The 115,343-nt window shown below is 41.3% G+C and carries 122 protein-coding genes and 2 pseudogenes (2 of these 124 only partly in view); 110 read left to right on the top strand and 14 right to left on the bottom strand.

What is annotated here, in order from left to right; all coding sequences use genetic code 11:
• The 7 genes and pseudogenes from DWY07_RS04300 to DWY07_RS04270 all read left to right on the top strand — a co-directional run.
• On the top strand, positions 1 to 335 hold the 3' portion of the coding sequence (locus tag DWY07_RS04300; RefSeq protein ID WP_015514508.1) for a winged helix-turn-helix domain-containing protein. The gene continues 64 nt to the left of window position 1, outside the view; 335 of the gene's 399 nt are visible here — the last part of the coding sequence; its start codon lies beyond the left edge, outside the window; the stop codon is at positions 333 to 335.
• Positions 336 to 776: 441 nt separating this feature from the next.
• Entirely contained in the window at positions 777 to 1,379 is a 603-nt protein-coding gene (locus DWY07_RS04295) for a hypothetical protein (protein ID WP_015514507.1), read from the top strand.
• Positions 1,380 to 1,421: 42 nt separating this feature from the next.
• Positions 1,422 to 2,006, top strand: a complete 585-nt coding sequence (locus DWY07_RS04290; protein ID WP_012744277.1) for an SOS response-associated peptidase family protein — start codon at positions 1,422 to 1,424, stop codon at positions 2,004 to 2,006.
• Positions 2,007 to 2,029: 23 nt separating this feature from the next.
• Positions 2,030 to 2,167: a hypothetical protein gene (locus tag DWY07_RS13180; RefSeq protein WP_181983881.1), complete on the top strand. Its 138-nt coding sequence runs from the start codon at positions 2,030 to 2,032 to the stop codon at positions 2,165 to 2,167.
• 395 nt (positions 2,168 to 2,562) lie between these two features.
• Positions 2,563 to 3,069, top strand: coding sequence for a hypothetical protein (locus tag DWY07_RS04280; RefSeq protein ID WP_242997301.1), 507 nt, complete (start codon positions 2,563 to 2,565; stop codon positions 3,067 to 3,069).
• Positions 3,042 to 3,875 (top strand): annotated as a pseudogene (locus DWY07_RS04275) (serine protease); the annotation flags it as partial. The gene DWY07_RS04280 and the pseudogene DWY07_RS04275, both read left to right, overlap by 28 nt.
• A 121-nt stretch (positions 3,876 to 3,996) precedes the next feature.
• Positions 3,997 to 4,866, top strand: coding sequence for a hypothetical protein (locus DWY07_RS04270; RefSeq protein ID WP_117822278.1), 870 nt, complete (start codon positions 3,997 to 3,999; stop codon positions 4,864 to 4,866).
• A 101-nt stretch (positions 4,867 to 4,967) separates the two neighbouring features.
• Here the strand turns inward: DWY07_RS04270 and DWY07_RS04265 are convergent, their stop codons facing one another.
• A complete protein-coding gene (locus DWY07_RS04265; RefSeq protein WP_117822338.1) occupies positions 4,968 to 5,207 on the bottom strand; it encodes a DUF6061 family protein in 240 nt (79 codons plus the stop codon).
• Positions 5,208 to 5,583: 376 nt separating this feature from the next.
• Between DWY07_RS04265 and DWY07_RS04260 the strand changes: the two genes are divergently transcribed.
• From DWY07_RS04260 to DWY07_RS04210, 11 genes are all read left to right on the top strand, one after another.
• A complete protein-coding gene (locus DWY07_RS04260; RefSeq protein WP_117822277.1) occupies positions 5,584 to 6,486 on the top strand; it encodes an NAD-dependent epimerase/dehydratase family protein in 903 nt (300 codons plus the stop codon).
• 48 nt (positions 6,487 to 6,534) lie between these two features.
• Complete coding sequence (locus DWY07_RS04255; protein ID WP_117822276.1) at positions 6,535 to 7,368, top strand: RNA methyltransferase; 834 nt, start codon at positions 6,535 to 6,537, stop codon at positions 7,366 to 7,368.
• A gap of 301 nt (positions 7,369 to 7,669) precedes the next feature.
• Complete coding sequence (locus DWY07_RS04250) at positions 7,670 to 8,041, top strand: CidA/LrgA family protein (protein ID WP_008402058.1); 372 nt, start codon at positions 7,670 to 7,672, stop codon at positions 8,039 to 8,041.
• The gene (locus tag DWY07_RS04245; RefSeq protein WP_021943648.1) at positions 8,034 to 8,726 is read left to right on the top strand and encodes an LrgB family protein; all 693 of its coding nucleotides are present in this window, start codon (positions 8,034 to 8,036) and stop codon (positions 8,724 to 8,726) included. Before DWY07_RS04250 ends, DWY07_RS04245 begins: the two co-directional genes overlap by 8 nt.
• A gap of 103 nt (positions 8,727 to 8,829) precedes the next feature.
• Entirely contained in the window at positions 8,830 to 9,513 is a 684-nt protein-coding gene (locus DWY07_RS04240; protein WP_117822275.1) for a GntR family transcriptional regulator, read from the top strand.
• Between the two features lie 38 nt (positions 9,514 to 9,551).
• Positions 9,552 to 10,124, top strand: a complete 573-nt coding sequence (locus tag DWY07_RS04235) for a cytidylate kinase-like family protein (RefSeq protein ID WP_117822274.1) — start codon at positions 9,552 to 9,554, stop codon at positions 10,122 to 10,124.
• Positions 10,125 to 10,769, top strand: coding sequence for a methylated-DNA--[protein]-cysteine S-methyltransferase (locus DWY07_RS04230; RefSeq protein WP_117822273.1), 645 nt, complete (start codon positions 10,125 to 10,127; stop codon positions 10,767 to 10,769). It abuts the gene before it with no gap.
• Between the two features lie 181 nt (positions 10,770 to 10,950).
• A complete protein-coding gene (locus tag DWY07_RS04225) occupies positions 10,951 to 11,451 on the top strand; it encodes a DNA-deoxyinosine glycosylase (RefSeq protein WP_117822272.1) in 501 nt (166 codons plus the stop codon).
• Positions 11,452 to 11,967: 516 nt separating this feature from the next.
• Positions 11,968 to 12,549 (top strand): TetR-like C-terminal domain-containing protein, encoded by a 582-nt coding sequence (locus DWY07_RS04220; RefSeq protein ID WP_165853015.1) that lies wholly within the window; start codon positions 11,968 to 11,970, stop codon positions 12,547 to 12,549.
• A 222-nt stretch (positions 12,550 to 12,771) separates the two neighbouring features.
• Positions 12,772 to 14,547 (top strand): oleate hydratase, encoded by a 1,776-nt coding sequence (locus DWY07_RS04215; RefSeq protein WP_117822271.1) that lies wholly within the window; start codon positions 12,772 to 12,774, stop codon positions 14,545 to 14,547.
• A 247-nt stretch (positions 14,548 to 14,794) separates the two neighbouring features.
• Positions 14,795 to 15,754, top strand: coding sequence for a hypothetical protein (locus DWY07_RS04210; RefSeq protein ID WP_117822270.1), 960 nt, complete (start codon positions 14,795 to 14,797; stop codon positions 15,752 to 15,754).
• A 158-nt stretch (positions 15,755 to 15,912) separates the two neighbouring features.
• Here the strand turns inward: DWY07_RS04210 and DWY07_RS04205 are convergent, their stop codons facing one another.
• Entirely contained in the window at positions 15,913 to 16,335 is a 423-nt protein-coding gene (locus tag DWY07_RS04205; RefSeq protein WP_021943657.1) for a flavodoxin, read from the bottom strand.
• A 138-nt stretch (positions 16,336 to 16,473) separates the two neighbouring features.
• Positions 16,474 to 17,025, bottom strand: coding sequence for a DUF3793 family protein (locus DWY07_RS04200; RefSeq protein ID WP_117822269.1), 552 nt, complete (start codon positions 17,023 to 17,025; stop codon positions 16,474 to 16,476).
• Between the two features lie 263 nt (positions 17,026 to 17,288).
• Between DWY07_RS04200 and eno the strand changes: the two genes are divergently transcribed.
• The 22 genes from eno to DWY07_RS04085 all read left to right on the top strand — a co-directional run bounded on the left by eno (position 17,289) and on the right by DWY07_RS04085 (position 38,696).
• Positions 17,289 to 18,584: a phosphopyruvate hydratase gene (gene eno / locus DWY07_RS04195; protein ID WP_117822337.1), complete on the top strand. Its 1,296-nt coding sequence runs from the start codon at positions 17,289 to 17,291 to the stop codon at positions 18,582 to 18,584.
• 204 nt (positions 18,585 to 18,788) lie between these two features.
• Positions 18,789 to 19,991 (top strand): PrsW family glutamic-type intramembrane protease, encoded by a 1,203-nt coding sequence (locus DWY07_RS04190; RefSeq protein ID WP_181983877.1) that lies wholly within the window; start codon positions 18,789 to 18,791, stop codon positions 19,989 to 19,991.
• A gap of 110 nt (positions 19,992 to 20,101) precedes the next feature.
• Entirely contained in the window at positions 20,102 to 20,410 is a 309-nt protein-coding gene (locus DWY07_RS04185) for a rhodanese-like domain-containing protein (RefSeq protein ID WP_021943660.1), read from the top strand.
• A 240-nt stretch (positions 20,411 to 20,650) separates the two neighbouring features.
• Positions 20,651 to 22,264, top strand: a complete 1,614-nt coding sequence (locus tag DWY07_RS04180) for a hypothetical protein (protein ID WP_117822267.1) — start codon at positions 20,651 to 20,653, stop codon at positions 22,262 to 22,264.
• Between the two features lie 86 nt (positions 22,265 to 22,350).
• Positions 22,351 to 23,496, top strand: coding sequence for a class I SAM-dependent RNA methyltransferase (locus tag DWY07_RS04175; RefSeq protein WP_117822266.1), 1,146 nt, complete (start codon positions 22,351 to 22,353; stop codon positions 23,494 to 23,496).
• Between the two features lie 7 nt (positions 23,497 to 23,503).
• Positions 23,504 to 25,204: a lectin like domain-containing protein gene (locus DWY07_RS04170; protein ID WP_181983876.1), complete on the top strand. Its 1,701-nt coding sequence runs from the start codon at positions 23,504 to 23,506 to the stop codon at positions 25,202 to 25,204.
• Between the two features lie 20 nt (positions 25,205 to 25,224).
• On the top strand, positions 25,225 to 25,824 hold the full coding sequence (locus DWY07_RS04165) for an XTP/dITP diphosphatase (protein ID WP_117822265.1): 600 nt from the start codon (positions 25,225 to 25,227) through the stop codon (positions 25,822 to 25,824).
• Positions 25,805 to 26,338, top strand: coding sequence for a metallophosphoesterase (locus tag DWY07_RS04160; RefSeq protein ID WP_117822264.1), 534 nt, complete (start codon positions 25,805 to 25,807; stop codon positions 26,336 to 26,338). Before DWY07_RS04165 ends, DWY07_RS04160 begins: the two co-directional genes overlap by 20 nt.
• 30 nt (positions 26,339 to 26,368) lie before the next feature.
• On the top strand, positions 26,369 to 27,760 hold the full coding sequence (gene rlmD, locus DWY07_RS04155; RefSeq protein ID WP_117822263.1) for a 23S rRNA (uracil(1939)-C(5))-methyltransferase RlmD: 1,392 nt from the start codon (positions 26,369 to 26,371) through the stop codon (positions 27,758 to 27,760).
• Between the two features lie 717 nt (positions 27,761 to 28,477).
• On the top strand, positions 28,478 to 29,044 hold the full coding sequence (locus DWY07_RS04150; protein WP_117822262.1) for a hypothetical protein: 567 nt from the start codon (positions 28,478 to 28,480) through the stop codon (positions 29,042 to 29,044).
• A 373-nt stretch (positions 29,045 to 29,417) separates the two neighbouring features.
• Entirely contained in the window at positions 29,418 to 29,609 is a 192-nt protein-coding gene (locus DWY07_RS04145) for a hypothetical protein (RefSeq protein WP_117822261.1), read from the top strand.
• A gap of 175 nt (positions 29,610 to 29,784) precedes the next feature.
• Positions 29,785 to 29,925 carry a hypothetical protein gene (locus DWY07_RS13175; protein ID WP_181983875.1) on the top strand — a complete coding sequence of 47 codons (141 nt, stop codon included), beginning with the start codon at positions 29,785 to 29,787 and terminating at the stop codon, positions 29,923 to 29,925.
• A 761-nt stretch (positions 29,926 to 30,686) separates the two neighbouring features.
• Positions 30,687 to 31,214 carry a hypothetical protein gene (locus tag DWY07_RS04130; protein WP_117822260.1) on the top strand — a complete coding sequence of 176 codons (528 nt, stop codon included), beginning with the start codon at positions 30,687 to 30,689 and terminating at the stop codon, positions 31,212 to 31,214.
• Position 31,215: 1 nt separating this feature from the next.
• A complete protein-coding gene (locus DWY07_RS04125) occupies positions 31,216 to 31,638 on the top strand; it encodes a hypothetical protein (protein ID WP_117822259.1) in 423 nt (140 codons plus the stop codon).
• Positions 31,639 to 31,706: 68 nt separating this feature from the next.
• On the top strand, positions 31,707 to 31,907 hold the full coding sequence (locus DWY07_RS04120) for a hypothetical protein (RefSeq protein ID WP_117822258.1): 201 nt from the start codon (positions 31,707 to 31,709) through the stop codon (positions 31,905 to 31,907).
• Positions 31,908 to 31,967: 60 nt separating this feature from the next.
• Entirely contained in the window at positions 31,968 to 32,594 is a 627-nt protein-coding gene (locus DWY07_RS04115) for a plasmid recombination protein (RefSeq protein WP_242997299.1), read from the top strand.
• Complete coding sequence (locus tag DWY07_RS04110) at positions 32,557 to 32,880, top strand: CBS domain-containing protein (protein ID WP_117822257.1); 324 nt, start codon at positions 32,557 to 32,559, stop codon at positions 32,878 to 32,880. The genes DWY07_RS04115 and DWY07_RS04110 overlap by 38 nt, the downstream gene beginning before the upstream one ends.
• A gap of 112 nt (positions 32,881 to 32,992) precedes the next feature.
• Positions 32,993 to 34,324, top strand: coding sequence for a potassium transporter TrkG (locus tag DWY07_RS04105; protein WP_117822256.1), 1,332 nt, complete (start codon positions 32,993 to 32,995; stop codon positions 34,322 to 34,324).
• 10 nt (positions 34,325 to 34,334) lie between these two features.
• Positions 34,335 to 34,982: a TrkA family potassium uptake protein gene (locus tag DWY07_RS04100; protein ID WP_117822255.1), complete on the top strand. Its 648-nt coding sequence runs from the start codon at positions 34,335 to 34,337 to the stop codon at positions 34,980 to 34,982.
• A gap of 35 nt (positions 34,983 to 35,017) precedes the next feature.
• The gene (locus DWY07_RS04095) at positions 35,018 to 35,236 is read left to right on the top strand and encodes a hypothetical protein (protein ID WP_117822254.1); all 219 of its coding nucleotides are present in this window, start codon (positions 35,018 to 35,020) and stop codon (positions 35,234 to 35,236) included.
• A gap of 72 nt (positions 35,237 to 35,308) precedes the next feature.
• The gene (locus DWY07_RS04090; protein WP_117822253.1) at positions 35,309 to 38,002 is read left to right on the top strand and encodes a sensor histidine kinase KdpD; all 2,694 of its coding nucleotides are present in this window, start codon (positions 35,309 to 35,311) and stop codon (positions 38,000 to 38,002) included.
• Positions 37,995 to 38,696 (top strand): response regulator transcription factor, encoded by a 702-nt coding sequence (locus DWY07_RS04085; protein ID WP_117822252.1) that lies wholly within the window; start codon positions 37,995 to 37,997, stop codon positions 38,694 to 38,696. The genes DWY07_RS04090 and DWY07_RS04085 overlap by 8 nt, the downstream gene beginning before the upstream one ends.
• Before the next feature lie 133 nt (positions 38,697 to 38,829).
• Here the strand turns inward: DWY07_RS04085 and DWY07_RS04080 are convergent, their stop codons facing one another.
• Positions 38,830 to 39,123 carry a hypothetical protein gene (locus tag DWY07_RS04080; RefSeq protein ID WP_117822251.1) on the bottom strand — a complete coding sequence of 98 codons (294 nt, stop codon included), beginning with the start codon at positions 39,121 to 39,123 and terminating at the stop codon, positions 38,830 to 38,832.
• 270 nt (positions 39,124 to 39,393) lie between these two features.
• Between DWY07_RS04080 and DWY07_RS04070 the strand changes: the two genes are divergently transcribed.
• The 17 genes and pseudogenes from DWY07_RS04070 (at position 39,394) to DWY07_RS03995 (ending at position 57,832) form a co-directional block, all read left to right on the top strand.
• Positions 39,394 to 40,827 carry a phospholipase D family protein gene (locus DWY07_RS04070; protein WP_117808205.1) on the top strand — a complete coding sequence of 478 codons (1,434 nt, stop codon included), beginning with the start codon at positions 39,394 to 39,396 and terminating at the stop codon, positions 40,825 to 40,827.
• On the top strand, positions 40,806 to 41,516 hold the full coding sequence (locus DWY07_RS04065; protein WP_005421560.1) for a response regulator transcription factor: 711 nt from the start codon (positions 40,806 to 40,808) through the stop codon (positions 41,514 to 41,516). Before DWY07_RS04070 ends, DWY07_RS04065 begins: the two co-directional genes overlap by 22 nt.
• Positions 41,516 to 42,559: a HAMP domain-containing sensor histidine kinase gene (locus tag DWY07_RS04060; RefSeq protein ID WP_005421561.1), complete on the top strand. Its 1,044-nt coding sequence runs from the start codon at positions 41,516 to 41,518 to the stop codon at positions 42,557 to 42,559. The genes DWY07_RS04065 and DWY07_RS04060 overlap by 1 nt, the downstream gene beginning before the upstream one ends.
• A gap of 33 nt (positions 42,560 to 42,592) precedes the next feature.
• Positions 42,593 to 43,657, top strand: a complete 1,065-nt coding sequence (locus DWY07_RS04055) for an FUSC family protein (protein WP_117808207.1) — start codon at positions 42,593 to 42,595, stop codon at positions 43,655 to 43,657.
• Positions 43,647 to 44,218, top strand: a pseudogene (locus tag DWY07_RS04050) (CDP-alcohol phosphatidyltransferase family protein). The gene DWY07_RS04055 and the pseudogene DWY07_RS04050 overlap by 11 nt, the downstream one beginning before the upstream one ends.
• A 170-nt stretch (positions 44,219 to 44,388) precedes the next feature.
• Positions 44,389 to 44,592, top strand: coding sequence for a hypothetical protein (locus tag DWY07_RS13170; RefSeq protein ID WP_008402119.1), 204 nt, complete (start codon positions 44,389 to 44,391; stop codon positions 44,590 to 44,592).
• Between the two features lie 53 nt (positions 44,593 to 44,645).
• Positions 44,646 to 45,659, top strand: coding sequence for a DUF4238 domain-containing protein (locus DWY07_RS04045; protein WP_117822250.1), 1,014 nt, complete (start codon positions 44,646 to 44,648; stop codon positions 45,657 to 45,659).
• A gap of 98 nt (positions 45,660 to 45,757) precedes the next feature.
• A complete protein-coding gene (locus DWY07_RS04040; protein ID WP_347465163.1) occupies positions 45,758 to 46,468 on the top strand; it encodes a phage tail tape measure protein in 711 nt (236 codons plus the stop codon).
• 225 nt (positions 46,469 to 46,693) lie between these two features.
• On the top strand, positions 46,694 to 46,981 hold the full coding sequence (locus DWY07_RS04035; protein ID WP_021943411.1) for a hypothetical protein: 288 nt from the start codon (positions 46,694 to 46,696) through the stop codon (positions 46,979 to 46,981).
• Positions 46,982 to 47,020: 39 nt separating this feature from the next.
• Positions 47,021 to 47,500: a GNAT family N-acetyltransferase gene (locus DWY07_RS04030; RefSeq protein ID WP_117808209.1), complete on the top strand. Its 480-nt coding sequence runs from the start codon at positions 47,021 to 47,023 to the stop codon at positions 47,498 to 47,500.
• A 95-nt stretch (positions 47,501 to 47,595) separates the two neighbouring features.
• Complete coding sequence (locus tag DWY07_RS04025; RefSeq protein WP_117808210.1) at positions 47,596 to 48,201, top strand: TetR/AcrR family transcriptional regulator; 606 nt, start codon at positions 47,596 to 47,598, stop codon at positions 48,199 to 48,201.
• Positions 48,202 to 48,295: 94 nt separating this feature from the next.
• Complete coding sequence (locus DWY07_RS04020) at positions 48,296 to 50,086, top strand: ABC transporter ATP-binding protein (RefSeq protein WP_117808211.1); 1,791 nt, start codon at positions 48,296 to 48,298, stop codon at positions 50,084 to 50,086.
• Complete coding sequence (locus DWY07_RS04015; RefSeq protein WP_117822249.1) at positions 50,083 to 51,816, top strand: ABC transporter ATP-binding protein; 1,734 nt, start codon at positions 50,083 to 50,085, stop codon at positions 51,814 to 51,816. The genes DWY07_RS04020 and DWY07_RS04015 overlap by 4 nt, the downstream gene beginning before the upstream one ends.
• Before the next feature lie 380 nt (positions 51,817 to 52,196).
• Positions 52,197 to 53,264, top strand: a complete 1,068-nt coding sequence (locus DWY07_RS04010) for an iron-containing alcohol dehydrogenase family protein (protein WP_192919814.1) — start codon at positions 52,197 to 52,199, stop codon at positions 53,262 to 53,264.
• 37 nt (positions 53,265 to 53,301) lie between these two features.
• Positions 53,302 to 54,645 carry an acetyl-CoA hydrolase/transferase C-terminal domain-containing protein gene (locus DWY07_RS04005; RefSeq protein WP_117822248.1) on the top strand — a complete coding sequence of 448 codons (1,344 nt, stop codon included), beginning with the start codon at positions 53,302 to 53,304 and terminating at the stop codon, positions 54,643 to 54,645.
• Between the two features lie 148 nt (positions 54,646 to 54,793).
• A complete protein-coding gene (locus DWY07_RS04000; RefSeq protein ID WP_117822247.1) occupies positions 54,794 to 56,908 on the top strand; it encodes a SulP family inorganic anion transporter in 2,115 nt (704 codons plus the stop codon).
• A 72-nt stretch (positions 56,909 to 56,980) separates the two neighbouring features.
• Positions 56,981 to 57,832: a DUF11 domain-containing protein gene (locus DWY07_RS03995; protein ID WP_117808249.1), complete on the top strand. Its 852-nt coding sequence runs from the start codon at positions 56,981 to 56,983 to the stop codon at positions 57,830 to 57,832.
• Positions 57,833 to 58,055: 223 nt separating this feature from the next.
• Here DWY07_RS03995 and DWY07_RS03990 read toward each other — a convergent pair whose 3' ends face one another.
• Complete coding sequence (locus DWY07_RS03990; protein WP_117822246.1) at positions 58,056 to 59,531, bottom strand: hypothetical protein; 1,476 nt, start codon at positions 59,529 to 59,531, stop codon at positions 58,056 to 58,058.
• Between the two features lie 667 nt (positions 59,532 to 60,198).
• On the opposite strand from DWY07_RS03990, the gene DWY07_RS03985 reads away from it, so the two are divergent.
• From DWY07_RS03985 to DWY07_RS03930, 12 genes are all read left to right on the top strand, one after another.
• The gene (locus tag DWY07_RS03985; protein WP_117822245.1) at positions 60,199 to 61,263 is read left to right on the top strand and encodes an ATP-binding cassette domain-containing protein; all 1,065 of its coding nucleotides are present in this window, start codon (positions 60,199 to 60,201) and stop codon (positions 61,261 to 61,263) included.
• On the top strand, positions 61,244 to 61,906 hold the full coding sequence (locus DWY07_RS03980) for a methionine ABC transporter permease (protein WP_008402135.1): 663 nt from the start codon (positions 61,244 to 61,246) through the stop codon (positions 61,904 to 61,906). The genes DWY07_RS03985 and DWY07_RS03980 overlap by 20 nt, the downstream gene beginning before the upstream one ends.
• 146 nt (positions 61,907 to 62,052) lie before the next feature.
• A complete protein-coding gene (locus DWY07_RS03975) occupies positions 62,053 to 62,895 on the top strand; it encodes a MetQ/NlpA family ABC transporter substrate-binding protein (RefSeq protein WP_117822244.1) in 843 nt (280 codons plus the stop codon).
• Between the two features lie 789 nt (positions 62,896 to 63,684).
• Complete coding sequence (locus DWY07_RS03970) at positions 63,685 to 64,347, top strand: response regulator transcription factor (RefSeq protein ID WP_117808253.1); 663 nt, start codon at positions 63,685 to 63,687, stop codon at positions 64,345 to 64,347.
• Positions 64,344 to 65,363, top strand: coding sequence for a sensor histidine kinase (locus tag DWY07_RS03965; protein ID WP_117808254.1), 1,020 nt, complete (start codon positions 64,344 to 64,346; stop codon positions 65,361 to 65,363). The genes DWY07_RS03970 and DWY07_RS03965 overlap by 4 nt, the downstream gene beginning before the upstream one ends.
• A 398-nt stretch (positions 65,364 to 65,761) precedes the next feature.
• On the top strand, positions 65,762 to 66,529 hold the full coding sequence (locus DWY07_RS03960; protein ID WP_117822243.1) for an ABC transporter ATP-binding protein: 768 nt from the start codon (positions 65,762 to 65,764) through the stop codon (positions 66,527 to 66,529).
• Positions 66,516 to 68,582, top strand: coding sequence for an ABC transporter permease (locus tag DWY07_RS03955; RefSeq protein WP_117808256.1), 2,067 nt, complete (start codon positions 66,516 to 66,518; stop codon positions 68,580 to 68,582). Before DWY07_RS03960 ends, DWY07_RS03955 begins: the two co-directional genes overlap by 14 nt.
• Before the next feature lie 81 nt (positions 68,583 to 68,663).
• On the top strand, positions 68,664 to 69,734 hold the full coding sequence (gene trpS / locus DWY07_RS03950; protein WP_021943426.1) for a tryptophan--tRNA ligase: 1,071 nt from the start codon (positions 68,664 to 68,666) through the stop codon (positions 69,732 to 69,734).
• 131 nt (positions 69,735 to 69,865) lie between these two features.
• The gene (locus tag DWY07_RS03945; protein ID WP_117808257.1) at positions 69,866 to 70,606 is read left to right on the top strand and encodes a hypothetical protein; all 741 of its coding nucleotides are present in this window, start codon (positions 69,866 to 69,868) and stop codon (positions 70,604 to 70,606) included.
• Positions 70,607 to 70,753: 147 nt separating this feature from the next.
• Complete coding sequence (locus DWY07_RS03940) at positions 70,754 to 71,077, top strand: cupin domain-containing protein (RefSeq protein WP_117808258.1); 324 nt, start codon at positions 70,754 to 70,756, stop codon at positions 71,075 to 71,077.
• Positions 71,078 to 71,106: 29 nt separating this feature from the next.
• Positions 71,107 to 71,256 (top strand): hypothetical protein, encoded by a 150-nt coding sequence (locus DWY07_RS03935; protein ID WP_347465161.1) that lies wholly within the window; start codon positions 71,107 to 71,109, stop codon positions 71,254 to 71,256.
• A gap of 39 nt (positions 71,257 to 71,295) precedes the next feature.
• Complete coding sequence (locus DWY07_RS03930) at positions 71,296 to 71,865, top strand: restriction endonuclease subunit S (RefSeq protein ID WP_117808260.1); 570 nt, start codon at positions 71,296 to 71,298, stop codon at positions 71,863 to 71,865.
• A gap of 106 nt (positions 71,866 to 71,971) precedes the next feature.
• Here the strand turns inward: DWY07_RS03930 and DWY07_RS03925 are convergent, their stop codons facing one another.
• Positions 71,972 to 72,316, bottom strand: coding sequence for a cupin domain-containing protein (locus tag DWY07_RS03925; protein WP_117822241.1), 345 nt, complete (start codon positions 72,314 to 72,316; stop codon positions 71,972 to 71,974).
• 386 nt (positions 72,317 to 72,702) lie between these two features.
• On the opposite strand from DWY07_RS03925, the gene DWY07_RS03920 reads away from it, so the two are divergent.
• Positions 72,703 to 73,293, top strand: coding sequence for a zinc dependent phospholipase C family protein (locus tag DWY07_RS03920; protein WP_117808262.1), 591 nt, complete (start codon positions 72,703 to 72,705; stop codon positions 73,291 to 73,293).
• A 90-nt stretch (positions 73,294 to 73,383) separates the two neighbouring features.
• Here the strand turns inward: DWY07_RS03920 and DWY07_RS03915 are convergent, their stop codons facing one another.
• Complete coding sequence (locus DWY07_RS03915; protein WP_021943179.1) at positions 73,384 to 73,965, bottom strand: chromate transporter; 582 nt, start codon at positions 73,963 to 73,965, stop codon at positions 73,384 to 73,386.
• Complete coding sequence (locus DWY07_RS03910; RefSeq protein WP_008402150.1) at positions 73,962 to 74,528, bottom strand: chromate transporter; 567 nt, start codon at positions 74,526 to 74,528, stop codon at positions 73,962 to 73,964. Before DWY07_RS03910 ends, DWY07_RS03915 begins: the two co-directional genes overlap by 4 nt.
• Before the next feature lie 179 nt (positions 74,529 to 74,707).
• Here DWY07_RS03910 and trkA point away from each other — a divergent pair, with 179 nt between their 5' ends.
• A complete protein-coding gene (gene trkA, locus DWY07_RS03905) occupies positions 74,708 to 76,117 on the top strand; it encodes a Trk system potassium transporter TrkA (protein ID WP_117808263.1) in 1,410 nt (469 codons plus the stop codon).
• Between the two features lie 37 nt (positions 76,118 to 76,154).
• Positions 76,155 to 77,615 (top strand): TrkH family potassium uptake protein, encoded by a 1,461-nt coding sequence (locus DWY07_RS03900; protein WP_117822240.1) that lies wholly within the window; start codon positions 76,155 to 76,157, stop codon positions 77,613 to 77,615.
• 59 nt (positions 77,616 to 77,674) lie between these two features.
• Here DWY07_RS03900 and DWY07_RS03895 read toward each other — a convergent pair whose 3' ends face one another.
• Positions 77,675 to 78,931: a PucR family transcriptional regulator gene (locus tag DWY07_RS03895; RefSeq protein ID WP_117822239.1), complete on the bottom strand. Its 1,257-nt coding sequence runs from the start codon at positions 78,929 to 78,931 to the stop codon at positions 77,675 to 77,677.
• A 419-nt stretch (positions 78,932 to 79,350) separates the two neighbouring features.
• Here DWY07_RS03895 and gabT point away from each other — a divergent pair, with 419 nt between their 5' ends.
• The 25 genes from gabT (at position 79,351) to DWY07_RS13165 (ending at position 99,255) form a co-directional block, all read left to right on the top strand.
• The gene (gene gabT / locus DWY07_RS03890) at positions 79,351 to 80,709 is read left to right on the top strand and encodes a 4-aminobutyrate--2-oxoglutarate transaminase (RefSeq protein ID WP_117822238.1); all 1,359 of its coding nucleotides are present in this window, start codon (positions 79,351 to 79,353) and stop codon (positions 80,707 to 80,709) included.
• A gap of 301 nt (positions 80,710 to 81,010) precedes the next feature.
• Positions 81,011 to 81,778 (top strand): YdcF family protein, encoded by a 768-nt coding sequence (locus DWY07_RS03885; protein ID WP_181983874.1) that lies wholly within the window; start codon positions 81,011 to 81,013, stop codon positions 81,776 to 81,778.
• Between the two features lie 192 nt (positions 81,779 to 81,970).
• Positions 81,971 to 82,726 carry a response regulator transcription factor gene (locus tag DWY07_RS03880; RefSeq protein WP_242996095.1) on the top strand — a complete coding sequence of 252 codons (756 nt, stop codon included), beginning with the start codon at positions 81,971 to 81,973 and terminating at the stop codon, positions 82,724 to 82,726.
• Positions 82,727 to 82,747: 21 nt separating this feature from the next.
• Positions 82,748 to 84,331, top strand: a complete 1,584-nt coding sequence (locus DWY07_RS03875) for a HAMP domain-containing sensor histidine kinase (protein WP_117822237.1) — start codon at positions 82,748 to 82,750, stop codon at positions 84,329 to 84,331.
• A 33-nt stretch (positions 84,332 to 84,364) separates the two neighbouring features.
• Positions 84,365 to 85,924, top strand: coding sequence for an AMP-binding protein (locus DWY07_RS03870; protein ID WP_117822236.1), 1,560 nt, complete (start codon positions 84,365 to 84,367; stop codon positions 85,922 to 85,924).
• Between the two features lie 17 nt (positions 85,925 to 85,941).
• Positions 85,942 to 86,169, top strand: coding sequence for an acyl carrier protein (locus tag DWY07_RS03865; protein WP_021943190.1), 228 nt, complete (start codon positions 85,942 to 85,944; stop codon positions 86,167 to 86,169).
• 116 nt (positions 86,170 to 86,285) lie between these two features.
• Entirely contained in the window at positions 86,286 to 87,875 is a 1,590-nt protein-coding gene (locus tag DWY07_RS03860; protein WP_117822235.1) for an MBOAT family O-acyltransferase, read from the top strand.
• Between the two features lie 17 nt (positions 87,876 to 87,892).
• On the top strand, positions 87,893 to 89,029 hold the full coding sequence (locus DWY07_RS03855; protein ID WP_242996097.1) for an SGNH/GDSL hydrolase family protein: 1,137 nt from the start codon (positions 87,893 to 87,895) through the stop codon (positions 89,027 to 89,029).
• A gap of 324 nt (positions 89,030 to 89,353) precedes the next feature.
• Entirely contained in the window at positions 89,354 to 90,340 is a 987-nt protein-coding gene (locus DWY07_RS03850) for a 2-hydroxyacid dehydrogenase (RefSeq protein WP_117822234.1), read from the top strand.
• A 14-nt stretch (positions 90,341 to 90,354) separates the two neighbouring features.
• The gene (gene truA / locus DWY07_RS03845) at positions 90,355 to 91,104 is read left to right on the top strand and encodes a tRNA pseudouridine(38-40) synthase TruA (protein WP_117808270.1); all 750 of its coding nucleotides are present in this window, start codon (positions 90,355 to 90,357) and stop codon (positions 91,102 to 91,104) included.
• Between the two features lie 19 nt (positions 91,105 to 91,123).
• Positions 91,124 to 91,825 carry an AzlC family ABC transporter permease gene (locus DWY07_RS03840; protein WP_008402167.1) on the top strand — a complete coding sequence of 234 codons (702 nt, stop codon included), beginning with the start codon at positions 91,124 to 91,126 and terminating at the stop codon, positions 91,823 to 91,825.
• Positions 91,826 to 91,827: 2 nt separating this feature from the next.
• Positions 91,828 to 92,136, top strand: coding sequence for an AzlD domain-containing protein (locus DWY07_RS03835; protein WP_117808272.1), 309 nt, complete (start codon positions 91,828 to 91,830; stop codon positions 92,134 to 92,136).
• 132 nt (positions 92,137 to 92,268) lie between these two features.
• Positions 92,269 to 92,430, top strand: a complete 162-nt coding sequence (locus DWY07_RS13570) for a helix-turn-helix transcriptional regulator (RefSeq protein ID WP_334299232.1) — start codon at positions 92,269 to 92,271, stop codon at positions 92,428 to 92,430.
• Positions 92,369 to 92,749, top strand: coding sequence for a hypothetical protein (locus tag DWY07_RS03830; protein WP_347465154.1), 381 nt, complete (start codon positions 92,369 to 92,371; stop codon positions 92,747 to 92,749). Before DWY07_RS13570 ends, DWY07_RS03830 begins: the two co-directional genes overlap by 62 nt.
• A gap of 647 nt (positions 92,750 to 93,396) precedes the next feature.
• Positions 93,397 to 93,702 (top strand): DUF6442 family protein, encoded by a 306-nt coding sequence (locus DWY07_RS03820; protein ID WP_147340238.1) that lies wholly within the window; start codon positions 93,397 to 93,399, stop codon positions 93,700 to 93,702.
• 2 nt (positions 93,703 to 93,704) lie between these two features.
• Positions 93,705 to 93,911: a helix-turn-helix transcriptional regulator gene (locus tag DWY07_RS03815; RefSeq protein ID WP_117808274.1), complete on the top strand. Its 207-nt coding sequence runs from the start codon at positions 93,705 to 93,707 to the stop codon at positions 93,909 to 93,911.
• Positions 93,912 to 93,992: 81 nt separating this feature from the next.
• Positions 93,993 to 94,418, top strand: a complete 426-nt coding sequence (locus DWY07_RS03810) for an N-acetyltransferase (RefSeq protein WP_117822233.1) — start codon at positions 93,993 to 93,995, stop codon at positions 94,416 to 94,418.
• A 37-nt stretch (positions 94,419 to 94,455) separates the two neighbouring features.
• Entirely contained in the window at positions 94,456 to 94,734 is a 279-nt protein-coding gene (locus DWY07_RS03805; RefSeq protein WP_330584435.1) for a PPC domain-containing DNA-binding protein, read from the top strand.
• Positions 94,735 to 94,796: 62 nt separating this feature from the next.
• Positions 94,797 to 95,177, top strand: coding sequence for a VOC family protein (locus tag DWY07_RS03800; RefSeq protein ID WP_008402179.1), 381 nt, complete (start codon positions 94,797 to 94,799; stop codon positions 95,175 to 95,177).
• Between the two features lie 166 nt (positions 95,178 to 95,343).
• Positions 95,344 to 95,946 (top strand): Type 1 glutamine amidotransferase-like domain-containing protein, encoded by a 603-nt coding sequence (locus DWY07_RS03795; RefSeq protein WP_117822232.1) that lies wholly within the window; start codon positions 95,344 to 95,346, stop codon positions 95,944 to 95,946.
• A 60-nt stretch (positions 95,947 to 96,006) separates the two neighbouring features.
• Entirely contained in the window at positions 96,007 to 96,570 is a 564-nt protein-coding gene (locus tag DWY07_RS03790; protein ID WP_015534086.1) for a GNAT family N-acetyltransferase, read from the top strand.
• Positions 96,571 to 96,700: 130 nt separating this feature from the next.
• Positions 96,701 to 97,636 carry a hypothetical protein gene (locus DWY07_RS03785; RefSeq protein ID WP_117822231.1) on the top strand — a complete coding sequence of 312 codons (936 nt, stop codon included), beginning with the start codon at positions 96,701 to 96,703 and terminating at the stop codon, positions 97,634 to 97,636.
• Positions 97,637 to 97,839: 203 nt separating this feature from the next.
• On the top strand, positions 97,840 to 98,244 hold the full coding sequence (locus tag DWY07_RS03780) for a hypothetical protein (RefSeq protein ID WP_015534085.1): 405 nt from the start codon (positions 97,840 to 97,842) through the stop codon (positions 98,242 to 98,244).
• A gap of 487 nt (positions 98,245 to 98,731) precedes the next feature.
• Positions 98,732 to 99,112, top strand: coding sequence for a TnpV protein (locus tag DWY07_RS03775; protein ID WP_117822230.1), 381 nt, complete (start codon positions 98,732 to 98,734; stop codon positions 99,110 to 99,112).
• Positions 99,109 to 99,255, top strand: a complete 147-nt coding sequence (locus tag DWY07_RS13165) for a hypothetical protein (RefSeq protein WP_173826188.1) — start codon at positions 99,109 to 99,111, stop codon at positions 99,253 to 99,255. The genes DWY07_RS03775 and DWY07_RS13165 overlap by 4 nt, the downstream gene beginning before the upstream one ends.
• Positions 99,256 to 99,364: 109 nt before the next feature.
• Here DWY07_RS13165 and DWY07_RS03770 read toward each other — a convergent pair whose 3' ends face one another.
• The 3 genes from DWY07_RS03770 to DWY07_RS03760 form a co-directional block, all read right to left on the bottom strand.
• Entirely contained in the window at positions 99,365 to 100,450 is a 1,086-nt protein-coding gene (locus DWY07_RS03770; protein WP_181983873.1) for an SdpI family protein, read from the bottom strand.
• The gene (locus DWY07_RS03765) at positions 100,443 to 100,718 is read right to left on the bottom strand and encodes an autorepressor SdpR family transcription factor (protein ID WP_117822228.1); all 276 of its coding nucleotides are present in this window, start codon (positions 100,716 to 100,718) and stop codon (positions 100,443 to 100,445) included. The genes DWY07_RS03770 and DWY07_RS03765 overlap by 8 nt, the downstream gene beginning before the upstream one ends.
• 185 nt (positions 100,719 to 100,903) lie before the next feature.
• On the bottom strand, positions 100,904 to 102,325 hold the full coding sequence (locus DWY07_RS03760) for a MobA/MobL family protein (RefSeq protein ID WP_117822227.1): 1,422 nt from the start codon (positions 102,323 to 102,325) through the stop codon (positions 100,904 to 100,906).
• On the opposite strand from DWY07_RS03760, the gene DWY07_RS13160 reads away from it, so the two are divergent.
• Entirely contained in the window at positions 102,314 to 102,484 is a 171-nt protein-coding gene (locus tag DWY07_RS13160; RefSeq protein WP_178264973.1) for a hypothetical protein, read from the top strand. The genes DWY07_RS03760 and DWY07_RS13160 overlap by 12 nt on opposite strands.
• Positions 102,485 to 102,582: 98 nt before the next feature.
• Here the strand turns inward: DWY07_RS13160 and DWY07_RS03755 are convergent, their stop codons facing one another.
• Positions 102,583 to 102,798, bottom strand: coding sequence for a helix-turn-helix domain-containing protein (locus DWY07_RS03755; RefSeq protein WP_117822226.1), 216 nt, complete (start codon positions 102,796 to 102,798; stop codon positions 102,583 to 102,585).
• Positions 102,799 to 102,981: 183 nt separating this feature from the next.
• Between DWY07_RS03755 and DWY07_RS03750 the strand changes: the two genes are divergently transcribed.
• From DWY07_RS03750 to DWY07_RS03730, 5 genes are all read left to right on the top strand, one after another.
• Complete coding sequence (locus DWY07_RS03750) at positions 102,982 to 103,647, top strand: helix-turn-helix transcriptional regulator (RefSeq protein ID WP_117822225.1); 666 nt, start codon at positions 102,982 to 102,984, stop codon at positions 103,645 to 103,647.
• 109 nt (positions 103,648 to 103,756) lie between these two features.
• Positions 103,757 to 105,055 carry a tyrosine-type recombinase/integrase gene (locus DWY07_RS03745; protein ID WP_117822224.1) on the top strand — a complete coding sequence of 433 codons (1,299 nt, stop codon included), beginning with the start codon at positions 103,757 to 103,759 and terminating at the stop codon, positions 105,053 to 105,055.
• Between the two features lie 143 nt (positions 105,056 to 105,198).
• Complete coding sequence (locus DWY07_RS03740) at positions 105,199 to 105,492, top strand: hypothetical protein (RefSeq protein WP_004853536.1); 294 nt, start codon at positions 105,199 to 105,201, stop codon at positions 105,490 to 105,492.
• 43 nt (positions 105,493 to 105,535) lie between these two features.
• Positions 105,536 to 106,159, top strand: a complete 624-nt coding sequence (locus DWY07_RS03735) for a class I SAM-dependent methyltransferase (protein WP_117551380.1) — start codon at positions 105,536 to 105,538, stop codon at positions 106,157 to 106,159.
• 33 nt (positions 106,160 to 106,192) lie between these two features.
• Complete coding sequence (locus tag DWY07_RS03730) at positions 106,193 to 107,242, top strand: S66 peptidase family protein (protein ID WP_117822223.1); 1,050 nt, start codon at positions 106,193 to 106,195, stop codon at positions 107,240 to 107,242.
• A gap of 728 nt (positions 107,243 to 107,970) precedes the next feature.
• On the opposite strand, the gene DWY07_RS03725 is transcribed toward DWY07_RS03730, so the two are convergent.
• Positions 107,971 to 108,405: an Rrf2 family transcriptional regulator gene (locus DWY07_RS03725; protein WP_021944774.1), complete on the bottom strand. Its 435-nt coding sequence runs from the start codon at positions 108,403 to 108,405 to the stop codon at positions 107,971 to 107,973.
• Between the two features lie 462 nt (positions 108,406 to 108,867).
• Here DWY07_RS03725 and DWY07_RS03720 point away from each other — a divergent pair, with 462 nt between their 5' ends.
• From DWY07_RS03720 to DWY07_RS03685, 7 genes are all read left to right on the top strand, one after another.
• On the top strand, positions 108,868 to 110,232 hold the full coding sequence (locus DWY07_RS03720) for a GLUG motif-containing protein (RefSeq protein ID WP_117822222.1): 1,365 nt from the start codon (positions 108,868 to 108,870) through the stop codon (positions 110,230 to 110,232).
• A 206-nt stretch (positions 110,233 to 110,438) separates the two neighbouring features.
• Positions 110,439 to 110,960: an Ig-like domain-containing protein gene (locus DWY07_RS03710; protein ID WP_117822221.1), complete on the top strand. Its 522-nt coding sequence runs from the start codon at positions 110,439 to 110,441 to the stop codon at positions 110,958 to 110,960.
• A gap of 489 nt (positions 110,961 to 111,449) precedes the next feature.
• A complete protein-coding gene (locus tag DWY07_RS03705) occupies positions 111,450 to 112,760 on the top strand; it encodes an O-acetylhomoserine aminocarboxypropyltransferase/cysteine synthase family protein (RefSeq protein ID WP_117822220.1) in 1,311 nt (436 codons plus the stop codon).
• A gap of 115 nt (positions 112,761 to 112,875) precedes the next feature.
• Complete coding sequence (cysK, locus tag DWY07_RS03700; protein WP_117822219.1) at positions 112,876 to 113,805, top strand: cysteine synthase A; 930 nt, start codon at positions 112,876 to 112,878, stop codon at positions 113,803 to 113,805.
• 183 nt (positions 113,806 to 113,988) lie between these two features.
• Complete coding sequence (locus DWY07_RS03695) at positions 113,989 to 114,192, top strand: hypothetical protein (RefSeq protein ID WP_117822218.1); 204 nt, start codon at positions 113,989 to 113,991, stop codon at positions 114,190 to 114,192.
• 11 nt (positions 114,193 to 114,203) lie between these two features.
• Complete coding sequence (locus DWY07_RS03690) at positions 114,204 to 114,419, top strand: hypothetical protein (RefSeq protein ID WP_117785534.1); 216 nt, start codon at positions 114,204 to 114,206, stop codon at positions 114,417 to 114,419.
• Between the two features lie 34 nt (positions 114,420 to 114,453).
• Positions 114,454 to 115,343 carry the 5' portion of a lysylphosphatidylglycerol synthase transmembrane domain-containing protein gene (locus DWY07_RS03685; protein WP_117822217.1) on the top strand. Its footprint extends 130 nt past the window's final position, so the window shows 890 of its 1,020 coding nt (coding positions 1-890); it begins with the start codon at positions 114,454 to 114,456; its stop codon lies beyond the right edge, outside the window.

Below are 115,343 nucleotides of genomic sequence, written 5' to 3'. Positions count from 1 at the left end.
CTGATTTTGAAAAATTAGAGATTTCATATGAGCCGACATTATCCCTTTCCGGCTTAGAAATCAATTTGAGCCGGCGCAGAGTTATCAATAACGGTCAGGAAATTGAACTGACCGTCAAAGAGTACGATATACTCTGCTTGCTCGCAGCCAATAAAGGTCGTGTTCTTACATACGAGCAGATTTATGATAAGGTGTGGGGCGAAATATCAGCAGGCAATGAAAAGGATACCGTAGGCTTTCACATTCGGAATCTTCGTAAAAAACTTTGTGATACAAACTCTCACTTTTCCATAGATAGTGTTCGTGAGATCGGCTACCGCTTTAACAGTCAGTAAGCAGTCCCTCGTAGTTCATAATGAATTGCGAGGGATTATTCATTTTCTAAGACGGTATGTCGGAATTTGATAAATCCCTGCAAATGTTGATTTTATACGACTGTTAAGAGCAATATCGTGTCTAAACTTGCGACTGGACTTTGCATTTTCTACGAGTTATCTTCGTAATATCTCGGCATTATACTACTGGAATGTTTATCATAAACAGGGCATGATTTATGGCAGAATGGGCAGTCGTTCTCGTGCCATTTATTAGGTCTTGCTTGGATACGAATATGTTTAACTCCATTCTTATCAGAGTAAAGATTACAATTTTTTATAACTGTGTTCTTGACATTAAGGACACTTTTGCATAATGTATTAACTGAAGCCACTTGTGAATACTCCTTTTGTGTTTTTCTTCGCAGTTAATACATTAAAGGACACAAGTGTTTTTTCAATATGGTGTTGTTAATTTATGGTGTTAGGCTTCCACCATTATGCCAGAAGCCTCATATAAATTTATTGGGAAGAGTTACCGATCAAGTTTTCTCAGAATCCGAAGAATGGGATATTGATACGGTGTCAGAAACTATTGCATCGGAATATGAAAGAGCAACGAATCTTTCGATAAATAAAGAGAAGCAGAATTTGCCAATAGAAGAAAAACGAACGATAGATGTTAAAGAAATACGAGAATGGCTGAACTTTATTATTACGATTATATCAGTTGTTTTGGGAGTTACGAATTCTTCAGCAACAACGATAAATAATTACAATTATACACAACAAGTCAATAATTATTACATCGTTGGAATGGGATATGATGCGAAGGAGCTAAATACGACTAAATATAGAATCGTTAATAGAGAATCTATTGTACGACTGAAGCATGACTGCCATTCGATTGTAATTGAAAAGCTTGAGGAAGGGAAAGTTGTTAGAATTATAGATAAATATAAAAAGTGGCGACAGATAATTTGGGAGAATGAAGATGGTGAAGAATGTATGGGGTGGATTCAAAATTATAGATTAACTGAGTTTAAAGTGCCTAGAAATAAATGATGTATATTTGATGAAATAGAATCTATAAGTGAAGGAAGTATTATGTGTGGTAGATATTATATTGATTCTGATATGGCAGATGAAATCGAAAAAGTAGTGCATGATATAGACCAACGGATCCGGCAGGAACATTTTGCAGGAGATATCTTTCCAACCAATGTAGCACCGATCATTGAAAAATCAGAACATGGATTGAAACTGGATGTTTGCAAGTGGGGATATCCATTGTCACAAGGAAAGAATCTGGTTATAAATGCAAGAGCAGAATCTGTTATGGACAAACCTTCTTTTCGAAATGGAATCCTCTATCACCGCATTTTGATACCGGCAAGTGGGTTCTATGAATGGAATCGGTTAAAAGAGAAAAATACATTTTCCAGATATGATGCACCAGTATTGTATATGGCTGGCTTCTGTGATTGGTTTGAGAATGAACGACGATTTGTGATTATGACTACAGCAGCCAATGAATCTATGATAAAAGTACATGATCGTATGCCGCTGATATTGGAAAAAGGACAGCTGAAAGATTGGTTCGATGACAGGAAAATGGAGCAAATTCTGCATCAGGTACCGGTTCAGCTAAAACGAGAGGCAGAATACGAACAGCAGAGCTTATTCTTATAATGGTTCAGAGGAGAAATAGAAAGATGCAAATATTTGTTGATGCAGATGCCTGCCCAGTGGTTGCGATCATTGAAAAGATTGCAAAAGATAATAGTGTTCCGGTAATGTTGTTGTGTGATCTGGAAAATATTTTTTACATGGGAGGATGGAAGAAAATATAACATCGACAGAATTTTGAAAATCGAGCGATGCGCCAGCAGAAAGGCAGGCGGTGTAGGAATGATGTACACCTGTATGATACAGGGACAGGAAAGCCATTTATTCTATGAAGTGGATAAATGGTTTATGGAGAGAAAAACAGCATAAGGAGAGATAGGTATAGACGATATTATATGGATTATTAACCGGCAGGGATAGTCACTTTCCCTTTATATTCCTGCAGGTTTTACATAAGAAGATGGATTCCGGTCAGCAAAGGCAGCTCCCACAATGCCTTTTGGATATCCGCTTCTGCAAATTGTAGTAAGTAATTGCTTCCCATCAAAATCATGGGGAAAGCGAACTGGTCTGAAAGACCGCCAGTTAGTGTGATGATGATAAGGAGATTTTGAAACTGATGACAGATAGAGATTATGCAATTAAATCAATGAAAGAAATTACCTTCCAGATGGCAAACCATGCACAGAATTATCTGGAAGTAACGATCGAAAGACATTATACTGATATTAAAGAACTGATGACAAGCTACCAGAAACTGATTTTAGAAAACCAGGTTGTATTGGAAGAACTGGATATGGAGTGTCAGGAGAAGATCAATGAAGATATGGCATATGCGTTGAGTTATCTGAGTATTTATAACAATCAGCTGAATGTGCCAAAGATGCACCGGGAAATGAATAACCTGATGATCATTTACGGCTTGTCAGATATGATCTATCGTGGAATGACACTGGTGAAGTTTTATGCACCGAATGGTGTGATGCTCAGTGAGATCCTTCATTCTTGTTTTTGCAGTCATTATAATAAGACAGATGTGGAAGTACAGCAGGAGTTAGGAATAAGCCTGATGTTTGTTACTATGGTGGAGATGGTCCTGACAAAATCGTTGTTTGTGAACCTTTAGGTAAGGCAACTGTAACCGGAACATCGTTTGCGGCACCTTGGATAACTCGCAAAATGGCGTATCTTATACATGTTATGGGTTTAAGCCGTGAAGTGGCAAAAGCTTTAATAATTGATTCTGCGGCAGGATGGGATCGACAGGATACTATTAAATATGAAAAAGGATATGGCATTGTACCCAAAAGGATAGAGGACATTTTGTATTCTCGAGAGGATGAGATAAGATTTATTATGTCTGGAAGCATAGATGAGTATGAAGTATATACGTATAATATTCCGGTTCCACAAGATATGAATGCACATCCCTTCTTTGCAAAGGCTACACTTGCTTATTTCCCGCAAAGCGATCGAAACCAAGGTGTTGATTATACATCAACGGAGATGGATATTCATTTTGGAAGAATTGCGGAGCAGAAGGGAAAAGCAGTAATTAAAGCTATAGATTATAATAAACAAGCAGAAGAAGGTCTCAATACAATCTATGAAGAAGATGCGAGAAAATTGTATCGTAAGTGGGATAATGTCAAGCATATTAGCGAGGCGTTAAAAGAAAATGGTCGTCCACGCAAGGCGTATCGATCGGGAATGTGGGGACTAAGTATTAAAACAAAAGAAAGACTTGATCCGAAAGCCGGAAGAGGGTTGCAATTTGGTATTGTTGTAACTTTGCGAGAAATGAATGGTGAAAACAGAATAGATGACTTTATAAAGATGTGTATGATGAGAGGATGGGTTGTTTCCAGACTTGATGTGCATACACAGGTTGATGTTTATGTTAAAGCCGAGGAAGAGATTACATTTGAATAACTAGAATTGTTATGCGTTATTGTAGGTGTGTAATAAACAAAAGTGTATAATTTAATAAGAATGTTATTACAAATAAAAAATTGTGAGTAACAATTTTGTAGGAGAAAGGAGTTTATTGTGCATGGCAAAAAAAATTATGTTTGCAAGGTCAAATGTCGAAGGGGATTTTAAAAAGGAAATTTATTGCGGGGATTTAGATAAAAATGACTATGAAACAAAATACAAAGGGCATTTGACTTGTATAAAGGGATGTCCGGCTAGAATCAAATTCACAGAAAGAAAAAATAATGTTAAATTCTTTAGCACATGGAATAAAGAGGGGCACTTACATAAAGAAGGTTGTCCTTATCATGTTGATTATAAGGGCAAAATGGGAAGGAAAAAGCTAAGTGCTTATTATGAAAGCATAGAACTTAGTGAAGAAACTATTTTGCGCCGATTACAAAGAAAAATGGAGGGCTTACTTAGACAATATTCTGACGAAGATATAATTGATCCGTCAAATGGTAGTATGGAGGTCGATGCAATTGGCGAGGATGAAGCTGTAGTATTTGAAGGTGATGAAAATGGCAATAAGAGTGAATATATGCCAAGAATTCGTTATGAGGATGCTGAATATATAAGTACGGATGATATTGGATGTAGAAAATCGGTTTATGGATTTATAAGTAATGTCCAGTTAGAAGAGGATAAGAACAAGAGAGAATTTGCATATTTTAACTTGGCGACAAAGCATAGTACCGTAAACATTGCTTTTCCGGAGGCTTTCTATTCGAATGAACTGTCGGCTGGGATGGAAGAATTTGAAATATACATATCAAAGGTAAAAGAATTAGTAGAAAAATACCCTGATAAAATTATGGTTATTGCATACGGAGACATAACTAAAAAGAAGAGAGATAAAAATGGAGTAAATGTTTCGGTTATTTCTCCAAATCGGATTTTGGTTAATAATAAAACATACAAGCAGATTGTATATGGAGAAATCTAAGTGATAAATGCAGTTATCGGGAAAACGGAACATATATGATGTAGCGTAAAAAAATATATCGGATACTTCCTGAAATTGAAGGTATCCGATATATTTACGCATTAAAACGCTTCCAAACTATCCTCCGCATTCACCCATGCCTGAATCTCGCCATCCAGTGCAAGCAGGGCGTATTTCAGTGGATTATCAATCGCCAGAGCATTTAGGCACCGTTGAGAATTAGGCGTGGTCCGTATTCCTGATTCTGCCTGATTACAATCAAGCCGGAGGATGTAGCCGTTATAGTGGTTAATGTCGATGCTGTTGTGCATCGGGTTATATTCTGCGTGTATCAATTTCATTGTTATCAGTCCTTTCGTTTTAATTGGAGGTAAAAAGCCCATGGGCTTATTTTGGACTTGAAAAACTTTCGAAATAGATATAATAATCACAAAATGTACTATTTTATGAAATGAAATATCACTAGAAATATTCAGAACAATACAAGTTGTGATATTAACAGTTGTGTTGCTACAATCATCGAGTAATCTACGCGTAAGTAACGAGAAGATTAGATAAATAAAAAATATCCGGAGAGTGTTTGCACTCTTCCGGGTATTTTTTTGTTTATCGATTAGCAGCAATATTGACAATGAAATTACCGGTATGTTACTTTGTAGATGCAAACAATTGGGTGGGCTTATAAGCAAGCCCTGTGCAGCAGAAAAGGAGATATCAATGAAGAAAATCTTGATTACCGGTGGAACCACATTTGTCAGTAAGTATGCAGCAAAGTATTTTGTAGAGCATGGATATGATGTCTATGTAGTGAACCGTAATTCAAAACCGCAGGTTAAGGGCGTGACGCTGATTGAAAGCGACAGGCATAATTTAGGGGATAAGCTGAAGAATCTGCATTTTGATGTTGTTGCCGACATAACCGCTTATGATGCACAAGACATAATTGATTTACATAATTCGCTGGACTCTTTTGATCAATATATAATGATCAGTTCCAGTGCGGTATATCCGGAGTATGGTGTACAGCCATTTCATGAGGATTCTGAAAGAGCAGTAAATAAATTCTGGGGAAAATATGGAACAGATAAGATCGAAGCAGAAAATGCACTGTTGGAGAGAGTCCCGGATGGTTATATTTTAAGACCGCCATATTTATATGGTTCTATGGACAACGTCTATCGGGAGGCGTTTGTATTTGACTGTGCAATGGCAGACAGAAAATTTTATTTGCCGGAAGCCGGTGAGATGAAATTACAGTTTTTCCATGTGGAAGATTTGTGCAGGCTGATGGAAGTATTAATTACAAAGCGCCCAACTGATCATATCTTAAATGTCGGAAATGAAAATGTAATATCGATAAGCGACTGGGTTATCAAATGTTATGCCTGCTTTGATAAAGTACCGGAATTCGTATCGGTACCGGAAACAGTAGAGCAGAGAAATTATTTCAGCTTTTATAATTATGAATACTGTCTTGATGTGACCCGGCAGAAGAAGATATATCCGGAGACGATGTCAATGGATGCCGGGTTACAGGAGGCTGCAAATTGGTATATAGAGCATGAAGGTGAGGTAAACAAGAAGCCATATTGGAAGTATATCGATGCCAATTTGGTATAAAGGTAATTGACATAATAAAATGACAAGCGTGTGTATCAGGAAGGAATTATGATGGAGATAATAGAAGTAGCGGATCTGAATCGATCGGAGCTGGTGGTTTATGCGGAACTCTCGGAACGGCAGCTTGCAACAATCTATGAACCGGCGGAAGGGCTGTTTATTGCTGAGAGTCCGAAGGTGATCGGGCGGGCGTTAGATGGTGGATATGAACCGGTGTCTTTTCTGGCAGAAAAGGGACAGCTTGCAGAGGCCGAGGAGATTCTGAATCGGATGGAGGATGTTCCAATCTATGTTGCACCGGATGAGATATTGACGAAGCTTACCGGTTATCATCTGACAAGAGGACTCTGGTGTGCGATGCGCCGCAGGACATTGCCAACGATAGAGGAGGTATGTCAGGGAGCGAAGCGGATCGCTATTTTGGAAGAAGTGGTCAATCCGACAAATGTGGGAGCGTTGTTTCGCTGTGCCGCAGCACTTGGAATGGATGCGGTGATATTGACCGGTGGCTGCAGTGATCCTCTTTACAGGCGTGCAAGCCGTGTGAGTATGGGAACGGTATTCCAGATTCCGTGGACAATGTTGTCAAAGAAGGATGGTATCTGGCCGGAGCAGGCAATGAAGACATTGAAAGAAATGGGCTTTAAGACGGCGGCAATGGCACTTCGGGAAGATAGTGTAGGAATTGATGATCCGCAGTTAAATCGTGAGGAAAAGCTGGCGGTTGTGCTTGGTACAGAGGGCGATGGGCTGGCCGGAGATACGATAGCTGACTGCGATTATACGGTTATGATTCCGATGGCACATGGTGTGGATTCACTTAACGTAGCGGCGGCAGGAGCGGTAGCTTTCTGGCAGCTGGGACATCAGCGGCAGGAGTAGTATCCGTTTGTAAAGATTGTGCGTCGACGACAGGAAAGGGTGGTCTTCTGGCAGGTGAGATACCGCTGACAGGAATAAATAGTATTCATCTGGAAAGTTATAGCATCAGTCGCAGAAGGGAGCAGCCCGCAAGAAAACATGCTGGGAATATATTGATGCCGATTTGGTAAAATAATAAATTGACAAATAATAAGATGGCAGTATAATGATTGGTAGCACTGAATTGGTGCTACCAATTTCTTTTATATGAAAAAGTATAGTTCAAACGAAAAAGGATAAAAAATGTAGAGAGGATATTTGAATGAAGTATATTAGACAATTTTTAATCATTCTTGCAATTTCATTTATCGGGGAACTGCTCAAATATGTATTACCGTTGCCGATTCCTGCAAGCATCTATGGAATGGCGATTTTATTTGTATGCCTGATGACGGGTTGGATCAAGTTAGAAGCGGTGAAGGAGACAGGAAAATTCTTAATTGAGATCATGCCATTGATGTTCATTCCTGCCGGTGTTGGTCTGATGGTTAGCTGGGGAACGCTGAAGCCGGTGCTGATTCCGGTATGTGTGATCACGGTCGTTACGATCATTACGGTTATGGCGATGACAGGCAGACTGTCACAGTGGATCATCAGAAAAGACAGGAAGAAAGAGGAACAAGAGGATGCATGATTTTTTTGAAAACTCCCTGTTTGCGGGAGTTACACTTAGCCTGATCTCATATTTGATCGGGTCGATATTAAAGAAAAAATTCAAACTGGGAATATTTAATCCGTTGCTGATCTCGATTGTAGTTACCATCCTGGTACTGGTTGTGAGCAGGGTGGATTATGATACTTATAATGAAGGCGCCCAATATTTAAGCTGGCTGTTGACCCCTGCAACCGTATGTCTGGCGATCCCGCTCTATGAACAGTGGGAACTGCTGAAGCATAACTGTAAGGCGGTTATGGCAGGTCTTGTTGCCGGTGTGGTGACAAGTCTTTGTACGGTGTTTGTATTGTCAAAGATCATGGGACTTACACATGAGGATTATGTAACGATGCTTCCGAAGTCTATCACGACAGCGATCGGTATGGGTGTTTCAGAAGAACTGGGTGGATATGTAACGATTACGGTTGCGGTTATTATCGTAACGGGTGTTCTTGGAAATATATTTGGTGAATTAGTGTGCAAGATTTTTCGAATCACCGAACCGATATCAAAGGGTCTGGCATTTGGATCTGCATCTCATGCGATCGGAACGGCAAAGGCGATCGAGATCGGTGAAGTGGAAGGTGCAATGAGCAGTCTGGCGATTGCGGTTTCCGGTATTCTTACGGTTGTGCTTTCGTCGTTATTTGCGCATTTTATGTAGTTATATACGCCGCATTATAAAATGCAGGGGTTTATTTCAAATTTACAGATCAGATATCAAAATATAGAAATAACGAAATTTATTGATAGTCAGGGAGACGAGTATGGAAAAACAACATGTTACATCAGAATATGAAAAAGCAATTCAATATATTTACAGCCTGATGCAGGACGGAACCTTGCAGATCGGAAGCAAGCTTCCGACCGAACGTACGATAGCGGAGACGTTGGGAATCGGAAGAAATTCGACCAGAGAGGCACTCAGTATCCTGCATGGCATGGGAATGATCGAACGCGTACAGGGATCGGGAAATTATATATCAAAAAATGCCGGAGAGTCGATCCGTCAAATGCTTATGATGATGCTGGCACTTGGCAGTATCACGAAATCCGAGGTCTGTGAGTTCCGTTGTACAATGGAAAAGTCTGTATGCAGTATGCTGATCGAGAAAGGAATACCATTTGAGTGTCAGGTGCTTCTAGAGGATAATCTGGCAAGGATGGAGCAGGCGGATGGTTCCGAACTGGTTAGCGTGGATAAGGAATTTCATGAACTGCTGATCCGGGCGACAGAGAATGAACTGTTTTCAATGATCATGGAGGCGGTTATGATCGTTTACCGGGAATGGATCGATCTGGTGCTGCGTCGTGTGAATATAAAAGAAAAGGCAAACTTGCTTAATTATCACAAGCAGATCTATAATAGTGTATTGGAACGTGATGAAGTAGCCATGAAAGCGGCGGTAGACGGGCATTATCATCTGATCAGCCAGATGCTTGCATTGTAGATGAGTAGAGATAATATATAAGAAGGAGGTAAGAGCGTATGATCGTAACACTTGGAAGACAGTGTGGATGTGCGGGAGATGAGATCGGAAGAAAATTATCAGAGCTGTTAGGGATTCCGTTTTATACAAAGCCTGAACTGATCGCACTTGCAAAAGAAAAAAAGATTTATGAGAAATATCCGATGTATTTTGGGGAACAGCCGGTAAATGCGATGATCAGTTCTGTCGCCGATGATTTCTGTCCGAAGAATCAGTATGATACACCGAAACGGGCATTGTCAGCAATGTTTGGTGGACAGAGTTTTATTATTATAGGACGTGCTTCGAATTATGCCTACCGGGATGATAAGGATGCTGTCCGGGTGTTTCTGTGCGGAGATAAGAAGCAGCGGGCGTATCATATCGCAGGAAAGCATAAAATCTCGGAGCGAAAGGCTATAGCGCTTGTTGAAAAGACAGATGAGAAACGGCGTGGCTATCACAGATATTATACCGGAGAAGAATGGGGCTATGCAGAAAATTATGACCTGTGTATGGATGCGGTCCGTCTGGGCGTGGATAAGACAGCAGAGATGATCGCAGACTATGTAAAGCAGGTTGGAGGAAAATAAATGACAACAAGGGAAGAAGCATTGGCATATGGACTGTCTTTTCCTGATACATATCAGCAGGCGCCATTTCATGATCCGAACTGGCAACTGGTGCGTGTGAAAGGAAGCAAGAAGGTATTTCTGTGGACATATGAGAGAGACGGATATATTAATCTGAACGTAAAGGTCGATCCGGAATGGCGGGATTTCTGGCGGAGTGCGTTTGACTCGGTGATACCGGGCTGGCATCAGAATAAGGAGCATTGGAATACGATCATTCTGGATGGAAGCATTCCGGATCAGGATGTGAAACGGATGATCGCAGAGAGTTATGATCTGGTGACAACCAGTCCATCAAAGAGAATCTATGAGGCTGTGAAAAAGATTCCAGCCGGAAAGGTTGCAACCTATGGTCAGATCGCGGAGCTTGCCGGGGATAAGAAGATGGCGCGTGCAGTGGGAAATGCGCTTCATAAGAATCCGGATCCGGAGCACATTCCCTGCTTTCGTGTGGTAAATGCAAAGGGTGAATTATCCGGAGCATTTGCATTTGGCGGAAAGAATGTACAGGCAGATCGATTGACGGCAGATGGAGTTACAGTTGTCGATGGACGGGTGGATATGGAGAGATTTGGAATAAAGATCTTAGATGGAGAAATCATATAAAAATATAAAGTGAAAAATGATTTATATGCAGGAAATGACCGTTCAAATACAAAGGTTATTTGAAACAGAAAACAAGTCATTTTTGCGGATGCATATTTTACGGAGTGGAAGTTAATTATTTTGTAATTCCGTTTGAATGTGTAAGATTTGCAGGCAATTCTTTATTTGAAAGGAAATAAAAATGTCAGAATATCAGTATGTAGAGCATGAATTTGCTCCGGTATATAATGAAGAATCACAGGTGCTGGTTCTTGGCAGTCTGCCATCGGTGAAATCCAGAGAGCAGGGCTTCTACTACGGACATCCGAGAAACCGTTTTTGGAAGGTAGTGGCAGCTGTACTTGGTGTACCGGAACCCTTGACGATAGAAGAGAAAAAACGGATGCTGCTTGCCGGTCATGTGGCGGTCTATGATGTGATCCGGGCTTGTGAGATCATCGGTTCCAGTGACAGCAGTATCCGAAATGTTGTTCCTGCAGATATTGAAAGCATTGTAACACATGCCCCGATACAGGCAGTTTTTACAAATGGAAAGACTGCGGGCAGATTATATAAAAAATATCAGGCGGAACATATTGATCTTCCGATGATCGAACTGCCGTCGACAAGCCCGGCAAATGCAGCGTTTTCGCTGGAACGACTGGAAGAAATATGGAAGCAGGAGTTAGGAAGATATTTGTAAAAGCATTTTACAATATAGGTTGACTGATATAAAAAAGAATAAAATTTTACATTGATTATACACACTTGACAACATCAACCGTATCGCAGAAAACTGTGTAAGTATTGCAGAAGAGGCTCTCGACAATACAGCATTTGTTGAGATCAGGGAGGATGCAAAGAAAGCAGAAATAGAAGCTTCCGATAATGTAGTCCTTGCATAAAAGCATGTTACATGGCGGTTTTATCTGTTTGTAACATCATATGAAACAGTTCCTTCTGTAGGGCTTTTTTCACACCCTGAATGATATAGATTGTTTTTTCGTTTGACCGGTCTCTGTATGTTACAGTTGACCGGCCGTTTTTTGTATGATATACCACATCCAGACCAGAATTTTGCGTGTAAAATATAAGATGATGGCATGAGGAATTTTCTCATGCCATTAGCTTATTTTTAATTTTACAAAATTCTGGTGGGTATGGTATAGTAAGGATAACTTTTTTTCTGATGAACAATAGACGCGGAGGTTACAAGGAAATGTCTCAGATAACGAAACGTGCGTTGGAAGCATCACTGAAGAAGCTTCTTACAAAGAAACCGCTTGACAAGATCACAATAACCGATATTACAGAAGATTGTGGTATTAACCGGATGACATTTTACTACCATTTTAAAGATATCTATGATCTGGTAGAGTGGGTGTGTGTGGAGGATGCAACGAGGATACTGGGTGAGAATAAAACCTATGATACCTGGCAGGAAGGCTTCCTTCGTATCTTTGAAGCGGTGAGCGAGAATAAGACATTTATGATGAATGCATATCATTCGATCAGCAGAGATCAGGTAGAAAAATATCTGTACAGTCTGACGTATGATCTGATGATCAAGGTCATCGAAGATAAGGCGAAGAATATGCAGGTGCGGGATGAAGATAAGAAGTTCATTGCTGATTTTTACAAATGCTCCTTTGTCGGTGTGTTGCTTGAATGGATTGAGAATGGCATGAAGCAGGATCCACATGTGATCGTGGATAAGATGGGACTGGTGATGCATGATAATATTACCAGAGCACTGGAAGCGTTTCGGACGGATGCCTTTCACAAAAAAACAGAGAGCTGACAGATACATTGAAAAAACAATGTGTCTTATTTTTCAGACCGGTTATCCCATCAAAACAGGGGAAATGATAAAATTTTAGACAGAACAAGTACCGTGAATATATTTTTATCACGGTACTTTTTTTGTTTATTGAGGGCAAAAACGGGGCATCTTATAATAAAGACAGTTTTTGAGATAACTGGTCTGTTTGCGGGCAGGCTGTATAGATTGGAGGTAATTCGTATGTATTATGCAAGTGGAAATTATGAAGCATTTGCCAGACCTAAGAAGCCGGCGGGTGTGGATCAGAAATCGGCATATATTATAGGTTCGGGACTTGGTGCATTGGCGGCAGCCTGTTTTCTGGTAAGAGATGGACAGATGAAAGGCTCACATGTACACATTCTGGAGAAAGATCCAATTCCGGGCGGTGCATGTGATGGTTATCAGTACAGCGATATTGGCTATGTTATGCGTGGCGGACGTGAGATGGATAACCATTTTGAGTGTATGTGGGATCTGTTCCGTTCGATTCCGTCCATTGAGACAGAGGGCATCAGTGTACTGGATGAGTATTACTGGCTGAATAAAGCAGATCCGAACTATTCTTTGTGTCGGGCAACTGAGAATCAGGGACAGGATGCACATACCGATAAGAAATTCGGATTATCCGATAAGGGTGCAATGGAGATCATGAAGCTGTTCTTTACCCCGGATGAAGAATTATATAATAAACGGATCGATGAGTATTTTGATGAAGAAGTGCTCAACTCTAACTTCTGGATGTACTGGCGGACGATGTTTGCATTTGAGAACTGGCATTCTGCACTTGAGATGAAGCTCTATATTAAGCGTTTTATCCATCATGTCGGAGGACTGCCGGATTTCACGGCACTTCGTTTTACTAAATATAACCAGTATGAGTCCATGATTCTTCCGATGGTAAAATATCTGGAATCATTCGGTGTGGTGTTCCATTATAATACCAAGGTTATAAATGTGGAATTCGAGATCGAAGCAGGAAGAAAGCTGGCAAAGAAGATTGATATTATCCGTGACGGTGAAGCAGATGCGATCGACCTGACCGAGAATGATCTGGTATTTATCACAAATGGCGGCTGCGTGGAGAATTCTTCATACGGAAGCCAGAACAAACCGGCTGAGTTCAAGACCGAGATCCGCGAAGGCGGCGGATGGGATATGTGGCGGAAGATCGCTGCACAGGATCCATCCTTCGGACATCCGGACAAATTCTGTTACGATCCGGAGCAGTCAAACTGGATGAGTGCAACGGTAACGACTTTGGATGAAAAGATCCTTCCGTATATTAAGAATATATGCAAGAGGGATCCACTTTCCGGCAAGGTAGTTACAGGTGGTATCGTGACTGCAAGAGATTCCGAATGGCTGCTCTCCTGGACGATCAATCGCCAGCCACAGTTTCGTAATCAGCCAAAGGGTCAGGTGCTTGTATGGGTATATGGCTTATTCTCGAATAAACCGGGTGATTATGTAAAGAAGACCATGCGGGAATGTACCGGTAAGGAGATCTGCGAAGAATGGCTCTATCATATCGGAGTACCGGAGGAGAAAATACCGGAGCTTGCTGAGCACAGCGCAAACACAGTGCCGGTTATGATGCCGTATATTACAGCATTTTTCATGCCGCGTGAGAAAGGTGACCGCCCGGATGTTGTACCGGAGGGCGCGGTAAACTTTGCATTTCTTGGACAGTTTGCAGAGACAGCAAGAGATACGATATTTACGACCGAGTATTCGATCCGTACCGGTATGGAGGCAGTATATACTCTGTTGAATATCGACCGTGGTGTGCCTGAGGTCTGGGGCAGTGTCTATGATGTCCGCGACCTGTTAAATGCGACAGTAGCGATCCGGGATGGAAGAAAGATTACAGATATGAAGCTTGGTCTGAAAGAAAAGATCGCGATGAAAGAGCTTTTAAAGGCGGTAGAAGGAACCGATGTCGAGAAACTGCTGCGGGAGCATGGAGCGATATAAATACAAGATCTGTATATAAAGAAAGTCTCACGATATAATATAGTGAAAGAAAACAAAGCATCTGCTGATGTATGGACTTTATATAGTTTATGGATCAGCAGATGTTTTTTATATGGACAATGCAGACCATGACGGATAAACTGTCATGCATGACAAATTTATATATTAATTTTTTATATGCAGTGATATAATACAGGTATCTGCAAAATCTGCAGAAGGAAGGGATAAAAAATCAGGAGGAAAATGAATGAAAAGACATTTAAAAAAAGTAGTATTGGCAATGATCGCATTTGTACTGTGTGGAGTAATGAATGTGACAGGTTCCAATGTAAGTCTGGCAGCAACAGACGTTGAGACGGAGCAGACGGCAGAACTGGAAGCAGCGTCAACCGTAAGGCATGTATCAGCGAGAGAACTGTATCATGCAGGTGACTATCTTTACATAGAAACCTCAAAGGGTGTACTTGCGTATAATATGAAAAAACAGACTGCAAAGTATGTTGTAAAGAGCGCCGTTGTCAGTGGAGTTTTGGTACACAAAGGATATCTGTATTACAACCTTTATCAGGACAGCCAGATGAGTATCTATAAGATCAAGGCTGATGGAAGTTCAAAGCCAAAACAGATCTGTAAAAATGGAAGACTTGGTTTTATGAAAAACAACCGACTTTATTATGGTCATTCTGGTTTATGCTCAATGAAACTGGACGGAACTGATAAGAAGTGTCACATGAGGGTAAAAGATGGTGCAAATGGAACGGTATTCTATTATAAGGGCAAATATTTCTACAGTGTATTTCCGTATGTGACAGAATCCTATTCCGTTGACACAAAATATAAGCATAAAAAGAAATACTCGGCAGGAAATAAAACGGTTTGCAATGCATTTGTCAGAGCTTTTGATGATATGCAGTATAATGAGAGTCTGACCGTCAGGGGATATCAGTATGGTACTTTGATCAAAAACGGAAAAAGCTCAAATTCCATTTATAAATTTGGAGATTCTTATTATGGAAAGAGTACGGGCAGAACTTCCAAGAAAAAGATCTACCAGTCATCCAAGAAGAAGGTATACGTTCTGGCAGCATGTCCGGGATATATCATGTTTGCGGAAAGCAATCAAAAAGCAAGCTATGAAGATGGAACTGTAAAGATCATCAATGTAAAAGGTAAGGTTGTCGCAACATTAAAGAAGAGTCAGAAATAGAACATATATAAAACAGAAACTATAAAAAACAAATGCTCTGGCAGAGGTGTGGTTTGCCAGAGCATTTTTGGGATTGTACGATAATGTACAAGCGGAAGGACTGCCACATGGCAGATTCCTGTGTTTTGGTTGTGTTTAGAGATGTGTATTATTATTTATTAAACAAGTGCTTCGCCAAGTGCAGTACAATCAGCAAGACCTGCTTCATCCGGTGTTTCATGGCAGATCAGTGGAGCTGCTGCAAATACAGCACCGTCAGCCTGGCACTGAGCTTCCCATGTATCCATCCATTCGCCGCTTCCCCAGCCGTATGAACCGAAGATGGCGATCTTCTTACCGTTTAATGCCGGTTCACATTCAGCGAACATTGGCTCAAACTCGCTTTCTTCTAAGACTTCAGCACCCATAGCAGGGCAGCCAAATGCGATTGCATCATAGTTATCTACCATATCTGCAGTAAATTCTGCGGATGTTAAAAGATCACATTCTGCACCTTTTGCTTTTGCACCTTCTGCAACAGCCTGTGCCATTAATGCTGTATTACCTGTGCCACTCCAATATACAACTGCAACCTTACTCATAGTAGGTTCCTCCTTATAATTCATGTATTTTATATTTAGAGATCTCCGCGCGAAAATGCTTACGGGAATTCCCTATATTCATTTTGTTATGTGGACGCCATGTGCATAAATACTTATTTTGTTATGCAGATGCTATAATTATGCAGCAACCGTCAACTGCCAGATGGTTCGTCCCTGATGCCAGAGATTTGCATAGATCTCACGGCATTTTTTAAATTTGGCAAATGTTTTCTGGGCCTCACCCAGATCTCCGTATACCTTCCAGTCGCCCATGCCCTTGCAGTTGCTTCCGTGGTATTTGATAAATCCGAGAACATCATTTAACGGGTAGCCAAGGAAGACACCGATCTCATGCGGAAATTCTTCCGAACCATGAAGACGTGTACGAAGCTGTTCAAGCATTTGGTCGATCGTTCCTGCCTGATATCCTGTGCTTACAAGAAAAGAGAGGATCTCCGGTCTTGATAATTCGCGACCCATAGCATCCGGTCTGTAGACATAGATCAGGGCAGTTTCAGCATTTTCCCGGAGGATCGTGATCCGGATCCCTTTTTTCTGAAATTGTGCATCCCAGACAGCCACACTTTCGTATAATTCTTCTCCAGAAGAAAAACGATAAAGAAACAGGCTGGCAGGTTTTAAGGATGCCAATGTAGGCGAACAATGTGTGATCAAATATTCTTCAAACATAATCTGAAACTCCTGTAACATTAAATTATCAAATGCGACAGTGTTAGTATGTGTCGTTTCAGAGCCGTTCATACAACGGTTAGCCACACCTAACTCATGGCTGCATTATACGGTGTGTTCTTGTAAAAATCAAGCGAAATACGTGATAGAAATTCTCAATTAATTCGACGTATTTTTGTTGACGACAGTGGCTATAACGTGATATTTTTTAGTTGGTTAGAAAAAACTAACTAAAATCTTGTGAATAGAGGAATTGGATAATGATGAATTATTTAGAAATCGAAAAAGTAATTGGACGAGAGATTATTGACTCAAGAGGAAATCCTACAGTAGAAGCAGAAGTTATTCTTGCAGATGGTACAGTTGGACGTGGCGCAGCTCCAAGTGGTGCATCAACAGGTGAGTTTGAAGCACTGGAGCTTCGTGATGGCGACAAGAATCGTTTTGGCGGTAAGGGTGTCCGGAAGGCTGTGGAGAATATCAATACAACAATCAATGATGTGTTGGTTGGAATGGATGCATCAGATACATATGCTGTTGACCAGGCAATGATCAAGGCAGACGGAACAAAGGACAAGTCAAATCTTGGTGCAAATGCAATCCTTGCTGTATCAATTGCAGCAGCAAGAGCAGCAGCTATTTCACTGGATGTACCTTTATATCGTTTCTTAGGTGGTGTAAGCGGAAACAGACTTCCGGTTCCTATGATGAACATTATCAATGGTGGATGTCATGCATTATCATCCGGTCTGGATGTTCAGGAGTTCATGATCATGCCGGTTGGTGCTCCTTCATTCAAAGAGTGTCTCAGATGGTGTGCAGAAGTATTCCATGCACTTCAGGCAATCTTAAAGGAAAGAGGACTTGCTACATCAGTTGGTGATGAAGGTGGATTTGCACCTGCACTTGCATCTGATGAAGAAGCAATCGAGACAATTCTCGAAGCAGTAAAGAAAGCCGGATATGAACCGGGTAAGGACTTCAAGATCGCTATGGATGCAGCTTCATCCGAGTGGAAGACAGGCAAGGTTGGCGAGTACAAGCTGCCAAAGGCCGGTACAGTATATACATCAGAGGAGCTGATCGCTCACTGGAAGAGACTGGTTGAGAAGTACCCGATCATCTCCATCGAAGATGGTCTGGACGAAGAAGACTGGGAAGGCTGGAAGAAGCTTACAGCAGAGCTTGGTGACAAGGTTCAGTTAGTTGGTGACGACCTTTTCGTTACAAATACAGAGAGACTTGCAAAGGGTATCGAACTTGGCTGTGGTAACAGTATCCTGATCAAATTAAACCAGATCGGTTCTGTATCAGAGACATTGGAAGCAATCAAGATGGCTCACAAGGCCGGATACACAGCTATCTCATCGCACAGATCCGGTGAGACGGCAGATACAACGATCGCAGATCTTGCAGTTGCTTTAAATACCTGCCAGATCAAGACCGGCGCACCATCCAGATCCGAGCGTGTAGCTAAGTACAACCAGCTCTTAAGAATTGAAGAAGAGCTTGGTGCTTCAGCCGTATATCCGGGTATGAAAGCCTTCAATGTAAAATAATTATTGTCATATATTTTCCTCAAAAAATATGAATAAATGGTATGGGAGACGTAAGCAATACGCCTCCCATATTTTATATGTAAAATAAGACCTGTAAGTAGAGTTTTTCACTGCCGGGTGGTATAATTTTAAACAAGTCATATTATGTTGAAAAGATTCGATGGTTGTGATTACAGACATCGGATCAGGATAATGGGAGGGCATATGAGTCGAATACTGATCATAATAGCAGTCTTACCGGCATTGATCCTGCTGGGTTTTATATATATGAGAGACCGGAAAGAGAAGCCGCCGGTCAAATTAATGGTATTGCTTCTGGCACTTGGTGCAGGTACGATCATTCCGGCAGCGATTGCAGAATTTATCGGGCAGTTAATCGTTGCACAGACAGATACGGATCATCAGACGATGCTGCTGGTGCTCTGCTTTCTGGTGATCGGAATTGTGGAGGAGCTTGGAAAATATCTGGTAACGGTCTGCACTACATGGAAAAGCAGAGAATTTCAGCACAGCTATGATGGAGTTATTTATATGGTCTGTGCATCGCTTGGCTTTGCTATATTGGAAAATATCTTATATGTTGCTTCAGGCGGAATCGGAACGGGCATCCTCCGGGCATTTACCGCTATTCCACTTCATTGTACGGTAGGTGTTATCATGGGTGCACTTTATGCGAAGGGCAGAGAAGCGGCATATGCAGGTGACCGTGCGGGTATGATCGGATTTATGGCATGGGCATATATCGTGCCGGTATTTATTCATGGCTTATATGACTATCTTGTGATGGCGGCATCGTATGGATATATTTCGGAGGCATGGGTATTCCTGATCCTTGGAGTGATGTATGTACTTTCAATTTTTCTGATCTTTTACTGTTCAGCGCATGACCGCAGAATTGACGGCAGACCGGAGACTGCAGATTATGGGATGTACCGGATGGATTTTCGCAGACCGGGCAGAGGATATTATTATCCAGATCAACCGGATTACCGGGCGGGTTATCCGGGCTATCCGGGTGGTGATGCATATGGTCAGGCCGGAGGATATATGCAGAATACAAATTACAACCCATACAATGGTGGTTATACACAGGTGATGAATCAGTATCCGGGTAATGGCTATGTGCAGGGGATGAATCAGTATCCGGGTAATGGCTATGTGCAGGGGATGAACCAGTATCCGGGTAATGACTATGTGCAGGAGATGAACCAGTATCCGGGTAATGGCTATGCGCGGGGGATGAATCAATATCCGCAAACTGGAGTTAATCAATATCCGCAAACTGGAGTGAATCCATATCGGCAGCAGGAGAATCCCGGATCACAGAATTATCCACAGAGTTATACGTCGAATGGCACTGGTACGGATTATGGCATGACAGGGTACAACGGACAAGGACGGAAATAAGACAGGAATTGTGGCAGAAACGCTGAATATGCCGCACGTTTTGATGGAAGAGACATATGATGAATATATAGGAATCCATATAGCAGGAACATTTGCCAGGGGGTGAAATGATGAGATTTCACAACATACCGGTCCGCGATATCATGCAGGAAGCAGTCCGATATGGCGGGGTGATCGTGGACGTTCGTACAGAAGAAGAATTTCTGAGAGGACACATACCAATGGCAGTCAATGTACCATTGTCGGATATACAGTATGGTAATTATAATCTTCCTAAAAATAAAGTGCTGCTCACATATTGTCAGTATGGAGGCGGCAGTGCACTGGCAGCGAGACTGCTGTCGCAGGCAGGATATAAGGTGATCAATACCGTTGGGGGAATCGTACAGTATAAAGGAGCATTGACGAAAAACCGCTGACAGAGGGTGTAACTAGCCATTATGAAAGAGAAGAAAATGTGGTTTGAAAATGAGAATAACAGAATAGATCGATCCCGGACATGACAGAACCTGTTAAGGAAGTGCATGGCCGGGTTTTTTTTGTTTAATTTACTTGTGGTGGCAGGGGGAAGTATGTATAATATGGACAGGGTAATTGGCGGGTATCCCAGGATATTCCGGAGGTACTTATTTTTTTAGAAAAGAAAGGATATAGGGTAAATGAGAAAAAGAATTTTAGGAACGATCATTGCGGCAGTTTTTTTTGCAGTAGCAGCATTTGCAGGGGCAAATGGACTGGCAGAGACACAGGCGGCATGTGAACATTCACAGGTGAAGGATGGAGCCTGTGTGGATTGTAATGATCCGGTAGAATGCATCGAGGTAGAGGATGCAAGTGGAACAGCAAAGGGCACTTATTCTAAACTGGAAGATGCAGCGGCGGCTGCCGGAAACGGTGATATACTGAAGCTTCTATATAATTGTGAGAGTACATCAACATATATTGATGCTGGGAATAAGAATCTTACGATTGATCTGAATAAGAAGGAGTTAAAGGCTGTTCATTTCGATATCATGGGTTCGCTTGTGATAGAAAATGGAGAATATAGTGGCTATATCAGGAATGCAGCGACAGGGAATGAACATACATTAACATTTGAAAATGTGAGAGCAGATCTTACGCAGCTTGGATGGTATGCAAAGGGTGGCATTAAACTGGTAAACAGCAATATAGAACAGCAACATGATGGTGCAGCATTTACAGAATGGTGGCTTGAAAAGCTGCAGATGGATCAGACATCTGTTTATAAGATTACAAATTCGCCAAGCGGACTAAGCAATTATGGGTTGCTTTCATTAGATGAAGCTGTGGGCGGTATTGAGGAATTTCTTCCGGCCGGATACACATTGGATGGACAGCCGAATTCCTATAATACGATATTAGATGAAACAGGCACAAAGGCGAGAAGCGTAGAGCTTCGTTATCGCCGGCTGACAGATGCGACAGTTTCTGTATCCATTGCCCCGACTTCTTATGTATATGATGGAAAAGCAAAAGAGCCAACAGTGACTGTCACATACGATGGCAGAGATCTGACAGAAGGAACGGATTATACCTGTACATTTACAGATAATATCAATGCAGGAACAGCAAGCGTAAAAATAACAGCAAAGGGTAAGACTTATCACGGAGAAACCGTAAAGAATTATACGATCGATAAAGCACCACAGACAGCACCAACCGGTCTTACGACAGAAAATGAAAGTGCAAAAGGGAAAAAGGACGGTTCCATTAAAAATGTTGATGTATCCATGGAATATTCCGTTGACCAGAATGTATGGAAGCCGATCACAGCAAATACGATCACAGGCATTTCTGCCGGTAATTATTACGTCAGATATAAGGAAACAGCAAATTATTATGCATCGGGAGCAACAAAAGTAACGGTTAAAATGTCTGTTCCGGATGGTGGAACAACAGAAGATGTGACAACAGAAGACGTGACAACGGAAGCTTCTACAGATGCAACGACAGAGGATACAACGGAAGCTACAACTACGACAGAAGATAGTACCGATGATACAACGGAAGATGTAACGACAGAGTCAACGGATGATACTCAGGATGAAACGGAAGATGTGACAACAGAATCCGAAGAAGTTGTATCAACGGAGGACCAAACAACAGAGAAAACAGATGCCGATAAGCCGGATGACCAGAAGAACACCGGAGTAAAGACAGGAGATGATTTTGCTATGAAGACAGCAGTTGCAGGTATGATCATTTCACTGGGGCTTGCCGGAATCGTTGTTATAAATAAACGCAGAAAATAAAATCAGAAACAAAGATATAAGAGAAAAGGAGTGCTGGATTTGGACAGAAATGTCTGAATCTGGCACTTGTGATTGAAAGGAAGCATATGAGCAGAATCGAATTGATCGCTCCATGTCATTTTGGATTGGAGTCAGTATTGAAAAAAGAAATCCTGGATCTTGGATATGAGATCGTTCAGGTAGAAGACGGAAGAATTACATTTGCAGGAGAAGAGGATGCGGTTGCAAGAGCAAATATGTTTATTCGTACAGCTGAACGTATCATGATCAAGTGCGGAAGCTTTAAGGCTGTAACATTTGATGAATTATTTGAAGGAACCAAGAGTATTCCATGGGAGCGGTATCTGACCCGTGATGCAAAATTCTGGGTATCCAAGGCTACATCAAATAAGAGCGCACTGTTCAGCCCATCTGATATCCAGTCCATCGTGAAGAAAGCTATGGTAGAACGTTTGAAACAGACCTACCATGTATCATGGTTCACGGAAGATGGAGCAGAATATCCGGTTCGTGTATTTATATTTAAGGATATTGTTACAATAGGGTTAGATACATCAGGAGTATCTCTTCATAAACGTGGCTACAGAAAGCTGGTTGGTAAGGCCCCGATATCAGAAACCCTGGCATCGGCACTGATCATGCTGACACCGTGGAACAAGGATCGTGTACTGGTCGACCCATTCTGTGGAAGCGGAACATTTCCAATCGAGGCTGCTATGATCGGAGCAAGGATCGCACCGGGCATCGACCGGGATTTCCTGGCTTCCGAGTGGGCGAAGGTCGGAGATAAGAAGATGTGGTACAATGCGATCGATGAAGCAAATGACATGATCGACCATGATGTGAAGATGAATATTCAGGGCTACGATCTGGATAATGAAATGGTGAAGTGTGCGATGGAGAATGCCAGAGCAGCGGGAGTGGATGCACATATCCATTTTCAGCAGAGAGATGTAAAGGATCTCAGGCATCCGAAAAAATATGGCTTTATCATCACGAATCCGCCATATGGTGAACGTCTCGAGGATCGGGAGGATCTTCCTGAATTATATAAGACGATCGGGGAAAGCTTCAGACGACTGGATGACTGGTCGATGTTCCTGATCACGTCATACAGTGAGGCGGAGAAATATATAGGAAGAAAGGCGGATAAGAACCGTAAGATCTACAATGGTATGATCAAATCCTATTTCTATCAGTTCATGGGACCAAAGCCGCCAAAGAGAAAGTGAGACCAAATTGAAAAAGTTTTTGATAGCGGTAGCAGTTGCAATCTTGAGTGTATTGCTCTATCTGGGCTTCTTCCGGCATCCGGATGTGAGCGTGGAAAAGACCGACGGTTCGGAGGCTGCGGCCGAGGCAATGATGAAAGAGATCGTAACAAGTGCAAATGAAAAGGGTGTTACGTTATATATCAATGACAATAAGATCACAGAGGCGGAATATCAGGCATATTTCAGTGATCGGTTACAGTTGATGATCCCAATCGCAGCATTTACCGATAAACTGGATTGTCTGGTAAATGTATATGAAAACGGAACGATCACACTGGCAAAAGGTGACAGCCTTGTTAAAGTTTATGGTGATTCGGATGTGGTAAATATCAATGGAAATGCAATACAGGCAATCGACAAGCCGGAGAAAAAGGATGATATCATCTATGTGCCGGTGAATGAGATCTGCGAGGCATTAAACTACAGCTGTAATATCAATCTGGAGACAAATGCTGCGGTGTTAAAAAAGATTGCCGAGGAAGAAAAGCTTCCGGCTGCATATGACATGAGAGAACATGATCGTGTATCTCTTGTAAGAGATCAGGGTATCTATGGAACCTGCTGGGCATTTGCATCACTTGCGGCACTGGAAAGTACGATCCGTCCGGCTGAAAATCTGGTATTTTCTGTTGATCATATGGCAATGAATAACAGCTTTAATGTCAGCCCATTTGACGGTGGCGAATATTATATGAGTATAGCCTATCTTGCGGCATGGCAGGGACCGGTGCTTGAGGAAGATGATCCGTATGGTGATAACCAGACGGTAAATGGATTGTCGGCGGTAAAGCATCTGGAAGAAGCCATCATCCTGAAGGACAAGAATTACGAGGCGATCAAATCATCCGTATACAAATATGGCGGTGTGGAAACGGTTATTTACTGTGATATGAAGAATGCAACGAGTAGTTCTTATTACTATAACAGAAACCGCAGTTCCTATTATTATGATGGAGATCAGACGCCGAATCATGACGTGGTGATCGTTGGCTGGGATGACAACTATCCGAAGGAATATTTTAATACAGAACCGGCGGGAGACGGCGCATTTATCTGCAAGAATAGCTGGGGGCAGGATTTTGGTGACGAGGGATTCTTTTATATCTCTTATTATGATACCAATATCGGTATGAACAGCGTAGTATATACGAAGCTTGGAAATAGTGACAACTACGACAAGATCTATCAGTCAGATCTGATGGGCGAGGTCGGAACGATGGGATTTGACGACAGGCCGGAGGCCTATTTTGCAAATGTCTATACGGCTGGAAAGAACGAGACATTAAAGGCAGTTTCTTTCTATGCGACAGGCCCGAAAACGACATATGATGTGTATGTTGTGACGGATTTTACCGATGTATCCGACTTGCAGCAGCGAACAAAGGTGGCATCCGGTGAAATGCAGTACGAGGGTTATTATACGATCAATCTAAATGAGGCAGTATCGCTTCCGGATGATCGGAAATTTGCGGTGGTTGTGCATGTGAACACACAGGATTCCACGATGCCGATCGCAATCGAATATAATAATGATGAGAAAACGGCGAACTTCGATATCACGGATGGCGAGGGCTATATCAGCCTGTATGGCACGAAGTGGTCGAGTGCGGAGCAGGAGAATGACTGTAATGTCTGTTTGAAAGCCTTCACGGATGTGGGGGATTGAATAGAAAAGGAGAAGACAAGATGAAGAAATTGATTTTTGCTACGGGTAATGAGAATAAGATGAAAGAAATCCGCATGATCCTTGCGGATTGTGGATATGAGATCCTGTCGATGAAGGAAGCCGGAATTCAGGCTGACATCGTAGAAGATGGAAAAACATTTGAAGAAAATGCCATCATCAAGGCAGAGGCGATCCGTAAGATGACAAATTGTTTGGTGCTTGCGGACGATTCCGGTCTGGAGGTAGACTATCTCGATAAAGCACCTGGAATCTACTCTGCAAGATTTATGGGGGAAGACACCTCATACCGGATCAAGGATAAAGCGATTATTGACAAGCTTGCCGGTGTTCCGGATGAGAAGCGTACTGCAAGATTCGTATGTGCAATCGCGGCTGCATTCCCGGATGGAAAGACCATTACCAGACGTGGCACGATTGAAGGAATCATTGGATACGAAGAACGCGGCGAGAATGGATTTGGATATGATCCGATCTTCTTCCTGCCGGAGTATGGCAAGTCCACAGCAGAGCTGTCACCGGAAGAAAAGAATACGATCAGCCACAGAGGAAATGCACTTCGTTTGATAAAGGAAGTTATAAATGAGAATACTGATAATTAGTGATACACATGGAAGAACCAATACAATCCGGGATGTCTTAGATACGGTGGGAGACATCGATATGTTTATCCATCTGGGGGATGTCTGCGGAGATGAAGAATATATTTATGATAACGTAACCTGCCCGATACACATGGTTGCCGGGAATAACGACTGGGATTCCGATCTTCCAATGCAGGAGGAATTCATGATCGGCCGGTATAAGGTATTTATTACGCACGGACACCGATACAGTGTCCATTATGGAACGGATTACTTACAGGAGTTGGTCAAATATGATGGTTACGATATTGTGATGTATGGGCACACGCATGTCCAGAATCTGGAACGATATGGCGGAGCTTATATCGTAAATCCGGGCAGTCTGGCATATCCGCGTGATGGCATGAATGGCAAATACATGCTGCTGGAATTTGACCAGCATGGAACACCATTTTTTGCAGAAAATGAACTGAAACCGAAACGTCGGATGCGCAGCATATTTGAAGATATGTGGGGCGACCGGGAAGAGTAGAGATTATTAGAGACAAGAAAGAGGTCGGCTGTGAAGAAACGAGAGATTATAGAAGGTGTTATAAAAGACTATGATTTCCCAAATAAGGGAAGCTTTGAACTGGATGGCAAAAAAGTGATCGTGAAGGGAGCACTGCCCGGACAAAAGGTGTCCTGTATGGTATCCAAGGTACGGAAGGATAAGGCAGAGGCACGTCTGTTGGATGTGCTGGAACGCTCTGAGATCGAAGATGCAGTACCACCATGTCCACAGTTTGGCATTTGCGGCGGCTGTGCATACCAGACCATGAGCTATGAGCATCAGTTGGAATTAAAGGCAGGACAGGTGAAGAAGCTGTTAGACGGTGTGATCGATTCAGAGGCACATCCATATGATTGGGAGGGCATCATCGGCTCGCCAGTTACAACTGCATACCGGAATAAGATGGAGTATTCATTTGGCGACGAATATAAGGATGGTCCATTGGTGCTGGGACTTCATAAGAAGAACAGCATGTACGACATTGTTCCTGTCTGCAACTGCGTGATCGTAAGCGAAGATTATAACAGGATCGTTTCTTATACGATGGAATTCGCAAGGGAGCATGGGCTGTCCTACCATAAGAAAATGCAGCATGTAGGACTGCTTCGTCATCTGGTGCTTCGTCAGTCTAAGACAAATGGCGGACTTCTGGTAAATCTTGTAACCAGCACGGACGGATTAGAGAATCTGGATCTGAATGCATATGTAGAAGGGCTTCTGGCACTTCCGCTTGACGGAACGATCGTTGGTATTCTCCATACGGCAAATGATTCTCTGGCGGATGCTGTTGTGCCGGAGAAGGTAACGCTGTTATACGGAAGAGATTATATCGAGGAAGAGGTGCTGGGACTGCATTTCCAGATCTCACCATTCTCATTTTTCCAGACAAATACAAAGAGTGCGGAACGACTGTACAGCAAAGCCCGTGAATATGCCGGAGATACCAAGGACAAGCTGATCTTCGACTTATACAGCGGAACCGGAACGATCGCCCAGATGTTATCACCGGTTGCCTCCAAGGTTATCGGCGTAGAGATTGTAGAAGAAGCGGTTGAAGCCGCAAGAGAAAATGCAAAGAGCAACGGACTTGATAACTGCGAATTCATCGCAGGCGATGTCTTGAAGGTCATCGACACCATCGAGGAAAAACCGGATCTCATCATCCTCGATCCACCGAGAGATGGCATCAATCCAAAGGCGCTCCTTAAGATCATCAACTACGGTGTAGACGAGATCGTCTATATCAGCTGCAAACCAACCTCCCTCGCAAGAGATCTTGTGACCTTGCAGGAGCATGGATATTATGTGAAAAAGGCATGTGCGGTGGATCAGTTTGTGAATACCGGGCATGTGGAAACTTGCGTTCTCTTAGAGAAGACAAGTGCAACGCACGAAGTCTGAACTTAGAAACGCAGTTGTTCTGGCGAGCAGAGCGAGAGCAGAACTTCCTTGAACCTTGTCAAGGAGCGTTAGCGACGCAGAGAAGCATTAGCACTGACCATGCGATAGCTGTCCACGATTGGCGAGCACAGAGTGCGAAGACAGAGTGGAAACAGCGAACCGCTGAGGCTTAGTACATATCAGGGATTTGAACAGAGCCTGAACATTTCGAGTGATTTGAAAAACGAGAATTTGCTGAAAAAAATGTACGCATATGCAAAGAAGATAAATAAGTAGTATGGATAGCTTTATGGAACGGATTGGATTATGGAAATTGCATATGCATTGTGGATTTGTATGTGGTGAACGATGAAAACAACTATGATCAGTTATATAATGCGATTGAAAAGGAGAAAAGATTGTGTGTTGTCTCTATATTTACATGATGCAGATCAAATTATCTAGAGAGCGAACATAAAGTCCAATAGTACGTCGTTTTGGTTTGGACAGGCAAATGTTCTGGTTGGGGTGTGATTGGATGAATAGAGAATATGGAAATTGATAACTTCTTAAACAAGCTTGTATGACAGATAGAGGGATATGGTGATGATAACAGGATGGATATGAGTGGGTCTGGGGGGATTTCAGACAATGTATAAAATCAGGAGTGGTGTAGTACGAAAAAATAATATAACTTGTTGATTATTAGGGTTTTAAAGTAGAAGGAGGATATTGTGTATGTTTCAAGATGAATTGAGGAAGCTTTCTGATGATAGAAAAATTGCAGATAGTAAAAAAGTTAATTATCCGTTTGGGCTTAACAGCGAAAATCTTGATGATATGTTAATAGATTTTATAATAATGTCGTGCAGAGATAGAGCCAGTGATGGAAAGGATGGTCTTGAAGGCTATTTAGTTTGTCATAGCGATGAACATGATTGGTTTAATATCGAAGAAAATGACAAGAGGGTTGAATTTGTTTATGATTCAACTTTTAATAGAGATTTAAAAGATGATATAACAAAAGAGCCATATGACAGAAAAAAACCAATTGTTATCAATTGGAATCAGACGGAGTTCAAGATTTATTGTGTTAGTGGAGAGAAATGTAAGATGGAGTTATTAGCTAAGGCAATTCAGGATAAGCTTGTAAAACAAGGGCTTGAAAGGGCAGAAGTGAATGTGCTAGACGTAAATGTAATTCACAGGAGTTTGCAAATATCAGGTTTATTTAAGAAAAAAATAGGGAAGATAGATAGGAAAATTGCAAATGGATACAGAATTTATGTAGATATTAGATGGTGAATTTGTAAGCGTAGTTGTTAACGAATAATACAGGAAAAGAAAGATAGTAATGATGAATAGGAAGTATCATGAAAGGGCAACAAAGAGATTAGACATGTTGATGAAAAATGCATAATGTTTAGTCGCCGGGGTCTTGGAGCAGTGTGAAATAACAGTAAAGAAAGTGGAAATTTTTCTGGATATAGAAGACTTGATAGTTTCGGATATATATATCAACAGATAAATAATTAAGCATTAGATGAACTTATAAGCAGCTCTAGACTAGGAATGATGAGTGGTCAAGATACATAAATAGTGGTTCCAGTATCCGAATTATATTGGAGTGTGCGATTTATAATAATAAAAGTAGGAGGTTGTGTGATAGACCCATCGTATGGGTGAAAAAGTAGATAAGAAAGAAATTATAAATAGATTGCAATTATATTGTATGAATAATAAACTGGTGATTCAGCAAGAAATCATTAAAGGAACCAATCCTAAAACAGGAGCAATAGTTTTAGAAAAAGATGGAGAGATAAATCAATGTTCTTTAGAAATGCTGGAAAAAATGAAATTAAGTTGTTAGGGAATAATGCTATATTTGATGCTGCCCAAGTAAAATGCAAAATTGTGAAGTTATGGAAATGGATTTATGGGTAAGACAGTTTTTGTACCTTATACAGATATTCAGGAATCGACAAGATATGCAGATTGGCTCGAAGTAGGAGCAGATAAGTTTAATGAAATATGGGGGATGTAGAATGAATAATGCAATCGCTATGGGTAACAGAAAGGTTTTTACCAGATGCGCTATAAACATAGCAGAAGAAACAGATTTTGCATTAACCTGCATGCGTTGTCCGGATAATCCATCTGTTCGTAAGGCTTTGGAATATATTTAGGCTTTGGCAGATGAACTACCATAATTTCCTGCTTACGGAGAAATCTGTATAGTCCGGGGATGGAACGGAAGTAATCATGCTGCTTGAGTTTAACCTAAAAGACAACAAGACCAGCATTTGGGTTGCGTCTGCGCACATCAAAGATCGGCTTGATCTCTTCAGGAGTATGTTGGTTTTGGTGATGATTTGGTCTGTGAGAGCGGTCGCGAAGGAACTTAATGAAACCGTCATAACGTCGTTTCCAACGATAAATTATTGACGGTTGGTTTTATATTTGATAGCAGCCTTAGTGACACAAAATCTTTCGCGTATTTGAATAAGGATAGCCGATACCGCATATCTTGTGTTATAGTAGACATAGCAGAGAACTCCTTTTTTGTTGTGGCGACTAAAATATAACATAAAAGAAGCATCTCTGTTTTTTAATATTTAGCTGTAACCCATGTATTGTAATCCTACACTTTCGGAAATGCAGGTTTCAAGTGTGTGGGAGCGTTGGATACCACAAAGACATTGTCACAGGAAGTTTACCCGGCTACCAGAAGCAGTTACACAGTATCGGCAGGCATGGTGACCAAAAATTTGAAAAAAGGTGATAATGGAAGGGTGGTATTGAACTGATCATTGAATACGAGGATGGCGAGGATGGTTCGGAAGAAACAAGGTTTGGAGAGTTGTTTTGAGAATTATTTGAATGAAAAATGGATTTTGTTGTGGTAAAATATAAATGAATTCTAATGATGAAAGGGAGAGGATAGAATATGGGATTAGATGTAAAGAAAAACTCTTTTTTATATTCAGTTGGAACACATTTAGCGTATAAAATAGCAAAAAGATATTATGGAAATATCCATTATGTGTGGTGTACAACAGAATTTAATTCATCAAAACAACCGCCGACTTCAAATCCAGCAACAATCTGTAAAAGGTATTTAGAACAAATTACGACCGGAGATCGTCACACGAAAGAAATCGAGAATAATATAGCTGGAATCTTGAAAGGAGCCAAGGCTAAACTTGATAGTGGGGTTATTAGTAAAAAAGAGTATTATGAAATAAGAAGTATTGTATCAGCCGCTGAGTATGAAGCTTTTTTCCCTGTACTTTACATTGTGGAGAGTAAAAAGGTAAAAGACAGATATGTAGAAGTTATGGTTAGTGATAGAGCGAGTGATGATGCAGTTGAATATAAAATTGAAGATTTGCAGGAAAATGAATTTGAAATAATTTCATTTAAAGATATTTTGAGCAGTGTTGTAAATATTGTTGACAAGAAAGTAGGTGAATAATATGTCGAAAGCACAAATAAATAAATCTATAAGTAGTCGAAGAAAGAAAATAGCAGGAATAACAGTAGAAAAAGTGGGAAGAACGGGAGCAATTCCGGTAAAGGCTGTTGCAGTGAAAACAACTCCCATTAGAAAAGGGCAAGTTTCTGGTGGGCTGATTGCTTCGATGGATTTGGACGAAATGCTAGAAGCATCAAAAATTGTAGAGATGGGACTCAGGGGAGAAAAAATTCCAACTATTAAATCTTCTAAAGTTAAGAAATATGTAGGAACAGTATTGCGATTAAACAAAAGAGCTTCTACAAAAACGGTAGCAAAAAAAATGCAACAGGATCTTACAGTTCAAATAGTAGAGAGAAATAAGAAAATGACTAATGCGGTAGAAGCAAAGCGTTTATACCATGCATTGATGGATGAAGAATAAAGATATAATAGAAACAAGGCATCTTCTCTTGGATATGCTTTTTTCTGTCTATTTTGGAGAAGGATCGAATGCATTTTACAAGGTCAGCAGGAGCAGTATGCGTTGCCGAAACAGAAAAAGTGAAAAAGCTGACAGCGAGAGTTGTGGTACAGGATTGTACCGGAACAGTATATCTTACGGACATTATGCTGCAGGGTGGTTTAGTGGTAACTGCATGGGTTTCCCATGTGTCGGAACAGAGGTACACCTTTGATGCACAGGAGGTGTAAAGATGGAGTTTATTCGATTTTCCGAAACAGTTAATGCACATGACACATGAGGAAAAGAAAGTGGAGAAGGTTGCTGTCAATGTGGTTTTGGAGGATTGTACCGGAACTTTTTACATAACTGATATCATGTTTCAAGAAGGAAAGTGGTTGACCGGGTATATGGTAAATAATCAGGAACTTTTACAGAAGAACTATGTGGATGATAATGTCATATCGGCTGTTATGCACGCTGATGAAATCAATATTGCGGCAACCGAGGAACTCGGAAAAGAGGTTTATCACTATCATCTTCACGCTATGGTTCTGCCTGTGGTGGAGAAAGAAATCCTATGGAGCAAGCGTTGCAAAGATGAAAAACTGCGAGGAACAGTTAAGGAAGTTGTTCATCAAATTAGCCATTCAGAGAAATGGAAATCGGATATTCCGCTGACCGATGAAAAAGGCAATCCGCTTGTCAGAAAGAACGGAAAAACTATGTTTCGAGCTTCGTACAGCATACTGCAAGACGAATTGTTTAATTATATGACGGAGCGAGGATTCAAAGGCTTTCAGCGTGGCGAATACGGAAGTACAGCGGAACATCTTACTTCCCTACAATATCAAATCAAGCAGGACAAAGGATACGATTCGTCAGGGATTGGAACGGTTTATGGTACATGGCTATACCGCTGTCCCGGTACTGAATGATCAGGAACAGTATATTGGAAGCGTGACGGAGGGAGATTTCCTCCGTCACCTTCTTGTTTGCCAGACAACAGACTTGAAAGTACAGGAGGGATACCGACTTGGCAGCATTGTTCGCAGAGATTTTTGCCCTGCGTTACAAATAAATGCAGATTCCGAGCAGGTTGTAACTTCAATGCTGAATCAGAATTTTGTCCCCATCGTTGATGGCCGGAATGCTCTATGCGGGATTCTGACAAGGAAACGGCTGATTGAATTTCTGGCACACGCTCGTGATAAAAAAGAATAAGTCCTGCATCTTTAGACGGTCTTAATACAGATACGCATTCTCTTTTACCTTCTTTACTCCCTTTGATTTATAATTAAGGGCACATAAAGGGGTATAAAGGAGGATTGCAGTTATGGGAGTAGTGTTGTTAAAAAGGAAGTTGACTTCGTTTCAAATTATCATCCTCGGGTTTTCCGGTGTGATCCTTTTCGGCACCTTCCTTTTAATGTTGCCGTTTTCCAGCCGAAGCGGACTGGCAACGCCTTTCTCGGATGCATTGTTTACTTCTACCTCAGCAGTTTGTGTAACCGGACTCATTATACATGATACGGCAACATACTGGTCGGCCTTCGGCCAGTTTGTCATTTTACTGCTGATTCAGATTGGAGGCATGGGGGTTATTACCATAGCCGCATCTTTGACAATGATTTCCGGTCGGAAGATTTCTTTGATGCAGCGCTGTACCATGCAGGAGGCGATTTCAGCGCCAAAGGTAGGGGGAATCGTTCGCTTGACTGGCTTTATCGTCAGGGTGACACTGGTGATGGAACTGCTGTGTGCAGCCGTGATGGCGCCGGTGTTTTGCCGTGATTTCGGGAAAAAGGGACTTTGGATGGCACTGTTTCATTCCGTGTCCGCTTTTTGTAACGCAGGCTTTGATCTATTGGGTGTGCGAACTCCCTTTTCCTCCCTGACCAGCTATGCAACAAATCCAGTCATAAACTTTACTATTATGTTTTTAATTGTGTTTGGAGGCATTGGCTTTCTGACTTGGGATGATATTCGGACAAATCGATTGCATTTGCACAAATATCGGATGCAGAGCAAGGTGATTCTTTGTACCACAGCGGTTTTATTGATCGTTCCGGCAATGTACTTTTATTTTTTTGAGTTTGCTGATCTTACCCGAAAGGAACGGCTTTTATCTTCTCTTTTTCAAGCTGTAACACCACGAACAGCTGGCTTTAATACGGTGGAATTAACTGATTTGAGTGAGGCGGGACAATTTATCACCATTGCGCTGATGCTGATCGGCGGTAGTCCCGGGTCTACCGCAGGCGGTTTGAAAACAACAACCATTGCTGTTTTGCTTACTACTGCGATTTCTACCTTTCGGCGCAGAGAAAATGCCAACCTCTTTGGACGTCGCATTGATGATGATGTCGTAAAAAATGCAGCGACAATTTCGCTTATGTATATCACGCTATGTTGTACCGGTGGCCTTATCATCAGCGTTTCCGAAGGACTTCCCATGCTTACCTGCCTTTTTGAAACTGCCTCAGCTGTTGGCACAGTCGGCCTGTCCCTGGGAATTACGCCGGAACTGAATCTGCTCTCACGGAGTGTTTTGATTCTGCTGATGTTTTTTGGACGAGTCGGTGGCCTTACATTAATTTTTGCGGCCTTGTCCAGTGCACAAAAGAAAGTTTCAAAACTACCAAAGGAAAAAATAACAGTAGGATAAAGGAGACATTATGAAATCAATTCTTCTAATTGGTCTGGGGCGATTTGGAAAGCATATTGCCCTGCACTTAAATCATTTGGGTCATCAAGTGATGGCGGTAGATACTTCGGAGGAACGTGTAGAGGCTGTTCTGCCCCTTGTTACCAATGCACAGATTGGAGACAGTACGAATGCCGATTTCTTGGAATCTCTCGGTGTTCGCAACTATGATGTATGCATTGTGGCCATCGGCAACAACTTTCAAAGTTCATTGGAAACAACTTCTCTGCTCAGTGAATTGGGAGCGAGGTTTGTAGTTTCCAGAGCTGCAACTGATGTTCAGGAAAAATTTTTGCTGCGTAACGGTGCAAATGAAGTAGTCTACCCGGAAAAACAGCTCGCAAAGTGGACAGCAATCCGTTACAGTGCGGATCACATTCTCGATTACATAGAACTGGATGAAAATCATGCCATGTTTGAGATTCCCATTCCCAAAGATTGGGCGGATCGTTCGATTGGAGAGCTTGATATTCGTAAAAAATTCAATATTAACATTATGGGAATCAAGAAAAGCGGCAAGCTGGAGTTATCTATTTCTTCAGACACAGTGCTGAAAGCAGGAGATACCATGTTAGCGTTGGGAAGTAACAGAAATTTGCAAAAGTGCTTTCATACTTGATTTTAAGAAAAATCAAAGGAATTGGGGGTGAATCTATGCAGGATGTTATTTTACTTGTAAGTACATCAGCCATATTTATTTTTGGGGATTTTCTGATGAAAAAACTGGATGTTTTTCTGGAAAACAATTTTGAGCCGATTACCCAGAATCAAATCATACAAATAGCACTATGGAGGGATTCCAAAAAATCACCTGTCGTCGATTTTTTCATTGGATGCCTGAACAAATTTGCCGTGGATCAGTCGCAGATGTAGGTTTTGACGTTGTGTGTTATAATATTGAAAAATGGAATCGCTTTTACTTGAGTGACAGATAGGAGGGTTAGAATGGAACTGCCAAGACAAGATCCGGATCAGCTTCTTCGTGCGATCCGTAACGATGCATCCACTAAGAAAAGCGGAAAACTCAAAATCTTTTTCGGTTATGCCGCAGGTGTCGGAAAGACCTATGCCATGCTTCAGGCGGCTCATCAGGCTAAGGAGCGTGGCATCGATGTGGTTGCTGGATACATAGAACCCCATGCCCGACCCCAGACGATGGCACTTCTGGACGGCTTGGAGCAGCTTCCTGTGAAACAAGTTGCTTACGAAGGAATGACCCTTCATGAATTTGATATTGATGCTGCGCTCAAGCGAAATCCCCAGCTTATACTGGTGGATGAGTTGGCCCATACCAATGCCGAAAGCAGTCGGCACACGAAGCGGTATCAGGATGTTCAGGAACTGCTAAATACTGGAATTGATGTCTATACGACTGTAAATGTCCAACATATTGAGAGTCTCAACGATACAGTAGCCTCTATCACCGGAATTCTTGTGCGGGAGCGCATTCCGGATTCCACCTTTGATCAAGCAGATCAGGTAGAACTGGTGGATATTGAGCCTGCGGAGTTGCTGGAACGACTGGCAAGTGGAAATGTGTACCGGGAAGATCAGGCGCAGCGGGCAACAGTTAATTTTTTCACGCTGGAAAATCTCACCGCATTGCGGGAAATCGCCCTCCGTCGGTGCGCTGACCGGGTGAACTTGCTGACGGAAAGCGCCAGAGTACAGAGCCGAGGCGATTACCATACAGACGAGCGCATTCTGGCATGTCTTTCCTCGTCGCCATCCAACGCAAAAATCATTCGGACTGCTGCAAGGATGGCAAGAGCCTTTCGGGGAACATTTACCGCTCTTTATGTGGAAACGTCAAATACAGCGGCGATGAGTGACGATGATAAAAAGCGTTTGCAGGATAATAAGCGTCTGGCCCAGCAACTTGGCGCTGCGATTGAGACAAGTTATGGCGATGACGTGCCTTATCAGATTGCGGAATTTGCCCGTCTTTCCGGCATCTCAAAAATCGTAATTGGACGAAGTACCATTGCACGAAAGAATATTTTCAGCAAGCCCACCTTGACGGAACGTCTGATTTCCAGTGTACCTAATCTGGATATTCATGTGATACCGGATGCCAGCACAGGAACCAGCTATCAGGAAAAAAAGAGTAAGGCGCAGGTAGATGCGATGCCCCTGCGTGATGTTCTGAAGAGTATAGTCGTATTGCTGGTAGCTACACTAATTGGCTGTGGCTTTGACGCTCTTGGGTTCACGGAGAGTAATATTATCGCAGTTTACATATTAGGCGTACTTGTGACCGCTGTAATCACAACCAACCGACTGTGCGGGATTCTGACCTCGGTTGTCAGTGTGCTGGTTTTCAATTTCTTTTTTACCACTCCGAGGCTGACATTCCATTTTGACGATCCGAACTATATTGTTACCTTTACCATTATGTTTATAGTAACATTGCTTTCCGGATCTCTCGCTACCCGGCTGAAAGAAAATGCGAAACAATCTGCTCATACAGCTTACCGTACAAAGATTCTTTTTGAAACCAACCAGCTTCTGCAAAAAGAGCAGGATGAGAATGCGGTAATCACCGCTACGGCAGGGCAGCTCATGAAGCTGCTGAAAAAAGATATTGTCGTCTACCTGTCTGATGGTAAAGAACTTGCCACCCCTAACGTTTTTCGTGCTGTTAATAGCATTCAGGAAGATTTAATTTCTGAGAACGAGAAAGCAGTTGCCGATTGGGCCTTCCGAAACAATAAACATGCCGGTGCCACAACAGATACATTATCCAGTGCAAAGTGTTTATACCTTGCGATTCGGGTTAACCAGAATGTATATGGAGTAGCTGGTATTGCTGTGAACGGTACTCCATTGGACTCTTTTGAAAATAGCGTGCTTCTTTCCATTCTTGGCGAGTGCGCATTGGCGCTGGAAAACATCAAAAATGCCAAGGAGAAGGAGGAAGCGGCTGTCCTGGCACAAAATGAACAACTTCGTGCCAACCTGCTGCGGGCAATCTCCCATGATCTTCGGACGCCTTTGACAGCGATTTCCGGCAGCGCAGACAATTTGCTTGCGAATTATAAAAAAATGGACGATGCACTACGGGAGCAGACCTTTACTGATATTTATGACGATTCCATGTGGCTAATCAATCTGGTTGAAAATTTGTTAGCAGTCACACGAATTGAGGGCGGACAGGTCAATCTAACTCGGAGTATCGAACTCATGGATGAGGTCGTTTCTGAAGCGCTGAAGCACATCAACAGAAAAAGTAAAAAACACACCATTCGTGTGACCAGCGGTAAAGACTTTATCCTTGCCCACATTGACGCGAAGCTGATCGTTCAGGTGATTATCAATTTGGTTGACAACGCCATCAAATATACCCCTGTCGGTTCAGTAATTGAAATACACACCGATCAAAAAGAGCAATGGGTCACGGTTTCCGTTTCCGACAACGGTCCTGGGATTCCCGATGAGCAGAAACCCCGTATTTTCGATATGTTTTATAGTGGGGCCAATAAAGTGGTCGACAGCCGCAGAAGCCTTGGATTGGGGCTGTCCCTCTGTAAGTCCATTGTGACCGCCCACGGCGGCACGATTTCCGTATCAGACAATCAGCCAAATGGCACTGCTTTTAAATTTACATTACCTGCAGAGGAGGTAGAACTTCATGAATAAACCTTTGATATTAGTGGTTGAGGATGACCCGTCTGTACGAAATCTCATTACGACCACTTTAAAAACAAATGATTATCGTTATGTGGTAGCACCTAATGGCTCGGCAGCCATTATGGAGACCACATCGCACAATCCTGAAATCATCTTACTGGATTTGGGCTTGCCGGATATGGATGGCGTTCAAGTCATTCAAACGGTTCGCTCTTGGTCCAATGTTCCGATTATTGTAATCAGCGCCCGAAGCGAGGATAACGATAAAATCAAGGCGCTGGATGCCGGAGCGGACGATTATTTGACAAAGCCCTTTTCGGTAGAAGAACTGCTGGCACGACTTCGGGTGACGCAGCGAAGACTCTCTCTGATGACGGCAGAGATGTTTACTGCCAGTTCTGTATTTGTGAATGGTAAGTTGAAAGTGGATTATGCCGGGGGATGCGCTTATCTGGATGAAAACGAACTTCACCTGACACCCATTGAGTATAAGCTGTTGTGTCTGCTGTCCAAGAATGTCGGCAAGGTACTGACCCATACCTTTATCACACAAAATATCTGGGGCCGCAGTTGGGATAACGATGTGGCTTCGCTGCGGGTATTTATGGCAACATTGCGAAAAAAACTGGAGCCAACAGAGGAGTCTCCACAATATATTCAAACACATATTGGTGTGGGCTACCGCATGATGAAAATAGAATAACGCTATGAGGACGGCCAGTGTTCTCTATGAAAAATAGACGATTGAGTTTCGGATTGCCCTAATCATTTTTTGTTATTTGGAAAGAGCCAGACGCAAAGACGCAGAGCCGATAATCGATGAGATATTCTCACGGTTATCGGCTCTTTCTTTTTTGATTTTTAGGAATAAGCACTCCAAACACAAAACCGTTGCTATTTAACAGCGATGATTTGCGCTTGAGATGTCGCGGTGGTTGAAACCAAACATTTCTGCCGCCCTCCTCCTCCGGACAAGTATAACATTGCATCGGCATTATCGTTCCATGTAATTCAGTATAATAATGGCTGTTCTTGGCGCGCCAGTTTTCCCTCACGGAAATCTGGCGTTTTTTGTTGCCATTTTTTCGGAGGTGACCCGGTTGCCTGCCGGTGTCGGTCTCCGCCTCCATTCGATTCACCCGTCAATCACCCGTGAATCGAAATGGAGGTACATAATGAAGAAAATTAACCTTCGGGAACTTTATCCTGAAGTTTATACAAGTAGGAGAAGAAGTTTGTATCAGTATGATAAATAAAGCTGAAAAATATTGTTGGTTTATGACTCCATATCTAATCATAACAGATGAAATGACGCATGAAAAATAAATTTTGTTGAGGTTAAATTGAGATTGACTTTGTATTGTATAAGTATGGAATAAAAAGGAATCAGGTGATGTACAATGATAAAGCATAAAATATGTAAAATCCTTCTTGTTATACTGGCAATTTTTTTATGTGTGGCTTTTTATGAATTGCTCGGAATCTGCGTTGCATATAAAAAGCAGCCGGAAGTGTCCAATACAACCAAAAAAGAAACAAAAAATGGGTCATGGAACGAATGCAGTGAAAATACAGAACGGGCAGTAATCATAGAAAAGAATCCAGAAGCGCTTTTACAAAGAGTGCGTTTGATCAAGAATGCAAAAAAGGAAATTATTCTTTCTACTTTTGCATTTCAATCCGATGAAAGTGGAAAATTGATTTTAGGAGCACTGCATGATGCGGCAGACAGAGGTGTACATATTCGTCTGTTAGTAGATGGAATGGAGAGCTGGATTGATATGGAAGGAAATCCGTATTTCTATGGATTATCTTCCCATGAGAATGTTGAAATTAAACTGTATAATAAGGCCAATCCATTGAAACCGTGGAAAATGATGGGTAGAATGCATGATAAATATTTGATTGCAGATGGAAAGAGATATATTCTTGGGGGAAGAAATATACACAATTATTTCCTGGGTGATTTCCCGGGACATAAGAACTATGACAGAGACGTGTTAGTGGTTTGCGATGAACCTGAGAAAGAAAATTCAGTTAACCAGTTGTCAGAGTATTTTGAAACCATATGGAATCAGGAAGACAGTGGTTATTTTCATAACAATAAAAAACTGGCAAATAGAAAATCTGTAAAGAACGCAGTTTTAGAGCTGCAGAACAGCTATCAGAAATATTTTGAGGAGAATAAGGAAAGAATCTGCGAGACCGATTATACGGACGAAACTTTTGAGACAGAAAAGATTACATTAGTGTCAAATCCTATTCACACAGGTTCCAAAGAACCAGTAGTGTGGTATCAGTTGGGAGAATTGATGAAAAATGCAAAAAATCGTGTGAAGATCCACACGCCATATATTATCTGTAATGATATGATGTATAATACATGGGAGGAGATTGCAGAGAACGTTTCAGATTTTTCTATCATGACAAATTCAGTTGCGAATAATAGGAATCCATTTGGGTCTGCCGATTATGCGAAAAACAGAAATAGAATCTTAAGTACAGGAATTAATATCTGGGAATATGAAGGCGGTTATTCATATCACGGAAAAAGTATTCTGATTGACGATGATCTGTCTGTAATCGGTTCCTTTAATATGGACATGAGAAGTGTATATCTGGATACGGAACTGATGCTTGTAATACGCAGTAAAGATATTAATAAACAGTTGGAAGAGGGCATGATGGAATATGAAAAGGTGTCCCGCCAGATATTAGAAGGTGGAACTTATAATGATCCATATCATGTAGAGCCAATCGAATTAACAAAGAAACGTCAGAGAAAAATATTTTTGGTACAGCATCTGCTTGGATGGGCAAGGTATCTGTTTTAATAAGGAGGAAGGAAAACGTGTTTCAAATATTGATTGTAGAAGATGATAAAGAATTAAGCCAGCTATTCCAAAAAGTGCTTGAGAAGAATGGATATCAAGTCAAAAGTGCATCGGATGGAGCACAGGCATTAGAAGTATTGGATAAGGAATATATTGATCTGATCATTTCTGATATTATGATGCCGGTTATGGATGGCTATGAACTGGTGTCAGAACTTCGTTCAGCAGGATATCAGATACCAGTGCTTATGATCACTGCGAAAGGTTCCTTTGATGATATGCGTCAGGGATTTTTTTCGGGAAGTGATGATTATATGGTAAAACCGGTAAATGTGAATGAAATGGTTTTAAGAGTCGGAGCACTGCTTCGCCGTGCACAGATATTGAATGAACACAAAATTGTGATCGGTTCAACAGAGTTTGATTATGATGCAATGACGGTTACAACTGATAAGGAAAGTCTTGTTTTACCTAAAAAACAATTCCTGCTTTTATATAAGCTTGCAGCTTCGCCAGGCAGAACATTTACAAAACAACAGTTGATGGATGAAGTATGGGGGTACGAGACGGAGGCAGACCCACATACAATAGAGGTACATATAGGAAGACTCAGAGAGCGTTTTAAAGATAACCCGGATTTTGAAATCGTAACAATGCGTGGAATTGGATACAAGGTGGTGAAAAAATAATGGAACAAAAGAAAAAAAAAGGATTGCGGATCCGATCCTGTCTGACTGGTGCAATCTGGCTGGCACTTGTATTTTCAACAGTCATATCTGCTTTATTATTTGCTTTTTTGAATCATTTTTTTAATCTGCCGGGCAGCATACCTGTGCTTGGCTGGCTTTTGATTTTCAATACATTGATTGCAGGGCTGATCACTTCCTTTATCAATGCAAAGTTACTGGAACCAATTACCAGACTTAGTAAAGCAATGAAGGAAGTTTCTCAGGGAGATTTTGAACAGCATTTGGAAACGAACAGCCGTATAGCAGAAGTTGGAGAATCTTATCAAAGTTTTAACGTTATGACAAAAGAACTTCGTGCAACAGAGGTGCTGCAGATGGATTTTGTATCTAATGTTTCTCATGAGTTTAAGACCCCGATTAATGCCATTGAAGGATATACAATGCTGCTTCAGGGAGAAGAACTGTCTCCGGATCAAGAGGAATATGTAGAAAAAATCTTATTTAACACCCAAAGGCTTTCCGGATTGGTTGGTAATATTTTGCTGTTATCCAAGTTAGAGAATCAGAATATACCAATGAAAAAAACAGAATATCGTCTGGATGAACAGATCCGCCAGGCATTTCTTTCATTGGAAACAAAATGGACAGAAAAAGAAATTGGTTTTCAGGTAGAATTGGAGGAAGTTAAATATACTGGGAATGAAGGACTTTTTATGCATATCTGGATAAATCTTTTGGATAATGCGATTAAGTTCAGCCCTTCAAAGGGGACAATTACGATGTTTCTGAAACAAGAACAGGATTCTGTTAAGTTCATTTTGGAAGATGAAGGACCAGGAATAGAGGATGATGTAAAATCCAGAATATTTGACAAGTTCTATCAGGTAGATGGATCTCATAAAGCAGAAGGAAATGGCCTAGGTCTCGCACTTGTAAAACGGATTGTAGATAGTGCCGGAGGAACAATCAAAGCAGAAAATCGTGAATATGGTGGATGCAGATTTGTTATAGAGCTGCCAAAGCAGAAAGATGAGATTATATAGTTTTAAGATAAATTAGAAGATAGGAGGATTTATATGACATTTTATCAGGAGTTGCAGTTAAATCAGGCAGGTTCTAAAAAACTGTTGAAAAAGAGTGAAACACTAAAAGAAAAATTATATCATATGTGGGTATATCTGGTGAAGATAGCTGTTACAATGGCATTTTGTTTTTTCTTTGTTAGTATTTTCAGCACCCTATTTGGAAATGAGAACAGCATTGTAGGTGTAGTAGTCTTATTATGTCTCATGGTGTTTAGAAATGCGGATTTGGGGATCCACACCGGACAATCTACGATGCTTTTGGCTTTGTTCTTTGTAATTATGACTGTATGTCCGCATTTAGCAAATCAGTTTTCACCGGTATTGGGAATGCTGTTAAATATTGCGGCACTGGCTGTGTTGATTCTGTTCGGATGCCATAATCCACTCATGTTTAATCAATCTACATTGGTTCTTGGGTATCTGCTGCTATATGGTTATGATGTTACGGGAAAAAGCTATCAGATGCGATTAGTCGGAATGGCTTTAGGTGCAGCACTTACCTGCTTCGTATTTTATCGAAATCATAAAAACAGAACTTATAAAAGAAATCTGAAAGATCTGATACAAGAATTTGATATCACTTCTTCCAGAACAAAATGGCAGATATGTCAGATTTTATGCGTACCGATTGTCCTTTGCATTGCAGAATTTTGTAATATGCCACGTGCAATGTGGGCTGGTATTGCGGCCATGTCCGTGATTTTGCCGTTTATGGAAGATATGCACTACAGAGTCCGTAAAAGGATTGTCGGAAATATTGCAGGTGTTATATGTTTTACAGTATTATATTTTCTGCTTCCTTCGTCAATCTATGCATATATAGGAATTCTTGGTGGAATCGGTGTAGGATTTTCAGCACAATATGGCTGGCAGGCAGTATTTAACACATTTGGTGCCTTAGCCATTGCTGCAGAGACTTATGGACTACAAGGAGCGGTTAGTCTTAGAGTGATTCAAAATGTTTTTGGTGTTGTGTTTGCTTTAGCATTTTGTGTTATATTTTATTGGTTTATGTCTAAAAAAAAGGAAAGTGAGGTGACCGTACATGCAGAGTGAAGTGAATCAGGAAGAAAATTTGAATAGAATTATTACGGTTCCTAATCTTCTTTCTTTTTTCGGCTTTGTCTGATTCCGGTAATTATATGGAGTTATTGTGTAAAGAAAAATCCTCTGTTAGCTGGTGAAATCTTATTGCTGTCTGGTCTTACGGATCTTGCTGATGGATATATCGCAAGAAGATTCCATAGGATTAGTAATTTAGGAAAAATACTTGATCCGGTGGCTGATAAGCTGACACAGGCAGCGATGTTAATCTGTCTGTTTACTCGTTTTCCGCATGTGCTTCTTTTAATCGTAATAATGGCAGGTAAAGAGTTGTATATGGTAGTCAGTGGATGTCTTGTGATACGAAAGACAGGAAAAGTACATGGTGCAGACTGGCATGGAAAGATAGTAACCTCTTTATTATATGGAACTGCAGCGGTGCATATTATATGGTTCCACATTACACCGATGGTATCAGATCTATTGATTGGTTTGTGCGCTATAATGATGGTCATATCGGTCGCTCTGTATATTATCCAGAATACCAGGACTCTTAAGGGAGAGACTGTATAAGCAATTTTATATTGCAATGACTAGAAAAATATTTAGGAGAAGATAGATATAAACAGTAAGTCAAACACACAAACTATGGAGTCTTTAGTCGGTTTAATAAAATTTTAGATTCTCTATTTACCAGGTTCTTCCACAGCTGATTGAACTCTGGGGACTGAATGTAAAAACGGATGTTGAATCTAAAAAAAGTTCGCCCAACTGAGCGTGAAATGACAACCCCATTGTTTCTGCTTCGATGTGTGCAGTTAGGCTTATCGATGGCAGATCTTGATATGCTGTCGATAGGTCTTATCAATGATATGTATGCAGAGAGCAGAAACGATGATTGCAAATATGCAGAACTAGCAACGCAGGAAGATTTCGACAAGTTTTAATGGTAATAATTATTAATAATATGTTATACTCAAATCAGTAAAGAGGTGATTATATGATTAATAGCCATTTTATTCCTCAACTCATTTTGAGACATTTTTGTGAAGACGAAAAAATCCAGTATTATGATTTGAATTCAGGAAATATAGAGTCCAGGAGTACCAAATCAGTATTTTCCGAAAAAGGGTATTATCCTGAGAATATTGAGAAAGACTTATGTCACAAGATAGAGGTTCAGTTTGCTAATATATTGAACAACAAAATTCTTAAAGAAAACAACAATATTGCTTTAACATCAGAGGACTTATTAACAATAAAGAAGTATTTAATTATTACGACTTTAAGAGTTAAGGATGAAAATATGGAGCATAATCTCTGGTATAAGGCCTTAAAAAGAGATGGATTTATTTTTGAGAATGACCCATTTAAGGATATATTCAGTGGTGATTTCTACGAAAACATGAATAAGATTTTAGAATGTCAGAATAAGGAAGAGTTGGTTAGGATAGCAAATAAAGGCGAGAACATGAATCTTTTTAATTATGTAAAAGATGTTGTTTTTTCGTATAATGTATTTGTAAGAACAAACAATAGTAAAGAGGATTTAATTATTACTGATAGAGGATGGGCTGCATATATGGGGCCCATTGGTGTAAGAAAGATGAACGCACTAATGCAAAGTGGTCGGATTGAAGATGCTATGTTGCTTCAAATGGTATCACCGCAAGATTATGGTATATTTCCTTTATCAAGAAATATGGCAATAATTACAATGAGTCCTGCATATAAACAGCACTTAAAGGGTTCAGGTACAAGGATAATATATCCGCCACATGCCCCAACTTTATCTGCGTGTTTGGGATTTGGGAGTGAAGATACGATAGAACCACCTACAAATAAATTTTTAAAATCTGGTGCGATGGTGTATCAATATAAAATTAAACAGTTAGTAAAAAGAGATGTTATCTTTTTGAATTCATTGTTACTAGATTATGCGAATCAGTTTTTTGGCTATGCAAATGCAGATAAAGTAAGATCAAGTTTGAAGGAAAAGAATATTGATATTTAGTTGAGAGCATCAATCCTTAAGTGGGTTGGTGCTTTTTCTTGCTCGGAGAAATCCGAGCATTTTTATGTCAAAATTTAGGAGAGAGGAGGTGAGAATTCATGGCAAGCCGTATACAAGGAATTATCGTAGAAATTGGTGGTGATACAACCAAATTACAGAATGCCCTTAAAGGTGTGAATGGACAGATCAAGTTCACCCAGTCGAAGCTGAAGGATGTTAACAAACTGCTGAAACTGGATCCGGGCAATACGGAACTTCTGGCACAAAAACATAAACTGCTTGCTGAGGCCGTTGGTGAAACAAAAGAAAAACTGGCAACCTTAAAGATGGCAGCAGAACAGGCAAATACAGCACTTGCCAATGGAGAAATCTCACAGGAACAGTATGATGCCCTTCAAAGGGAAATCGTAGAGACGGAGCAGGATTTGAAGAACCTTGAAACACAGGCAAATCAGTCAGCTATGGCAGTCCAGAAGATAGCCACAGCCGGAGAAAAGTTAAAGACCATAGGAGATAACATTTCCTCTGCCGGACAGAAACTATTACCCGTTACAGCAGGGGTGACTGCTCTTAGAACAGCATCGGTTACTACGGCTGCCAATTTTGAATCTTCCATGTCACAGGTGCAGGCAATAATGGGAATCACAAAAGATTCCATGTCTAAGGTAAACGGACAGTCAGTAAATACAATGGATACACTTTCCAAACTGGCAAAGAAGATGGGTGCAGAAACTGCATTCTCTGCATCAGAGTGTGCAGAGGCTCTTAATTATCTGGCTCTTGTAGGATATGACACACAGCAGATCTAGAAGGTTGGTTAGGTTTCCAACATTGACCTTGTGGTAACTTTGGACAGGAAAAGGAAACATAACAAGTAAAAATATCTGTTAATATAAAGGATAATACAGAATAAATTTAAACAGGTTTTATCGACAATGAAATGTTGGTAGAACCTGTTTTCAGTTTTGAGATGACCTGTGTTATAATGAATATTAATTTATTTATAGTTGCAAAAGAAAAAGGAGATGCATAACATGTGGTCTGTGACCAGAATAGATGAAGCAGATTATGGCTGCGAGGAGCGGATGCCCGGGGAACCGCTTCTGGTGCTGGTAACAATCGAAAGTGACGATGGTAGAATGTGCCGGTTTGAGTGTGCGGAGAACTGGCTCCTGCAACAGGGCATAGATGAGGGTGATGAATGGCCGGAGGATATTGAGCAGGTGGAAGCGGACAGAGAACAAATTGACCGGATGAGCGAGTGGATGAACAAATACTATGAAGCCGTAGAGGAAATGGAAGACCTGTTTGATGCAGAGTGAATAAGTAAACGAAGAAAGACAGAAAAGAGAGGACTTACCATGCAGATAATGAATGCAACAGAAGAAGATAAAGATGAACTGCTGGCTTTATACCATGCGATGATCGGGGGACCATGTGAGTGGAGCGAGACATACCCGGATGAGAACACGATCGCATTTGACCTTAAGAATGAAGACCTGTTTGTGATGAAGAACGATGCAGGAGAGATCATTGCGACGATCTCAATCGACCATGACGATGCCGTGGAGTCACTGACCTGCTGGCATGAAGATCAGGCACCGTCGGGAGAATTGTCCAGACTCTGTGTAAGAAAGGATACGCAGGGACAGGGAATCGCAAAGCAGATGATGAATTATGCCGGTGATGTGTTGAAGAACCGGGGCATGAAAGGAATCCATATTCTGGTTCGGGAAGGCCATGTGGTAGCACTCTCGACATATGCAAAGATCGGATTTAGGACTGTCGGGGAATGTGATCTGTTTGACAAACATTTTATCTGTATGGAGAAGAAATTTTAAAGAAATAAGCTTGACTTTTATAAAATAACAGCGTTATAATAACGCTGTTATTTTATATTGCATATAAATGACGATGAGTGATCAAGGTGTGGTTTATGAGAAAAGAATCAGAAGGTGTAACAGAAAATTTATTGGATAGTGCCAGAAAGGAATTCTTACAATATGGATTCCATGATGCCAGCCTGCGGAGAATATCGGCAGACAGTGGAGTCAGCACGAATTCAATCTATACAAGATTTGGCGACAAGAGTGGCTTATTTACGGCGATTGTAAAAGAAGCCGCAGATGAGTTAATGGCGATTTATTCTGACAGCATAAAGAAAGCAGGAGAAGCGACAGATATCAGTCGGGCGGAGGATGCCGGAGATGAAGGAACGGATCTTGTACTGGAATATATTTACAGACATCAGGAAGAATTCAAACTGATCTTCTGCTGTTCGGCGGGAACAGAATATGAGACATATTTTGACAGGCTTGCGGCAAAGGAAGAATACTATTATAAACAGTTTGCGAAGCAGTTTTCGGATGGAGGACATTCGATAGATGATTTTTTTATCCATGTATATTGCAGGAACGGATGGCAGTATGTGTATGAACTTATCACACATGATAAAAGCTATGAAGAGGCAAAAGAATTTATGGCAAATGTCAGAGCATTTAACTATGCGGGCTGGCAGGCGGTGATCGGAATGAAGTTCTGATAATAGGGACTGCTGCATGAAATACAACATGCACCAGTCCTATAAAAATAAATATAGGTTAGTAAATGCTAACTTTAGTAACAGGAGGTTAACTATGAAAGAAAAGAAACAAAGTGCATTGTCCAGACTCATGGGCATAGCAGGAGGGCATAAGTATTTTACCTATGCGTCCTGTGTTCTTGCGATCCTTTCTGCTTGGATCGCATTGATACCATTTTATGATATCTGGCGTATTATGAAAGAGATCCTTGAGGTTCGGCCGGATTTCGTAGATGCGACACATATCAAAACCTATGGCTGGCAGGCTGTTGGATTTGCTCTGCTTGCAATGGTTATCTATATTGTCGCGCTGATGTGCTCCCATATTACGGCCTTTCGTGTACAGGCAAATATGAGAACCACTATGATGGAGCATATCATGAAGCTGCCGCTTGGCTACGTTGAGAAAGAAGGAACCGGAAAGCTCCGTAAGGTTGTAAATGATTCAAGTGCAGCAACAGAGACTTTCCTCGCACATAACCTTCCGGATAAAGTAGTTTCCGTTGCAACGCCGGTTGGACTGTTAGTGGTGATGTTCGTATTTGACTGGAGACTGGGAATTGCCAGTCTGATTCCTGCGGTTCTGGCATTTATCATGATGGGAACATTGATGATGGGACCAAAGATGGCAGAGGATATGAAGCAGTATCAGAATGCACTTGAGACCATGTCTTCCGAGGCAGTTGAGTATGTAAGAGGTATTCCGGTTGTTAAGACCTTTGGACAGACGGTGTACTCATTCAAGAAGTTCAAAGCGGCAATCGATGATTATGAGAAATGGACGCTTGATTACACCAAGGGGATGATGAAGCCGATGGTGCTGTTTACAATGTCAGCAAATGGAATCTTTGCAGCACTAATCATTGTTGCTTACATTCTGGGTGGTAATCATGTAAGTAATACATTTGTATTAAACCTGATCTTCTATATCCTGATCACTTCGGTTCTTACAACTACACTGATGAAGATTGCCTATGCAGGCGAATCCCAGATGCTGGTGGAGGATGCATTACAGAGAATGGATGATATTCTAAATGCAAAGCCTCTGGTAAATACAGAAAAGCAGGAGATACCAAAGGATGCATCGATCACGATGGAGCATGTTACATTTGCCTATGACGAAGCAAAGAAAAATGCAATTGACGATATATCCATGAAGATTCCGACCGGTGCACATATCGCTTTCGTTGGACCATCCGGTGGTGGTAAGACTACATTGGCATCTCTGGTTGCAAGATTTTGGGATGTAAAGGATGGCAGCATAAAGATCGGTGGTGTGGATGTTAAAAATATTGACACTAAGAAACTGATGGAAGAAGTATCGTATGTATTTCAGGACAGCAAGCTGTTAAAGATCAGCATATTGGAAAATATAAGAATGGGTAGACCGGATGCGACTGACGAAGAAGTTATGCAGGCACTTTCTGCTGCTCAGTGTATGGATATCATAGAGAAGTTCCCGGCGGGGGTACATACGATGATTGGCTCCAAGGGAATCTATGTATCCGGTGGTGAAGCACAGCGGTTATCGATCGCAAGAGCATTTCTTAAAAATGCACCGATCCTGATCCTAGACGAAGCAACAGCATTTGCCGATCCGGATAATGAGCGTCTGGTTCAGAAAGCGTTTGAGAATCTGGCAAAGGACAAGACGGTTATCATGATCGCGCATCGCCTGTCAACCATAACGGATGCGGACTGCATCTATGTGCTGAAGGATGGTAAGATCGCAGAGAACGGAACACATGAGGAACTGTCGGAAAAGAACGGAATCTATACTCATATGTGGAAGGAATATAACAAATCTGTCAACTGGCAGGTAGGAAGGAAAGGTGAAACAGCATGATAGAAAAATTAAAGCACAAATATGCCTTGTCCGAAAAGGGTGCAAATGCTATGGTTCGCGCCTTTGTGGCAGTTACGATCTCCAATTTGGTGCTGATGCTCCCGGTAGGACTGCTGTATCAATTAGCTTCCTACCTGTTGGAGAACCGTGTTCCAAAGGATAAACTGATATTCTTTATTATTGGAATCAGTGTAACTTTATTGTTAATTGTAATATCAACAAGTTTTCAATATAATTCGACTTTCTATTCGACCTACGTAGAGAGTGGAGTCCGTCGCAGAACGCTTGCAGAAAAGCTGAGAAAGCTTCCGCTTTCTTTCTTTGGCAAGAAGGATCTTGCAGATTTGACAAATACAATCATGTCCGACTGTGCATTGATCGAGACAGCAAGCTCACACTGGATTCCTGAGCTTGTAGGCGCATTTATATCTACAACATTGATCGTGATCGGGCTGTTTTTCTTCGACTGGAGAATGGCGCTGGCGGCTGTATGGGTTATGCCGGTAGCATTTGCCATCGTTGGTTATTCAAAGACAGTTATGGGTAAGGTTCATGAGAAGACGATAACCTATAAGCTTGCATGTCTGGACGGGATACAGGAAGGTCTGGAAACGATTCGTGATCTTCGTTCCAATAATATGGCTGATTCTTATATGGAGGGTCTGAATAAAAAGATCAAGGATGTCGAGCATCATGCGATAGTATCCGAATTTGCAAATGCAGCATTTGTCTGCTCCGCACAGATGATCTTAAAGCTTGGTATCGGGACAGTGGCACTTGTTGGAAGTATTCTTCTGGTTGATGGCAAGATCAGTGTACTGACGTTCTTTGCATTTCTGTTGGTTGTAACCAGAATGTATGAGCCGCTTCAGATCTCGCTTCAGAATCTGGCTGCCGTTATCAGTATCAATAAGAACTGTGAGCGTATGGATGAGATCCTGTCTCATGATGAACAGACAGGAAGAGAGAATCCGGATAATAAGGGATATGACATCGTATTTGATCATGTGGCATTCTCCTATAAGGCTGGAGAGCAGGTACTCTCCGATGTCAGCTTTACGGCAAAGCAGGGTGAGGTCACAGCCCTGATCGGACCATCCGGCGGGGGTAAGACAACGGTTTCCAGACTGGCAGCAAGATTCTGGGATAACAATGCCGGTACGATCACAGTCGGCGGCATGAATGTTCTGGAAATTGATCCGGAGCAGTTATTGTCCTTGTATTCGATCGTGTTCCAGGATGTTACATTGTTCAATAATACAATTATGGAGAACATCCGGATCGGTAAAAAGGATGCGACCGATGAAGAAGTTATGGCAGCAGCAAAGCTTGCAAACTGTACAGATTTCATCGAGAAGCTTCCGGATAAATGGGATACCATGATCGGTGAAAACGGTTCCGAGTTGTCCGGTGGCGAACGTCAGAGAATCTCGATCGCAAGAGCGTTCTTAAAGGATGCGCCGATCATTCTGATGGATGAAGCAACTGCATCTCTGGATGTAGATAACGAGTCTGTTATTCAGGAATCTATCTCCAAGCTGATCCGGAATAAGACGGTACTTATCATTGCACATAGAATGCGTACGGTAGATGGCGTTGATAAGATCGTTGTGTTGAAGGATGGCGTAGTTGCGGAGCAGGGAACACCTGCGGATCTGAAAGCCGGGAACGGCATCTACAAGCATATGGTTGACCTCCAGCTGCAGTCTGAGCAGTGGAAATACAATTAAGGTTATGAAAAATTTGGAGCCGGTGGGATATATATATTTATTACGCAGAGCACTTTCGTTCGATTATTACGTAGCGGTACTAAACTCATCACCAGATGGTGATTCGTTAAGGACCGACGTAATAATAGGTCTGCTTCATAAAATATATATCCCTCCGGCTTCAAATTTTTTAGGCGTTAGTTCATCATACCAATCGTTTGTATTTCCACTGCTCTATGTTAGTGTTGGTCTGAATGGAATAAGTTGCAGTTTAGGTTAAAATAGGGTATGTTGAGTATATAATTATGTAGAATATAGAATAGTGCAAAATATAGAGAAATGCAGAAATTTTGAATAAGAGAATGTATAATAAATTACAGGGATTCAGGAGGTTGGCGATTATGGCGAAGATTGATACCAGGGAGATACAGATACCATCGATATTAAAGGTGGAGAAAGATCTGCTCAGACGGATCGGGGGTTATCTTGCAGATGAGGGAATCTACAAGGTTGTGATCCTGTTTGGCAATGGGTTGATCGATATGTTTGGACATACGGTGATGGAGGGTATGTCAGACAGCGGTGTTGAGGTGCTCCAATATATGGAGATGGATACCGTTCGGATCGACGATCTGGTGCAGCTTGCATTTTCATTCCCGAATACTGCACAGGCGGTACTTGGTATCGGAGGCGGTAAGGTGGTTGATGCGGCCAAATATTGTGGCTTCTTAAGAAAACTGCCATTTATCAGTGTGCCGACGTCGGCATCCAGTGATGGATTTTCCAGTGCCAGTGCATCTCTGATCGTGGAGGGACGACGCAAATCCGTACCGGCAGGGATCGCATATGGAATCTTTGCAGATATCGATGTGATAAAGGGGGCACCGGAGGCATTTCTGTTTTCCGGTATCGGTGATATGGTATCGAAGATCACGGCACTTTATGACTGGAATTTTGAAGAAGCACATGGACATGGTTCGGTAAATGACTTTGCGATGATGATATCGAAGAAGGCGGTCAACAGCTTTGTGCGGACACCGTTTAAAGACATTCACGATGAACGGTTTATCAAAGAACTATTAGATTCTCTTGCCATGAGCGGTGTGGCAAATGAGATTGCAGGAGACAGTGCGCCGACCAGTGGAAGTGAGCATCTGATATCACATGCATTGGATCAGATGTTGGAACGTCCGCAGCTTCATGGTATTCAGGTCGGAGTTGCAACATACCTGATGAGTGTTGTTCAGGATCACAGATATGAGCGGATCAATACGGTATTTACAGATACAGGATTCTGGGATTATGTGAAGACAGTCGGCATGAAGCGGGAAGATTTCATTCGTGCGATCGAAAAAGCACCGGCTATAAAACCATTCCGGTATACCTATCTTCACGAAGAACAGTACCGAAAGAAAGCGATAGAAGTATTGCAGTCAGACACGAAGCTGTCAGAGGTTTTACAGGCATAATTTGTGTCAGGGACGGATAAGCGAAGGAGGGAACAGTATGACATACGAACATTTTTTAGAGGAATACAGACGAAAACTCCGCACACCAGAGGAAGCGGTTTCCGTTGTAAAAGATGGTGACTGGGTGGATTATACCTGTTCACTTGGAAAGCCGGAGATCCTGGATCGGGCATTGGCGAAACGTAGAGACGAGCTGTTTGATGTTAAGATCCGTGGTAATCTGATCTCAGGGCCGATCGCAGTTGCAGAATGTGATGAGAGTCAGGAGCATTTTACTTATCACAGCTGGCATTGTTCAGCATATGAGCGGTCGTTATGTGATCGTGGACTCTGTTATTATATTCCGATGGTATTTCATAATAATGCAGCATATTATGAGTATTTTCTTAAGGTAAATGTTGTTATGCTCAGTGTGTCACCGATGGATCGGCATGGATATTTTAATTATTCGGTCAATACCGGAGTGGCAGCACCGATCGTGCGTGCGGCAGATATCGTGATCGTAGAGATCAATGAGAATCTTCCGAAGGTTCGCGGCGGTTATGATGAGTGTATCCATATTTCGGATATTGATTATATCGTGGAAGGAGAGCATGAACCGTATCCGGATATGCTGATGCCAGAGCCGACTGCAGTTGATCGTAAGATTGCGGAACTGATCATTCCTTATATTGTGGATGGAGCAACCCTGCAGATCGGTATTGGAAGTATGCCGAATGCACTGGGTGATATCATTGCGGAGTCTGATCTGAAGGATCTTGGTATGCATACGGAGCTTTGCAGCGATGCATATCTGAAAATGTATCTGGCGGGAAAACTCACGAACAAATACAAGCAGATCGATCGCGGAAAAGGAGTATTTGGTTGTGCGGTCGGAAGCAAGAGCCTATATGATTGGATTGACGATAATCCGGGAGTTGCGGCATATCCGTTAGAGTACGTGAATCGTCCCGGAGTGATCGGTGAGATTGATAACATGGTTTCTATCAATAGCTGTGTTGCTGTTGATCTGTATGGTCAGGTGGCAGCGGAGAGTGCAGGTGTCAGACAGATATCCGGAACCGGTGGACAGCTGGATTTCCTCGTTGGTGCATCTGCATCTAAGGGAGGTAAAGCATTTATCTGCATGAGTTCTGTGTACAAGGACAGTAAAGGGGTGGTTCATTCAAGAATTCATCCACAGTTTAATGGAGATATCGTTACTTCTCCAAGAAGTCAGGTTTATTTTCTGGCAACGGAATATGGGGTTGTGAATCTGGAAGGCCGTTCAACATGGGAGCGGGCAGAGGCTCTGGTATCGATTGCACACCCTGATTTCAGAGATGAATTGATCAGGGAAGCAGAAGCGAGAAAGATTTGGCGGAGATCCAATCGGAGATAGACAATGGATGGTGCAATTGATATATGTCATATATCAGATGGTTGATAACAGGGGGCTGAATAGAAGAAAGGCAAAGATAATGGTTGTGCATAGCTCCACTTTTCTTTTATAATTGCAGTATAAGAATATACAGATATAAGAGGCAGAGATGAAGATAACATTAGCGGCTACATTACGTCATTATGATAAGAAAAATTTCATAAAGGATCTTCTTGCAGGTATTATTATCATGGCAGTATCCATTCCGATCTCCATGGGATATGCGCAGATTGCCGGACTTCCTGCGGTCTATGGACTGTATGGTTCGGTATTTCCGATCTTGATATTTGCTCTGGCCTCGACATCGCCTCAGTTTACTTTTGGAGTGGATGCAGCTCCGGCAGCCCTTATTGGGTCGGCATTGTTAAGCCTTCATATAGAGAGTGGATCAGAGGAGGCGATGGCGGTTGTTCCGGTACTGACCTTCTTTGTGGCATTGTGGCTTCTGGCGTTTTATATTATGAAAGCAGGAAAACTGGTCAACTATATATCGGCACCGGTTATGGGCGGATTCATTACCGGAATCTGTACGACTATTATACTAATGCAGGTACCGAAGCTGATGGGAGGATCGGCAGGAACCGGAGAGTTTTTTGAGCTGACAGAACATATTATAAAGACAGCCAAAGATATCAATTGGCAGTCGGTGGTACTGGGACTTGCGGCTCTTGTGCTATTGCTGGTATGTAAGAAGCTGATCCCAAAATTCCCGATGGCGGTTCTTTTGATGATAGCCGGGGCAGGCATGACATATCTGCTTCCTATAGAGGACTGGGGTGTGCAGACACTTGCATCTGTTGATACCGGACTCCCACACTGGGCGGTTCCGGATTTTAGTGTGATATCGATTCGCGAGGCTGTAACGATCAGCCTGTCGGTAGCAGTCGTTATAATGGCAGAGACACTTCTGGCGGAGAATAATTTTGCGCAGAAGAATGGTTACCGGATCAATGATAACCAGGAGATTCTGGCATTTTCAATGGGAAATTTCCTTGCGGCATTTACCGGCTGTTGTCCGATCAATGGCTCGGTATCAAGAACGGCAATGGGAGAACAGTATCAGGCAAAGACACAGCTTACCGGTATCATAGCAGGTCTTTCCATGATCGTTGTTCTGGTCTGTGCGACCGGATTTATCGGTTATCTTCCGGTTCCTGTGCTTACAGCTATTGTGATATCAGCGTTGCTTGGAGCAACGGAATTTGATCTTGCGGCAAGACTCTTTAAAGTCAGCCGTACAGAATGCCTGATCTTTTTCGGGGCATTCTTTGGTGTGCTGTTACTTGGCACGATCAACGGTGTATTGATCGGTATTCTTCTTTCCTTTACAGAGATGATCATACGGACAGCCAAGCCTGCAAGATGTTTCCTTGGAATCCAGCCGGGGCATAAGCATTTCCGGGATCTGAAGGAGAGCAGCCAGATCCATGCAATCTCCGGTGTACTGATCTATCGGTTCAGCAGCAATCTGTTCTTTGCGAATATACAGATCCTCCAGAGAGATATTGAAGATCATATCACGCCTGAGACAAAGGCGGTTATCATAGATGCCAGTGGAATCGGCAGTATCGATATAACAGCGGCTGACAGGATCGCCATGTTATATCAGTCGTTAAAGGATAAGGGAATCCGTTTCTACATGACAGAGCATATCGCAGATGTGAATGAACAGCTGCGTAAGTTGGGACTTGGTTATCTGATTGAGGAAGGCTGTGTCAGACGAACAGTACATATTGCCTTAAAGGATATGGGAATTAAGCGACCATATCCATTAGAGGGGGATGTAGACAATCAGCCGAGAAGTGCGTCCAGAAAGCGTGCAGATAACAGGGTTCAGGAATTTGTCTGGGCGTTTGGAGCGGAGAGTGAAGATGAGATAGAGAAGCAGATCAGACTTCAGATCGAGCATTTGAAACAGACCGGAGATGTTGATGAGCTTTTGCATGGAAGCTGGTCACATATGGAAGCTATGGATGAGGATGAGTGGTTAGAGCATCTGGAAGAGCATCTGAAGGAGATCGTTCATATATCAGGTAAGGAAGAGGAAACGATTGCCAGACGCTTCGAGGAGCATCGTAGAGAGATCCATGACCGTATTGCAAAGGAACATCCGGAGCTTGCGGAGAAGTTTAAAGAACGAAGACATTTGCTGGATGAGCATTTGAAAGAAAAACATCCTGAGGTTTATGAGTTGGTCGTAAAACTCCGGGAGAAAGATAATTAATAAAAATAACAAAATAAAAATTCTGTCATATATCGTACTATACCTGAATATAAGAAAGGAAGAGAGCAATTTATGGCACAGTTTACAAATCAGGCACAGCTTCGCTATGGTAATTCCATAGCAAATTCCAATATAGCAGTCGGAGAACTGCTGGAGGTACTGTCAGCAAGTAAGACCGCAGTCAGAAAGACATATGGTCAGAATGATACAGTGACATATGTTATCACGATCGTAAATGCAGGAGCCACAGCACTTAGCGGTATCACGATCACAGATAATCTGGGAGCATATACATTCGGGGAGGGAACGCTGGTTCCACTCACATATATTGCAGATACTGTAAAATATTATGTGAATGGTGTTCTTCAGACTGCACCTGTTGTAACAGGAGCACCATCGCTTGTAATCTCGGGGCTTACAGTTCCTGCAAATGGAGATATTACAGTTGTATATGAGGCAGAGGTGAATGCATTGGCACCGATGGATGCAGCAGGAACGATCACAAATACAGCAGTTGTGACAGGTGGTGGCATTACTCCAATCACGGTAACAGAGACAATCGGTACAGAGAGTGAACCTATCCTTACGATCACAAAGTCGGTAAGTCCGGTTCCTGTAACAGAGAACGGAACACTGACCTATACATTCCTGATCCAGAATGCAGGAAGTGCACCGGCAGATATCGGAACCGATGCGGTGATAGTGGATACCTTTAATCCGCTTTTGTCAAACCTTGCAGTATCCTTTAATGGAACGGCATGGGCAGAGACAACAAACTATACCTATGATGAGACAACAGGAGTGTTTACAACGATTGCGGGTCAGATCACAGTCCCGGCTGCAACCTATACACAGAATCCGGTTACCGGTGTATGGACGGCGGATCCCGGTGTCAGCACATTGGTTGTAAAAGGCACGATCTAGGGATTTTCTATATGCAGAATTGTGCAGAGCAGACAGACGAAGTCTGTAGTGACATTATATAATAATCTGGTAAGACTACAAAGGCGGCTGCTTCTTTGACTTGTAAGAAGCAGCCGCCTGTCTATAAATTACCCCTCATATGAATAAAGTGAACATCAAATGATGTAGCTATAAAAACAATTAAATATTATCATGCTGATGTGTAAAAAACCAGAAGTGGCATTTATAAAGTTGAATCTGCCACTCTGCTTTGATTTTCAGAAATCAGCTTTTGTATCTCATTTCTGACAACGGTATTATCTAAAACATAATCTTCAAAATCTACCGAGTGAAAGGTATAGGTTAATGCCTGTATAATATCCGGATCAGACACACAAATGATAAAATCTAGTTCTTTATTTGGAACAAGCAGGGCATACTGATCCGTATATAAAAGAAATGCCCAGTTATCCGATACCGGAATTTTTTCGGTATCAAGGACAAAGAGGTTCCGGTCAAGCCGTGCTTTTAACTGTTCCAGAGCATTGATAATATCCGGCGTATCTGCTTCCACATAGAAACCGGATTCGGAAATCACATGATTCCTTGCAAATTCCCGGATGCCGTCCAATGTGATGCCCTCACTGGCATTCATTTGCTGCATGAAATGAAAATGCTGTTTTAGGGTTTCCGTGAATTCTTCCGGAACATATTTATCAACCAGATCGTCCGTTACCATCAGGCAGGCACCGGGATGCTTCTGGATAAAGATCACTTCTTCTGCAGGAATGGATCTTGCCTGAAACTGTGGAAGCTCCTTCTGGCTGAAGCTGGACAGAAATGGTTCCGCATGGTCAAATACGGAAACGAATTCTTCCCGCATTAATCTGATAAGGCTTGAATCGGTCAACAAGCAACCTTTGTTGGCATCGGCATTTAGCAGGAGACAGGCATCATCCGTTATGATATAGAAAGGAAAAAGTACACCGGAGTTCTTGCTGACTTTTTGTTCATTGGAATAATAGTAAATGTTATAGGTGATGTTGGTTTCTTTTGTAAGAATTGATTCTAACAGAGTAGCAAATCCGTCCAGTTTTTCAGTGATGTCATCCGGTTTCTTTGTTTGAAAATGCAGTATCTGGGAAATTGCTGCATTTTGAAATTTTCCAGAAGCGATAAGTGAGCGAATGCTGGAAAACAGTTTGATCCGTGATGACAGGTCGAACGGAAGTGATACCTGTAAATGATTGTTTTCTTTTTTGCTGGCGTGTATTAAGAATTTAGTCAGACCACAGATGATCTCATCCGTGGAGTGATAAAGTATAGTTCCTGTGGCAGCCTGTGACTGATCTGTATCAATCGGATTATCAGGTAGTTTATTTTGTAATTCCTGTGAGCAGGAAGGTGTCTGGTTGTTAGATGCATTGGCGTCTATATATGGAGAACCGATCACCCTCAGACATTTCTCTGTGAATTTTAGGTAATGATAATTGGTCTCACCCAGCCGTTCCAGATAAAAGGCATCATATAAAGCCATCTCATCGGCAGCAGATATATCAAGCTGGCGGATAATACTTGTAATCTGATCTTTTGTGGGAATACGTTTGCCGCTCAAGATCTGATAGAAGCTTGAACGGTCGATCCCGGTTTCATTGATCAGAGAATTTTTCGTTACGGATTGCGAATCGATGATTGAATTTAATAATGAATGAAATGACATGCAGTTATACCGGCAATAACTTTAGATTAGTAAAACATGGAAGTAAATATGTAATGTTAAGCCGATCTTCCTCCTAACAATAGTATTTACATCTGTATAGTTTAACTGAAAACGTAATATGTGTCAACATCATTGCGTATAACAAGAGAAGACAAGTGTAGTTTTCTACTGATTCAACAAGAACTGGGAGTATAAATCATACTGCATATTTGTTGGCTATAAGAAAAACTTATAGCCAGTCAAATATATATCCTATAACTTAAATAGGATATAATGGTTGACAACCGGAAAAACGGACGCTATAATCATGAAACATGAAAGGAACAAAACAGATAAAACATATCAACATAGTATGAAAAGTTCCTGAGAATAAATCACAGAGAATTTACAAGGAGGATAAGCATATGGGCTCAGAAAGAATCATGACAACTGCAAAGAACAATATGTGTTGCTGCCGGATGATGTGTGATTGTATGGCGTTTATTTCATATGCTTTGAACACCTGATTTGTTAGATATATAGTATTGTTTATCATATAACAAAGGGCAGTTGTCATAAGCATATGATGACTGCCTTTTGTTATGCGGCAGCATGGTATCTATTACATGGATAAAGTGGAAGACTGTCTGATTTATAATAGGAAAAGAACTTGAAAGGGGAGAACAATATGGCAATTATTCAGATTGAGCATGTGTCGAAGACGTTTCAGACCAAAGACGGAACGATTGATGCTTTAAAGGATGTATCACTGAATATTGAAGCCGGCGACATTTATGGAATCATCGGAATGTCCGGTGCAGGAAAAAGTACCCTGGTACGATGTATCAATCATATAGAAGTACCGACATCGGGAACGGTTGTGGTACAGGATAAGGAGCTTGGTGGTCTGTCAGATAAAGAGCTTCGTAAACAGAGAGAACATATCGGTATGATCTTCCAGCATTTTAATCTGCTGATGCAGAAATCGGTTCTTGATAATGTATGTTTTCCACTGTTCATTCAGGGAAAATCAAAGACAGAGGCGAGAAAAAAGGCATATGAGCTGTTAGAGATCGTTGGTTTGCGGGATCGTGCAAAAGCATATCCTTCACAGTTGTCCGGTGGACAGAAGCAGAGAGTTGCGATCGCAAGAGCACTTGCATCCGATCCACAGATCCTGCTTTGTGATGAGGCAACCAGTGCACTTGATCCACAGACAACATCGTCGATTCTGGAACTGTTAAAGGATATCAACCAGAGATTTGGAATTACGATCGTTGTGATCACTCACCAGATGGCGGTTGTCCGAGAGATCTGTAATCAGGTAGCGATCATGAAGGATGGTCAGGTCGTTGAGCATGGTAGAACGATTGATATCTTTAATCATCCAAAGTCCGAAGTAGCCAGAGAACTGTTACAGAAGGACGAAGGAAATGCTACAGAGCCGAAGACGTTAAAAACGGCTGACCGCATAAAGAATGGAACCAGAATCCGAATCGTATACACGGAGAATTCAGCATTTGAACCGGTAATTGCAAATATGATCCTGACATTTAAGGAGCCGGTCAATATCTTAAAAGCAGCGACAAAGAATGTCGGAGGAGTGGCGAAGGGTGAAATGATACTTGAGCTTCCGAAGGGTTCAACAAATGTTGCAGCGATGGAAAAGTACCTGAAAGAACGGGGACTGGAGCTTGAAGAATTAAGTGACAATGTGAATGGAGGTGAGGAACATGTGGACGGAACAAATTAGAGAAATGATCTTAAATGGTATCTTAGAGACACTTTATATGACAGTTGTTTCTACATTGTTTGGATATGTATTCGGACTTCCGATGGGCGTGCTCCTCTGTATCAGCGATAAAGACGGACTGAAACCGCATCCGGTTTTGTATAAGATTCTTGATTTTATCGCAAATATCGTTCGAAGCGTACCATTCCTGATCCTGTTGATCTTATTGATCCCATTTACCAGATTTCTTCTTGGTAAGAGTTACGGATCGACAGCAACGATCGTACCGCTTACGGTAGCAGCTATTCCGTTTATCGCAAGAATGGTAGAGTCATCCTTGAAGGAAGTTGACAACGGAGTTGTTGAGGCTGCCCGCGCGATGGGTGCTGGAACGATGCGGATCATCCTTCGTGTGCTCCTTGTAGAAGCAAGAACATCGCTGATCACCGGAGCAACGATCGCGATCGGAACCATCCTTGGTTATTCTGCGATGGCAGGTGCAGTCGGAGGTGGTGGACTTGGTGATATCGCAGTCCGCTATGGATATTACAGATACCAGACAGATATCATGATCGTGACAGTTATCTTACTGATCGTGATCGTTCAGATCTTCCAGTCAGTCGGAATGCTGATCGCAAACCGATTAGACCGGAGAAAATCATAATCAGATAAACCCTGACCATGACAGCCGGATCAGTACCGGAACGTTATTGGCGGTTTACAAACAGATGTCAGGAAAGTGCACACCGGGCATCCGATATATAAAAATGAAAATAAAAAAGGAAAAATAAAGAAAGAGAGGAATCTTCCATGAAAAAGACATTTAAGAAATTATTAGCACTTACATTAACAGGCGTATTAGTAGCAGGAGCCCTTTCAGGCTGCGGCAAGAAAGAAGATAAAGACAGCAAAACAAATTCAAAGACAATTACGATTGCAGCATCTGCAACACCACATGCTGAGATTCTTGAATATGCAAAGACAGCATTAAAGGAAAAAGGATATGATCTTCAGGTTACAGTATTTGATGATTATGTAAAGCCAAATGAAGTTGTAGAAAGCGGCGAGTTCGATGCAAACTACTTCCAGCATGTTCCATATCTTGAGAGCTTCAATGAAGAAAAAGGTACACACCTTGTAGTTGCAGGCAAGATCCACTATGAGCCATTCGGTATCTATCCGGGTACAAAGAAAAGCTTAGACGAGATCGCTGACGGTGATTCTATCGCAGTTCCGAATGATACAACAAATGAAGCAAGAGCCCTTCTGTTATTACAGGACAACGGAATCATCAAGTTAAGGGATGGCGCAGGTATCAATGCAACTGTTAATGATATCGAAGAAAACCCACACAATGTAGAAATCGTTGAACTTGAGGCAGCACAGGTTGCCAGAGTTGTAAACGAGACAGCGTATGTCGTTTTAAATGGTAACTATGCACTTGCAGCAGGCTTCTCAGTAGGAAAAGATGCTCTTGCATATGAGCAGAATGATTCAGAAGCAGCTAAGACCTATGTAAACGTTATTGCTGTTAAGGAAGGCAACGAAAACAACGAAGCAATCAAGGCACTCGTAGACGTATTAAAGTCTGACGATGTAAAGAACTACATCAAAGAAACTTACGATGGAGCAGTTCTTCCTTACGAAGAGTAAGCCGCTCGCATCCCGTAATAAAATACCCTGAGATAGATATGGTGAAAAACTCATTTCGTATTCTATAAAGTTCGTGCACTGATTTGTCAGCAGTCGCCCTAACTCACCCTGACGGGTTCAGACAAGGGCTTGGTGCTGACAGTTAGCACAAACTTTATCACGAATACTACATGAATGTTTTTCACCATATCTGTTTCAGGGCTTTTTTATTACGGGATGCTAGTTGCATTTCAGCCATGTGAGCTGAATAGAATATGTGATGTTTCCTTCTTAGCTGCCTAATGGCTTTTTTGTATCATAAATTGTTGTGCTACATTTCTACTTCCTGTAAGGAAGAGCTGCAGTTAGTAATAATAGACATAGGCAAAGCTTTACGGTGTTAGTTGGTATATACTTTAGAGCACAGACTTTAAGGAATGTATTTGCGATATTCACTTCAATTTCGTGGTTGTGAGATGCTGGTCCGTTGGTCTTTCTTGCGAGAAACAGAAAACTATAATAACAATACAAACAAGAAAAAGGAATTAGGCAAATAAGAAGAAAAATGTTCATAGTATTTTGTAATGAATTTTTCTCTTATTGCTCTAATGGCTTTTTATAGTTTGGATTGTTAATAGTAATTATTCCTCGCAAAAAAGACCAACGGGCTAGCATCTTGTAATAAAATACCCTGAAACAAATATGGTGAAAAATTTTGGGGGTATGCTATAATGATGCCGACAGGCAGCTGGGCAGTGTGGCTGCCTGTTGGGTAAATATAGGCGATAAAAGGAGCCGGTAGAGAGCGTTATGAAAAAGATTTTTATTGTGGAAGATGATAAGAGCATATGCATGGAGCTTGTTGAGATTTTGGAGAACGAAGGCTATGCAGCATCCTATCTGACTGATTTTGAACATTCAAAAGAGAAGATTCTGGCAGCGAGGGCAGATCTGATTTTGATGGATATTAATATTCCGGGCATAAATGGCAGAAATCTGTTAAAGGAGATTCGGAAGGAATCGGATATCCCGGTTATCATGGTGACTAGTCGTACATCAGAGATGGACGAGGTTCTGTCGATGAGCTATGGGGCAGATGATTTTATCACGAAGCCGTATAATCCGACGATCCTGTTGCTGCGGATCGCAGCAGTGCTGAAACGGATGGAGGGAAGCCAGAATGCAGCATCCTATCGTGGAGCAGAGGTGAATTTCAGCAAAGGGACAATCCGGCTTGGTGAGAAAGAACAGGTACTGACGAAGAATGAGATGATCATTTTCCAACGGCTGTTAAGCAGTAAGGACAAGATCGTATCCAGAGATGAGATCATGACAGATCTCTGGGATAATGAAGAATATGTAAATGATAATGCACTTACGGTTAATATCAGCAGGCTTCGGACAAAGCTTGCGGAGCTTGGACTGCCGGATGCGATCGAGACAAGAAAGAAACAGGGGTATCGTCTGATATGAGAATTTGGGAATATATAAAAGATAAAGCGGGTATTCTGATCGGTTATCTGTTATTTATAGCGATCATGTTAATTGCTTTTCGTGCGATGCGGACACCAGGGGAGCTGACGGTGATCTTTCTTGTGCTGACAGTTTTGCTTCTGGTAACTGTCATATTAACAGACTATATAAAACGCAGACATTTCTATAATTCCCTTTATGCACATATGGAGCAGTTGGATCAGAAATATCTGGTCATGGATACGTTAGAGGAGCCGGGTTTCTATGAGGGAAAGCTGGTCTATGAGGCGTTATATGAGATCAACAAATCCATGACAGAGCATGTGAAGGAGTACCGGCAGAGTGTAGATGATTTCAAGGATTTTATCGAAATATGGGTGCATGAGATCAAACTGCCGATTGCAAGTCTGGTATTGATGTGTCACAATAATCAGGATAAGATACCGAAGAAATACGAAGATCAGGTGAACCGTCTGGATGCATATGCCGATCAGGTGCTGTATTATGTCCGGGCAGAGCATGCGAGCAAAGATTATCGGTTTGATTCAGTACGAATCAAGTCGGTTGTGAATAAAGTGGCGTTGAAGAATAAAGATATGTTGCTGGAGAGTGACATTTGTCTGGATGTGCATGACGTTGATGTCAGCGTTACGACAGATGCCAAATGGCTGGAATTCATGATAAACCAGATCATGAGCAACAGCATCAAATATATGAAGCCGGGTGAGAATCGGCAGATCCAGATCTGGACGACAAAAGCAGGTGATGATATCACACTCCATATCAGAGATAATGGAATCGGAATTTCCGAAGCAGACCTTCCTCGCGTTTGCGAAAAATCGTTCACCGGTGAGAACGGACGCCGTTTTGCCAAGTCAACAGGTATGGGCTTATATATCGTAAAAGGTCTGTGCGACCAGCTAGGACATCATCTTACGATCACTTCCAAAGAAAATATCGGAACAGACGTCGCTGTAACCTTTGGCGGAAACGACTATTATCTGGTGGATGAATAAAACTATACTTTACCATGTGCCCCTTATCTGACAGACAGATAAAGAATGCCCAATGTCTTAACCTTACAAAACTGTAACCTTCTGTAACATAAGAAAAACGACACTCTCCCTTGAAAACGATATACTCACACTTGTAAACAGGAGATGAGGTGTTGACAGGATCAACAGCTCTTAACTCAGTTATTAATAGAAAATGGTGTGTGGGTAAATCGTTTTAGTATTTCGTGGATGTTTTTATGGGGCTGTTGTTCTGACAGTGAGCAATACCTAAAATCCATAGAGCAGCCGACTGAGTGTTCTGCTATCCTGTGCCATGTCGTCGGAGCAATGGTCACAAAAAACATGTAAGTGTTACCTGAACGATTTAGTCACACACCGAATAGCAAGGAGAGATAAAAGTGGAAACAATTTTAAAGATTGAGAATATCGAAAAGTATTACGGCAACAAATCCAACATTACAAAAGCCATTGATAACATTTCATTTAGTGTAGAAAAAGGTGAGTACGTTGCGATCATGGGAGCATCCGGAAGTGGAAAGACGACACTGCTTAACTGCATTTCCACCATAGACCGTGTCAGCAGCGGTCATATCTATGTAGGAAGAGATGATATCACAAAGCTTCGCGGCAACCAGTTGAACCGCTTCCGCCGGGAAGAACTGGGATTTATCTTTCAGGATTTCAACCTGTTAGATACACTGACAGCATATGAGAACATTGCACTGGCGTTATCGATACAGAACACGCCTGCGAAGAAGATTGACGAAAAGATAAAGAAGATCGCAAAGGACCTTGCAATCGAAGAAGTTCTGAATAAATATCCATATCAGATGTCCGGGGGACAGAAACAGAGAGTGGCATCTGCGAGAGCGATCATTACGAACCCGAAGCTGATCCTTGCCGATGAACCGACCGGAGCACTGGATTCCAAATCCGCAAAGCTGTTGCTTGAAAGTCTGAAACATCTGAATGAAGAACTGTCAGCTACGATCCTGATGGTAACACATGATTCCTTTACCGCAAGTTATGCCGGTCGCATCCTGTTCATCAAGGACGGTAAAATATTCCATGAGCTTCGCCGTGGAGCAGACAGCCGAAAAGAATTCTTCAACAAGATCATAGATGTCGTAACTTTGCTTGGAGGTGACTTAAATGACGCTCTTTAAGTTATCCCTTAGTAATATGAAGAAAAGCCTGAAGGACTATGCAATCTATTTCTTTACATTGGTTCTTGGCGTAGCAATCTTCTATATTTTTAATGCGATCGAGACACAGACGGCGATGATGAGGATCTCCAAAGATACCAGAGAAATTGTAGAGCTGATGGCAAATATCATTTCCGGTGTCAGCGTATTCATTGCATTTGTGCTTGGTTTCCTGATCATATATGCCAGCCGATTCCTGATGAAACGGCGTAACAAAGAATTTGGATTGTATCTGCTGCTTGGAATGGGCAAATGGAAGGTGTCAAAGATGCTGTTTATCGAGACACTGATCATCGGTCTGGTTTCACTTGGCGTTGGGCTTCTTTCCGGTATCGGGATTTCCCAGCTTACCAGTCTGTTAGTTGCAAATATGTTTGAAGCGGATATGTCTTCTTATAATTTTGTATTTTCAAGTTCTGCATTTGTAAAGACCTGTTTCTATTTTGCTATCATCTATGTGGTTGTGATCCTGTTTAATACGATCGCGATCGGACGCTGCAAATTGATCGACCTGTTCCAGAGGGGAAGAAAATCAGAGACTGTTAAGATGAAAAATCCGTGGATATCGGTATTTGTATTTCTTCTTTCCGTAGCAGGACTTGGATATGCATATTACTATATTAATTCAAATACAACAGATCTCTATATGAAAGATATCTATTTCTGTATCGGACTTGGATGTGTCTGCACATTTTTGTTTTTCTGGTCGATTTCCGGTATGTTGTTCCGGTTAGTTTCTTCCGTGAAGCGTGTTTATTATAAAGGACTGAATTCATTTGTCATCCGTCAGATGAGCAGTCGTGTAAATACAAATGTACTGTCAATCTCGATCATTTGTATTATGTTATTTGTTACGATCTGCGTGCTGACTTCGGCGCTTACGATCCGAAATGGTTTGAATGAGGGGTTAAGAAGGTATGCTACCGTTGATGTAAATATTACCAGACAGGTAAGAAGTTCTGATTATGATGTTGCAGCCGGTAAGGGTGCGGATGAGGATGCTTACTATGATCCGACGTGGGATAAACGCGATATTTGCGATATATATAAGGAACATGGAATTGATTTGCCGTCTATGTTTTCAGCCTATGAAGATGTGTATATATATTCACTGCCGGATTGCACATACGGGGATACATTCAGTGAACAGGCAAAGGATGCGTTCCTTGGTGACCAGCCGATGTATGGCATGATGGATATCATGGAAAATGTCATGACAGTGTCCGATTATAATCGTGTGGCAAAGCTGTGTGGTTTTGAAACTGTGTCGATCAAAGATGATGAATATGGAATCGTGGCGAATTATAAGCAGATGGTGACATACAGAGATATGTCATTGCAGGCCGGTATGCTGATTCAGGTAAATGGTTATGAACTGAAGCCGGGAATGAGCAAATGTCAAGCCGGTGATATTCAGATTTCTACACAGGCCATTAATATCGGTATCATTATTGTGCCGGATGGGGTGCTTGCCGGAGTAACTCCGATCTCTGAAAGCTTGCTTGCAATCTATAATACGACCGATACGGATAAGATCATGGCGAGAAATGAACATATCAATCTGGATGATGACCCGGATGTCAGGCTGAGTCTGAATACAAAAGAAAAGGTAAAAGCTGCCAGTATTGGACTGGGTGCGATCGCATCCTTTATCGGCTTATATATTGGAATGATCTTCCTGATCTCCGGCGCAGCTATCCTCGCATTAAAGGAATTGTCAGAAAGCACCGATAATGTGGAACGATATAAGATGCTTCGAAAACTAGGGGTGGATCAGAAGATGATCAATCATGCGTTATTTGCACAGATGGGTCTGTTCTTCCTGTTCCCGCTTGCACTTGCAGTCATTCATTCGATATTTGGATTGAAATTCAGCAGACAGATTCTTTCACTGATGGGAACCGATGACATGGGAGCAGCCATGCTTATGACCGTTGTTGTTCTGGTTGTGATCTATGGCGGATATTTCCTGATCACCTATTTCAGTGGCAGAAAGATCATCAGTGAGCAGTAGGGTTTCCTTGACGGTAACAGTATCTCGCGGTATAATTGGGGGCAGGATTATCGAACGAAGAAATGAAGGAGACTTTTTAAGATGAGTAGAATTATTTTAACCGGTGACCGCCCTACAGGACGACTTCACGTTGGACATTATGTTGGTTCCCTTTCTGAGCGTGTAAAGCTTCAGAATTCAGGAAACTATGACGAGATATATATAATGATCGCAGATGCACAGGCACTTACAGATAATGCCGAGCATCCGGAGAAGGTGAGACAGAACATTATCCAGGTTGCACTTGATTATCTGGCATGTGGGATCGATCCTGAGAAATCAACGATCTTCATTCAGTCCATGGTTCCGGAACTGACAGAATTATCTTTCTATTATATGAATCTCGTTACAGTATCTCGTGTACAGAGAAATCCTACTGTAAAATCCGAGATCAAGATGCGTAATTTTGAAGCAAGTATTCCGGTTGGATTCTTCTGCTATCCGATCAGTCAGGCAGCAGATATCACGGCTTTCCGTGCAACAGAAGTGCCGGTTGGTGAAGATCAGCTTCCTATGCTGGAACAGTGCAAGGAGATCGTTCACAAATTCAATTCCGTATATGGCGAAACCCTGACAGATCCTGAGATTGTATTACCGTCTAACAAAGCATGTCTCAGACTTCCGGGTATCGATGGAAAAGCAAAGATGAGCAAATCTCTTGGCAACTGCATCTATCTTTCCGATGAAGCAGATGAAGTAAAGAAGAAGGTTATGTCCATGTATACAGATCCAAATCATATCCGTGTGGAGGATCCGGGACAGATCGAGGGAAATTCCGTATTTACATATCTGGATGCGTTCTGTCGTCCGGAGCATTTTGAACAGTTCCTGCCGGATTATAAGAATCTGGATGAACTGAAGGAGCATTATAGCCGTGGTGGTCTTGGTGATGTTAAGGTGAAAAAGTTCCTGAACAATGTATTACAGTCAGAGCTTACACCGATCCGTGAACGTCGTAAGATGTGGGAGAGCCGTATTCCGGATGTCCTTGACATCTTAAAGGCAGGAAGCGAGGCTGCACAGAAGAAAGCAGCAGCAACTCTTCATGATGTACGTTCTGCTATGAAGATCAATTACTTTGATGCAGACGGGCTGGAGAATGATTATAAATAAAATTGACAGACATAAGAGGACGGTCGTGAAAACGGCCGTCCTTTTGTTGTACAGCAAAAAGTTGGAAAAGTTGCAAAAAACATGTACAATAAGGATGGAAAAGTTACAGAATATATGGGGAGACACCGGATATGAAAAAGACGATTTTATTATTAGGGGCAGTTGGAGTGCTTATGATGACAGGGTGTGCCGATGAAGGTATCACGACAGATTATGGAGAATGGGTAGCTACATCCGAATACAGTATGGATGGAACAACTGAGAATTACCGGACAATAGAAGTAGATGCGACAGCGGAGAAGACAGAAGCGGCATCAGAAAAAGAAATGGAGGGAAGCTCAGATCATATGAATACACAGAAAAAAGACAGCACAACAGAAAAGACAGATGGGACAGAGGAAGCGAGATATTCGTGCGAGAATTATACATTTTATAGAGTAAATGATGATGTGGACCTGGCAGGCAGTTATTTGTTGTTAAATGTATATGAGGACGAAGCACTTGCAGAATATCATGGTCTGTTTATTGGTCAGATCGTTACATTATTTGGCGATAAGGAGACAACCGAGAATAATGAGGAGTTACTGGACTATACGATCGCGGCAGAAGATAAGGATGGTAAGGTGATCTATCTGACTTTATATTATGGGGCGTCAGGACCGGCAATCGGTGGCTTTGATGGTGACGAATATATGGCGGCTGCAGAAGAGCTGGAGAAGCTTGTCAGAACGACAGAACCGATTGACTATGAGTGCACCAGTGTCTATGAGGATCTCGGCATGACAATTCGAATGGGCACCAGAAATGGACGGGGCTTTTATGAAACCGAGATGCCGGAAGGTATGGAAGACTTTTATAATGATATGTATTAATGAAAGACAATCGGATAAAAAGAAAACTGTATGAAACACATACAATAAGGTATAATGAATACAGACAGATTAATGCATATAGAAGACAGTGGATTGATAATGGAAAAGAAATAAAAAATAATTTTGAAAGCGAAAGGACAAAGAAATATGTACAAGAATATTGAAAAAAAGACAAAATTATTATTAAAGGATCAGGTAGAATATCAGGAGGGACAGGTAGTTAGCAAGACACTCGTTCAGAATGACTATGTAAGCGTGACTGTTTTCTCATTTGACAAAGGCGAGGAAATCTCTACACATGCATCCGGCGGAGATGCAATGGTAACTGTCCTTGATGGTACAGGACGTTTTACCGTAGGCGGTGAGATATTCATCTTAACAGAGGGTGAGACACTCATTATGCCAAAGGATGTTCCACATGCTGTATATGGCGAAGAACAGTTCAAGATGTTATTGACTGTATCTTTCTAAGCCTGAATTATTTGGGAGATTTTGTTGTTATGGATATTGAAATCTACAATCGTTGGGAAAAGATGTTGAAATTAAGAGAGAAACTGCTTGCTGTTGATGAAGACAGAATGGCTGGAAGAAAAGGCTATATGCTTGATGAACTGGATGTATACCTTGATAATGTGATTGGAGAAGTATAGTATATGTGGACTATATGACTAAACTATAAATTTGTCGAAATGTTCGGGGATGAGAAAAGATATCCTTCAAAATCTATAGCTGAGGTAGCTAATATTTGTAGAGGGGCTTCTCCAAGACCAATATCAGATTATTTGACTGAAGATGTAAATGGAGTAAATTGGATAAAAATTGGTGATATATCAATTGATGATATATATGTCACACATACGGCTGAAAAAATCACTAAGGAAGGAGCCAAAAAATCAAGGTATGTTACACCAGGGGATTTTATTCTTTCAAATTCCATGTCATTTGGTAGACCATATATTCTAGGTATTGAAGGATGCGTTCATGATGGTTGGTTGATAATATCTGATTATCAAGAATCATTAAACACATTATTCTTTTATTATGAGTTGAGAGCAAATCAAGTGCAGTCTCAGTTTAATGCTTTAGCAAATGGTACAACTGTGGAAAATCTTAATACAGATCTTGTTAAGGGTGTTAATATAATTGTTCCATCTATTGAATTACAAAATGAGTTTGCTGATTATGCTCAGTTTTGCGACAAATTGAAATTTGAAGTACAAAAATTAGTAAAAAATCACTTGAAATATATATATATATAATTTCCACTAGAGTAAATCGATACTCTAGTGGAACCATTATACTTTTGAGTTTTGCTTGAAGACATTCAAAAGCGGGTTTTCTTATAATCTCTAAGTGAAGGCTTCCTTAAGCATCCTCTTTTGTGTATTCCACAGTTCCAAACGGATGATGTGGTGGGGCGTAAATGGTAGACAGCCTGAGCGGACATTTGCCTGTGTTCTTGATGTTGTGCCATGTTCTGGCAGGAACGAATACGGCATCACCTTTACACATACGCTGCTCACAGTTCAGATTGTGTGGGCAGTTTCCTGTCATGACCATAGCATTTCCTTTTTCAACACGGATGAGCTGATCCATGTCCGGATGAAGTTTTGCACCGATATCGCGGCAAGGCGGAATGCTCATTAAGGTCATTTGCAAATGACAGCCGGTCCAGAGTGCCGTACGATAGCACTTATTCTGCTCTGCCATTTCCTGAATATTTGTTACCTGTCTCCCCTGCTGCCTCCCACGCCCCCCCCTGCTGTAAGTACATTGCGAGTATTTCGTCGTGAGCTGCACATTGCCAGTAAATACGGGTGCGTGTCTGAGCCGAAGGCGAGTTCGCACAGGAGTATTTACGAATAAGGCATGTGAAGCGAACAGAAAACGCAGCAAGTACTTACAGCAGGGGGGCGTGGGAGGCGGCAGGGGAGACAGGCAGGAGGGCAGAATTGCCCCGTGTAAAAATTGTTAGAAAATTTTTCTGATTTCAAGAAAATTCTGTGAAATGGCTTGTATTTCATACTTCCTGCGGTAAAATATAGATAGGAACAACGGAAAAGTTGTGCCGAGTTAAAAGTGGGAAGGAGACTGATATGAAAAAAAGAAGTCATTTATTTGTAACCAGAGAAATCATAGAACAGGTTCCACAGAACAAAAGGAAGTGGTTATTGTTAGGCAGTATTCTGCCGGATATATTGGTTCATACCTATATTAAGAAGCATACCTGGAAAAGTTCATTTGATAATACAGTCAACCGGATACAGAAGCTGGAAGAAAAGGGGAAGAACAGCAGATATTCTTTCCTGAAACTCGGATATGTACTTCATTATGTGGAGGATTTCTTCACATATGCGCACAACTCCATTTTTGAAGGCGGTTTTTCTGAACATGTTGCATATGAAAGTGGATTTCAGAAGTTTTTATTTGGACATGGACATGTAGAACAGGAAGAAACGAGTCGGATCGGTGAAATGGTTCATTCTGTGGAGGAAGCGGTCGAGTATCTGAAGAAAAACCATGCACTGTATATGACGGAGGCCGGAGATAATGAAACGGATGCACGCTATATTCGGAATGCATCAAAAACCATCGGTACATTTCTGGTACGGGCATTTGCCATGAACAGTGTGGCAGCAGAGGAGTATGTTCCGGCATACGCGCTTGCTCCATCCTATCGAAAATAAAAGGCAGAGCAATCTGATATAAAAGATAATTATGACTGCCAATGAAAAATATGAAGTCACCTGATACTTTGCATTGTATCAGGTGACTTTTTATCTGATGTGTTCGGCAATCACGGATACCACGATCCCCAGAACCGCGGAAAGCAGGATCAGGGAGATCGCTGACAGCTTTTGCTTCCATTTGCGCCGGATGAAGAAATAGATTCCTGCAAGCAGGCACAGAATAATGATAGCAGGGATATTCACATCATATTCGGATAAGCTGACATATCCGGTAGACTTTAACAGCATGTTGATTCCGGTTGCAAGGATCAGGGCCAGGATAACCGGTTTGATGCCATACAGGAAGCCCTGCACGTAGGTATTTTTCGTCAGATTTTTTAAAACTGCGGCAATTAATAATATAATGAAAAAGGACGGCGTGATGACACCGAGAGTAGCGACGATACCGCCCGGAAGTCCTGCCTGCGTCGATCCGACATAGGTCGCCATGTTGACTGCAATCGGACCCGGTGTAGATTCGCAGACACCGATGAAATTGTAAAAGGCATCTTCACTCATCCAGTTATGGCGGATGACAGCATCCTGGATCAGCGGTATCATGCCGAAGCCGCCTCCGAAGCTGAACAGTCCTACTTTAAAGAATTCAATAAACAATGTCAGATATATCATTTGTCTGCATCCTCCTTTCGGATTCTTTTAAAAGAGGTACAGAAAATTCCGATGATGCCGCCTGCGAGGATCAGAAGAATTGCATTAACGGATTTGGAAAGCAGTTCTCCGATCACCATGATTATAAAAGTAACTACAAATACAAGAACCGGTATTTTTTTTCGGTCGAGTGTTTTCATCATGCTGATTCCGGTTGTAAGGATCAGAAAAGCAACAGCACATTTAATGCCAACGAAGGCATACGCTACATATTTATTTGCAATGAAAGCATCAAAAAACAGAGAAATGACAAATATAATAATAACGGATGGGATACAGACACCGAGGGTGGCTGCCAGACTTCCGCGGAAGCCTCTTTGTTTATAACCGACAAAAGTAGCGAGGTTGATCGCCAGTGGCCCGGGCGTTGATTCAGCGATCGCAATCACTTCGATCAGTTCGTCTTCCGTGAGCCAGTTCCGTTTTGCAACCACTTCTTCCCGGATCTGTGCGATCATCGCATAACCGCCGCCAAATGTAAATAATCCGATTTTGAAAAAATTAATAAATAAAGAAAATAACATATCAAATCCTCCAGACAGGAGTATAGCACAGAATCAAACTAAACTTTAGATAAAATTTTCAAATATCACTGTACATATAGAAAAAAGATGTTACAATCAAGATTGACGCTATAATAAAGTGAGCATTTTATGCACAAAAGGTATGTATAATATATAGCCGAAGTCGGTGGAGGTAAGTGATGTTTAAGCAACGAGGCGCGAAGAAAACGGGTCTTAATATATTGATCATAGGATGCGGTAAGGTCGGAACGGCACTGACCAGACAGTTATGCAAGGAAGGGCATGATATAACAGTCATTGATAAAAATGCGGATAAGGTTGAGATGAACGTCAATCAGTATGACGTTATGGGAATCTGCGGAAATGGTGCAAGCTACAGTGTGCTGATGGAAGCCGGTGTGGAGAATGCCGATCTTGTGATCGCAGTAACAAATTCTGACGAGCTGAATCTGCTTTGTTGTACGATCGCAAAACAGGGACGTGACTGCGCAACGGTAGCGCGTGTCAGAAATCCGGACTACAGCAAGGAGATAAAATATCTGAAAAAGAGTCTGGGACTTACCATGGTCATCAATCCGGAGCTTGAAACAGCAACGGAGGTTGCGCGTGTACTTTATATGCCGACGGCTTTGGAGATCAATTCCTTTGCACATGGTCAGGCAGAGATGACGAAGATCAAGATTCCGGAGCATAATATGTTAGACGGACTGTCTGTGGCACATCTTGGTCAGCAGCTTATGGATCGAGCGAAGAATATCAATATTCTGATTTGTGCGGTTGAAAGAGATGGAGAAGTCTATATTCCATCCGGTCATTTTAAACTGCATGCAGGAGATGTTCTTTCGTTTGTAGGATCCCGTCCGATGAGCCGTGCATTTCTTGATTTTATCGGATTCAAGACAAATCGTGTCAGTGATGCGATGATCGTCGGTGGTGGTGACGTTGCATATTATCTTGCAAGTCAGTTGATCAATATGGGAATCAATGTAAAGATCATTGAGAAAGAGAAGGATCGTTGTGAGCGACTCAGTATTCTGCTTCCGAAAGCAGTTATTATCAATGCAGACGGAACCGATCAGGACGTATTAAAGGAAGAAGGCTTAAGCAATGCAGAATCCTTTGTTGCTTTAACCGGGATTGACGAGGAAAATATCCTCCTGACACTGCACGCCAGACATGTTTCAGATGCAAAGACCATCACGAAGATCAACCGTAGTAATTTCAAGGAAATAATTAATAATTTGAACCTTGGAAGTGTATTTTATCCGAGTTTTATTACAGCGGAGACTATTACTGCTTATGTTCGTGCGAAATCAAATACACGTTCCATGAACAGCAGTGTGCAGACGTTATATCATATGTTTGATTTCCGGGTAGAGGCGATCGAGTTCCGTGTGGATGAAGCATCCGAGGTAACGGGTAAGCCACTGATGGATCTGAAGTTAAAGAAGGATGTGCTGATCGCATTTATCAATCGAAACGGTACGATCATTACACCATCCGGTCATGATACGATCGAAGTCGGGGATACCGCTATGGTAGTAACGACTCATACAGGATTTAATGATATCAGGGATATTCTGGTATAAGTAATGAGTATTTTTGTAAAAGGGAAAACAGGAAGCTATGAATCGGTCAATGATTTTATACGTAGTCGGACATGTGGTCATGCTGGAGGGGGTTATGCTTCTTCTGCCATGTCTGGTTTCGTTGATTTATCAGGAAAGTGAAGGAATTGATTATCTGGTGATGGCAGTTATCTGTATGCTGCTTGGAGCCATCATTGTAAAACATAAACCTAAAGTAAATGTATTCTATCTGAAAGAGGGCTGTATCGCTACAGCATTGAGTTGGATAGCACTGAGTATATTTGGTGCACTTCCAATGTGCATATCAGGAGATATCCCATCTTTCACAGATGCGTTATTTGAGACGATCTCCGGTTTTACAACCACAGGAGCCAGTATCTTAAACGATGTGGAAGCATTATCCCGGACGACGTTGTTCTGGCGAAGCTTTACACACTGGATCGGTGGCATGGGTGTGCTGGTGTTTCTGCTTGCGGTATTGCCGCTTAGTGGCGGATCAAATATCAATCTGATGAAAGCAGAGAGCCCAGGACCTTCTGTTGGTAAGCTTGTACCGAAGATCAAGTATACGGCGCGAATATTATATGTTATTTACATTGTATTAACGGCTATAGAGATCATCTTGTTAATAGCCGGGAAAATGCCGGTGTTCCATGCATTTTGTACCGGATTCGGAACAGCGGGTACAGGTGGATTCGGAACAAAGAATGATAGCTTTGCCAGCTTTTCGCCATATCTGCAGTGGGTGGTAACGATCTTTATGATCTTATTCGGTGTGAATTTTAATGCATACTATCTGATTTTATTTGGCAATATCAAAAAGGCATTGAAGATGGATGAGGTGCGAACCTATTTCCTCATTATTGTGGCGGCGATCGCAGTTCTTGTATTGAATCTGATTCATACAATGGATGGATTCTGGACAGTACTCCGTCATGCATCGTTCCAGGTCGCTTCGATCATAACAACAACCGGATTCTCCAGTGTGGATTTTGACCTGTGGAACCAGACATGTAGGACGATACTGGTTATTCTGATGTTCATTGGTGCATGTGCAGGCAGTACCGGTGGTGGTATCAAGGTATCCCGATTTATCATCGTGGTAAAAAGTGTGATAAAAGAGTTGAATTCCTATCTGCATCCAAAAAGTATCAAGAAGATCAAAATGGACGGCAAGCCGGTAGAGCATGAAGTGGTACGTGCGGTAAATGTATATTTTATAACATTTATCATCCTGTTTACAACATCCGTACTGCTGATCTCCTTTGAGGGAAAAGATATGACATCAAACTTTACTGCGGTTGCGGCAACGATCAATAACATCGGACCGGGACTGGAGCTGGTAGGACCAACGAAGAATTTTAATGTATATGGTACATTTTCCAAATATGTGTTGATGTTCGATATGCTTGCCGGAAGACTGGAGCTGTTCCCATTGCTCTTGTTGTTCTATCCGCCGGCATGGAAAGAATTACTGGCGGTCAGACGCAGAAAATAACAGGCCAATTAATGACCGGATATATGATGTACATGATATTAAAATGTGTTGCAGCAGATTCAGGAAAACAAATCCAGATAACTATGAACTTGAAATGCGGTCATCAGTTCAAAACGAGTGGACGGATCATCTAAAGCAAGATGTAAGTCCTCCCTTAATATACGGACACGATAATTGACGGTGTTCCTGTGACAGAACAGGGCACCGGCAATTTTTTGTATACTGCCATCACAGAGCAGATACTGATAGAGTGTTTCCAGATAATTCGTATGGTGCTGCTCATCGTATGTAATGATGGATCCCAGGGTATCGTTTACATATTCTCTAAGAACATCCATATCACTTACAGATAAAAGAAGCTTATAGAATCCCATATCATCGAAGAAGAACAGGCTACTGTTCTTTTTTTGTGCCATCAGGGCGGCGCACCGTCCCTGTAAAAATGCCTGACTTAATCCAATCAGATCTTTGGTTGGCGCACTGATTCCGATATACATGGAAGTTGTTCCGGCAGATTCTCCCATATAATACAGAAGCCGTGTAAGCTCCTGTTCAAGCCGTTCATTTGACCGTGCGGGGCTGATCAGCAGAGTATAGTCGGTGCCGTTGACAAATGTATATGGCAGATTATAGATTCTGACCAGACGTGTCAACAGATTCTGAAGAAAACTTCCGGCGGTATTTGCATAACCGGATGAGATGGTGGAATGCTCAGACTGCTGGATAGAGGTATTTGTCTGTGCAGCGGTTGGTTTCATGGATGCTGTATCACGCAGATCTGATATATATACGAGATGGTATTGTGCATCCGCCTGAAAACCATGTTCATATAAGACAGGCAGGCTGATTTCCATCAGAGCTTTGTCATTTGGGTGAAGGATCACGCGCGAAAGGGCAGTTGAGATAGCCTGACTGGTCTGTGTATCGTCAAATATCCGATTGTAATAATCGTGTGTGATATCGAAGATCCGCGTTTCCCATGGCATAAGAAAGAGCGGGTAATGCTTCCGATCGCACAGCATACGGATACGGTCGGAGATATCGGAACGGTTCAGATGTCCGCCGATATTGATAATAAGGCCGCAGGTTTTATGCTCAATCAGCCCTTTGATGAAGTTATATAACCAGTATTCATTTCCGCATAGAACGCCGGTCGTAATGATTAGTTCACCGCCATGCAGGAATTCCAATGTACCGGGATCTTCTGATATATAGACCCAGTTCATCAGATGATCCAGTCCTTCTTCCCCTGCGATCAGATCCAGACCATAGGTGCTTTTTGTTTCTTTATATAAATCTCTTAATAATATTGCCATATATAAGATCCTTTCTTAGCAGAATTTGATAATTGTTACTTGCCTATGTATAAGAAGTCAGTTTGACCCAAATGTGATATGTGTGTATTGAGTCGGTTGCAGCTTGTTGCTTTGAAGCAGTTTGTGCATGTCTGCCCGAAATATGCTTAATTATATAAGGCGTTTGCCGGCTGCTACTTAATATATTAAATCATTGATTTGTGCTACTTATTACAATAACCCAACAATATCATAGAAAATATGTGCCTGTCAAACATATACTTGTGCTGCCAGCACAAAACAGGGCGGAAGTTTTTGTGCTGATGGGATATGGTGATCGGTTTTTATGAATGGCATACTGTAGAAAATTCAAAAGAGCAAATAAATGAACGGCACAGATACAAAAGCCGTTCGTATTAAGAAGATGGAGGATGATACATATGTTAAGAACAAATTTACCGGAAATAATAACAGAGACTTTACCCGGTCCTAAGGCACAGGCAATTATAGACAGAAGAGCGCAGGCAGTTCCAAATGCGATTCGTTGCGGATATCCGGTTGTTATCGAACGTGGTGAAGGCGCCATGATCGAGGATGTCGATGGCAACAAGTTCTTGGACTGGATCGGTGGTGTCGGGGTATTGAATATCGGATTTTCCCATCCGGAAGTCGTTGAAGCAGTAAAAGCACAGGCAGATAAATATTTCCACGGCATGTTCAATGTCGTAACACATGAAGGCTATGTAGCGCTCGCAGAGAAGTTATCCGGCATTGCACCTGTAAAGGGCGATAGCAAGAAAGCCTTCTTTGCAAACAGTGGTGCCGAAGCAGACGAGAATGCCGTTAAGGTAGCAAAGGCATATACAAAGCGTCCAAATATCATCGTATTCTCCGGTGCATTCCATGGTAGAACACATTTTACAATGGCGATGACATCCAAGAAAGCATATGCAAAAGATATGGGACCGTTAGCAGCCGGTGTGTTCCGTGCACAGTTCCCATATTATTATAGAAATCCGGAAGGAATGCCTGAGGATAAGGCAGTTGATTATTATATCAAATCTATCTACGATGTATTTGAACAGTGTGCAGCAGCGGACACGATCGCAGCGATCGTTGTTGAGCCTCTTCAGGGTGAGGGTGGTTTCATTCCTGCTCCGATCGAATGGGTAAAAGCAGTCCGTAAGATCTGTGATGAAAATGGTATCCTGTTGATCGCAGATGAGGTACAGAGCGGTTTCTGCAGAACAGGTCGTATGTTTGCTTCTGTTTACTGGCAGGAGGCCGGTGTAGAGCCGGATATCATCGCAACAGCAAAATCCATTGCAGCAGGTGTTCCATTGTCGGCAATTATTGCAAGAACTGAGGTTATGGATGCAGTTCCGGCAGGAACGATCGGTGGAACTTATTGTGGAAATCCACTGGCATGTGCCGCATCCTTAAAGACGATCGAGATCATGGAGAGAGATCATCTGGCAGAGCGTTCCTGTGAGATCGGTAAGAAAGTAACAGAGCGTTATCTGGAAATGCAGAAGAAATATCCGGTTATCGGTGATGTCAGAGGACTTGGCGGTATGATCGGTATCGAATTCGTAAAAGATCAGGAAACAAAAGAACCGGATGCAGCATTTACATCTGACCTGATCCAGACCTGTGCGAAGAAAGGTCTGTTAGTAGAAGGCGCAGGAACTTACAACAATGTAATCCGTTTCCTTGCACCGCTTGTAATGACAGATGAGCAGCTTGCAGCCGGTCTTGATATTTTTGAAGCATCTATTAAGGAATGCCTGAAACATTAATAATCATTAGAAATTATAAGAAATAATATTTAATGGTTTAAAATCATTTTAAATTAGCGTAAATACAGTCATTTTGGATAATGAATTGTTCCAAATGGAGCAATCCGTTGCCTGAAATGGCTGTTTTTTGTTAAAAACAGTATATAATTATGTTTAAATATAATGTAACCGGATCATTTATAAATCTTAACCGCTCCGCAATAGAGATGATGGCATTTTGATGCATTTGGATGCTATAAACATGGAGTGAACTCCAGAAAAGGGAGAATTATATAAAAAGACGGGAGGTATGCAGGGAAAATTGAAGAAATTATGGCTTAGAATAGTATTATTCATAGCAGGATTTGCAGGAGTATTCATATTTCTGTATCCATTTGTTACGAAGGGGATTAAAAACATAGGAAATCTTACGGGAGTTGTTCTTGGCATCTGCCTGATCTTATATGCGGCATGGTTCCACAGAGTGAATCGCTGGGTGAAAAAATGGATGACCCGGACTGCCGGAAAAGTAATATGCGGGATCGTTTTGCTGATTGTATTAGTTGCAGTTGGATTTGCGGCAGCAGGTACGATATGCATGATACGGGCATCGAAGAGCACTCCGAAGGATGAAACGGTTATGATCGTGCTTGGCTGTGGTGTAAATGGCGACCGCCCAAGCCTAATGCTGACGGAACGCTTAGATGCGGCATATGATTATCTGAACACACATGAAGAGGTTGTGTGTATTCTGTCCGGTGGACAGGGAAAAGGTGAGAATATCAGCGAAGCGGAATGCATGTACCGGTATCTGACAGAAAAAGGCATTGCGCAGGACCGTTTATATAAGGAAGACCGGTCAACCTCGACCAGAGAGAATCTTCTATATTCAAAGAAGATCATAGAGGAGAAGAATCTGGATCCGCAGGTTATTATCGTAACAAATGAATTTCATGAATACCGTGCATCTGTTATTGCAGAACATACAGGTATAAAACCATCGGCGGTGTGCGGGAAAACAGCGTGGTGGTTATTGCCAACTTATTATCTGAGGGAGCTTTACGGAATCGTCTTTGAATGGATTTTTTAGATAGCTTAAACAAAAAACTTAAGAATCTTAAAAATTTAGATACAAAAAGGATGTAATTTTCTGGTATAATCTGACTTAACAAATCTTAACAACACCTGACGCATACTTGAATTATAGATGCAAATGCTATAATGTTGGGGTGGTTATTGAAAGTTAAAATCAAGGCATATTAGAAAAAGAGAGGATATGGTTATGATTTTAGAAAATAACAAAACAATAGATGGAGAGAAGCAAAAGGGATTGCTGTCCGAACAGGAAGCGAAAATTCTGATCGTAGATGATGAAAAGGATATTCGGAAGCTTGTAGGTATTTACCTGAAAAAGCAGGGATATAAAACACTGGAAGCAGAGAATGGACAGATGGCGATCAATGTTATGAAAGAACATTCGGATATTGATCTGGTTATTATGGATATTATGATGCCTGGAATGTCGGGAACCGAAAGCTGTGCGGCTATCCGGGAATTCTCATCGGTTCCGGTGCTGTTCTTAACAGCCAAGACACAGGAGCCGGACAAAAATGAGGCATATGATATTGGTGGAGATGATTTCTTAAGCAAGCCTTTTGAACAGGGTGAGCTGATCCGGAAGGTGAAAGCACTGATCCGACGTTATAATGTTTATAAAGGAAGAGAAGATAATGCGGATGGAATACTTCGTGTCGGAACAATATCGATCGATCCATACAAGCGTGTGGTAACGAAAGAAGACGAAGTCATCCATCTGACGGATAAAGAATTTGCACTGCTGTTTTTTCTTGTGAAGAATCGTGGTAGATCCTGGAATCTGGATGAACTATATGAGAATATCTGGCAGGAAAAATATCTTCCTTCATCGTCCAATACGGTCATGGTGCATGTGCTCAGGCTTCGACAGAAGATCGAGGAGAATCCGGCACAGCCTGAGATCATAAGAACGATTTATGGAAAAGGATATCAGGTGGATTAAAGCCTGAAAAGGTCAGACGGAATGAAAGACAGAGAAACGAGACAAAAGAATAGACGGGAAAAAAGAACAGACGAGAAGCTTACTTTAAATACGAAGCTGGTTCTGGTTATTGCAGGAAGTCTGTTACTTGCAGTCGGTTTGTTCTTCGTCTGGCTGAAAACTACAGTATATATAATTGACAAAAAGTATCTGGACGAGACAGCCACAGCCCGGCGAACAGACGAGAAGATCGACCGCTTTTCCGATTATGTCAGGGATAATAAGGTAAAATCAACAGATATGAATGCTATTCTCAGATGGCAGCAGGAAGAGGGAAGTGTATATCTTCTTGTATATCAGAATGAGAATGTAATATATGATTCAACAAAACAGAAAAGACGTACCGCGATGGAGCGTTTTTTTAATAAGATAACAAATGGAAACAAGAAGGGCAGAAAGCTTGCAGAGTCTGAAGAAGACAAGAAGCAGATGCTGAATAATATTAAAAACAAACGGCTGGTTGAGATTTACAGGAAGAAAAAAGAATATAAGAGACAGACAGAAAAGACAAATGAAAATGTTGGCAATGATATAGCATCTTCTGAGTCAGAATATAAAGAAACAAATCCGGTCGATACTTCAGATGTAGAAGAATTAGCATCTCAGTATGGAAATTATGCATTTTATTCTGTGCGGTTCGAGGATGGTCTGTATGATGTCTGTATCGTGGATTACTCAGAGAAAAGAGTTTACTATTTCTGGATGACAATTGGTTTTCTGGTGTGCTCGTTTATCTTTATGATGTTTGTTATGATCTATAACGGTCGTGTGGTAAAGCGTGTAAGACGTTTGACACGGGAGGTATCCAGAATCAAAAAGAACGATATCAATGCAGCTATCACAAAATCCGGAAATGATGAGATCTATGTGCTGGCGGATAATATTGACAGTATGAGAAATTCGATCATTCAGCAGATGAGCAAAGAAAAAGAAGCCTGGCAGGCGAACCGGGATCTTGTCACAGCAATGGCACATGATATCCGGACACCGCTTACGGTATTGAATGGGTATCTGGATCTTCTGGAAACAAGTGAATTTGATTCGGAAGAAGAGTATAAGCAGTACGTTGATATCTGCGTGGATAAGGCAGGGCAGTTAAAAGATCTGTCAGATAAGCTGTTCCGTTACTTCTTCGTATATTCCGGACATACGGATGAACTGAAGATGGAAAAGTTTCCGGCAAAAGAATTTTTCCAACAGATGATCGGTGAATATATGTGTCTGTTAGAAGAAAAAGGAATTACATTCCAGATTAAGACGGAGGATAATTCACCGAAGATACAGATTGATGCCCCATATCTGAAACGGTTGTTTGATAATATATTTACGAATATAAGAAAATATTCGGATTACAGCAAACCGGTAGATATTAAGTACAGTACATCGGATACGAAGGTAACATTGGTGATCAGTAATCATATAAGCAAAAACAGAAATGAAGCAGAAAGCACAAGGATAGGAATTAAGACCTGTGAGAAAATTGCACAGGAAATGAACATAGACTTTTCAGTAAAAGAGAAGAAAGGGCAATATACAGTAACACTTGTATTTGCAATCGTGGAATAAAGGAGGTCCGGACAGGTTCCGGTAAAGAAAGATATGAAGAATGTACTTGAATTTATTGAAGGCTCAGTAGCTAAATATCCAGACAAATTAGCAGTTGCCGATGTTAACGGAGGACTCACTTATAAAGAACTGGAGAAAGCTGCAAAACAGGTTGGAGCATGGTTATATCAGGGACTTGGCGGATGCAAGAATCGTCCGGTTGTTGTACTTCTTGATAAGGAGCCGAAGAGTGTGGCAGCATTCATGGGTGCTGTATATAGCGGAAACTTTTATGTGGTCATAGATGCGGAGATGCCGGTTGACAGAGTGAATAAGATCTTAAAGGCATTGAAACCGGAGGCTGCCATAACCGATAATAAGCATCTCGATAAAGCAAAAGAACTGCATGTTGAAACAGAGGACGGCAAGGGCTATGCACCAAAGATTTTCAATCTGGATGAGATGGATCAGGAAGCAGACCAGAGTTGTCTGTCAAAGGTAAGAGCCAATATGATCGATACGGATCCGGTGTATGCATTATTTACTTCCGGTTCGACAGGTGTTCCAAAGGGTGCGGTTATATCACATGCAAATATTCTTTCTTATATTACATGGTATACAGAAGCCTTTGATATCAACGAGACAACAATATTTGGAAATCAGACCCCATTTTATTTTAGTATGTCTGTTTCAGATTTATATAGCACATTGAAAAATGGCGCAACATTGTATATAATACCAAAAGCATATTTTTCATTCCCAATTAAGCTCATGGAATTCCTGAATGAGAAAAAGGTTAATACGATCTACTGGGTTCCATCGGCGCTTTCAATCATTGCAAATTATAAGATGTTCCAGTATGCTAAGCTTCCGGATCTGAAAAAAGTGTTATTTGCAGGCGAGGTTATGCCGACAAGACCATTGAATTACTGGATCGAGAATCTGCCGGATGCCATGTATGCAAACCTGTTTGGCCCGACAGAGACAACCGATATTTGTACCTACTATGTGGTAAACAGAAAGTTTCGTGACGATGAGCCACTTCCAATGGGAAATGCATGTAACAACTGTGATGTATTTGTACTTGGAGAAGATGGCAAGGTGGTTTCGCCGGAGATCAATCCGGAGACAGGCTTCAGTGCAGAAGGTGAATTATATGCCAGAGGTTCCTTTGTCGCTCTTGGATATTATGGAAATGAAGAAAAGACAAAAGAAGCCTTTGTCCAGAATCCGTTAAACCCGAATTATCCGGAACTGATCTACAAGACAGGTGATCTTGTAAAATATAATAAATATGGCGAACTGGTCTATATATCAAGAAAAGATTATCAGATCAAACATATGGGTTACCGTATCGAGCTCGGCGAGATCGAAGCGGCTGCCGGTGCAATCGAAGGTATCCGAAGCTATGCATGTATCTACGATGATGCAGAGGATAAGATCGTATTTATATATGAAGGTAAGAAACTGGATGATGCATTCCTGCTTGGGGAATTCAAGAAAAAAGTTCCACATTATATGGAACCGAACCAGTTTGTAAGAGTGAAGAGTATGCCACACAATCAAAATGGAAAAATTGATCGTAAGTGGTTGAAAAATAACTATAAATTATAAGAAATGAGGAAAAAGAAATGGATGAATTATTAGAGATTTTAAACGAAGTAAAACCAGGTGTTGATTTTGAAAATGATACAGACCTGATCGGCCATGGCGTCTTAGATTCCATCACAATGGTAACACTTGTTATGGAATTAAATGATGCATTTGATATCGAGATCACACCTGTAGATATCGTTCCAGAGAACTTCAAAACAGTTCAGACGATCTATGATATGATCCAGAGACTCAGTGATGATTAATTAGTTTACAGACTGAGGAAAAAAGAAATACTGGGAATAAACCGGACGGTCTTTTGTAATACATACAGAAAATGGCTGCCCGGTAGATTTTCGGTATCAGTGATAGGGAGAAAAAAATGTCTTATACATCTATAGCTTATTTGGGATTTATATTGATGGGATCCTTCTTTTTCTACTCGATCGTGCCATTAAAGCACAAATGGAAGGTTCTGCTGATATTCAGTTATCTGTTCTATTTTATTAATTCCGGAAAATATATTGTATTTATATTGTTTAGTACCTTGTCGATTTATTTTGGCGGTCTGCTGCTGAATAAGATTGATGATGGCTTCAGTATGGCAAAGAAAGCCTTGCCAAAGGAAAATAAAAAGGAATTCAAGTCGATCATCGGATGGCAGAAAAAATGTGTCTGTGTATCTATTGTATTATTAAATCTTGGTATTCTTGTATATCTGAAATATTCCGTATTCTTCGGACAGGTGTTCTGTGATATATTAAGTATTTTCCATATTAAGATATCCAATCCAATGCAGAATATGATGCTGCCGCTTGGTATCTCGTTCTACACCTTATCGGCGATCAGCTACATTGTAGATGTATACCGTGGTAAATACAAAGCCTCCGATAATCTTGGAAAGGTTGCTTTGTTCCTGGTATTCTTCCCACATATCGTGGAAGGCCCGATCGGACGTTTTGATCTGCTGGGAGATCAGGTATATGAAGGACATCCGTTTGATTATAAAAATGCAACGATGGGACTTCAGCTTGTGTTCTGGGGCCTGTTTAAGAAGATTGTAATTGCTGACCGTGCAAATATGTATGTAAATCAGATTTTTAATTTCCATGATCAGTATGATGGACTGTATGTCATCATAGGAATGCTGTTGTACACCTTACAGTTGTATGCAGAGTTCTCCGGTTGTATGGATATCGTCCGCGGTAGTGCGCAGATGTTTGGCATCGAGATGTCAGAAAACTTTGCAAGACCGTTTATATCAAAGACAGTCAGCGAGTTCTGGAGAAGATGGCACATGACACTTGGTGCATGGTTTAAGGATTATGTATTCTATACCATCTCTCTATCCAAGGCATTTATGAAGCTGAGCAAGAAGACAAGAGAGAAGTTCAATGCGTTCTTTGCAACCCTGATCCCGACCTCTATTGCCATGCTTGCAGTATGGTTTGGAACCGGTATCTGGCATGGAGCAAGCTGGAAGTATGTCATGTACGGTATTTATTACTGTCTGATCATGATCCTCGGACTTTTGACAGAACCATTATTCAGAAAATTATTTGAAAAAATGCATGTGAACCGCGAAGGTAAGATCTATAAGGCTCTTCAGGTTGTGAGAACCTTTATCTTTGTTAATATCGGTATGCTGATGTTCCGTGCAGATGATCTGAAGATCTTCGGACAGATGTTTATATCGATGTTCCGGAATCTGTCATGGGATCCGATCCGTTATGGTGAATTGTTTGATGTCCGGATTGGTATGAGTGATTTCCTGTTACTGCTTTTTGGAGCAATTGTGTTGCTGTTGGTTGGCTTGTATCAGGAACAGGGACGTCATATCAGAGAAGATATTGCAACAAAGAATATTGTATTCCGTTGGGTATTATATTATGGACTGATCTTTTCCGTGATCATCCTTGGAGCATATGGAAGCGGATATGAAGTCGCAGGCTTTATATACGCACAATTTTAGGATAGATGGTGAACGATATGAAAAAAGACAAAACAAAAAATATAATAAAATGTATCCTGTTTTTCATCATTTTCTGTGTACTGATGGGAGTTCTGTCGGTTGTGTTCTATCCGAAGACCAGTGACCCGGAAGGTGGTTTGTCAAATCCGAATGCCAGAGGCTTCTATGGAGAACCGAGAAATTCGCTGGATGTTGTTGTCATGGGAAACAGTAACGCATACAGTGCCTACTCTCCAATGATGATGTGGAAGAACTATGGAATTCCAACCTATGTTGCGGCGGAGGGAGCGCAGAATATTGCAGAGACAGTCAATGTCCTTCAGGAAGTACTGACCTGCCAGAAACCGAAGCTGGTTGTTTTGGATGTGGATCTGTTGTGGCAAGGTAAGACACAGGTATCCAGAGTAGAGGGAAATGTCAAATCCCTGATCTATAAATATATTCCGATCATGAAGTATCATGACAGGTGGAAAACACTGGCACTTAAGGACAGCTTTAAGAAAAAATCATATACTTATCGTTCCAGTACAAGAGGTCAGTATCTGAGCAGAACGGTTATGGCTTATACAGGTGAAGATAAGATGGTAGAGACAAAGGATATTGAACCGGTACCGAAGTCTTCCAGAATTTTTCTTAAGATGTTCCTGGATATCTGCAAAGAAAACAATGTTGAAGTTATGTTTGTTGAGATGCCGACAGCAAGCTCATGGAATTATAAAAAACATAATGGTATGACACAGTATGCGAAGAAATTAGGAATCCCATTCCTTGATCTGAATACGGTAAAGGGCAAAAATAAGATCAACTGGGGAACAGATACCAGAGATGGCGGAAAACATCTGAACTGTTACGGTGCAAGAAAAGTAACAAGAGAGATAGGAAAATATATTTCAAAACATTATTCATTTGAAAATAAGAAAAAAGACTCCCGGTATACTGACTGGAATAAACAGTATAAGGTATACAAAAAGTATATGAAGAATCCTGCAACTGTTATTACGGTAGATGAGAATGGCGAACAGACTCAGACAACCGTTGAGGCTGAAAAAATAAATAAACAATCGGCCGGAAAAAAGGATAAAAAGAAGGACAAAAAGAAAACGAAAAAAAGCAGTGACAAGAAAATTACGACAACTACAAAAAACAATAAGTAATAAATAATATGAACAGGAATGATCAGAAGGATTGAAAGAATCAGAAGACAATTCCTGTGAGAAAAGAGATTGTTTTGTATCGGTAAAAGATACAGGATGATCTCTTTTTATCTGTAAAGAGTGTTGGGTGATGAGAAACGATTTGTAATAGATAATTTTATTTGTGTAAATACATGGATGTTGTGATAAAATGGCAATGAAATGTAAATAATAGTTGCAGAAATATAGAATTATACAGGCATACCGAAAAATAAGCGAAAATATGGCAGTATACGATGCTTTTACAGATGTCTGGCAGCAGGATATGATAGGAGGATATGGAATATGAAGATTTTATTTTATGATACGAAGAAATATGACAGAGATTCATTTGAAAAGATATTACCGGAATATTCAGATCTGGAGGTAGAGTTTTTAGAAGCAGACCTTTCGCCGAGAACAGCAGCTCTTGCAAAAGGATATGATGCGATCTGTGCATTTGTAAGTTCCGATGTCAGTGAAAAAGTAGTTGAGTGTCTGGCTGAAAATGGTGTAAAATTAGTGTTAATGCGCTGTGCCGGATTCAATAATGTAGATCTGGATGCAGCAAACCGTTGTGGTATCACGGTGCTCCGTGTTCCGGGTTATTCACCGGAGGCGGTTGCAGAGCATGCGATGGCATTGGCACTTGCGGTTACCAGAAGAATCCATAAGAGCTATATCAAGGTTCGTGAGAATAATTTCAGTCTGGTAGGTCTTACAGGTATGAACTTCTATGGCAAGACCGCGGGTATCATCGGAACCGGTAAGATCGGAGCGGCTATGTGCCGGATTTGTCATGGATTTGGTATGAAGGTTCAGGCATATGATATGTACCGGAATCCATCCCTGGATTTTGTAGAGTATGTGGATCTGGATACGCTGTTATCGACCAGTGATCTGATCTCCCTTCACTGTCCGCTGACAGATGATTCGTACCATATGATCTGCACAGAGACGATCAATAAGATGAAGGATAATGTGATCCTTGTAAATACATCGAGAGGCGCCCTGATCAAGACGGAGGATCTGATCACGGGAAATCGAAATAAGAAATTCTTCGGTATCGGTCTGGATGTGTATGAGGAAGAAACAAATAATGTATTTGAGAATCGTGAGGATGATATTCTGGAATCCTCGATCACGGCAAGACTGCTGTCATTCCCGAATGTCATCGTAACCTCCCATCAGGGCTTCCTGACGGAAGAAGCACTGGAAGCAATCAGCCGTACCACACTGGACAATGCGAGAGATTATGAGAATGGCACGATCAAGGATATAAACGCCGTGTAGAAAAGGAAACGATTATGCAGAATTACAGATTTCTGATCGCCTATGATGGAACGAGATATCATGGGTGGGAACATAAAAAAGACGTTGTGACCGTACAGGGAAAGATCGAATCAGTGCTTTCCCTGATGGCAGGCGAAGAAGTACGGATCAACGGAGCGGGAAGAACCGATGCAGGTGTGCATGCAAGGGCAATGGTCGCAAGCGGCCCGGTTCCGACAGATAAGACACCGGAGGAGATCCGAGATTATATGAATCATTATCTGCCGGATGATATCTGCATTTTGGAGGTTACTCCGGCAGCAGAACGGTTTCATGCAAGATTTAATGCAAAGGGCAAGCACTACCGTTACACGATCTATTGTGGCAGGCTGAAGCCGGTATTTGACCGGAAATACGTCTGGACTCTGGATGAGGGTGAGACGATCGACTGTGAACGGATGCGAAAGGCAGCAGCTTATCTGGTCGGTGAACATGATTTCAAGAGCTTCTGTGGCAATAAGCAGATGAAGAAATCGACGGTTCGGAAGTTATTTGCGATCGATATTAAGGAAGATGGCGATTATGTGATTCTTGATTTCCACGGAGCCGGATTCTTACAGAATATGGTTCGTATCCTGACCGGTACTCTGGTAGAGGTCGGGGCAGGCAGAATGGAACCGGCATACATGGAAGAGGTGCTTACAGGCCGGTGCAGACAGCTCGCAGGGCCGACCGCACCACCACAGGGCTTGTGCCTGATGCAGGTTGATTATGAAAAAAAGTAATATGGAGTAAGTAGTACAAATGAATGAATTTAAAAATGGGCTGAAGGATGGAATCCCGATCGCCCTGGGGTATTTTGCAGTTAGTTTTAGTTTTGGTATTCTTGCGATCAAAGGCGGACTCAGTGTCTTTCAGGCAGTTCTTACCAGCGTTACAAATGTTACAAGTGCCGGTCAGTTTGCCGGACTTCAGATCATCATTGCCGGGGGAACGATCCTTGAGGTGATCCTTACCCAGCTTATTATCAATCTGAGATATGGTCTGATGAGTCTTTCACTTACGCAGAAGTTAGCTGACGATGTAGGCATCTGGAAGCGTCTGATCATCGCATTTGCAAATACAGATGAGATCTTTGCAGTTGCAATGGGATATTTCAAAGAAGTGACCTTTCCGTATATGTTAGGACTTCAGATCCTTCCGATCCTTGGCTGGGGCGGTGGTACATTTGCCGGAGCAGTAGCCAGCGGGCTGCTTCCAAAGTCTGTGTGCAGCGCACTCAGTCTTGCACTTTATGGCATGTTCGTGGCAATCGTTGTTCCGGTTGCCAAGAAGTCAAAATCTGTGTTATTTGTGGTATGCGTTGCAGCTTTGTTCAGTATCCTTTTATATTATGTTCCGATATTCCACTTTATCTCGACCGGAATATCGATCGTTATATGTACAGTAGCGGCAGCAGCAATCGGTGCGATCGTTGCACCGGTTAAGAAAAAAGGAGAAGAATAGAGATGAGTATATATACATATATTATCGCAATGGCGGTTGTCACATATCTGATCCGTGCAGTGCCATTGGTGTTATTCAGAAAAAAGATAGAGAATCGGTTTTTAAGTTCGTTTTTATACTATGTGCCATATGCCTGCCTGACGGCACTTACCCTTCCGGCGATTTTCTACAGTACGGAAAGTGTTATCAGTGCGATTGCAGGATTTGTCGTAGCGGTTATCCTTGGTATCCGTGAAAAAGGGCTGGTAGTTGTAGCGGCTGCCGCCTGTGTGACAGTGTTTGTAGTGGAGAGAATATTGGCGTTTTTATAGGGGGTTGTGAATCCGAAAAGTGAGGACAAAGAACTTGCTATATCGCCGACCTGGAATGTAAAAGACTTTTGACACGCTAAAAACCTTGATGTCAATGTCCTTTGATAGCGAAAATATGACTTTTTGATTAGTATGAGTATACCAGGAGGTGAAGAGATGGAACTCGGAAAACAAATAAAAAAACATCGTCAGGAAGTACAATTATCCCAAGAGAAGTTAGCCGATCGAGTTTATGTTTCAAGACAAACAATCTCAAATTGGGAAAATGAACCGCTATGGAAAAATCTACACTAAAATGCTGATTGTCACTGCAGTTTCGGCAGTTCCGCTATTTATGTGGCTTGGCGTTTGGGCATTCATCCCTTGGGGAATCATTTGGGCACTCTCTATGTACTTTGCCTTTCAGGTTGAAAAGGTAAAAAAAGATAATGATGTTCAAACCTATAAAGAAATTGTTGCATTTTCTGAGGGGAAACTATTGGATGATATACAAAAGCAGAGAGAAATAGGTAAACGCCCATATCAGAAGATTTTTTTAGTTATAGGTAGTGCACTGATAACATTTGTTGTTTGCGTATTAATCGGATTTCTGATGCATATTTTTATGAACTAATAGTGGTAGACCGTAAACTTCCGGTTTAGAGAGAACGTAGAAATGATTCGATTTTGTCCAAAGGATGAGATACAAAATACAATATACGAATAAATAAAGATGATTGGTTTTATGATAAGACTGGTCGTCTTTATTTTTTCGGAGTTTGATATGCAACTATAAGGAATTAAAACTTAGTGAAAAAGTGCAGTAAGTTTTAAGTTGTAGGAGTATGCTCCATGTATGACTGTTGAAGATGCGATTAATTATTTGATGTTAAGCGTGCTACAGTGAGTGAGCATATTTCCAATATTCTTTCTTCAGGAGAATTAGATGAGACTTCTGTCGGTTTTTCCAATAAAAGTTCTGGAGGAAGAAAACCCAAGATATATAATCTTAACATGATACTTTCAGTAGGATATCGTGTTAATTCAAATTTTTAGCTGGAAATAATGCACTTTATAAAAAGGGACAGAAAAGGATAAGTGATGGTGCATTGGTAGCGATAACATTGATGATTGCTGAGTCTAATCCAGAGGAAAAAATATCATGGTAGACTTGATAAAGTCTACCTTTTATTGCAAATAAAACTTGACAAAAACTTGACAAGTGTACTTGGCAATGTTATGCTTTTGTTGCAAATAAAACTTGGCAAAGGAGATTGGATTATGGAAAGAAAAGAAATTTTAAAAAGAGCACAGGATGAAAAATTGGATGAAAGAGAACTTCAAGTAAAAGATAAGTCTATGATGTGGTCATATATTGTTATGGTGATTATGGCATCTGTATTTTCCTTTATTCGATCAGAACAAGGTTTACCTATGATGGACTTATGTGCAACTGTTAGTGGTTCGGTGTGTGCAGCAATGACATATCGATTTATTAAAACACGGAATAAAGAACATTTGGTTATATCAGTTATTATGTTTGCAACAGCGATTATGGCAATTGTTAGATTTTGCATGGGGCATTAATTATGAATGATTCACTTGAATTGAAAAATAATATTAAAGAAGCTCGAACTGAAAAAAAATTATCACAGGCTGCATTGGCTGATTTGGTAGGTGTATCTCGTAATACAATTAGTTCGATTGAGACGGGACAATTTAACCCTACTGCAAAGCTAGCATTATTATTGTGTTTTGCTTTGGAAAAGAAATTTGAAGATTTGTTTTATTTTTAGAAAAATTTTGTCAGATTATGAAATGGTTGTTTTTTTACAATAAAGAGAGCAACAACTTCAAGTTTATGGAGAGTCACTGTTATGATTAGAGAATTTCAAAGGGATGATATAAATAAAGTTGCAGATATATGGTTGGATACAAATATAAAGGCACATAATTTTATCTCCGCCGAATACTGGAAAAGCAATTTCAAATCAGTAAAAGAAGCACTGTCACAAGCAGAGGTTTATGTGTATGAGTATGATACAGAAATACAGGGTTTTATAGGGTTAAATGATGAATATGTTGAGGGCATTTTTGTTTCTGGTGAAATGCAATCGCAAGGCATAGGTAAAATTCTGCTGAATTATGCAAAAGATAAAAGGAATAAGTTGTTCTTGAACGTATACCAAAAGAACGCACGGGCAATATCCTTTTATAAGAGAGAAGGATTTGAGATTCAGCATAGTGGCTTAGATGAGGCTACCGGAGAAAAAGATTATGTAATGACATGGCAACACAAATAGAAATTCCAGAAGGGAGAAACAAAACAATGATTTTACAATCGGAGTATATAAGACAGATGAGAAGAAATATTACTCAAACAGTTTTAAAGGGTATTATGAAATTACATCACTGACAGGTACGATCAATACAATGGATGGAGAATATTATGCGCATCTTCATATGAGTGTCGGAAATGAGAAAGGTGAAGTGTTTGGAGGGCATCTGAACAGAGCTGTCGTGAGTGCAACCTGTGAGATGGTAATTACGGTCATTGATGGAAAAGTTGACAGAGTTTATGATGAAGAAACAGGGCTTAATGTATTTAAGTTTGATTAGATGCGTTCTTATGATATTATATTTCATGTATTCAAACAAAGTAGGAAAGAGGTAAATACACCATGAATTTGAAAAAAGTTCATCATATTGCCATTATTGGGAGCAACTATGAGCAATCAAAGCATTTTTATGTGGATCTATTAGGTTTTTCTATTATTCGAGAAAATTACAGACCAGAACGTGATGATTACAAAATTGATCTTCAACTCGATGAGATGGAATTAGAACTTTTTATTATTAAAAATTGTCCGAAGCGCCCCAGTTATCCAGAAGCTTACGGTCTCCGGCATCTTGCCTTTGCTGTAGACTCGGTCGATAATACCGTAAGAGAATTGAATAAAAGGGGCATCATAACTGAGCCGATTAGACTTGATATTTACACAGGTAAAAGAATGACATTCTTTTATGACCCTGACAATCTACCATTGGAAATTCACGAATAAAGTATTGCAGTTAAAAGATGTGCCCTGTTTTGGACTGTGATTTTATAACTTCAAGTTTGCAGAACTGACCCAAAAGAGCTCGAAGGAGCTCTTTTTGCTTTTTTATAATAGTATCATTATGGTATAATAGAGACATTAAAATCGGGATTTATAAAGGAGAATATTGATGAAACTATTTTTATGTTCGCACTTTTCAAGTGTAGGAAGTCTGATAAAGGAAGAAATTGAAAATAAAAAAGTCGCATTTATTCCAACAGCTTCGCTGCGTGAAGGCTACACCGGTTATGTCGGCTCGGCTCGAAAATTATTCAAAAAGTTGGGAGCAATCGTAACTGAAATTGATATTTCAACGGAGGCTTATTCAACGATACAGTCTGTTTTTGAAGATGCAGATGTGATATATTTTACCGGCGGAAATTCTTTCTTTCTTATGGACCAACTCCGTAAAACAAGAACTGATGGGTTGCTAAAAAAGGAATTGGCAAATGGAAAATTGATGATCGGCGAGTCGGCAGGCGCAATTATATGCGCTCCAAGCATCCAATATATCGAGCAAATGGATGAAAAGCCGGAGGACTACTCACAAGAAGATGATGCAGGGCTTGATTTGATTGATTTCTATGTTCTTCCGCATTATCTTACAGCACCATTTAAGAAAGTTACCGAGAAAATAATGACTGAGTTTTCGGATTTGAATCTATGCCCAATTAACAACCGTCAGGGAATTGTAATTGATGGTGAAGGTTCAAAGGTTATTTGCAAAGACTAATTTGAAAAATCCTTTTTGGAAACTGGAAAATCGGAATTTTCTTGATGGTGGAGGATGCGTATGGAACATAAGGGCACAATTAGAATAGAAACAGATAGATTAGTTCTTAAACGACATGTATTAGATGATGCAGAAATCATGTTTAAAAACTGGGTAACAGAAAAAGATGTAACAAAGTTTTTAAGTTGGCAACCGCATAAAAATGTCGACGAGACAAAGCAATTACTAATTGATTGGATAGAATCGTATGATAAGCAGGATTTCTATTTTTGGACAATTGAGTTAAAAGATTCGCATGAACTGGTTGGAGATATATCAGTAGTAAGTCTCGATGAGGCAACAGAAAGTGTGGAGCTCGGGTATGGTATTGGAAGCAGATGGTGGGGAAAAGGTATAACTGCAGAAGCAGGAAGGGCATTGGTAAAATTCTTTTTTGAAGAAGTAAAAGTCAAACGTGTATATGCAAAGCATGCTGCAGGTAATCCAAACTCAGGAAGTGTAATGCAGAAAATGGGAATGAAAAAAGAAGGAATAATTAGGCAGTCGGGAACCTGTAATCAAGGTATTGTGGATGAAGTTTATTATTCCATACTTAGAAATGAGTATTTTAGTAATGATAATTGATGAAAAAATCTAATTTAGCGACACACTCGAAAATTTCAGTTTGTAGGGAACAAATCAGACAATTTTATAATAAAACAGCGTTAGAGCATTTATGTGTGAGAGAAAAATCAAGTGTAGGAGAATACATGACATGAAATATACGAATAAGCATATAAAAGAAGAATACAAATTCAATCAAATGTGGCGGACGATCGGAATGATTCTCTTATTGATAGGAATATTTTTGGTGGCATTTGGATTGATTCAGACAAAGAGAAAGATGGATTGTGTTCGACCATTTGAACAGGTATTACAGGAAGAAGCCAATCCTGCGAATCAGACAGCATATATTGATATTATCCAGGTACCGGAGAAACTGGCAGAAAATAAATATGAAGGATATTACCTTGTAACAACGGCAGAGGAAAGCTATATTGTAGGGATGCAATCGGAACAGTTTGCAGATTTGAAGCAGAGAGTTGAAGAGAATGGTACGGCAAGAGTGGAAGGCATGACGAAAGTTGTGACTGACGAGAACGTAAAAAAAATAATAAGTGAGTATATCAATTACAAATTTATTTATATATGTATGACGAAGCTTACCTATGGAAAAATACTCAAGGAAGGATATTTTGTGAATCTGGATATCGGAGGCATCTTAATATTGATTGGAATTTCGATGGTATTAACCCAGGTGCGTGCGATTAAAAAATACAGACATCCATTGGCAGAGCAGATTGACGAAGAATGTAATCAGCCGGAAGCTCTCTGGTTTAATGATTTTAGGATATATTTGACAAAGAACTTTCTTGTATCTGTATATGGTGGAAAGCTGACTGCACTGGATCTGGCAAAGGTACGATTGACAAGACTGTTTGAAACAGTGAAGGGAAGCATGAACGTTATCACTTTGGAGGTAACGACAACAGAACAGGAGAAAATAACTGTCAGCGAGAATGAATGGTCATTTTTTACAATGAATGAAGAAGAGATTACTTATCTGACAGATGTATTCGGTAAAAGAAATATTGAATTTGTTTGTGAGATTCAACCAGATGAAGAAATCGATGAAGACGAAGAGTTTTGAAACGGAAATATTCAAAGGATGGAATTGGGATATTGCATACAATATAATAAAAAAGGTACAGATTTGAGTGAAGAAGATGTGGCTTTACATTTAAATGGGATGATTATAAAGAATTTAAGAAACTTTTAGATAAAGAATATAAAGATTATTTAAGTGTATAACCAGTATTATGAGCAAATTATATGAAGGGACAGATTTGATATATGGGTTTATTTAATAAAATGAAAAATTTTTTTTCGGGCTTTAAGTATAAGCTGGACAGAGAGATTTTAAGGGAATATCTCCAGCATACAATTGATTTTGCTGTCGAGAATAAGTTGCCATTTTGTGATGAATTTTATATTGCCGACAGTCTTGATGCAAAGGATAGATTACATGTCACTATCCTAAATTATGATGTACCGGGAGATGCTGTTTATGAGATTGAGAAGAGTTTTGAGGGAATAGTTATTTTTGCAAATCATGAGAAATGTTATGATCCGGAAAATGATCATAAGTATATTGATGCGGAAGATTTTATAAGCCAAGAGCTTTGCACGTTGCCAGAAGAGTTTTTTGTAGCCATGGATATCGCACCGACTATGCTTGAACAGTATATGATAAAATGAGCATTAGAAGACCGATGGTGTGGAGATTGTTTTGTTCACATAAAATGGAAAAGGTAGGATGGATTGTCGTGATTGTTATCGTGACTATCTTATATTAATTGGAGTAAAAAAGAAATTGAGGGGATATAAGTATCATACGGAAAAATAACTATATTATTTTGAAGAAAAGTACATAGTTTATCCCATTTCTAATATGATTTAATTATGTTACACGTTGATAAATCGGAATTTGAATTTCTATAAATTATGACCTCTTAACAGAGGTTATAGGTTATCAATAAAATCCTCCAAAAGCCTTGGAAATAAAGGATTTTTCGCTGTGTGCTCGCCTTATCCCTTTATACGATTTCACTATTGTTTATGCTTCCCTCGTGACCTCATAAGGGAAAAATCAAGGGAAGAAAAAACTCGTAACACAATATAACAAAATGTGGTAATCAGGAAACTGTGACATATGTGCGAATATATTATACTGGAGGATTTTATAATGGACAAGTACATTTACGATAACAGCAACGGCTTATGGTATGAATTACAGGGAGATTATTACATCCCCTGTTTGGTATTACCTGCCGAAAAAGAAGAAAGGCATATCGGAGTATGGGGACAGCGGCATTTGCGGTATATCCGTGAGCATAGAAAAGTGTTCTACATCAAGCTGTTGACAAGCGGCAAACTGCAATCCCACCTTGCCGATGTTGAAGAACAGGCACAGGAACTGTTTGACCATCTTATGAAACAACGGGCAGAGCGTGAGGGCATTACCGAAAAACTGAAAGCAGACAACCAAATGGAATGGGTTGGCAGAATGAGCAATCTGCGGTCTGCGGTTACGGAAACTGTCAATGCCGAGGTGATCTTCGTATGAGAAAACGGAAGTATTACCTTTACCTCACAGCAGAGGAGCGGCGGTATATCTTCAATGCTTTGCTTGCTTTCCGCAACAGACTGATAGCACAAGGCAGATATACGGATGCCGTTGACGAGGTTATGATAAAGTTCGCAAAATGAGACTGTAACGCCAAAATACACAAAATCGAGGGGTAAGGTACAAACACCTTACCCCTCTGTTTTTGCGGTCAGAAAATAGCTTGAAATATGGCTTTTCATCCCATTTTCGTTACTTGTCTACTTTCTCTAACATCGCATCATAAATTGCCTGTGTTTCTTTTGGATCGCTCATTCCAATGACAAGAGTTTTCTCGCCGGAAGTCAAGATAATATGCTCTTTAGCACCTGTATAGGAATATAAGGTGTATGATCCAAATTCATCATTTTGGAAAATGCCCATAGATAGTTTGGGAGAACCAAAACCGCTTGTTCGCACTCCTACATCTAAATTCTTACGGTATTCAATGGTCTCAATTTCGGAATAATCGATCTCCAGGTCTGTCCAATAGGTTGCATTGATCGTTAATGCTGTATCTTCGCACTTTACCTCGATGTTACCAGTAAACATTAAAAGAGCAACACCTAATAAAATGATGGGTACTATAACTGCGGTTATTCTAAGCGCAATTTTTTCCGCACCGCTTTTGGGCGCTTCAGCATATACAATTCCTTCCTTTTGATGCTGTTTGTAAATGAAATAAGAGTAAACTATAGGAATAATCGCCAAAGCAGCAATCACACATACTACAACCCATACCATCACTTTTAGAGGAAGAAAAATGGAGAGCAATAAAATAAGTCCTCCAACTACCCAGACCTTACCGCCAAATCTATGCGTTTTATTCCAATTCTCCTCGTTATTCAACGCCCAAGAAATCTTGATACCCAGCGTTCTGTTTTGTTTAACTTTGGGTAAGTAATTGCCTATAAAGATGAACATTACTCCGAGCATAGCCGGCATAAAAAATGCTAAATCAAATTCTTTGCCAAAAGCTGCACGATACATTATTCCGTTTGCGAAAAGGGATATAATCGGAAGAATCCAAAAAACCATTCCCAATGCTTTTTGATTTTGATCTTTTTGTTTTTTATCCAATGAAGTAAAAAGCAAACAAACAAAATGGAAAATCAAAAGTATGATAGGTGTACCAAAGACAGCAAAGACCTTTCCGCTTAATCCGTCCGCATTGCCGTCAGCTCCCCAATGGGTTGTAATAATGTCAGGCAAATCATTCCACATAATGATCCCGAATAAAGCCGGAAGTAAAATAATAATTGACGATATTATAACCTTAATCTTGTTCTTTTTAAGCATTATCATTATCCCCTTTCAAATCTGCAATCCATAGCATAGTTTCCTCCAAAACAGAGGTGTTGATTTCATAGAAAATGAACTTTCCTTCTCTTGTATCTCTGATTAAGTCAGCATCCTTCAACACCGATAGATGTCTTGAAATCGAAGGTGCTGTTACAGAGAAATGGTTGGTAATCTCTCCCGCAGACATTCGCCCCTTTTTCAGCATATTTAGTATTTCACGGCGAATTGGGTCAGCAAGAGCTTTTAATGTCTGTTGCAGTCCCATTTGACACCCTCCCTTAACATTTAACCAAATTGTTAATTATATTATACGCATAGAGACTATAATTGTCAATAGGTTCGCTAAGATTTTCATACAAATTGAAAGGGGCGGCTTTCTCTTTGCCGCCCGTAATATGTAATCCCGCAAGGCAGGGAAACTGCCCTGCGGTGTTGTTTTCGGTGTTAAAGCTATCTTTCTCTGTCGTGGGATCGATGCTTGGGTTTGGTCTGTCTGCCCTCTGCCTGCAACCGTCTTAGCTGGTCACGGACACTTTGCTTTTCTGGCGGTGCATACCGTTCTTTTTCGGCGGGTCTGCTTTTTTCTTTGACCTTGCGTTCCCATTCTGCAAGCTCTCGGTTGTAGTTATTAACTATGACTTCTGCCTTGCAGTAGGTTGCCATAAATGCTTGCACGTCGGGATAACCGTCATCTTTCAGAATATCGGGTATTGTTTCAAGCATAGCGGAGATTTTTTCTTCCCTCTGCTGTATCTGCGTTTCCAACGCCTTTCGCTCCTTGCCCTTGAATATACCCTTTGTTTCGGCAAGCTGTGCCTTTAACTTGGGTACTTCATCCTGCAAGCTGCGGATTTCTCTTGCCCTGTCCTGCACCCGTATCATCAGCTTCTGCATTGTGCGGAACTCTGCCATATCCATATTGAGTACCGGTTTGGGCGGTAGTGCCGTCTGCCTTATCAGGTTCTGCAAAAATTCCTTTGCCTTGCCCACAATACTGCGGAACAGATTTGGCAGCCATCCATTCGCTTTAATGGATTGACTTGCTTTTTGGTGGATCTCATCTTTCTTGATTTCCAGTATCTTGGCTTCTTCAATCCCTGATATGAGTGCCATATCCGCCGTTCTGTTCCATTCCTGCCTTGCGGCATTGTCTGCTTCAATTTCTGCGGCTTTGGGATTGTTCTTGCCAATCTTCTTGGTTGGCAGATAGATACTGTCGGGATTGAACACCTTTAGGTGCTGTTCGGGGTCTGAGATATGCCGATTGATAAGGGCGGTATAGATTTCCTTTACTTCCCGAAGAAAAGGGTCGCTTTTGAAGCGGTCATCCTTTACGGTGAAAAGGTGCTGTTCGTATATGCCGCCTTTGGGGATAACGGTACAGCCCTCACGGACTTTGCCGCTTTCATCGGTGATCTCTTTCTTGGTGCGTACCCGCTTGCCCGTTTCATCATAGAATACGCTTCGGGTGGCGATCTTTATATCCGGCTCGGCAAGTAGCCGCCTTTCACTGAATATAAGGTGGATGTGGTAATTGGTCTTTCTCTTGTTGTGGTGGAGTGCCGATACACATTCCACATTGTACCGTCTGCGAAATTCCTCTGTGAAATCTTCAAGTACCTGTTGCGGCTCATAGGTGGTGTAAACTTCGGGCAGGGCAATTATCAATTCCCTTGCTTCGATACACTTCCCCGGCGAGTTGCTTCGCTTAAATTCCTGCTGACATTCTTTTGCAAGGTTTCGCCAAAAGGAATTGTCTGCGGTGCGGTAAGTGGCATAGAGGTTTTCCTGTCTTGCATGGCTTGTAATATACGATATTCTTCCCTTGACATTATACAGCTTTGACATCTGAATAAAGCTGTGGCGTGTCATAAATCATCTCCGTTCTGTGTTGTAAAGGTGCGTTTTCATTTTGCAACCGACTTGTCGGTTGCGGCTGTTTTGGCGGCGGGTGCTGACGAGACAGCCAATGAAAATTGCGGCAGCAATTTTCTCTGTATCATAGCGGCGGTATATGCCGACAAGCTGTGATACAGGCTCCCTGCAAGGGCGAAATATCACTTGAACAAATCGTAGATTTGTGCGAGGGGTGTATTTCGCTCTCAAACGCCGAGGGCTTTGAGAACGGTTTACTCTACCTTACGGACATCATCCTGACACAGTAGGTTTCTGCCCTGATTGACGGTCATAAAACGCTCTAAGGTATCCCTGCGGATAATGGTTTTACGTCCGACCTTCAGAACAGGCAGCTTGCCCCAGTCCACCAACTTTCGCATTGTGTTTCTGCCGATGCCGCTGGTTTCTGCCGCTTCTTCGATTGTCATTCCCATTTTGATTGCGTTCATAGTGCTGTTCTCCTTTCTTAAATACTCAAAATGCAACTTTGGTATTATCATTATACTTATTTTGCCATCACTTGTCAACCTGTTTTGCAACCTTTTAAGGATTATTTTTAATATTTTTCGGAAATAGGGGTTGCAAATTGAGCTTGTTTGTGCTATACTGTACTCAAACAGGAGGTGAATACCTTGGAAGAAGAAACAATGTTTACCCCAAAACAAGTCGGGGAACGCATTAAAGAGCGTAGAATAGAACTCAAACTTTCTATGCCGGAACTTGGCAAGCGTATCGGCGTGAACAAGTCTACCATTCAAAGGTATGAAGCTGACGGCGTTGATCCGAAGCGAACAATGATTATCAACGGTCTTGCCGAAGCACTTCTTACCACTCCCGAATGGCTGACAGGTCTTTCTGATGATAAGGAATATGACAGCTATACACTCTGCCAAAAGGACATTGAGCAGCACATCAAGAAATATCTTGATACGGTGTCCTCTACCGTAAAGGGTGAGCCGCACCAACAGATGCTCACTACATTTCTCGGGAAGATAATTGATTTGTACTCTGTGCTTTGCCACTACTTTTCCGATGCTATGACAGAGGTTGACCGTGTGGCAAACGATGAAGGCTTGAAGCAATCGCTTATGCGATACGCTATCGAGTCGGGAGCGATTACCGAAAAGGTCTATCGCAACGAAATGGAATTACCTATCGAAGATATGAAACGATTTCTTGACGGGATTTTACATATCTACGATGAAGGTCGTACCGCTGTAAAGATGGGCGATCTCTTCGAGATAGTGACGGAAGCTGAAAAAAGGCTATCCGAAAAGAACAATTCCGTGGCACCTTGACAATTAAAAAAGCCGATTGAAACCAATCGGCAGAAGTGACACTATTTACTTTACGCACACCATATGTCACAGTTCCGATTGCCACGGATAGAAAGGAGAAATTTTATCTATGGCAAAAGGTTCTGTAAGAAAGAAAGGCAAAAAGTGGTACTACCGCTTCTATATCGAAGATGAAAGCGGAAACCGTGTGCAGAAGGAGTTTCCCGGCACTGAAAGCAAGGCTGAAACAGAAGCCCTTATGCGAAAGGCAATGGAAGACTACGAGGAAAAGAAATTCGTAGCCAAGTCCGAAAATGTTACGGTGGGAACGTTGCTGGATCAATGGGTGGAAGAAGAACTGAAGCCCGGCAATCTGAGCAATGGTACAGTAATGGCATATCAGGGTACGGTAAACCGTATCAAGCAGTACCCGATTGGGGAACGCAAGCTGAAAACTGTAACTGCTGACCATTTACAGGCATATATCGACTTCCTCAGTTTCGGTGGCACAAATCCCGATGGCACACAGGCAAAGGCTCTCAGCAAGGGGTATCTGCGATTGTTCTCGGCAGTCCTGCAAGGGGCGTTCCGTTTTGCGGTGTTCCCGAAAAGGCTGATTTCCTTTAACCCGATGCAGTATGTAGTGTGGAGGGGCAAAAAGGAAGAATACGAACTGTTCTCAGACGAGGACGGGAATGTGACTTCCGCCCCCACAATCAGCCATGAGCAGTATCTGAAGCTGGAGGACTTTCTGAAAAAGAAAGACAATCCGGCGTTGCTGCCCATTCAGATTGCCTACTACACGGGGCTTCGAATCGGCGAGGTTTGCGGCTTGACCTGGCAGGATATTAACCTTGAAGGTCAGTACCTTACAGTACGCCGCAGTATGCGCTACAACGGGGCAAGGCACAAGACGGAAATCGGAGCGACCAAGCGAAAGAAAATCCGTACTGTGGACTTCTGCGACACACTGGCAGAAATTCTTAGAACAGCCAAAGCCGAACAGCATAAAAACCGCTTCCGATACGGAGAGTTGTACAGCCTCAACTATTACAGTGAGGTCAAAGAAAAAGACCGTACTTATTACGAGGTTTACAGTCTGCCGAGAACGGAAGAAGTCCCGGAGGGATACAAGGAAATATCCTTTGTCTGCCTCAGACCGGACGGGGCGTTTGAATCGCCGAGTACGGTAGGGATTATGTGCAGGGCGGCAAGGAAAAAGGTCGATGGGTTGGAGGACTTCCATTTCCACCAGCTTCGTCACACATTCACAAGCAATCTGCTCTCAAATGGGGCTGCCCCAAAGGATGTGCAGGAGCTTCTCGGACACGCTGATGTCAGTACCACAATGAATATCTACGCTCACGCTACAAGGGAAGCGAAGCGTACTTCCGCAAGGCTGCTGGATAAGGTAGTCGGCGGCGAATAACAAAAAGTTTCCCTTGTTTTCGCTCATAAGGGCAAAAACAAGGGAAAATACATAAGGTTTGAGAATTACACAGGCGAAAAGCCTTGAAAATACAGAGTTTTCAGAGGGTTGAGTAGATAAATCGGAATTTGGAGGGGAATAACATGAATAGATTTGGTGTAAAGCTAATTCTTTCAATCGTTTCTTTTTTGGCAGTCAATATCTGGCTTATAGGTAAGGGTGTAGCAAAGGGCGCTGCTGACTTTTTCATATCTGCAACGGTTGAGGAAACAATACTATTTATCATTTTACAGCTATTAGTTGTACTGATATATTTTATATATCCTCTTACGGTAAAAAAATATAAAATCATTTACTGGTCTGTATCTGAAGCCTTAGTCATTATTACAGTTCTCTTTTGGGGAATATTTATTGTCGGTCCGATTTGGTTAAAATAAGCAAATTTGAAGTTGTATTATTGAATAAAATGGAGATTTTGATATGAAAGACAAGGCAAACAAGGGTTATTGGCAACGACTTGCAAAAATATATGCACCTTTGATGGAGTCAGATAAGAAGTTTTATAATGCAATCTGCGGATATATTAGAGATTATCTCAAATCTGATATGAATGTATTAGAATTAGCTTGTGGAACAGGGCAGCTATCTTTCCCATTGTCCGATTGTACTAATAGCTGGACGGCAACCGATTTTTCGGAAAATATGATTAAGCAAGCGAAAAAGAGAGGTACAACAGAAAAACTTAGTTTTTGCGTAGCCGATGCAACGGCACTTTCATATGAGAATGAAAATTTTGATTGTGTAGTAATTTCAAATGCACTGCACATTATGCCAGAGCCTGAAAAAGCAATGCAGGAAATTCGTAGAGTATTAAAAAAAGATGGTATTTTGTACGCACCAACCTTCTTATGGGCAGAGAAAAAATCAAGTGGTTTACGAAAGCGATTGATGTCTATTACAGGATTTAAAGCATACAAAGAATGGAACAAGGAAAATTTTTGTGAGTTTATTACGAATTATGGCTTTACAGTCGTCAAAGTGAATTTGGTGGATGGCGGTTTAGCTCCTGTTGGAGTTTTGATTGCGAAAAAAACTAATTATTAAATTCCAGTTTATGAGGATAAAAGGAGGAGAAAAATGAGATATCCGAAATTTTTAGAAAAAGGTGGAACGATTGGTTTTGTTGCGCCATCTTTTGGTTGTAATATAGAACCATATCGGACAGCATTTGGTCATGCACTTGATACATTCCATGCTAAGGGCTATCAGACGGAGCTTGGTCCGAATTGTTATGAAGGCTGTGGTATCGGTATCAGTAACACGCCGGAGAAATGCGGTCAGGAGATTAATGAAATGTACACATCAAAGAAAAATGATGTTCTGATATCCTGCGGCGGTGGAGAGCTGATGTGTGAGACTCTTGATCATATTGATTTTGAACGCTTAAAGAAAGCAGATCCGAAATGGTTTGTGGGATATTCGGATAATACGAATCTAACCTATCTGCTGACAACGATCTGTGATACAGCTTCTGTTTATGGCCCATGTGCGGCAGCGTTTGGCATGGAGCCGTGGCATGCATCGATAGAAGATACATTTGCGCTGCTTTGTGGTGAGAAGAAAAGCCTGCAGGGATATCGTGGATATGAGAAGGAATCCCTGAAGGATGAAGAACATCCGCTTGCACCGTATAATATCACTGAACAGAAGGAACTTCACCTGTATGAAACAGATGCGACGCATGGATCGACTGCTGTCGATGAAGTATTCATGGCAGGCAGACTGATCGGCGGATGTATGGATTGTCTGGTGAATCTGCTTGGAACGAAATTTGATAAAACAACAGATTTTCTGGAACACTATAAAGAGGATGGCTTCATCTGGTTCTTAGAAGCCTGTGATCTGAATGTGATGGCGATCCGCCGTGCTATGTGGCAGATGGAGCATGCGGGATGGTTCCGATATGTGAAGGGATTCCTGATCGGACGCCCGCTGGTGCATGGACAGGAGATGATGGGGCTTGACCAGTATCATGCGGTACTGGATATTATCGCCCACCACAATGTGCCGGTTATCATGGATGCCGATCTTGGACATATCGCACCGATGCTGCCATTGATCTCCGGCAGCTATGCAAGCATTACCGCCTCCGGAAACAACCTTGTGGTTGACATGAAACTGAAGTAGAATGCCCCCTTTGGGATAACGTTGTGTTGAGATTATCTGTTTGAATGTATTTTAGTCGATTGTCAGTCTGTACTGGACTGGCTCAGAATCAATAATAGAAAAACTCGTATAGCATTCTATTCCATGCATATGCCTGATTCGCTCATGCTTATGTGCAAACTCGCCTTACGGGCTCAGACATGCACTCGCATTCGCTGGCAATATGCATGTCATAACGAATTCTATACGAATGTTTTTGTCTATTATCGATCTGATCCAGACCAATGAAGACTGACAACCAGCTATACTGTTCCAAACAGATAATCTCAATTCAGTTTAGTACCCCAAGGGGGATTTTTTAAGTTTGTTTCATTCTAGTGATAAGGCTGATCACGCGTTTATTGGTTTAGATGATAGGCAACAGTAATCCCATTCGGGGAAGTATTTTTATTGATAAGAATATCTTTTAAGCGCACGACAGCCCATCGTTTAAAAATCGATAGTGCAGTCGGCTGAGTTTCCTATGATATTACAAAACGGCTGAATTGGTTATACTCTGGCACTAACAAAACAATAGCATAGATTTCGTTATATAATGCATATTGCCAGCGAATGCGGGTGCATGTCTGAGCCCGTAGGGCGAGTTTGCACAGGAGCATGAGCGGATAAGGCATATGCATTAAATAGAAATCTATGCTAGTTTTTTATGTGTCAGAGTATAAGCAATCCAGCCACTTGGAAAATCAAGGCTAAATGCAGTATTCGTCGCCGGCTTCAGGTCGGCTGTTGCAGAGGTCTGCGATGGTGGTTGTGTCAACAACGCTGCAGATCGCACTGTAGAGCTGCTTCCACAGATTGTAAGTGGAGCAGATGGATTCACGCTCACATTCAGGCGCATCCTCTTCGACACAGGCAACAGGGGCAAGCGTTCCTTCTGTCAGACGAAGAACTGCACCGACTGTAATGTCTTCCGGTGCTTTTCGTAACAGGTAGCCACCCTGTGGACCGCGGACGCTTCGGACAAGTCCGCCGGAATTTAATATAGAAATGATCTGTTCCAGATATTTATCAGAGATATCCTCGTTTTTTGCTACATCCTTTATGCTGACCGGCTTACCATTAGAGTTGGCTGCTATATAGATCATAAGCCGTAATGCATATCTTCCTTTTGTTGATATTTTCAATGTAATACACCTCCAAATTACACTATCATAATTCATACTAATTATCTATGAATTGATTATACACCAGTTTAAAAGAAAAAGCTACAGAAATATTTCTATTTTCCTATTGATAAAGTAGGAATATAAAAGTAAGAAATAAAAATTGAGTTTTCATCAATAATTTGGTATATTGATTTTGTAAAAGGTGGTATATGGGGAATTGGTACTGACTGTTTCTATAAGAAATAGGATAGGATATAGTCAGACCAAACGACAATATAACGAGGGTATGGCAATCAGACAATTTATTGTCAAAGAGCACGTTTTTCAATGGGGTATTAGGAAAATCGTTCAGGATACAGGCAATAGAATACTGCCGTCATCTCGATATTGACGTTTCACATCCAACCGGTCAAGGTCTTCGACCGGATTCAATCCATTAAGAAAAAATTTCTAAGTCTTCTGTTAGTGTTGTGCTTTGTTATGGCATTTGGTTCAATAACAGCACTGGCAGCAGAGGGACAAACAACAGACATATGGGATGGTACAGCAGATACAAGCTGGTACACGGGTCATGAGACAGAGAGTGAGTACCATATAACGACGGCAGAACAGCTTGCCGGACTTGCGCAGCTTATTAACACAGGTACTATAACCTTTGAGGGAAAGACTGTTTATTTGGATAATGATCTTGATCTGGATAAACGTGAATGGATATCCATTGGCAAAGGTAAAGGTGGAAGACAGGCAGCATATAGTTTTTGTGGTATATTTGACGGACAGGGACATGTAATTTCTAATTTGTATTCCCGTGATTCGCTGATGCCAAAAACGAATGTGGGGGATGATAAGGAAAATTGTTATAGACAGGGCTTATTTGGAAATGTCTATGATGGTGAGGTCAAGAATCTTGGTATTGAAAATGCTGATATTATAGTTGATCTCAATGATGCATCTACATATGGAAAAGGTATATTAGTAGACTGGCTTTGTAATTCCAAAATTACAAATTGCTGGACATCCGGTTCTATTTCGGGTGGTGCATATCTGGAGCATTATGTTGGAGGCATTGCAGGATGTACCTTGAGAAATAGTACTCTTACAGGATGTTATTCGACTGCAACTATTACAGGAAATTATAAGGGAACTTGTTATAAAGAAGAAGATGTAATGACGTATTTTGACTGTCTGGGTGGTATTGCAGGAGGAATGCTAGACGGAAGCCTTACAGTCGAAGATTGTTGGTTTTCTGGAAAAATCAATGTTAATTCTATACAGGCAACAGTTGGTGGAATGGTTGGATATTCAGACAATGCAAGTGTTACTAATTGTATGGTAACTTCTGCAGACCTTGCTGCAGATGAAGGTGGCAATACCTGCTGGGTTGTCTATAGTGGACTTAGTCTTGGTACGGCAGAAAACAATTACTGGCCGGCAGATGACCGGTATCAGGCAACGCTTCTTAAAGAGCAGGATGGAACCGCTGTGTCAGATTTCACATCTGCGGATGTGCTTTCCGGACTTCAGGCAAAGCAGGGAGCAGGCATTGAATGGGTAGCAGGAATCGATCATCCTACATTTGCATGGGATGACAGAAATATTCCGGCAGATTATACAGCAGTTGATGCGGCTATTGCAAAAGCGGACAAGATAGATGGAACACTGTATTCTAATTATGAAGATGTAAAGGCTGCCATTAATGCTGTTGACCGTAAAAAGAGCAAGTATGAGCAGAAGATAGTAGATGCAATGGCAAAATCTATTGAGGATGCTGTTGCAGGTCTGAAAGAGAAAGACAACGGTAAAGACAACAATAAAGATAATAATACCCGGTTACCCCACAGATAAAGACATATACAGTAACATTTAAAGCAGCAGGTGGAAGCGCAGTTAAGGCGCAGAAGGTAAAAGAAGGTAAGTCAGTAAGTAAGCCGAAAAATCCAACAAGAAAAGGTTATAAATTTGCAGGCTGGTATACAGGAAAAACTGCATATAAGTTTGATACTCCGGTTAAAGCCAATCTGACATTAACTGCAAAGTGGACAAAGATCAAGGTGAAGAAGATCAAGATCACAGGAATGTCCAAGCAGATTGCAGCAGGTAAGAAGATTAAGCTGAAAGTAACCGTAACTCCAAAGACTGCAGCAAATCGTACAGTAAAATGGAAGAGCAGCAATAAGAAATATGCAACTGTAAATTCCAAGGGCGTTGTAACTGTAAAGAAAGCAGGAATAGGCAAGAAGGTAACGATAACAGCGATTGCAAAGGATGGAAGCGGAAAGAAAGCAACCTACCGTATAAAGATCATGAAGAAAGCTGTTAAGAAAATTACCTTAAAAGCATCAAAAACAAAAGTAACTGCCGGTAAAAAGGTAACAATAAAAGCAACTGTCACTCCTGGAAAGGAAGTAAACAAAAAGCTGACATATAAGAGCAGTAACAAGAAGTATGCAACTGTAAATTCCAAGGGTGTTGTTACTACCAGGAAAGCAGGAAAAGGGAAGACTGTAAAGATCATAGCAACTGCAACAGATGGAAGCGGTAAGAAAGCTACTATTAAGATCAAAATTAAATAATGCCTAAAGCAGTTAGATGTAACAAATAAATATAAACCGATAAATTAAAATAAAGGATGCTGAGCCACGGGATAAAACCTGTGGTTTAGCATTTTTTTCTATTTTCTGAAAAATATTTCTATTATCCTATTGACAAAGTAGGAATAGAGGTGTAATATACATGCATAAGATAAATCATAGTTTGTTGATAGGAATAAGCGGAAACGAGGTAAAAGGCATGTTGAACAAGTATTATCAACCACAATATTTGAATGAAGACAATCGAATGTGTACTACCAGACAAACGTTATCAGCAGGCGGAATTTACAGAGGTTGTCGCTAGAGTAAGCCCGGATAAGAATATCCATGAATGACGAAATGATAAGCTCCGGCATAGGGAGCAAATAACGAATACAGAATAAAATGACAGATAATAAAACGGCAGTACACAATGATAGAAGAAACGGATACGTACATCAGCCGGGAGAAAAGAACAGGAGATTAAAAATTATGGCAAAGAAATCATACAGCGAAAGAAATTTAAAATTTGAAACATTACAGTTACACGTAGGACAGGAAACACCGGATCCTGTAACAGATGCAAGAGCAGTTCCGATCTATCTTACATCATCATATGTATTCCATAACAGCCAGCATGCGGCAGACAGATTTGGCCTCAGAGATGCAGGTAACATTTACGGAAGACTTACAAATCCTACAGAAGACATTTTCGAAAAGAGAATCGCAGCATTAGAGGGTGGCGTAGCAGCACTTGCAGTTGGTTCGGGAGCAGCAGCTCTGACATATGCACTTCAGGCAGTTGCACATAAGGGTGACCACATCGTAGCAGCAAAGAACATCTACGGTGGAACATATAACCTTCTTGCACATACACTTCCGGATTTTGGAATCGAGACAACATTCGTTGATCCATTTGACTATGATGCAATCGAAGCTGCTATTCAGGACAATACAACCGGTATCGAGATCGAGACACTCGGAAATCCTAACTCAGAGGTTGTAGATATCGAGAGAATCGCAAATATCGCACATGCACATAACATTCCATTGATCGTAGATAATACATTTGCAACACCATATCTCGTTCGCCCGATCGAGTACGGCGCAGATATCGTTGTACATTCAGCTACCAAGTTTATCGGCGGACACGGAACAACGATTGGTGGTGTCATCATCGACAGTGGTAACTTCGACTGGACATCCAGTGACAAATACCCATGGTTAACAGAGCCGAACGTATCTTACCATGGAGTAAGCTTTGCAAAGGATACAGCACCTGCTGCATTTGTTACTTACATCAGAGCAATCCTGTTAAGAGATATGGGAGCAACTATCTCACCGGTACATTCATTCATCTTCCTTCAGGGACTTGAGACATTATCCTTACGTGTAGAACGTCATGTTGAAAATGCACTTAAGGTTGTACAGTATCTGAAAGATCAGCCACTGGTTGAGAAGGTAAATCATCCATCCATCTCAGAGGATCCTGAACAGCAGGCATTATATAAGAAATATTTCCCAAATGGCGGTGGATCAATCTTCACATTTGAGATTAAGGGCGGAGCAAAAGAAGCACAGGCATTTATTGATCAGCTTGAGTTATTCTCACTCCTTGCAAATGTTGCAGATGTAAAATCCCTTGCTATCCATCCGGCATCAACCACTCATTCAGAGTGCAACGAGGCTGAGTTATTAGATCAGGGTATCAAGCCGAATACAATTCGTCTGTCCATCGGAACAGAGAACATCGACGATATTATCGAAGATCTGGATGAAGCATTTAAGGCAATCGCAGAATAATCAATAATAAAAACAGTAGATAATTGAACATAAAAATAATAAAAAAATATGGGTGATCGAAGATCATCGGTCACCTGCAAAACGAATAATAGAATCAGAATAGGAGATTAAAGTTATGAGTAAAATTTATAAAGACGCAACAGAGTTAATCGGAAATACACCATTAGTAGAGTTCAATCACATTGAGAAAAAGGAAGGCTTAAATGCAAAGATCCTTGCAAAGTTAGAGTATTTTAATCCGGCAGGAAGCGTAAAAGACAGAATCGCAAAAGAGATGATCGAAGATGCTGAGAGAAAGGGCACATTAAAGCCGGGCGCTACGATCATTGAGCCTACATCCGGAAATACAGGTATCGGTCTTGCATCTATCGCTACAGCAAAGGGGTATAAGGCAATCATCGTTATGCCGGAGACCATGAGCGTTGAAAGAAGAAATATCATCAAAGCATACGGCGCAGAGATCGTTCTGACTGAAGGTGCAAAGGGTATGAAGGGTGCGATCGCAAAAGCTGAGGAGCTCTCTAAGGAGATCCCTGACAGCTTCGTTGCAGGTCAGTTCGTAAATCCTGCAAATCCGGAAGCACACAGAAAGACAACAGGCCCGGAGATCTGGAATGATACAGATGGAAAGGTTGATATCTTTGTAGCAGGTGTTGGTACAGGCGGAACGGTAACAGGTGTCGGTGAATATCTGAAGCAGCAGAATCCGGATGTTAAGGTTGTAGCAGTAGAGCCGGCTACATCACCGGTTCTTTCAAAGGGAACTGCAGGAGCACATAAGATTCAGGGTATCGGTGCAGGATTTGTACCGGCTACATTAAATACAAAAATCTACGATGAGATCATCACAATCGACAATGATGCAGCATTTGAAGGCGGCAAAGAGATCGCAAGTATAGAAGGTATTCTCGTTGGTATCTCATCCGGTGCAGCTTTCGTAGCAGCAAAGGAACTTGCAAAGCGTCCTGAAAATGCAGGAAAGACAATCGTAGTTCTCCTTCCGGACAGTGGTGACAGATATTACTCAACTCCGCTCTTTGGATAAAACCAATAAGATTTACATGTGAATATAATATCCTTTCAAAATAATCATTTATCTCAAAACAGACACGCTTCACCATACAGCAATGTGGTGGGGCGTGTTTGTTGTTGTCGGTGAGCGTGTGGATATGGTATAGTGTAATTGTGCGGAAAGTAACGGTTTAGAATAAAGCAGAAAAGAGGAAATATGAAATTTATTTACAATGCTTTTGTTTTAAACCATATTGAATATGCGAAGATTTATAGTGAAATAAATACGAATTACAGTAAATATAAAAATAAACCTTTTGCAGTTCATGCATCATATGGAATTGATAACAGACCATATTGGTATTATTTTGAGAACCATGGCTATAATGAATACAATATTTATATGCGTATTGAGATGTAAGGAGGATGAATATGGAGGAATTAACAGCTTTATTAAATGCTATTGATGATTCTTATTATGATTTTGTTTCAGCAATGATAAATTATGCAGCGAAAAAACCAACAAGACAAAAATTATTAGTTGATTATATTAAAAATACTCCAAATTTAAAATCTTCTGATGTCGTAAGATTCGTTTCGGAGCAAAATGATTTTTTTGAGGATGCTGCATATATGGAAGTTGGGTAACAATAGATAGAAAATACGGAGTAATAAGTTGAGTATGAAGAAATTAACAGAAACACAGAAAAGTATTATAAAGTGGGCATTTGTGCTGGTGCTTCTTGGCCTGATCGTATATGTGTTCCGGGATATGGCAGGACCGATCGCAAAGCAGCTTGTGAAGACAAGCCCTTGGATCGTCGTGCTGATCCTTGTGGCGACATTGCTGTATGGTGTGTTTGAGAGTACGATCACGATGTTATTTGCCAGACAGTATAATCCGACGTTTACATTCAGACAGGCATTTGGAATGACATATTTTGTGTCATTTTACAGAACGGCGACGCTTGGAAGCGGAGCGGGTGTGTCGGCTCTGGTTTACCTGAATGAGTATGGAGTGAAGACATCAGAAGCATTTGGTATGTATATGATTGAATATGCAGTGCACAAATTAGGCATCGGAATCATGGCGGTGATCCTGTATCTGCTGCATTTCCATTATATGAATGAAACCTTTGCGGAATATGAAGCATATATTGGAATTGGATTTGTGGCTACAGTTATTATTACGATATGTTTACTGTTGTTTGTATGTGCCGGATGGTTCCATCAGATCTTAAAGAAGCTGATGAATCTGGTGAATTACAGAGGACGATTTACAGAAAAGTTTGATAAAATCAAAGAACAGTGTGATATCATGGAAACGGAATCAAAGGAATTGCTGCGCCATTGGAAGCTGCTGCTTGGCGTTCTGCTGATCAACATTTGTAAATTTTCCTGCTGGTTTATGATTCCGTATATTGTACTGTACAAGAGCGGTGCATTTTCGCCGGATGTGGCACTGGCGATCACAACGGTATCAGTCATGCTGGCGGCAGTTATTCCTACGCCTGCAGGAATCGGTTCCAGTGAGTTTGTAATGATCGCAATGTTTGGTGCGATCGTGGGAAG

The organism is Clostridium sp. AF23-6LB (assembly GCF_003461085.1).
Taxonomy (GTDB): Bacteria; Bacillota; Clostridia; order Lachnospirales; family Lachnospiraceae; genus Coprococcus; species Coprococcus ammoniilyticus.
Note: the sequence above shows the minus strand (reverse complement) of the source record. Positions and strands in the feature narration are given on the sequence as shown.

Excerpts from the sequence above, each read along its gene's own strand:
- DWY07_RS04065 (WP_005421560.1), top strand. The coding sequence starts at position 40,806 with ATGGGCAAGGTATCTGTTTTAATAAGGAGGAAGGAAAACGTGTTTCAA.
- DWY07_RS04015 (WP_117822249.1), top strand. The coding sequence starts at position 50,083 with ATGATAGAAAAATTAAAGCACAAATATGCCTTGTCCGAAAAGGGTGCA.
- DWY07_RS04105 (WP_117822256.1), top strand. The coding sequence starts at position 32,993 with ATGGGAGTAGTGTTGTTAAAAAGGAAGTTGACTTCGTTTCAAATTATC.
- DWY07_RS03840 (WP_008402167.1), top strand. The coding sequence starts at position 91,124 with ATGAATGAATTTAAAAATGGGCTGAAGGATGGAATCCCGATCGCCCTG.
- DWY07_RS04205 (WP_021943657.1), bottom strand. The coding sequence starts at position 16,335 with ATGAGTAAGGTTGCAGTTGTATATTGGAGTGGCACAGGTAATACAGCA.
- DWY07_RS13570 (WP_334299232.1), top strand. The coding sequence starts at position 92,269 with ATGAGTATACCAGGAGGTGAAGAGATGGAACTCGGAAAACAAATAAAA.
- DWY07_RS03705 (WP_117822220.1), top strand. The coding sequence starts at position 111,450 with ATGGCAAAGAAATCATACAGCGAAAGAAATTTAAAATTTGAAACATTA.
- DWY07_RS04000 (WP_117822247.1), top strand. The coding sequence starts at position 54,794 with ATGAAGATAACATTAGCGGCTACATTACGTCATTATGATAAGAAAAAT.
- DWY07_RS03760 (WP_117822227.1), bottom strand. The coding sequence starts at position 102,325 with ATGACACGCCACAGCTTTATTCAGATGTCAAAGCTGTATAATGTCAAG.
- DWY07_RS04040 (WP_347465163.1), top strand. The coding sequence starts at position 45,758 with ATGGCAAGCCGTATACAAGGAATTATCGTAGAAATTGGTGGTGATACA.
- DWY07_RS03730 (WP_117822223.1), top strand. The coding sequence starts at position 106,193 with ATGAGATATCCGAAATTTTTAGAAAAAGGTGGAACGATTGGTTTTGTT.
- DWY07_RS03795 (WP_117822232.1), top strand. The coding sequence starts at position 95,344 with ATGAAACTATTTTTATGTTCGCACTTTTCAAGTGTAGGAAGTCTGATA.
- DWY07_RS04215 (WP_117822271.1), top strand. The coding sequence starts at position 12,772 with ATGTATTATGCAAGTGGAAATTATGAAGCATTTGCCAGACCTAAGAAG.
- DWY07_RS03790 (WP_015534086.1), top strand. The coding sequence starts at position 96,007 with ATGGAACATAAGGGCACAATTAGAATAGAAACAGATAGATTAGTTCTT.
- DWY07_RS03915 (WP_021943179.1), bottom strand. The coding sequence starts at position 73,965 with ATGATATATCTGACATTGTTTATTGAATTCTTTAAAGTAGGACTGTTC.
- DWY07_RS04110 (WP_117822257.1), top strand. The coding sequence starts at position 32,557 with ATGGTACATGGCTATACCGCTGTCCCGGTACTGAATGATCAGGAACAG.
- DWY07_RS04100 (WP_117822255.1), top strand. The coding sequence starts at position 34,335 with ATGAAATCAATTCTTCTAATTGGTCTGGGGCGATTTGGAAAGCATATT.
- DWY07_RS03895 (WP_117822239.1), bottom strand. The coding sequence starts at position 78,931 with ATGGCAATATTATTAAGAGATTTATATAAAGAAACAAAAAGCACCTAT.
- DWY07_RS13180 (WP_181983881.1), top strand. The coding sequence starts at position 2,030 with ATGCAAATATTTGTTGATGCAGATGCCTGCCCAGTGGTTGCGATCATT.
- DWY07_RS04190 (WP_181983877.1), top strand. The coding sequence starts at position 18,789 with ATGAGTCGAATACTGATCATAATAGCAGTCTTACCGGCATTGATCCTG.
- DWY07_RS04160 (WP_117822264.1), top strand. The coding sequence starts at position 25,805 with ATGAGAATACTGATAATTAGTGATACACATGGAAGAACCAATACAATC.
- DWY07_RS04210 (WP_117822270.1), top strand. The coding sequence starts at position 14,795 with ATGAAAAGACATTTAAAAAAAGTAGTATTGGCAATGATCGCATTTGTA.
- DWY07_RS03785 (WP_117822231.1), top strand. The coding sequence starts at position 96,701 with ATGAAATATACGAATAAGCATATAAAAGAAGAATACAAATTCAATCAA.
- DWY07_RS04090 (WP_117822253.1), top strand. The coding sequence starts at position 35,309 with ATGGAACTGCCAAGACAAGATCCGGATCAGCTTCTTCGTGCGATCCGT.
- DWY07_RS03800 (WP_008402179.1), top strand. The coding sequence starts at position 94,797 with ATGAATTTGAAAAAAGTTCATCATATTGCCATTATTGGGAGCAACTAT.
- DWY07_RS03910 (WP_008402150.1), bottom strand. The coding sequence starts at position 74,528 with ATGTTATTTTCTTTATTTATTAATTTTTTCAAAATCGGATTATTTACA.
- DWY07_RS04200 (WP_117822269.1), bottom strand. The coding sequence starts at position 17,025 with ATGTTTGAAGAATATTTGATCACACATTGTTCGCCTACATTGGCATCC.
- DWY07_RS04180 (WP_117822267.1), top strand. The coding sequence starts at position 20,651 with ATGAGAAAAAGAATTTTAGGAACGATCATTGCGGCAGTTTTTTTTGCA.
- DWY07_RS04220 (WP_165853015.1), top strand. The coding sequence starts at position 11,968 with ATGTCTCAGATAACGAAACGTGCGTTGGAAGCATCACTGAAGAAGCTT.
- DWY07_RS04010 (WP_192919814.1), top strand. The coding sequence starts at position 52,197 with ATGGCGAAGATTGATACCAGGGAGATACAGATACCATCGATATTAAAG.
- DWY07_RS03860 (WP_117822235.1), top strand. The coding sequence starts at position 86,286 with ATGTCTTATACATCTATAGCTTATTTGGGATTTATATTGATGGGATCC.
- DWY07_RS03820 (WP_147340238.1), top strand. The coding sequence starts at position 93,397 with ATGGAAAGAAAAGAAATTTTAAAAAGAGCACAGGATGAAAAATTGGAT.
- DWY07_RS03740 (WP_004853536.1), top strand. The coding sequence starts at position 105,199 with ATGAATAGATTTGGTGTAAAGCTAATTCTTTCAATCGTTTCTTTTTTG.
- trkA (WP_117808263.1), top strand. The coding sequence starts at position 74,708 with ATGTTTAAGCAACGAGGCGCGAAGAAAACGGGTCTTAATATATTGATC.
- DWY07_RS03745 (WP_117822224.1), top strand. The coding sequence starts at position 103,757 with ATGGCAAAAGGTTCTGTAAGAAAGAAAGGCAAAAAGTGGTACTACCGC.
- DWY07_RS13175 (WP_181983875.1), top strand. The coding sequence starts at position 29,785 with ATGAATAATGCAATCGCTATGGGTAACAGAAAGGTTTTTACCAGATGC.
- DWY07_RS03870 (WP_117822236.1), top strand. The coding sequence starts at position 84,365 with ATGAAGAATGTACTTGAATTTATTGAAGGCTCAGTAGCTAAATATCCA.
- DWY07_RS04120 (WP_117822258.1), top strand. The coding sequence starts at position 31,707 with ATGCATTTTACAAGGTCAGCAGGAGCAGTATGCGTTGCCGAAACAGAA.
- DWY07_RS04085 (WP_117822252.1), top strand. The coding sequence starts at position 37,995 with ATGAATAAACCTTTGATATTAGTGGTTGAGGATGACCCGTCTGTACGA.
- DWY07_RS03900 (WP_117822240.1), top strand. The coding sequence starts at position 76,155 with ATGAATCGGTCAATGATTTTATACGTAGTCGGACATGTGGTCATGCTG.
- DWY07_RS03880 (WP_242996095.1), top strand. The coding sequence starts at position 81,971 with ATGATTTTAGAAAATAACAAAACAATAGATGGAGAGAAGCAAAAGGGA.
- DWY07_RS04125 (WP_117822259.1), top strand. The coding sequence starts at position 31,216 with ATGTCGAAAGCACAAATAAATAAATCTATAAGTAGTCGAAGAAAGAAA.
- DWY07_RS04035 (WP_021943411.1), top strand. The coding sequence starts at position 46,694 with ATGTGGTCTGTGACCAGAATAGATGAAGCAGATTATGGCTGCGAGGAG.
- DWY07_RS03985 (WP_117822245.1), top strand. The coding sequence starts at position 60,199 with ATGGCAATTATTCAGATTGAGCATGTGTCGAAGACGTTTCAGACCAAA.
- DWY07_RS04060 (WP_005421561.1), top strand. The coding sequence starts at position 41,516 with ATGGAACAAAAGAAAAAAAAAGGATTGCGGATCCGATCCTGTCTGACT.
- DWY07_RS03980 (WP_008402135.1), top strand. The coding sequence starts at position 61,244 with ATGTGGACGGAACAAATTAGAGAAATGATCTTAAATGGTATCTTAGAG.
- DWY07_RS03755 (WP_117822226.1), bottom strand. The coding sequence starts at position 102,798 with ATGAACGCAATCAAAATGGGAATGACAATCGAAGAAGCGGCAGAAACC.
- DWY07_RS13165 (WP_173826188.1), top strand. The coding sequence starts at position 99,109 with ATGAGAAAACGGAAGTATTACCTTTACCTCACAGCAGAGGAGCGGCGG.
- DWY07_RS03955 (WP_117808256.1), top strand. The coding sequence starts at position 66,516 with ATGACGCTCTTTAAGTTATCCCTTAGTAATATGAAGAAAAGCCTGAAG.
- DWY07_RS04240 (WP_117822275.1), top strand. The coding sequence starts at position 8,830 with ATGGAAAAACAACATGTTACATCAGAATATGAAAAAGCAATTCAATAT.
- DWY07_RS04250 (WP_008402058.1), top strand. The coding sequence starts at position 7,670 with ATGAAGTATATTAGACAATTTTTAATCATTCTTGCAATTTCATTTATC.
- DWY07_RS04175 (WP_117822266.1), top strand. The coding sequence starts at position 22,351 with ATGAGCAGAATCGAATTGATCGCTCCATGTCATTTTGGATTGGAGTCA.
- DWY07_RS13170 (WP_008402119.1), top strand. The coding sequence starts at position 44,389 with ATGTTGAATCTAAAAAAAGTTCGCCCAACTGAGCGTGAAATGACAACC.
- DWY07_RS04245 (WP_021943648.1), top strand. The coding sequence starts at position 8,034 with ATGCATGATTTTTTTGAAAACTCCCTGTTTGCGGGAGTTACACTTAGC.
- DWY07_RS03970 (WP_117808253.1), top strand. The coding sequence starts at position 63,685 with ATGAAAAAGATTTTTATTGTGGAAGATGATAAGAGCATATGCATGGAG.
- DWY07_RS03855 (WP_242996097.1), top strand. The coding sequence starts at position 87,893 with ATGAAAAAAGACAAAACAAAAAATATAATAAAATGTATCCTGTTTTTC.
- DWY07_RS03830 (WP_347465154.1), top strand. The coding sequence starts at position 92,369 with ATGTTTCAAGACAAACAATCTCAAATTGGGAAAATGAACCGCTATGGA.
- DWY07_RS03735 (WP_117551380.1), top strand. The coding sequence starts at position 105,536 with ATGAAAGACAAGGCAAACAAGGGTTATTGGCAACGACTTGCAAAAATA.
- DWY07_RS04265 (WP_117822338.1), bottom strand. The coding sequence starts at position 5,207 with ATGAAATTGATACACGCAGAATATAACCCGATGCACAACAGCATCGAC.
- DWY07_RS04145 (WP_117822261.1), top strand. The coding sequence starts at position 29,418 with ATGGGTGAAAAAGTAGATAAGAAAGAAATTATAAATAGATTGCAATTA.
- DWY07_RS03925 (WP_117822241.1), bottom strand. The coding sequence starts at position 72,316 with ATGGCAGAGCAGAATAAGTGCTATCGTACGGCACTCTGGACCGGCTGT.
- DWY07_RS04150 (WP_117822262.1), top strand. The coding sequence starts at position 28,478 with ATGTTTCAAGATGAATTGAGGAAGCTTTCTGATGATAGAAAAATTGCA.
- cysK (WP_117822219.1), top strand. The coding sequence starts at position 112,876 with ATGAGTAAAATTTATAAAGACGCAACAGAGTTAATCGGAAATACACCA.
- DWY07_RS04290 (WP_012744277.1), top strand. The coding sequence starts at position 1,422 with ATGTGTGGTAGATATTATATTGATTCTGATATGGCAGATGAAATCGAA.
- DWY07_RS04005 (WP_117822248.1), top strand. The coding sequence starts at position 53,302 with ATGACATACGAACATTTTTTAGAGGAATACAGACGAAAACTCCGCACA.
- DWY07_RS04260 (WP_117822277.1), top strand. The coding sequence starts at position 5,584 with ATGAAGAAAATCTTGATTACCGGTGGAACCACATTTGTCAGTAAGTAT.
- DWY07_RS04095 (WP_117822254.1), top strand. The coding sequence starts at position 35,018 with ATGCAGGATGTTATTTTACTTGTAAGTACATCAGCCATATTTATTTTT.
- truA (WP_117808270.1), top strand. The coding sequence starts at position 90,355 with ATGCAGAATTACAGATTTCTGATCGCCTATGATGGAACGAGATATCAT.
- DWY07_RS04080 (WP_117822251.1), bottom strand. The coding sequence starts at position 39,123 with ATGGAGGCGGAGACCGACACCGGCAGGCAACCGGGTCACCTCCGAAAA.
- DWY07_RS04270 (WP_117822278.1), top strand. The coding sequence starts at position 3,997 with ATGGCAAAAAAAATTATGTTTGCAAGGTCAAATGTCGAAGGGGATTTT.
- DWY07_RS03690 (WP_117785534.1), top strand. The coding sequence starts at position 114,204 with ATGGAGGAATTAACAGCTTTATTAAATGCTATTGATGATTCTTATTAT.
- eno (WP_117822337.1), top strand. The coding sequence starts at position 17,289 with ATGAATTATTTAGAAATCGAAAAAGTAATTGGACGAGAGATTATTGAC.
- DWY07_RS03920 (WP_117808262.1), top strand. The coding sequence starts at position 72,703 with ATGAAAAAAAGAAGTCATTTATTTGTAACCAGAGAAATCATAGAACAG.
- DWY07_RS03775 (WP_117822230.1), top strand. The coding sequence starts at position 98,732 with ATGGACAAGTACATTTACGATAACAGCAACGGCTTATGGTATGAATTA.
- DWY07_RS04045 (WP_117822250.1), top strand. The coding sequence starts at position 44,646 with ATGATTAATAGCCATTTTATTCCTCAACTCATTTTGAGACATTTTTGT.
- DWY07_RS03720 (WP_117822222.1), top strand. The coding sequence starts at position 108,868 with ATGGCATTTGGTTCAATAACAGCACTGGCAGCAGAGGGACAAACAACA.
- DWY07_RS03865 (WP_021943190.1), top strand. The coding sequence starts at position 85,942 with ATGGATGAATTATTAGAGATTTTAAACGAAGTAAAACCAGGTGTTGAT.
- DWY07_RS03835 (WP_117808272.1), top strand. The coding sequence starts at position 91,828 with ATGAGTATATATACATATATTATCGCAATGGCGGTTGTCACATATCTG.
- DWY07_RS03780 (WP_015534085.1), top strand. The coding sequence starts at position 97,840 with ATGGGTTTATTTAATAAAATGAAAAATTTTTTTTCGGGCTTTAAGTAT.
- DWY07_RS03850 (WP_117822234.1), top strand. The coding sequence starts at position 89,354 with ATGAAGATTTTATTTTATGATACGAAGAAATATGACAGAGATTCATTT.
- DWY07_RS04295 (WP_015514507.1), top strand. The coding sequence starts at position 777 with ATGGTGTTGTTAATTTATGGTGTTAGGCTTCCACCATTATGCCAGAAG.
- DWY07_RS04020 (WP_117808211.1), top strand. The coding sequence starts at position 48,296 with ATGAAAGAAAAGAAACAAAGTGCATTGTCCAGACTCATGGGCATAGCA.
- DWY07_RS03945 (WP_117808257.1), top strand. The coding sequence starts at position 69,866 with ATGAAAAAGACGATTTTATTATTAGGGGCAGTTGGAGTGCTTATGATG.
- DWY07_RS03975 (WP_117822244.1), top strand. The coding sequence starts at position 62,053 with ATGAAAAAGACATTTAAGAAATTATTAGCACTTACATTAACAGGCGTA.
- DWY07_RS03875 (WP_117822237.1), top strand. The coding sequence starts at position 82,748 with ATGAAAGACAGAGAAACGAGACAAAAGAATAGACGGGAAAAAAGAACA.
- DWY07_RS03935 (WP_347465161.1), top strand. The coding sequence starts at position 71,107 with ATGGATATTGAAATCTACAATCGTTGGGAAAAGATGTTGAAATTAAGA.
- DWY07_RS03940 (WP_117808258.1), top strand. The coding sequence starts at position 70,754 with ATGTACAAGAATATTGAAAAAAAGACAAAATTATTATTAAAGGATCAG.
- DWY07_RS04030 (WP_117808209.1), top strand. The coding sequence starts at position 47,021 with ATGCAGATAATGAATGCAACAGAAGAAGATAAAGATGAACTGCTGGCT.
- DWY07_RS04185 (WP_021943660.1), top strand. The coding sequence starts at position 20,102 with ATGAGATTTCACAACATACCGGTCCGCGATATCATGCAGGAAGCAGTC.
- DWY07_RS03995 (WP_117808249.1), top strand. The coding sequence starts at position 56,981 with ATGGCACAGTTTACAAATCAGGCACAGCTTCGCTATGGTAATTCCATA.
- DWY07_RS04055 (WP_117808207.1), top strand. The coding sequence starts at position 42,593 with ATGACATTTTATCAGGAGTTGCAGTTAAATCAGGCAGGTTCTAAAAAA.
- DWY07_RS03810 (WP_117822233.1), top strand. The coding sequence starts at position 93,993 with ATGATTAGAGAATTTCAAAGGGATGATATAAATAAAGTTGCAGATATA.
- DWY07_RS04070 (WP_117808205.1), top strand. The coding sequence starts at position 39,394 with ATGATAAAGCATAAAATATGTAAAATCCTTCTTGTTATACTGGCAATT.
- DWY07_RS03965 (WP_117808254.1), top strand. The coding sequence starts at position 64,344 with ATGAGAATTTGGGAATATATAAAAGATAAAGCGGGTATTCTGATCGGT.
- DWY07_RS03815 (WP_117808274.1), top strand. The coding sequence starts at position 93,705 with ATGAATGATTCACTTGAATTGAAAAATAATATTAAAGAAGCTCGAACT.
- DWY07_RS04255 (WP_117822276.1), top strand. The coding sequence starts at position 6,535 with ATGATGGAGATAATAGAAGTAGCGGATCTGAATCGATCGGAGCTGGTG.
- gabT (WP_117822238.1), top strand. The coding sequence starts at position 79,351 with ATGTTAAGAACAAATTTACCGGAAATAATAACAGAGACTTTACCCGGT.
- DWY07_RS03930 (WP_117808260.1), top strand. The coding sequence starts at position 71,296 with ATGTTCGGGGATGAGAAAAGATATCCTTCAAAATCTATAGCTGAGGTA.
- DWY07_RS04130 (WP_117822260.1), top strand. The coding sequence starts at position 30,687 with ATGGGATTAGATGTAAAGAAAAACTCTTTTTTATATTCAGTTGGAACA.
- trpS (WP_021943426.1), top strand. The coding sequence starts at position 68,664 with ATGAGTAGAATTATTTTAACCGGTGACCGCCCTACAGGACGACTTCAC.
- DWY07_RS04235 (WP_117822274.1), top strand. The coding sequence starts at position 9,552 with ATGATCGTAACACTTGGAAGACAGTGTGGATGTGCGGGAGATGAGATC.
- DWY07_RS03990 (WP_117822246.1), bottom strand. The coding sequence starts at position 59,531 with ATGTCATTTCATTCATTATTAAATTCAATCATCGATTCGCAATCCGTA.
- DWY07_RS04165 (WP_117822265.1), top strand. The coding sequence starts at position 25,225 with ATGAAGAAATTGATTTTTGCTACGGGTAATGAGAATAAGATGAAAGAA.
- DWY07_RS04225 (WP_117822272.1), top strand. The coding sequence starts at position 10,951 with ATGTCAGAATATCAGTATGTAGAGCATGAATTTGCTCCGGTATATAAT.
- DWY07_RS04280 (WP_242997301.1), top strand. The coding sequence starts at position 2,563 with ATGACAGATAGAGATTATGCAATTAAATCAATGAAAGAAATTACCTTC.
- DWY07_RS04230 (WP_117822273.1), top strand. The coding sequence starts at position 10,125 with ATGACAACAAGGGAAGAAGCATTGGCATATGGACTGTCTTTTCCTGAT.
- DWY07_RS04025 (WP_117808210.1), top strand. The coding sequence starts at position 47,596 with ATGAGAAAAGAATCAGAAGGTGTAACAGAAAATTTATTGGATAGTGCC.
- DWY07_RS03770 (WP_181983873.1), bottom strand. The coding sequence starts at position 100,450 with ATGCTTAAAAAGAACAAGATTAAGGTTATAATATCGTCAATTATTATT.
- DWY07_RS03695 (WP_117822218.1), top strand. The coding sequence starts at position 113,989 with ATGAAATTTATTTACAATGCTTTTGTTTTAAACCATATTGAATATGCG.
- DWY07_RS03765 (WP_117822228.1), bottom strand. The coding sequence starts at position 100,718 with ATGGGACTGCAACAGACATTAAAAGCTCTTGCTGACCCAATTCGCCGT.